A 113693-nucleotide genomic window follows, 5' to 3' on the forward strand; every position below is an offset into this window, starting at 1 on the left:
CGATCTGCGCGCGGTCCACCGCGAACTGGCCGCGCGTACCTGAGAGAACACGCCGCGTGACAACCGGTCTGTGATTGAATGTGACCTCCATCACGCACTGCTGCGGGAGGTCGTTTCATGACGCACGGACCGGCTGGTGAACCCACGACAGGCCTCGACTACGAGGACACCGAACACAGCGGGCGTGTGGTCCGCATCGCGTCGGTAGCCGCGCTCGGCGGCCTGCTGTTCGGATACGACAGCGCGGTGATCAACGGGGCGGTCTCCGCGGTCGAGGACTATTTCGAGATCAGCAAGACGGTGACGGGCGTGGCCGTGGCGGCGGCGCTGATCGGTGCCGCGCTGGGCGCGGTGGTCGCCGGCCGGCTGGCCGACAAGATCGGCCGGCTGTCGGTGATGAAGCTGGCCGCGGTGCTGTTCCTGATCAGCGCGTTCGGCACCGGCCTGGCGCCCAACGTCGAGATCTTCACGCTGTTCCGCGTCGTCGGCGGCATCGGGGTGGGCGTCGCATCGGTCATCGCGCCCGCCTACATCGCCGAGACGTCCCCGCCGCGGATCCGCGGCAGGCTCGGCTCCCTGCAGCAGCTGGCGATCGTGTCCGGCATCTTCATCTCGCTGGCGATCGACGCGCTGCTCGCGCACCTGGCCGGCGGGTCACGCGAGGTGCTGTGGCTGGGCATGGAGGCGTGGCGCTGGATGTTCCTGGTGATGGCGGTGCCCGCCGTCGTCTACGGTGCACTCGCGTTCACGATCCCGGAGTCGCCGCGCTATCTCGTTGCCACATACCGGATTCCGGAAGCGCGCCGGGTGCTGACCAAATTGCTCGGCGAGAAGAACCTCGAGATCACGATCACCCGGATCAAGGAGTCGCTGCAGTCGGAGAAGCCGCCGTCATGGCGGGACCTGCGCAAGCCGACCGGCGGCCTCTACGGCATCGTCTGGGTCGGCGTGCTGCTGTCGGTGTTCCAGCAGTTCGTCGGCATCAACGTGATCTTCTACTACTCCAACGTGCTGTGGGAGGCCGTCGGATTCGGCGAGAGCCAGGCGTTCCTGATCACCGTGATCACCTCGGTGACCAACATCGTCACCACGTTGATCGCGATCGCGTTGATCGACAAGGTCGGCCGCAAGCCGCTGCTGCTCGTCGGTTCGGCGGGGATGGCGATCACGCTGGGCACCATGGCGGTGATCTTCGGCACCGCGCCGGTGGTCGACGGGCAACCGGACCTGACCGGTGCCGCGGGCCCGATCGCGCTGGTCGCGGCCAACCTGTTCGTGGTGTCGTTCGGCATGTCGTGGGGCCCGGTGGTGTGGGTGCTGCTCGGCGAGATGTTCCCCAACCGCATCCGCGGCGCCGCGCTCGGTCTGGCCGCCGCCGCGCAGTGGGTGGCCAACTGCGCGATCACCGCGTCGTTCCCGGCGCTCGGCGACTTCTCGCTGGGCATCGCCTACGGCTTCTACGCGCTGTGCGCGGTGCTGTCGTTCCTGTTCGTGTGGCGCTGGGTGCAGGAAACCAAGGGTAAGCACCTCGAGGACATGGGTTCGGACACCCCGCAGCAGGAGCGGGCGGTCTGAGCGGCGACGAAACCGTCGACGTCCTCGTCGCCGGTTCGGCCGGCGCCCTGGCCGGTGCGTATACCGCTGCGCGCGAAGGGCTTTCGGTCACCATCGTGGAGGCCACGGACCGGTTCGGCGGGACGTTCGCCTACTCCGGCGGAGGCGGCATGTGGTACCCGGGCAACCCGGTGCTGGTGCGTGCCGGGGTCGACGACACCGTCGACGACGCGCTGCGCTATTACCGCGCCGTGGTCGGTGACCGCACACCGGCCGAACTGCAGGAAACCTATGTGCGCGGCGGCGCGGCGCTGATCGACTACCTCGAACGCGACGAGCATTTCGCGTTCAAGATCCTGCCGTGGCCCGACTACTACAGTTCGGCGCCGGGCGCCCGCACCGACGGCATGCGCCACATCGTGTCCAAGGCGGTGCCCGACGAACGGCTCGGCCGATTCGCCGGCCTGGTGCGCGGACCGCTCGACCACGAGCGCCTCGGGGCGCCGGCACCCGATCTGCTCACCGGCGGCCGGGCGCTGGTGGGACGGTTCCTGTGGGCGATGGCCGACGAGCCGGCGGTCACCGCGCACCTGAACACCGCGCTGGTCGACCTCGTCGTCGAGGACGGCCGGGTCACGGGCGCGGTGGTCGAGCACGACGGGGCGCGACGCACCATCCGGGCTCGGCGCGGCGTGCTGCTGGCCACCGGCGGGTTCGAGCACAACGACGCGATGCGCACCGAGTACGGCGTACCCGGCGCGGCGCGCGACACGATGGGCGCGCCGGCCAACGACGGCCGGGCGCACCGGGCCGCGATCGCCGCCGGCGCGGCCGTCGACCTGATGGACCAGGCCTGGTGGTCGCCGGGACTGATCCACCCCGACGGGCGGGCCGCCTTCGCGCTGTGCTTCACCGGGGGCATCTTCGTCGACCGCGACGGTCGCCGGTTCGCCAACGAATCCGCCGCCTACGACCGGCTGGGCCGCGAGATCCTGGCCGCGATGGCCGCCGGCACCGTCACGCTCCCGTACTGGATGGTCTACGACAGCCGCAGCGGCGAACAGCCGCCCGTGATGGCCACCAACGTGTCGTTCTCGCCCACCGAGCAGTACCGCGCGCGCCGGCTCTGGGTCCAGGCCGACACCGTGGCCGGGCTGGCCGACGAAATCGGCGTTGCGCCAGCCGCTCTGGAGAACACGGTGCGCCGGTTCAACGACTTCGCCGCCCGCGGCGTCGACGACGACTTCGGCCGCGGCGCCGAAGCGTTCGACCGCGCGTTCACCGGTGACGCGTCACCGCTGGTGCCGATCGACACCCCGCCGTACCGGGCCGCCGCGTTCGGGGTGTCGGACCTGGGCACCAAGGGCGGGCTGCGCACCGACCGCGACGCCCGGGTCCTCGACACGTCGGGCCGGCCCATACCCGGGCTGTACGCGGCGGGCAACACGATGGCCGCCGTCTCCGGCGAGACCTACCCCGGCGGCGGCAACCCGATCGGGGCGTCGCTGTTGTTCAGCCACCGCGCGGCCCGCCACATGGCCGGCATATGAGGAGGTCGGGCAAACCCGCGTGACCCGGCCCCCGCGAGCGTGACACAATCGCGTGCCGTGAAGACCTTCGACGCCCTGTTCGCCGAGCTCGGCGAACGCGCCCGCACCCGGCCCGCAGGCAGCGGCACCGTCGCCGCGCTCGACGGCGGCGTGCACGGCCTGGGCAAGAAGATCCTCGAGGAGGCCGGCGAGGTCTGGCTGGCCGCCGAACACGAGAGCGACGACGCGCTCGCCGAGGAGATCAGCCAACTCCTGTACTGGACCCAGGTGCTGATGATCGCGCGCGGCCTGACCCTCGACGACATCTACGCGAAGTTGTGAAGCGCATGCTGCGGGTCGCGGTCCCCAACAAGGGCACGCTGTCGGAGCCGGCCAGCGTGATCCTGTCCGAGGCCGGCTACCGTCGCCGCACCGACCCCAAGGACCTGACCGTCGTCGACCCGACCAACAACGTCGAGTTCTTCTTCCTGCGGCCCAAGGACATCGCGATCTACGTCGGCTCCGGCCAGCTCGACTTCGGCATCACCGGACGCGATCTGGCCGCCGAGTCGGACGCGCCGGTCAACGAGCGGCTGGCGCTGGGGTTCGGATACTCGACGTTCCGCTACGCGGCGCCGGCCGGTCAGCAGTGGCGTGTCGAGGACCTCGCAGGCAAGCGGATCGCCACCGCGTTCCCGAACCTCGTGCGAAAAGATCTGGCCAGCCGGGGAATCGAAGCCACCGTCATCCGCCTCGACGGCGCTGTCGAGATCTCGGTGCAGCTCGGCGTGGCCGATGCGATCGCCGACGTGGTCGGCTCCGGCCGCACGCTGAACCTGCACAATCTGGTGGCCTTCGGCGAATCCCTGTGTGATTCCGAGGCGGTGCTGATCGAACGCGAGGGTGCGCCGGACAGCCCCACCGGCGGGCAGTTGGTGGCCCGCGTGCAGGGCGTGGTGTTCGGCCAGCAGTACCTGATGCTCGACTACGACTGTCCGCGAACGGTCCTCGAGGCCGCCGCCGCCGTCACACCCGGGCTCGAGTCACCGACGATCGCGCCGCTGGCCGATCCGGCGTGGGTCGCGGTGCGCGCGTTGGTGCCCCGGCGCGACGTCAACGCGATCATGGACGAGCTCGCCGCGATCGGCGCCAAAGCGATCCTCGCCTCCGACATCAGGTTCTGCCGCTTCTGATTCGCCGCGACCACGTCCGCCGGGCGTGTTAGCGTCCGGAGGTCGAAAACACGGCCGGAGGATGCCATGACGCAAGTCTTGATCCTGGTTCTCGCGCTGCTGATCGGCGTCATCGCGGGCCTGCGCGCGCTCACGGCACCGGCGGTGGTGGCCTGGGGTGCGCTGCTCGGCTGGATCGACGTCGACGGCAAATGGTCCGAATGGATGGCCCACCCCATCACGGTCACCGTGCTGACGATCTTCCTGCTCGTCGAGTTGGTCACCGACCAGCTGCCCAGCACACCGAGCCGTAAGACCGCCCCGCAGTTCATTGCGCGGCTCATCATGGGCGCGTTCGCGGGCGCGGTGATCGGCAGCGCGTACTTCCACACGTTCAGCGCGCTGGGCGCGGGTGTGATCGGCGCGGTGCTGGGCACGATGGGGGGTGCGGCTGCGCGGCAGCGGTTCGCCGATCTGCGCTCCGGGCAGGACCGCCCGGGCGCGATCGTCGAGGACATCGTCGCGGTGGGCGGCGGGTTCTTGACCGCCTTCCTGGTCAGCCTCGTCTGAGATGGCTGACGTGACCGAGACGTTCGACGCGATCATCGTCGGCGCGGGACAAGCCGGTCCGCCGCTGGCCGGGCGGTTGACCGGGGCCGGGCAGAAGGTCGCGGTGATCGAACGCAAACTGGTCGGCGGTACCTGCGTGAACTCCGGCTGTATCCCGACCAAGACACTGGTGGCCAGTGCGCACGCGGCGCACCTCGCGCGTCGCGGCGCCGAATACGGCGTCAGCACAGGCGAAATCAGTGTCGACATGTCGAAGGTCAAGGCGCGCAAGGACACGATCGTGCTCGACGACCGGGCCGGCGTCGAGTCCTGGCTGACCGGTATGGACGGCGCCACGCTGATCCGCGGGCACGCCCGGTTCGAAGACCCGCACACGATCCGGGTCGACGACCGGGTGCTGCGCGCCGAGAAGATCTTCCTCAACGTCGGCGGCCGCGCGGTGGCGCCCGACCTGCCGGGGCTGTCCGACATCGACTACCTGACCAACGTCGGGATCCTCGAAGTCGACACCGTGCCCGAACATCTGGTGATCATCGGCGGCAGCTACATCGCCCTGGAGTTCGCCCAGATGTACCGCCGGTTCGGTGCCCGGGTGACGGTGATCGAGAGGGGGCCCAGGCTGACCTCCCGCGAGGACGAGGACGTCTCAGCGGCGATCAAGGAGATCCTCGAGGCGGAGGGCATCGACATCGTCGTCGGTGCCAGCGCGATCTCTTTCACCAAGCGCGACAACGGTTTCGACGTCACCCCCCGCGAGGGCGCCGCGCCGATCACCGGGTCCCACCTGCTGGTCGCGGTCGGTCGGACACCCAACACCGACGACCTGAACCTCGAGGCGGCCGGCGTGGAGACCGACGCGCGCGGCTACATCGTCGTCGACGATCAACTGCGCACCAGCGTCGACCACATCTGGGCGATGGGCGACTGCAACGGCAAGGGCGCCTTCACCCACACGTCCTACAACGACTTCGAGATCGTTGCGGCCAACCTCCTCGACGACGACCCGCGCCGGGTCAGTGACCGGGTCACCACCTACGCGCTCTACATCGACCCGCCGTTGGGTCGCGCCGGTATGACCGAGGACGAGGTGCGCAGGTCGGGCCGAAAAGCGTTGGTGGGCAAGCGGCCGATGACACGGGTCGGGCGTGCCGTGGAAAAGGGGGAGACGCAGGGCTTCATGAAAGTCGTCGTCGACGCCGAGACCGAGGAGATCCTCGGGGCGGCGATCCTCGGCGTCGGCGGCGACGAGGTCATCCACGCCGTGCTGGACGTGATGACCGCGAAACTGCCCTACACCGCGATATCCCGCACCATGCACATCCACCCGACGGTCAGCGAACTGGTGCCGACGATGCTGCAGGAGTTGAAGCCGCTGCAGTGAGCTGGCGGCCCAACCGCATCTGCTGGGTCACCGAGGCCACCCGGTGCCCGAGATGGTGGCAGGTCTGTGCGTCGGAGGGGTGCACCCGCGCGGGATCGGCGTCCACGTCGGTCTGCGCGCCGGCGCCGAGCCAGAACCCGAGCCGGTTCAGGTCGTTTTCGTCCGCGGTCGAGCTGTTCCATCCGGGCGGCAGCCCGAGGTTGACCCAGTGCATGTGGTGCTGTGCGGCGAACACCGCCAACGAGATCAGGGTGCTCAGCTTGTCGCCGCTCTTGGCGCCGGAGTTGGTGAACCCGGCGCCCACCTTGTCGCGCCAGGTTCCTTCGATGCAGCGCCGTCCGGTCTTCTCGGCGAACGCCTGAAATCCCGCCGACACATTACCCATGTACGTCGGTGAACCGAACACGATCGCGTCGGCGGAATCGAGTGCTTCCCAATCGGTTTCGGTGATGGCATCGAGCACGACGTGGGTGACCCGGGCACCCGCCTCGGCGGCGCCCGCGGCGACCGCGTCGGCCAGGTGGGCGGTGTGCCCGAACCCGGAGTGGTAGGCGATCACCACCGTCGCGGGTGCGGTCGCGATCTCGTTGTCGGTCATCGGTTCTCCTTACTGGTCGATTTCGGCGCGCCGGCGGCTCCAGTCCGGCAGCGGTGCGCCGTCGAGGTGGGCCCGCAGCCGGTCCAGGTAGGCGTGCGTGCCGCCGAGGAATCCGCCGGCGCTGCGCAGGCCGAGTCCGCGGTGGCTGAACCGCAGCCGGGTGCCTGCGCCGTCGGGGCTCAGCTCGTAGCGCACGACGCCGTCCTCGACGATCGACTGCTGCCACTCGTGCTCGAACACGTGCGGGGGATCCCACACCAGGATGCGGCCGGTCATCCTCTTGCGGTCGGCGGGGAGCGGGGGTCCGTCGGGGACCATCTCGATCGAACCTCCGACGCGGGCGTCGATGCTCGTCGCACCGAACCACTGCGCGCGCTCGGCGGGATCGGTGATCGCCGCCCAGACCGCCTCGGGCGGGTAGGGGAGATGGCGTTCGAAGGTCAGCACGGCGTGCGCGCCGTCGACAGTGAGCACGCCGTCGGGATCGGTCACGGTGTCTCCCGGTGTTTGTCGGCCAGGTGGCGCTCGAGCGCGTCGAGATGGCCCGCCCAGAAGCGCCGGTACCGCTCGATCCACTCGTCGATCGCGACGAGTCCGTCCGCGCGCAACGCGTAGATGCGGCGTTGGGCGTCGGGGCGGACTTCGACCAGCCCGACCTCACGCAGGACGCGCAGGTGTCGCGACACTGTCGGCTGCGTCAGCCCCGGCAGTGTCGCGACCAGTTCACCCGCGGTGCGTTCACCGTCGACGAGCGCGTCCAGCAGCACGCGCCGACTCGGTTCGGCCACGGTTTCGAACACATCCATGGCACCGAGTATTGCAGTTCATCTATATAGATGCAACTACATATGAAGGCCTCACGTCGCTGCGTTGAACGGATCGTGTTCGGCGATCAGCCGTTCGATGCGCGCCTCGTCGAGCCGAACCCGGACGGTGGCGGCCTCCTGCTGGTCGCGGATCACCTTGGCCAGCGTGAACGAACTGGTGACCAGGAAGAGCGCGGTCATGCCGAGGAACAGCCGCTGCCACGGGTCCAGGGGCAGGAAGAGGATGCCGCCGAGCATGCCCAGCAGGCTGACCCCGAACGCGATGGCGGCCTGCAGGAAATATGCGGGGGTGCTGCGGTTGGTGATGGTGTCCATGTCGCCCAGACTGCCCTGGATGCGCACCGGCGGGGATAGGTAGAACTACCCGAAATCAGCGCTGCGCAGCAGTCGCAGCTGTCCGATCTCGGCGATGTTCTTGGTCAGCTCGACGTTGACCCACAGCGCGGTGTGCATCGCGGTGTAGGAAGTTCCTGCGCCCCAGGGGAATTTGGAGGGTGCAGCTGGGTCGAGGTCGGTGAGCACGTCGCGCCAGCGCTGAGCCAGCGCGCGTAGCCGCTCGACGGCGGCGGCGCCGTCGCCGGGCCACGTGATGGCGTCACGCTCCCGCGGCGGTTTCCCGGTCAGGTGATCGATGACCGTCGACCACCAGAAGTCGATGTGCCAGGTGAGCCAGGCGATCGTCGGCACCGGGATGGGGTCGGGTTCGTTGTCGGCCCAGTCGGGCCGCCAGACGCCGTCGGCGTCGGGTCGCACCGTCCACACCAAAGCGGCGGGCTCCCAGAGAAAGTCGTCCTCGGTGAGCGCGCACAGATGCAGATCGGCCAACGCCCAGGCCAGGTCGAACTGCCACGCGAGGTCGCGGGTCACGGTCGGCGCTGCACCAGCAGGGTCTGGGCCGATGTGCCGATGAAACCCCGCCGGTCGAACAGTTCGGCGGTGGTCACCCCGATGCCGTCCGGGCCGATCGAACCGCGGGCGCGCACCGCGAAATCCTCGCCCTCGGGCAGCCTGTGCAGATGGACCGCTGTATCGGTGTTCATGAACACAAACCGCTCCGCGTCCAGCGCCGCCCCCGCCCCGTTTGCGCAGTCCACCACCATCGCCAACCGCTGCAAGTCCGTCGTCGGCTCCGAATCGACAAGGGGGACAAGGGGGCTCATCCACACCACAAAGCCGGTCTGGTCGGAGTCGTGCTGACGGCGCCAGGTGATGGTTTCCAGGTAGCCCTGCTTGCCCAGCAGGGCGTGGGCGCGTTGCACCGATTCGCCCTCGACGAGCGGGGGATAGCGGTCGGTCACGGCGTCGGCGGTGTCGCTGGTCGCCAGCAGCCACGCCGTGACCCGGGCGACGGTCCGCCAGTCGCCGTTCGGTCGGATCGCCGACATCTCGGCGACCATCAGCGAGATCCGCGCGCCGGGGCGCTCGATCCAGGCCCGTGCACGCACCCGCGCGACCGGTATCGCGCCGAGGATGTCGAGGGTCAACCGACCGACCCGCATCCCGGAGTCGCCGGCCAACTCCTCGATCAGCTTGGTCATCAACGCCAGAGGTGGTGAGCCGTGCTGGATCTCGGGGTCCCAGTTGCTTCGGGTGCCGTCGGTGGAGTCGAACACCTGGTACTGGCCGTCGACGCCGACGCGCCGGTAGTAGCAGTCGCTCACGCGGCGGGCTCCGCGGTGTGCAACACGGCGTCGCCGGGCCCCTCGGGCCAACCCGGATACGGCGGCGGGGTCCCGCCGAACACCGGGCAGTGCGCATGGTGGGCGCACCAGTCGCACAGCGCCGAGGGCCGCGGCCGGAAATCGCCTGAGGCGCCTGCGCTGCGGATGGCGCGCCAGATCGCGATCAGCGTCCTCTCGAACCGCTCGAGCTCGTCGAGGTCGGGGGTGTAGTCGAGGATCTGGCCGTCGGCCAGGTACAGCAGCCGCAGCCGGGTCGGCATCACCCCGCGCGACCGCAGCAGCGCGACCGCATAGAACTTCATCTGGAACATGGCCTTGAACTCGGCGTGCGCCCTGGCCTCCGGCGGCGCCTTACCGGTCTTGTAGTCGACCACCCGCAGTTCACCGGTGGGCGCCACGTCGATGCGGTCGACGAAACCGCGCAGCAGCGTGCCGTCTTCGAGCTCGACCTCGACGCGTTGTTCGCAGCTCTGCGGTTCGAACCGGGTGGGGTCCTCGAGCCGGTAGTAGCCGCTCAGCAACGCCCGCGCCTCGGTCAGCAGCGTCGCCCGCAGCTCCGGTTCGATTTCGGTGGCCAGCTCCGGTTTCTCGGCGGCGACGCGGTCCCAGGCCGGGTCGATCAGCGTCAGCGCGGTGTCAGGGCCGCGCTGGGCGGCCGGCAGCGCGTAGAGCTGTTCGAGCGCGGCGTGCACCACCGAACCGCGCACCTGCGCGACCGAGGGCGGCTCGGGCAGCCGGTCGATCGCGCGGAACCGGTAGAGCAGCGGGCACTGCTTGAAATCGGCGGCCCGCGACGGCGACAGCGCAGGCCTCCTGGCTTGACGCGTCTCCTGCTCACCCCGCTCGGTCACAAGGCCAGCCTAGGACCGGCGTCCGACAACCCCGCGCACCCGCGGCGGCGCGTCAACTGGCAGGCTGATGGGCTGTGCCAAGAACCGGTCCGTTCGCCGTCGGCGACCGGGTGCAGCTCACCGACGCCAAAGGGCGCCGTTACACGATGGTGCTGGCCCCCGGCGGGGAGTTCCACACCCACCGCGGGATCATCGCGCTGGACACGGTCATCGGCTTACCCGAGGGCAGCGTGGTCAAGTCCACCAGCGGCGACCAGTTCCTGGTGCTGCGCCCGCTGCTGGTCGACTACGTGATGTCCATGCCGCGCGGCGCCCAGGTCGTCTATCCCAAGGATGCCGCGCAGATCGTGCACGAGGGCGACATCTTCCCGGGCGCGCGGGTGCTCGAGGCGGGCGCCGGTTCCGGTGCGCTGACCTGCTCGCTGCTGCGCGCCGTGGGACCGGACGGCCGGGTGATCTCCTACGAGGTCCGCGACGACCACGCCGTGCACGCCGAGCGCAACGTCGACACGTTCTTCGGCGCGCGTCCGGACAACTGGGATCTGGTGGTGGCCGATCTCAAATCGTATTCGGGCCCGGAGGTCGACCGGGTGGTGCTCGACATGCTGGCGCCGTGGGAGGTGCTCGACACGGTCGCCGGGGCGCTGGTCGCCGGCGGGGTGCTGATCATCTACGTCGCGACCGTCACCCAGCTGTCGCGGGCGGTGGAGGCGCTGCGCGAACAGCAGTGCTGGACCGAGCCGCGGGCGTGGGAGAGCATGCAGCGCGGCTGGCACGTCGTCGGATTGGCGGTGCGCCCCGACCACACGATGCGCGGGCACACGGCGTTTCTGATCAGCGCGCGCAAGCTGGCCCCTGGGGCGGTGACCCCGGCCCCGGCGCGGCGCAAACGCCAGCCCGGCGGGTAGCGGGCGGCGCTCAGTCGTCGGTGCTGCGGCGCAGACCGCGGCGCGCCGAGAGCAGTTCGAGTTCGGGGCGGGCGGCGACCAGGCGCTCGGCGGCGTCGAGCACGTCGACCACGTGCGCGCGGTCCGCGGCCACCAGAGCCACTCCGACGCTGGCGCGCCGGTGCAGATCCTGGGCACCGGTCTCGGCCGCCGACACCGAGAAGCGGCGATGCAGTTCGGCGATCACCGGCCGGATCGCCGAACGCTTCTGCTTGAGCGAGCGCACATCACCGAGCAGCAGGTCGAATTCGAGCCAGCCGATCCACATCTGCGGTCAGGGCGTGGGAGTCGGGGGCGGGTTCGGGGCGGGCGTCGGGGAGGCCTCGCCGATCTGCAGCAGCGAGTCCGCGGTGCGGCGGCTCAGCTGCCAGTGGTCGTCGGCCAACCGGAACTCCATCGGAAACGTGAAATCGCCGGCCTGCGGGTTGGCGGTGCGGATGGTCACGACCGCCAACACCACGCCTTTCTGCCCGTCGGCCCACGTCAGATCGGTGGCTTCGAAAGTGACCGGGGCGTACCCGCCGTCGCGCAGAGCGGTGGTGAACTTGTCCATCGAGTCGCCGTCGGCCGGGGTGGCGTCCTCGATCACGTCGAGCTTGTCGGCGCCGGGTACGGCGCCGTCGGCCATCCGGGCCAGCACGTCGGTCAACGCGTTCGGCGGCGGCAGCGGCGCCACCGGCACCGACGGTTCGGCCGCCGTGACGGTCGGGGGTCTGGTGATCGGCGCCGGAGTGGCCGGGGCGGCCGGCGCGGGTGCCGGGTCGTCACCACACGCTGAAAGTCCGAGCGCCGCCGCGATAGCGACGGCGCTCAGGACTACAGCACGCGTGGTGGTGCGGGGCACGGACTGCCTAGCCCACAGCCGACATCAGGGCCATCAGCGACTGCTTGGACATCTGCCAGCCGGTCGGGCTGGGACCCGGCACGAACTGGATGACCTGGCTGGCGACACCGCCGGTGGCCGCGGTCGCGGTCACGTTCGCGGTCACCACCGGGCCGTTCTGGTCGATGTTGGCGATCGAGAACGACAGCGGGAACTTGCCCTGGGCCTGCGCCTCACGCAGCTTGGAGTCCGCGGCGACCCTTTCGAACCGGCCGATGCCGCCCTGGATGTACGGCGCCTTGCCTGCCGCTCCGCCCGGCGCGCCCAGCGCCTGCAGCGTCTGCATCAGCGCGCCCTCGAGTTCGGGGGCCGGCGCCTGCGGCATCGGGATGTCCCATACAACCGGGGCGACGGTGGGCGCGGACGCCACAGTGGTGGTTGCAATGGAGGTCACACCTGCCGCGGCACCGCCGACGACGGCCAGTGCCGCCACGCCGGTAACGAGGGATTTCAGGGTCACGACATTCCTTTCGATCGGACCAGCTCACGAGAGAGGTTAACAGCGGTGCGGGTGTGTCGAATTGCTACACCGCACACAAAGGCTGAATCGCCGGTAGCGTTGAAGTTGTTACTGCACCAACTATTGGTGCGGGGAGGGGCCGCAACATGAGTGAACTTGAGCGTTCCGGAGCCTACTCAGAAGGTTCCGACACTCCTGGAGCAGGCAAGCCGGGCATATCGAGTGAGGATGCAGCCGAACTCGAGGAACTGCGCCGGGAAGCCGCGATCCTGCGTGAGCAGCTGGAGAATGCGGTCGGGCCGCAGAGCGGCTTGCGCAGCGCGCGTGACGTTCATCAACTCGAAGCGCGCATCGATTCGCTGGCCGCGCGCAACGCGAAGCTGATGGAAACCCTCAAGGAGGCCCGTCAGCAATTGCTCGCTCTGCGCGAGGAGGTCGACCGGCTCGGCCAGCCGCCCAGCGGTTACGGCGTGCTGCTCGACGTCCAGGACGACGACACCGTCGACGTGTTCACCTCCGGGCGCAAGATGCGGCTGACGTGCTCGCCGAACATCGACACCAAGACGCTCAAGCAGGGTCAGACGGTTCGGCTGAACGAGGCGCTCACCGTCGTCGAGGCCGGCAACTTCGAAGCGGTCGGTGAGATCAGCACGCTGCGCGAGATCCTCTCCGACGGGCACCGCGCGCTGGTGGTCGGCCACGCCGACGAGGAACGCATCGTGTGGCTGGCCGAACCGCTGGTGGCCGCCGAGGACCTGCCCGACGGCTACGACGACGACCTCGGCGACGACCGGCCCCGCAAGCTGCGCCCCGGCGACTCGCTGCTGGTCGACACCAAGGCCGGATACGCGTTCGAGCGGATCCCCAAGGCCGAGGTCGAGGATCTGGTCCTCGAAGAGGTGCCCGATGTCAGCTACAACGACATCGGCGGCCTGGGCCGGCAGATCGAGCAGATCCGCGACGCGGTCGAACTGCCGTTCCTGCACAAGGAGCTGTACCGGGAGTACTCGCTGCGCCCACCCAAGGGCGTGCTGCTCTACGGTCCGCCCGGGTGCGGTAAGACGCTGATCGCCAAGGCGGTGGCCAACTCGCTGGCCAAGAAGATGGCCGAGGTGCGTGGCGACGACGCCAAGGAGGCGAAGTCCTACTTCCTCAACATCAAGGGCCCCGAACTGCTGAACAAGTTCGTCGGCGAGACCGAACGCCACATCCGGCTGATCTTCCAGCGGGCGCGCGAGAAGGCCTCCGAGGGCACCCCGGTGATCGTGTTCTTCGACGAGATGGACTCGATCTTCCGCACCCGTGGCACCGGCGTCAGCTCCGATGTGGAGACGACGGTGGTGCCGCAGCTGCTCTCGGAGATCGACGGTGTCGAGGGCCTGGAGAACGTCATCGTGATCGGCGCCTCCAACCGCGAGGACATGATCGACCCGGCGATCCTGCGGCCCGGCCGTCTCGACGTGAAGATCAAGATCGAGCGGCCCGATGCCGAAGCAGCGCAGGACATCTTCAGCAAGTACCTCACCGAGGAACTGCCGGTGCATGACGACGATCTGTCCGAGTTCTCCGGGGACCGGTCGCTGACCATCAAGGCGATGATCGAGAAGGTCGTCGACCGGATGTACGCCGAGATCGACGACAACCGCTTCCTGGAGGTGACCTACGCCAACGGCGACAAGGAGGTCATGTACTTCAAGGACTTCAACTCCGGTGCGATGATCCAGAACGTCGTCGACCGGGCCAAGAAGTACGCGATCAAGTCGGTGCTCGAGACCGGGCAGCGGGGTCTGCGCATCCAGCATCTGCTCGACTCGATCGTCGACGAGTTCGCCGAGAACGAGGACCTGCCCAACACCACCAATCCCGATGACTGGGCGCGGATCTCGGGTAAGAAGGGCGAGCGGATCGTCTACATCCGCACGCTGGTCACCGGCAAGAGTTCGTCGGCCAGCCGGGCGATCGACACCGAGTCGAACCTGGGCCAGTACCTCTGACCGGCGGCGCCCGCGTGCGGTGAGCGCTACCGTCACCGCATGCCCGACGACGTGTACGGCAAGCGGTACGGCGAGGTGCTGCTGGTGCGGTCGACGCCATCCGGACCCGAGGCGACGGTGTACAACACCTTCCCGCTCAACGACTGCCCGGCCGAGCTGTGGCGCGCGCTGGATCCGCAGGCCATCGCCGTCGAACACGGCGCGGACGCGGTACTGCTGAACGGGCCGCGGTACTGGCTGATGAGCAGTATCGCCAAGCGAGGCCGGGAAACGCTGGAGCGCATGAGTTTCGGTGGTATCGAGATGCTGCGCCAGGCCACGGTCAGGCTGGCGTCGATGAACCCGGCGCCGTACCGGCCCAACCGGGTCGACCGCAAGGCGGTGTTCACGTTCGACGCCGGGCGTCAGGTCTACGAACTCGTCGACCCCGACGGGCGGCGGTGGGTCATGCAGACGTGGAGCCAGACGGTGGACCCGTCGTTGACCGCAGCGGACCTGCCGCACCTGGGCGCCCGGCTGTCGCTGCCCGCGGGCTGGACGTACCGCGCGCGCACCCCGGCCGAACCGTTGGTCGTCGACACCGCCGACGAGGATGCGTTCGTCACCCAGGACGATCTGGCCAACAGCTACAGCCTCAGCACAGGTGGGTGATCGCGGCGTCGTAGACGTAGCGGGCGTCTTCGATGGTGACCCCGTCCCCGGTGTGGTCGTAGATCGCTGCGACGGTGGTTTCCTCGGGTACCCCGTCCCGCACGTCGGTGCAGATCTGATGGCCCATCTCCAGCGCGACGCTGATTTCACCCTCGAAGCCGTGGTCGGCCAGATCGGTGAGATAGCTCTGCTCGTCGGCGTGCGCCGGGACCGCGACGCCGAGCGCCAGCGCGAGCGCCGCCACCCCAGCGGCGAACAGCCTTGTCATCGGTGTGTCCTTCCCCCTCGCGGCGCACGATCCGCAGGACCCCCTTGTGCGCGTCGCGTCCGCGCAGTTTATGGCCTGGCGCGGCCGCGTGCACGGTGCTTCAGTGCCGGGTTTCCAGCGCCAGGTACGCGTCGCGACCGGCCAGGCTGACCGCCACGTCGGCGATCAACGGGTCGAAGAACCGCTCGCGGTAGAGCGGGTCGACGCTGGTGCTCACCGTGAAGTACAGCCCGGACAGCACCGCGACGAACAGCGACACGTGCACGACGGTCTGCGGCACCGCGACGTGGATGCCGAACCACGTTCCCGGGCAGGGTGGTTGTCCCGCCGCGCAGGTCTGCTCCGAGGACCACAGCACCGCGACGTCGTCGGGCACCGCGACGATACCGAGGGCCAGGAAGAAGGCGAACAGTCCGGCGGTGAAGAACACGACCTGGATCGCCTGCGAAACCACCATCACTGCAACGACATTGATTTGTTCGGCCAGCGAAAGCGCCGTGCGCTGCACTCGGGTGTCGCCGTCGCTTGCCAGCGGGGTGCCGACCAGCAGCGAGGCGGGATCGGTTTCCTCGGCGCGGTCCTCGCGGAGCGCCCGGACCTCGTCGCGGATGGTGGTCACCATGAACAGCAGGGCGACCGCCGCGAGGAATCCGATTGTCTCCCAAAGCCGCTGGCGCGTCATCCGGGCGGCGAGCTGCCACAATTCGCCGGTGAAGTACACGACGACGGTGAGCATCAGCAGCGGCAGCGCCCGGCTCATCAGCGTGCCCAGCGCGCCGAGCTGCACCCACGCGAAACGGAAGGCCCACAACGCGATCGAGCCGATGCCCAGGTAGGTCAGCCAGATCGCCACCAGCGCCAGCACCGCGAACCCGACGGACTCGGCCAACGCGAAACCGGAGAATCCGCGGTCAGCGAACGGCAGCCCGAACACGAACAGCGCCATCACCGCCAGCGCCGCCGTCCGCCGGCCCGCCTCGCTGAGCGTGGTGCCGATCCGGTGCAGCACGTGCAGGGCGAACGGCGCGGCCACCAGCAGCGCGGTCAGCACCGCCAGGCGCGCCACGTAGCCGAGGTCGGCCCGGTCGCCGGTCAGGTTCGCCAGCAGCATGGTCGCCGAGATGACCGCTCCGACACCGCCGACCATCGGCGCCGAGCGCTCGATCAGCGCCCGGGAGCGGACCCGGCGGGTGAGCACCAACGGCAGGCCGCGGTGAAGGAACCACTCGTGCACCTGCCGCATGTCCGACACGCGCTTATTGTGCGGGCAAAGCCGGCCCGAAGTGCGCTCACCGCGCCGGGACGGCCTCCCGGTACCGGTTGCGGGCGCTCAGCGTGACCCGCAGATCCTCGATCAGCGGTGTGGTGAAGTGGTCGCGGTAGGTGTCGTCGCCGACCGCGCGGGCGCTGACGTACATGAACGTCAACGCGCCGAGGAACAGGGTGACCTGAATCAGCGCCTCCGGCACCGGGATCGTCATGCCGAGGAACTGGCCGTCGCTGGGGCCGTTGCGTGTCCACGCCGCCAGCAGTTCGGGGGAGAGCAGGATCAGCCCCAGCACGAAGAACAGCAGCGCGGTGACCACCGCGACCACCAGGATCTGCGCCAGCTGTGAGACGCCGAGAACGAAGTAGACGTTCACCCGTTCGACGCGGCGCAGCGGTTTGATCTCGGCGGGGTCCGGCATCGCCGCGAACGGGGTGCCGTCGAGCCGCGCGAGGTGCCGGGCATCGGGTGCGGCGGCGTCGACCATCGGGCGCGTCCGGTCGATGGTCACCGACACCACGAACGCCGCGGCGATGGCGCCCAGGAAACACAGCGCCAGCCACAGCCGGGGACGGGACACCGTCGCGGCCATCAGCCAGACCGGCGAATTGAAGAACACCAGAAACGTCAACAGCAGCACCGGCAGCGCCCGCAGCAGCAGGGAACCCGCCTCGGCGAGATGCGCCAGCGTGATGTGCGCCGCCCAGCCGAGGATCGATCCGATGCCAGTTGCGGTGAGTGCCAACATGATCGCCACTGCCGCGGCGACGATCAGCAGGTTGGTGTACACGTACGAACTGGGCCCACCGAACACCGCCCCGAGCACCGCCACCAGGACGCCCGCCGCCGCGGCGGCGCCTCGGCCGCGCGGGGAGGCGATCCGCGACACTCGCCAGCCCACGGCGCCCGTCGCAGGCAGCACCAGCGCGAGCAGCAGCAGCACGAACCACTCGCCGCGGGTCGGCTGGCCGTCGATGTCGATCGCGTGCTTTCCGGTGATCAGCACGACGACGACGGTGTTGGCCATCAGTACGGCGAAGCCGGCCAGCGCAGGCGCCGATCGGGTCCACAGCCGCCGGACCAGTCGACCGGGCCGCAGCACCGCGGGCAGCCCGTGGGCGAGGAACCAGCGGTCGGCGGCCTGGCGGTGCGCGGAGTCGGGCGCCCAGGGGTGGTCTTCTGGCACGCGCTCATTGTGCGCGACACCGCCGTGCGACCGGCCGCAGCGCGCCGATCTGGCGGATCGCCGCCGGCGATGGTGAACTGATCCGGACATGACGCGACGGCTGACTTCCCTGCGCGGCGTATCGGCGCGATCGGCGTTCGCGGCGGCCACCGTGGTGCTGGTGGCGTTCGGGTTGGCGGGCACCGCATTCGCCGTCGTGCTGTACCGGATCATGCTCGCCAGCGTCGATTCCGCGGCCGCCGACCGGGTGGCCGCCATCGCCGAGGCGGTCGAGGCCGGTGGTCCCGGCAGTGTGGACCCGGCGTTGCTCGCCGTCGACCAGCGCATCGTGGCCGTGCAGGTGATCCGCGAAGACGGTGCGGTGGTGCTGCGTTCGGTGTCGGCGCCCGCGGCGCCGATGGTGCCGCTGGACGACATCGACGACGGACTGCACATCGCGATGCCGCAGGACACCACGCCGTTCGGCGCGATCCGGCTGAGCGCGCAGACCGTCGACGCTGCAGGTGGCCGGTTCACGGTTCTGGTCGGCGAGGACGCCTCGACGGTCGCCTCGACGGTGCGCACTGTGGTGGTGGCGTTGATGGTGGCAGGTCCGATCGTGGTGCTGGTCTCGGCGGCTGCGACCTACCTGCTCGTGCGGCGTTCGATGCGCTCGGTCGACGAAATCCGTTCGCGGGTGGCCGATATCACGACCTCCGACCTCACCGAGCGGGTGCCGGTGCCCGACAGCGGAGACGAGATCGCCGCGCTGGCCGTCACGATGAACGAGATGCTCGCCCGCATCGAGGCCGGTCACGCCGCGCAACGACGGTTCGTCGGCGATGCGTCGCACGAACTGCGCAGTCCGCTGACCACTATCGTCTCCGCGCTCGAGGTGGCCACCGCGCACCCGGAACTGCTCACCGAAGAGCTTGCGACGACGACGCTGATCCCCGAGGTGCAGCGGATGAAGGTGCTCGTCGACGACCTGCTGTTGCTGGCCCGCGCCGACGAACGGATGCTGAGCACCCAGCGCGACGACATCGATCTCGACGACGTCGCCGCCGCCGAGGCCGAGCGGCTCAGGCGCGAGACCACGCTGGATGTGAAGGCGACGATCGTCCCGGTCCGCGTCGTCGGCGACGCGGAGGCGTTGTCCCGGGTGCTGCGCAACCTGCTCGACAACGCGGCCCGGCACGCCCGCACCGCGGTCGAGGTGCGGGTGATCCGCTCCGGGAGTGCCGCGGTGCTGACGGTCAGCGACGACGGTCCGGGGATACCCGAGCAGGACCGGCTTCGGGTGTTCGACCGGTTCGTCCGCCTGGATCCGGACCGCTCGCGCAGCCGCGGCGGTGCCGGGCTGGGGCTGGCGATCGTGCGCGAGATCGTCGCAGCTCATCGGGGGACCGCGACGATCGCGGGCCGTCCGGGCGGCGGCGCCACGGTGATCGTCGAGCTTCCGATCTCCTAGTGTCCTGAGTCGAAAGTTCAGACACAGCAGTGCGCTGGATTCGGACCGGCCACATGGTGTCGACGTTCTTCGAGATCTGCACGAGGGCTGTGAAACCGCGCTGGTAACGACCCTCGTGCAGATCTCGCGGCCCAGATGACCGATGACGTTGTACTGCACCCGATTTAACGACTCACGACACTAGCCGCGGGACTCGAGGCGGTATCCGACGCCTCTGACCGTGTCGATGGTGCTGGTGCCGAACGGGATGTCGATCTTGCGCCGCAGATAGCCGACGTAGACCTCGACGATGTTGTCGGCGCCCTCGTAGTGGGCGTCCCAGACATTGTGCAGGATCTCGGTTTTCGTGACGACCGTGTCCTTGTTGCGCATCAGGAACTCGAGGAGGCCGAACTCCCTGGGGGTCAACGAGATCGCGGTGTCGCCGCGCAGCACCACCTTGCGTGCCGGATCCAGCGTCAGCGTCCCCGCGGTCAGCGCGATCGGACGCTGGGGGGCGGTGCGCCGGACCAGCGCCCGCAGCCGGGCCACCAGCACGATGAACGAGAACGGTTTGGTCAGGTAGTCGTCGGCGCCGAGGTCGAACGCGTCGGCCTGGTCGTAGTCGCCGTCCTTGGCGGTCAGCATCAGCACCGGGGTCCACACCTCCCGGGCCCTCAGCTGGCGCAGCACCTCGTAGCCGCTCATCTTGGGCAGCATGATGTCGAGCACGACGACGTCGAAATCCTCCTCGGCCGCCTGCCAGAGACCGTCGACGCCGTTGTCGACCGCGACCACCACGAAGTTCTCCGCCCGCAAACCGGCGGCGAGCGTGGCAGCCAGGCGCGGTTCGTCCTCGACGATCAGGACCCTCATCGTCGGACCATGATGGCACCGGCCCGCGACGGTGAGGACGTCAGTTCATGTTCCAGGGCTCACCGTAGGTGGTGACGCTGTCGCCGGTCGACGAGATCAACCGGGCGAACGGCCGCAGCAGGACACCGCCGGCCGCGCCGGTCACGGTGCCGTGCGCATTGCTGACCGCGACCTCGCCCTCGGCGCCCGCGACGTCGACGGAGAACGTGGCGACCTCCTGGATGCCGGGGCCGTTGCCGAGGTCGGCGCTGATCGACACGCCGGGAAGCAGGTTCGGGGTGATGATCGAGCTCAGCGGGTTCGTGATCGGGGCGTCGCTGATCAGGATGTTGGGGGTGGTGTAGCTGAAGTTGATGCCCACACCCAGCGACCACGGGAAGCCGATCTGGTAGCCCAACTCCAGGGTGCCCTCGAAGTCCTCGGCGGTCTCACCGGCCACGATGTACTTGGCCCGACCGGAATGGAACCACTCGCGGGTCAGCCGGTTGCGGTCCAACGGGAACACGCCGTTGAGGAACGTGTCCCACTGCTGGATGGTCAGCGTGCGGCCCTGCTCGTCGTTCAGGGTGAGCTCGTTGTCCAGACCCGCCTGCGCGGTTCCGCCGCTCACGAACAAGGCCGACACGGCCATGACGAAAGCCGTGGCCAGCGCTGCGAGAATCCGACCGGTTGCCTTCATGGTCTCCCTAAGTCTTGTCGACGGTCACCCCTGCCGTCGTCGGTGAGCAGCAGCGCGGCAAGGTTGACAGGTGTTCGCTGAGAGATCGCTGAGAAGTGGTTAACGGCGCGCAACGACGGCACACGCAGCCCGGACACCGGCGTCACCTAGGCTTGGCCGTATGCAACGGATTATCGGAACGGAGGTCGAGTACGGGATCTCGTCGCCGTCTGATCCGAGCGCGAATCCGATCCTGACCTCGACCCAGGCGGTGCTGGCCTACGCGGCGGCCGCCGGCATCCAGCGGGCCAAGCGCACGCGCTGGGATTACGAGGTGGAGTCCCCGCTGCGGGACGCCCGCGGTTTCGACCTCAGCCGCTCGGCCGGGCCGCCGCCGGTGGTGGACGCCGACGAGGTCGGCGCGGCCAACATGATCCTGACCAACGGCGCCCGCCTCTACGTCGACCACGCCCATCCGGAGTACTCCGCGCCGGAGTGCACCGACCCGATGGACGCGGTCATCTGGGACAAGGCCGGCGAACGGGTGATGGAGGCCGCCGCCAGGCACGTCGCCAGCGTCCCCGGCGCGGCCAAGCTGCAGCTCTACAAGAACAACGTCGACGGCAAGGGCGCGTCCTACGGGTCGCACGAGAACTACCTGATGAGCCGGCACACACCGTTCTCGGCGGTCATCGCGGGGCTGACGCCGTTCCTGGTGTCGCGGCAGGTCGTCACCGGCTCCGGGCGCGTCGGTATCGGGCCCTCCGGCGACGAGCCCGGCTTCCAGCTCTCGCAGCGGTCCGACTACATCGAGGTCGAGGTCGGCCTGGAGACCACGCTCAAACGCGGCATCATCAACACCCGCGACGAACCGCACGCCGACGCCGACAAGTACCGCAGGCTGCACGTCATCATCGGCGACGCCAACCTGTCGGAGACGTCGACCTACCTCAAGCTGGGCACCACCGCGCTGGTGCTCGACCTGATCGAGGAGAACGTCGACCTGTCCGATCTGGCGTTGGCGCGGCCGGTGCACGCCGTGCACGTGATCAGCCGGGATCCGTCGCTGCGGGCGACGGTGGCGCTGGCCGACGGCCGCGAGCTGACCGGCCTTGCGCTGCAACGCATCTATCTGGACCGGGTGGCCAAGCTGGTGGACAGCCGCGACCCGGATCCGCGCGCGTCGCACGTCCTGGAGACCTGGGCGGACGTGCTCGACCTGCTCGAGCGCGACCCGATGGAGTGCGCGGAGATCCTGGACTGGCCGGCCAAGCTGCGGCTGCTCGAGGGGTTTCGCCACCGCGAGAACCTGGGGTGGTCGGCGCCCCGGCTGCACCTGGTCGACCTGCAGTACTCCGATGTGCGGCTGGACAAGGGCCTCTACAACCGGCTCGTCGCGCGCGGCTCGATGAAGCGGCTGGTCACCGAACAGCAGGTGCTCGACGCCGTCGACAACCCGCCCATCGACACCCGGGCGTACTTCCGCGGCGAGTGTCTGCGCCGATTCGGTGCGGATATCGCGGCGGCCAGCTGGGACTCGGTGATCTTCGATCTGGGCGGTGACTCGCTGGTCCGGATCCCGACCCTGGAGCCGCTGCGGGGCAGCAAAGCCCACGTCGGGGCGTTGCTGGACTCGGTCGACAGCGCTGTCGAGCTGGTCGAACAGCTCACCACCTGAGCGCTGCCGCGGCTCGGCGGGTCGCGAGCTATCCCCGGCAATCGGCGCGGTGAACGGTAATGTGGAGTCACGGCGGGCAGCAGTGAGCCCGCCGACAACTTACGCAGGAGGCAGCGATGGCTCAGGAGCAGACCAAGCGTGGCGGTGGGGGCGGCGAGGACGACGACCTCAGCGGCAGCACGGCCGGCGGGCAGGAGCGTCGCGAGAAGCTGGCCGAGGAGACTGACGACCTGCTCGACGAGATCGACGACGTGCTCGAGGAGAACGCCGAGGACTTCGTGCGCGCATACGTCCAGAAAGGTGGACAGTGACCTGGCCGCAACGCGATCAGCTGGCCTTTCCCGCCTCTCTACCAGGAGCACCGTCCGTCCCCGTGGACATCTCGTCCTTTTCTGAACTGCTGCGCCGCCAGGCGCCAGAACTTCTGCCCGCGCAGCGGGCCGTCGCCGAGTCGGCGGGCGGGCCCCACGCCGACTTCGCGCCGCACGGCACCACGATCGTCGCGCTGAAGTATCCCGGCGGCGTGGTGATGGCCGGTGACCGCCGCGCCACCCAGGGTCACATGATCGCCAGCCGCGACGTGCAGAAGGTGTACATCACCGACGATTACACGGTCACGGGCATCGCCGGGACGGCGGCCATCGCCGTCGAGTTCGCCCGCCTCTACGCGGTCGAACTCGAGCACTACGAGAAGCTCGAAGGCGTCGCGCTGACCTTCCCGGGCAAGGTGAACCGGCTCGCCACCATGGTGCGCGGCAACCTCGGCGCGGCCCTGCAGGGGTTCGTCGCGTTGCCGCTGCTCGCCGGGTACGACCTCGACGACCCCAACCCGCAGGCCGCCGGACGCATCGTGTCGTTCGACGCCGCGGGCGGGTGGAACTTCGAGGAAGAGGGCTACCAGTCGGTGGGCTCGGGCTCGATCTTCGCCAAGTCGGCGATGAAGAAGCTGTATTCGCAAGTGACCGATGGGGATTCGGCGCTGCGGGTGGCCATCGAGGCACTGTACGACGCCGCTGACGATGATTCGGCCACCGGCGGGCCCGACCTGGTGCGCGGCATCTACCCGACCGCGGTCAGCATCGGCGCTGATGGCGCCGAAGAAGTGTCCGAGGACCGGATCGCCGAGCTCGCGCGTCAGGTGATCGAAAACCGTTCGCGCGCCGACACATTCGGCCCGGACGGTGTCCACCGTTCGACCGATGCACGGGGAGATTCGTGAGCTTTCCGTATTTCATCTCGCCCGAACAGGCGATGCGTGAGCGTTCCGAGCTTGCGCGCAAAGGCATTTCCCGCGGCCGCAGCGTGGTGGCGCTCGCTTACGCCGACGGGGTGCTGTTCGTCGCCGAAAACCCCTCGCGTTCGCTGCAGAAGGTCAGCGAGCTCTACGACCGGGTCGGCTTCGCCGCCGTCGGCCGGTTCAACGAGTTCGACAACCTGCGCCGCGGCGGTATCCAGTACGCCGACACCCGCGGTTACGCCTACGCGCGGCGCGACGTCACCGGCCGCCAGTTGGCCAACGTCTACGCCCAGACTCTGGGCACCATCTTCACCGAGCAGGCCAAGCCCTATGAGGTCGAGCTGTGCGTGGCCGAGGTCGCGCACTTCGGCGAGACCAGGGCGCCCGAGCTGTATCGGATCACGTACGACGGGTCGATCGCCGACGAACCGCACTTCGTGGTGATGGGTGGCACCACCGAACCGATCATCTCCGCACTCAACGAGTCGTACACCGAGAACGCCAGCCTGCAGGACGCGGTCAAGATCGCGGTCGACGCACTGCAGGCCGCGGCCAACGGCGCCGAACCCCGCCTGCTGGGGCCCGCGACGCTGGAGGTGGCGATTCTGGACGCCAACCGGCCGCGCCGGGCGTTCCGGCGGATCACCGGCCCGCTGCTGGAGGGCCTGCTGCCGGCCGTCGAGGAGCCGGCACCGGCCGGGGATGACACCGGCGACGGCTAGCACCGGGCGCTAAACCCAGTTCTGGACGAACTCAACCGGGCGGATGGACATCCGCCCGGTTGATTTTTGCGTGTCCGTGTTGACGGCGGGCCGTCGGGCGCGCACGATGTGTTGCGTAATACAAAACGCGTTGCGTTTTACGCAACACAATGTGCGCAACAATCCTCCCCCCGAAGGCGGTCGGCCCATGCCGAAAGTGGTTGTGATCGGTGCCGGCATCGTCGGCACCTCGCTCGCCGACGAGCTGACCGTGCGCGGCTGTACCGATGTCACGGTCCTCGACCGCGGCCCGCTCTTCGCCACCGGCGGGTCGACGTCACACGCGCCGGGCCTGGTGTTCCAGACCAACCCGTCGAAGACGATGACCGGGTTCGCCCGCTACACCGTCGAGAAGTTCTCGGGGTTGGCCCACCCGGATGGGTGGGCGTTCAACACGGTCGGCGGTCTGGAGGTCGCCACCACACCGGAACGCTGGGCGGATCTGCACCGCAAGGCTGGGTGGGCCGCCGCATGGGGGATCGAGGGGCGGCTGCTCGAGCCCGCGGACTGCGTGCGGCTGCATCCGCTGCTGGACCGCGACCAGATCCTCGGCGGTTTCCACACCCCCGCCGACGGGCTCGCCAAAGCCGTCCGCGCCGCCGAAGCCCAAGCGGGCCAGGCGATCTCACGCGGTGCCCAGTTCCGACCGCACACCGAGGTGCTCGACATCGTGCACACCGGCGGACGGGTCAGCGGGGTGCGCACCGCCGACGGTGTCGTCGAGGCCGACATCGTGGTCTGTGCCGCAGGCTTCTGGGGTGCAGAAATCGCCGAGCGGGTCGGGCTGGTGCTGCCGCTGGTCCCGATGGCACATCAGTACGCGCGCACCGGGCGCATCGAGGCACTGGTCGGGCGCAACACCCAACGAAGTGAAGCGGGCCTGCCGATCCTGCGGCACCAGGACCGCGACCTGTACTTCCGCGAACACGTCGACCGGATCGGGATCGGCTCCTACAGCCACCAGCCGATGCCGGTCGACATCGCCACCCTGATGGCCGACAGCGCCGGCGAACCGATGCCGTCGATGCTGCCCTTCACCGAGGACGACTTCACCCCGGCCTGGCGGGCGGCGCGCACACTGATTCCCGCACTGGGAGATTCGAAGGTCGAAGAGGCGTTCAACGGCATCTTCTCGTTCACCCCGGACGGGTTCTCGATCATGGGCGAGCACCGCGACCTGTCCGGCTTCTGGGTGGCCGAGGCGGTGTGGGTGACGCACTCGGCCGGTGTCGCCAGGGCCACCGCCGAGTGGATCCTCGACGGCGCCCCCTCGGTCGACGTGCACGAGTGCGACCTGTACCGCTTCGAGGACGTCGCGCGCAGCCCACGGTTCGTCATGCAGACCAGCACACAGGCGTTCGTCGAGGTCTACGACATCGTCCACCCGTACCAGTTCCGCACGGCGCTGCGCGGTCTGCGTACCAGCCCGTTCTACGCGCGCCAGCGCGAACTCGGCGCCTACTTCTATGAGGGTGGCGGATGGGAACGTCCCGCCTGGTACGAGGCGAACGCCGCTGTGGCGCAGCAACTCTTCGACTACGGGTTGGCCTGCCCGCCGCGCGACGAGTGGTCGGCGCGCTACTGGTCGCCGATCTCGATCGCCGAAGCCCACCTCACCCGCGAGCGGGTCGCCATGTACGACATGACGCCGCTGACCCGCTACGAGGTCACCGGACCCGACGCGACGGCGTTCCTGCAGGCGATGACCACCAACAACGTCGACAAGAGCGTCGGGTCGGTCACCTACACCCTGCTGCTCGACGAAAACGGCGGCATCCGAAGCGATATCACCGTCGCCCGGCTGGCCGAGCGGCGCTACCAGGTCGCGGTCAACTCGCCGCTGGACTACGACTGGCTTCTCCGCCACGCACCCGACGGCGTGACGATCCGCGACATCACCGGGGGCACCTGCGGAATCGGGGTGTGGGGGCCGCGAGCCCGAAACATGGTGCAACCGCTGTGCGCCGACGACCTGTCCCACGAGGCGTTCAAGTACTTCCGGGCCAGACAGACATACCTCGGCGCCATCCCGGTCACCATGCTGCGGGTGTCCTATGTCGGCGAACTCGGATGGGAGATCTACACCAGCGCCGAATACGGTGCGGCGCTGTGGGATCTGCTCTACGACGCGGGAAAGCCGCACGGGGTCGTCGCCGCGGGCCGGATCGCGTTCAACAGCCTGCGCATCGAAAAGGGCTACCGGCTGTCGGGCACCGACATCACCACCGAACACCACCCCGCGGCGGCCGGGCTGCAGTTCGCGGTCCGCGCGGACAAGGACTTCATCGGTAAGGCCGCGCTGGACACCGCGCCGCGAACCCTGTTGCGCAGCATCGTCTTCGACGACCCGGCCGCCGTCGCGCTGGGCAAGGAGGCGGTCTACGTCGACGACCGGTGCGTCGGCTACACCACCAGCGCCGGATACTCGGCCACCGTCGGCCGCACCATCGCCTACGCGTGGCTGCCTGCACACATCGCCGTCGGGGACACCGTCGTCGTCGACTACCGCGGGACCCGGCACACCGCCGTCGTGCACGCCGATCCGGTGGTGGATCCCGACATGGCACGGATCAGGCGGTGAGCGCCGTGACTTTCGACGCGACGACATACGACGTGATCGTGATCGGCGTCGGGGGGATGGGCAGCGCGGCCGCCTACCACCTGGCCGCCCGCGGGCAGCGGGTGCTCGGTCTGGAGAAGTTCACCCCGGCCCACGACCGCGGCTCCAGCCACGGCGGGTCGCGCATCATCCGCCAGTCCTACTTCGAGGACCCGGCCTACGTCCCGCTGCTGCTGCGCGCCTACGAACTGTGGGACGAACTCGCCGCCACCAGCGGCCGCGACGTGTACCGGATCACCGGAGGGCTGTTCATCGGCCCGCCGGACTGCCTGACCGTCTCGGGCAGCCTGCGGGCCAGCCGCCAGTGGGACCTTCCGCACGACGTGCTCGACGCGACCGAGATCCGCACGCGGTTCCCGACCTTCACACCCGCGCCCACCGACATCGCGCTCTACGAGGCCCAAGCGGGCTTCGCGCGGCCCGAACTGACAGTGCAGGCCCACATCGACCTCGCCGAGGCGGCCGGGGCCACACTGCGTTTCGGCGAGGAGGTCCTCGACTGGTCCGGCGACACGGGCGGCGTCACCGTGCGTACAGCCGAGACCAGCTACCGGGCCGGGCAACTCGTGATCTGCCCCGGAGCGTGGGCACCGCAGCTGCTCGCCGAGTTCGGCATCCCGATCACCGTCGAACGTCAGGTGCTGTACTGGCTCGACCCCGTCGGCGGCACGGCACCGTTCGTCGAGCACCCGATCTTCATCGAGGAGAACCCCGACGGGATGCAGATCTACGGCTTCCCGGCGATCGACGGCGCCCGCGGCGGTGTGAAGGTCGCGTTCTTCCGCAAGGGCGTGGTCTGCACCCCCGAAACCATCGACCGCACCGTCTACGACCACGAGATCGCCGAGATGCGTTCCCGCGCGGCCGATCTGCTACCCGCACTCGACGGGCCGTGCGTGCACACCGCCACCTGCATGTACTCCAACACCCCCGATCAGCACTTCGTGATCGCGCGCCACCCCGACAGCGTCAACGTCACGGTGGCGTGCGGATTCTCCGGACACGGCTTCAAATTCGTCCCGGTGGTCGGCGAGATCCTCGCCGACCTGGCCACCACCGGCGAAACCAGCCATCCCATCGCACTGTTCGACCCCAAGCGACTGGTGAGCGTATGACGAGCGAGACCCCGCCACTGCTGAACCCGCCCGCGCTGCGCACCACCCTGGGCGGCGACTACTACGTCAGCGACGCCGTCTTCGCCGCCGAGCAGGAGCGCATCTTCGAGGCCTCGTGGATCTGCGCGGTGCGTTGCTCCGACCTCGCGACCCCCGGCCGCTTCCAGAAGGTGCAGGTCGGCCGCGAGAGCGTGCTGCTGGTCCGCGGCCGCGACGGGCTGCTGCGGGCCTTCCTCAACATCTGCCGGCACCGCGGCGCGCAACTGTGCACGGAACCGGAGGGCACGGTTCGGCGCTACTTCCGGTGTCCGTACCACTCGTGGACCTACGGGTTGGACGGCAAGCTCACCGCCGCGCCCAACCTGGCCGCGCTGACCGACGAGACCGGGGCGCCGATCGACCGGTACCGCTACGGCCTGGTCCCGGTCGCGCTGACCGAGTGGCTCGGCTACGCCTGGGTGTGCCTGTTGGACACCCCGCCCCCGTTCGACGACGTGACCGCCGAGGCCACCCGCGCGCTGGGTGATCCCGACGCGATCAACCGCTACGGCATCGGCGGACTCGACGTGGGCCGACGCATCGTCTACGACGTCGCCGCGAACTGGAAGCTGATCGTCGAGAACTTCATGGAGTGCTACCACTGCAGCTCGATCCACCCCGAACTCGTCGGTGTGCTGCCGGAGTTCAGCCGTGGGGTCGCGGCGCAGGCCAGCGACGGCGCCGGCGCCGAATTCGGCTCGCACATCGAAGGATTCACCGTGGACGGGGCAGCCGGCTTCGACCGGCTTCCGGGGATCACCGACGAACAGGACCGCCGCTACTACGCGGTCACCGTCAAACCGACGGTGTTCGTCAACCTGGTGCCCGACCACATCATCTTCCACCGGATGTACCCGCTGTCACCGGTCCGCACCGTCGTCGAGTGCGACTGGCTCTACACCGCCGACGTCCTGGCCTCCGGCCGCGACGTCTCGGCGAGCGTGGAGTTGTTCCACCGCGTCAACCGGCAGGACTTCGACGCGTGCGAGCGAACTCAACCGTCGATGACCTCGCGGGCCTACCGGCACGGCGGCGTACTCGTCCCCACCGAACACCACATCGCGAGCTTCCACGAGTGGGTAGTGTCGCGTCTTGATGAACGGTGAACCCGACCTCCTGATCGGCGGGACGTGGCGGCGCGCCTCGGACAGGGGGACCCGCGACATCCTCAACCCGGCCGACGGCAGCGTCGCGGCCGTGGTCGACGAGGCCACCCCAGACGACGCCCGCGCCGCCGTGGCCGCCGCCCGGGCCGCCTTCGACGACGGGGCCTGGCGCGCAACGCCCGACCGCGCGGCACTGCTGCACCGGATCGCCGACCTGCTGCAGCGCGACAAGGAGCCGCTGGCGCGGCTGGAGACCGTGGACACCGGAAAGACCCTGGCCGAGAGCCGGATCGACATCGACGACGTCACCTCGGTGTTCCGGTACTACGCCCACCTGATCGGCGCGGAATCCGACCGCCTCGTCGATGTCGGCGATCCCGCGGTGGTCAGCCGGGTGGTGCGCGAACCCGTCGGGGTCTGCGTGCTGATCGCGCCGTGGAACTATCCGCTGCTGCAGATGTCGTGGAAAGTGGCCCCCGCGTTGGCCGCCGGCTGCACGATGGTCGCCAAGCCCAGCGAGGTGACCCCGCTGAGCACCATCGCGTTCACGCACCTGCTCGAGGAGGCCGGCGTTCCGCCGTCGGTGGTCAACCTGGTGCAGGGCAGCGGCGCCGTGCTGGGGCAGGCGCTGACCGACAACCCCGACGTCGACTTCATCTCGTTCACCGGCGGACTGGCCACCGGCCGCGTCATCGCCAGGACCGCCGCCGAGCACGTGACCAAGGTGGCGCTCGAACTGGGCGGCAAGAATCCGCACCTCGTGTTCGCCGACATCGGCGCCGAGGGCTGGGACAGCGCCGTCGACCACGTGCTGACCGGGGTGTTCCTGCACTCCGGGCAGGTGTGCTCGGCGGGCACCCGGCTCATCGTCGAGCAGTCCATCGCCGACGACTTCGTCGCCGACCTGGCCGCTCGCGCCGAGAAGATCCGGATCGGCGACGGTATGGACCCCGCCAGCGAAACCGGTCCGCTGGTCTCCACGCAGCACCGCGACAAAGTCGAAGCCCATGTGGCGCAAGGCATCAGCGAGGGCGCGACGCTGGTGACCGGCGGCTCACGGCCGGCCGACCCCGCGCTGGCCGACGGATACTTCTTTCTGCCGACCATCTTCGACCACTGCGACCGGACGATGCGAATCGTGGCCGAGGAGACGTTCGGTCCTATCCTCACAGTCGAACGGTTCACCAACGAGTCCGAGGCAATCAGCCTCGGCAACGACACGAAATACGGTCTCGCCGCGGGCGTTCGCACGTCCGACTCCGCGCGGGGCGAACGTGTGGTGCGGGCACTGCGGCACGGCACGGTGTGGCTCAACGATTTCGGGTACTACACCGCGGCAGCGGAGTGGGGCGGATTCGGCAGGTCGGGCAACGGCCGCGAACTCGGACCCACCGGCCTCGCGGAATACCAGGAGCTCAAGCACATCTGGCACAACACCGCGCCTGCGCCCGCGGGCTGGTTCAAAGGATAGACCTTCATGGTGATCAAACAGCCCCACGCCGACAGCGGTCTCGAGGACTTCGGCTACCGCGAGTCGCTGGACCGCAGCATCGGCAAGTTCGCCAGCTTCGCCGCCGGCGTCAGCTACATCTCGATCCTGACCGGCACCTTCCAGCTGTTCTACTTCGGTTTCGGCACGGCAGGACCGGCCTACCTGTGGTCGTGGCCCATGGTGTTCGTCGGGCAGATGGCCGTCGCGCTGTGCTTCATGGAACTGGCGGCCAAGTATCCCGTCGCGGGCTCGGTCTACAACTGGAGCAAGAAACTGGCCAGCCGGCTGGTCGGCTGGACCTCGGGCTGGTTGATGCTGACCGCGTCGATCGTGACGATCTCGGCGGTGGCGCTGGCCTACCAGCTCAACCTGCCGCGGCTGTGGAGCGGATTCCAGATCATCGGGGACGGCAGCGGCACCTACGACTACGCGGCCAACGCCGTCCTGCTCGGCTCGCTGCTGATCGTGTTCACCACCCTGGTCAACGCGCTCGGCGTGCGGCTGATGTCGCGGATCAACTCCAGCGGAGTGTTCATCGAGCTGATCGCCGCGGTGCTGATCGTGTTCCTGCTGGCCATCAACGCCCAGAACAGCCCCCAGATCTTCTTCTCCACCAACGGCTACGGCGCCGGCGAGAGCATGGGCTTCCTCGGGGCGTTCCTGATCGCGTCGCTGGCCTCGGGCTACGTGATGTACGGGTTCGACACCGCCAGCTCGCTGGGGGAGGAGACCGTCGAACCGCGCCGCACCGCGCCCAAGGCGATCGCCAGGGCCATCCTCGCGTCGTTCGTGATCGGCGGCGGCATCCTGGTTTTCGCGGTGATGGCCGCACCGAACCTGGCCGACCCGCAGCTCGGCGAGAGCAGCGGCGGCCTGCAGTACATCGTCGAGCAGGTCATGTGGGGGCCGCTGGGCAAGATCTTTTTGGCCTGCATCGTGGTCGCGGTGACGGTGTGCTGCCTGGCCGTGCACACCGCCGCGATCCGGCTGACGTTCGCGATGGCCCGCGACAACGCGCTGCCGTTCGGCGAGCGACTGGCCACCGTGCACCCCAAGACGCAGACCCCGATCGTGCCCGCGGTCACCATCGGGATCATCGCGATCGTCATCCTGGTCATCAACATCGGCCAGCCCAAGATCTTCACCGTGCTGACCTCGATCGCGATCATCATGATCTACCTGGCCTACCTGATGGTGACCGGGCCGATGCTCAAGAAACGGCTCAGAGGGGAGTGGCCGCCGAAGGACCTCAAAGAAGGCGGCTACTTCACGATGGGCCGCTGGGGGCTGGCGGTCAACATCGTCGCCGTCGTCTGGGGCATCGGGATGGCGCTGAACCTGGCGTGGCCGCGCTCGGCGGTCTACGGCGACCCCTGGTACAACACGTGGGGCGCGTTCGTCTACATCGGTGTGATCGCCGGCGCCGGGCTGCTGTGGTACGCCGTCAAGGGCCGACACCACATCGGATGCCTCGAATCCCACGCTATGACAACCAGATCCGAGGCGGTGGAGCAGCCCTGATGGGTTCCGATGCGACGCAGGCAGGCACCTTCGACTACGTGATCGCGGGCGGCGGCACCGCCGGATGCGTGCTGGCCGCTCGGTTGTCGGAGGACCCCGACGTCACGGTGTGCCTGCTCGAGGCCGGGCCGTCTGACGTCGGTGACGACGACATCCTGGTGCTCTCCGAATGGATGCACCTGCTCGACTCCGGCTACGACTGGGACTATCCGGTCGAACCGCAGGAGCGCGGCAACTCGTTCATGCGCCACGCACGCGCCAAGGTGCTCGGCGGCTGCTCGTCGCACAACTCGTGCATCGCGTTCTGGCCGCCGGCCGAAGCGCTCGACGAATGGATCGAGATGGGCGCGACCGGATGGGGCGCCGACGACGTGCTGCCGCTGACCCGCAGGCTCACCGAGACGGTGCTGCTGCGCGACGTACCACCCGAAGACCCCTGCGGCGTAGCGGTTCTCGAGGCCGCCGCGATGGTCGGCCTGCCGACCGTCTCGTTCAACCGCGGTGAGACCGTGCGCAGCGGCGCCGGCTGGTTCCAGATCAACGCCTCGGCCGATGGGCTGCGGATGTCGTCGTCGCGGGCGTTTCTGCACCCGATCCTCGGCACCCGCCGCAACCTCGAGGTGCGCACAAAGTGCTGGGTCGCCGAGATCCTGTTCGACGACACCCGCGCCGCCACCGGAGTGCGCTACCAGAGGCCGGACCTGACCGGCTACGACGTGGTGACCGCCCGACGCGAGGTCATCCTCACCGCCGGCGCGATCGACACACCGAAACTGTTGATGCTCTCCGGGATCGGGCCCGCCGAGCACCTGCGCGAGTTCGGCATCGACGTCCGGGTCGACTCGCCGGGCGTCGGGGCCAACCTCGACGACCACGTCGAGGGCCTGGTGTTCTGGGAGGCCGCGCAGCCGATGGTGACGACCTCGACGCAGTGGTGGGAAATCGGCCTGTTCACCTGTGTCGACGACGGATGCACCCAGCCCGACCTGATGATGCACTACGGCAGCGTGCCGTTCGACATGAACACTCTCCGGCACGGCTACCCGACGACCGACAACGGTTTCTGCCTGACCCCCAACGTCACTCAGGGCCGCTCCCGGGGCACCGTGCGGCTGCGCACCCGCGACTTCCGGGACCGCGCGCGGGTGGATCCGCGGTACTTCACCGACCCCGACGGCTACGACGAACGCATCATGCTGGCCGGGGTGCGGCTGGCCCGCACGATCGCCGAACAGCCCCCGATGGCGCCGTGGGTCGGCCGCGAACTGGCCCCGGGCCCGCAGGCCACCACCGACGACGAACTGCTCGACTACATCCACAAGTGCCACAACACCGTCTACCACCCGGCCGCGACCGCCCGGATGGGCGCGGCGGACGACCCGATGGCGGTGCTCGACCCCGCGCTGCGGGTCAAGGGCGTGACGGGGCTGCGGGTGGTCGACGCCTCGGCGATGCCGAAACTGCCCGCGGTCAACCCGAACATCACCGTGATGACGATGGCGGAGAAGTGTGCCGAACTCATCCGAAGTCCGTGAGCTGAGCGCATTCCTCAACGAGCACACACCTTTTCAGGCGGTGCCCGGCGATGAACTCGAACAACTGGCCACCGGCGCCGTGGTCGAGACGTATCCGGCGGGCGCGGTGGTCGCCGACTTCTCGCAGCGGGTGCCCGACGACGTCTGGATGGTGCGCAGCGGGCAGGTCGTGTTGCGCTCCAGCGCCGACGGCATTGTCATCGACACCGTCGACGTCGGCGGCATCTTCGGCTACCTGCCGCTGCTGACCGGTGCCGGATCGGACTTCGACGCCCGAACCGCGGTGGCCAGCACCCTGATCCGGCTGCCCGGCGCGCTGGTGCGGGCACAGTTCGCCAAACCGGCGGGGCTCGCATTCCTGGCGTCCGCGGCGGGGAAGGGCCCGGGGCGGCCCACGATCGCCACCGCGATCGACAACCGGCCGGTCTGCGAACTGCTGCACGGCGATCCGCTGCTCGTGACCCCCGGCACCGCGGTGCGCGACGTCGTCGTCGCGATGACCGAGCAGCACGTCGGCTGCGCGCTGATCCGGCTGCCCGACGGCGCGCTGGGCATCTTCACCGACCGCGACCTGCGCACCCGGGTGGTGGCCCGGGGGCTGCCGCTCGACACCGGCATCGAGCAGGTGATGAGCGCGCCCGCCCGGACGGTCACTGCCGATCTGACCGCGGACACGGTGCTGATGGAGATGCTCGAGTGCGGCCTGCGGCACATGCCGGTGGTGACCACGCGCGGTGAGGTGCTCGGCGTCGTCGAGGACGCCGATCTGCTGGCCGCCGCGGCGCGGCAGAGCTTCCTGCTGCGCCGCGCGATCGGCACCGCCACCACGTCGGCCGCGCTGCAGCAGGCCGGTGCCCGGGTCACCTCGGTGGCCGTCGACCTGTTCCGCAACGGCACCAAGGCCGCGGCCACCAGCGCGATCCTCTCGGTGGTCATCGACAGCCTGGTGCGCAAGGCGCTGGAGCTGGCGATCGCCGAGTCGACGGGCCCGGTTGCGGGCTTCGCGTGGCTGACCCTGGGCTCGGTGGCCCGCCGCGAGGCGATGCCGTCGTCGGACGTCGACAGCGCGCTGTCGTTCGCCGAGCCCGCGGCGGCCGGGCCGCTGCGCGACGTCGCCGCACTGGTGCATCGCACCCTCGACGGCTGCGGCCTGCCGTCGGACACCAACGGCGCGGTGGCCTACCACCCGGCCTTCGCGCGCGCGGCCCCGGACTGGGCGGCGGCCGCCGAGGGCTGGCTCAAGCACCCGCTGGTCGACCGCGGGCTGATCATGTCGTCGCTGCTGCTCGACGGCCGCGTCGTCTGGGGTGACCCCGGGCTGCACACCGTGCCCGCGGTGTACCGCAGGCTGCGCACCGAAGGCCGCGACGCGCTGCGGCTGCAGCTGCTCAACGCGCTGTCGGGCAAGGTACGCACCCGAGGTCTGCGAGATGTGCTGTCACGCCGCGGCGGAACCTTCGACCTGAAGAACCACGCGATCACGCCGATCGTCAACCTCGCCCGCTGGGGCGGAATGACCGCCGGGGTGAGTTCTGCGTCGACTCCGGCGCGCCTGGCGGCCGCCGCTCAGGTCGGTTCCATCAGCGAACGCGACGCCGACACCCTGTGCGACGTGTTCGCGATGCTGCAGCGCCTGCGGATGGCCCATCAGGTCGAGCAGATCTCGGCCGGGCACACCCCCGGCGATGTGGTGACGATGTCGGAACTGTCCCCGCTCAACCGCGGCCTGCTCAGCGACGGACTGCGCGAAATCGCCGCCGTGCGACGGCGTGTCGGGGGTTTCGGGGTGCCGCGCGGATAGCCGTATAGGCTGGTCACGATGCCCAGGGGTGATGAGGACAGACCGGCTGCCGCAGTGCAGTCCGTCGACCGGGCGCTGCTCGTGCTCGAAATCATCGCCGCGGCAGGCCAAGCCGGGGTCACCGAGATCGCTGCGGAGCTCGGAGTGCACAAGTCGACGGTGTCGCGGTTGATCGCTGCGCTGGAGGCCCGCGGCTACGTCGAACAGGTCACCGGGCGTGGCAAATACCGGCTCGGTTTCTCGATCACCCGGCTGGCCCGCGCCGGCGGTGCCCAGCTCGATCTGGTCAAGGTCAGCCAGGACGTCTGCGACGACCTCTGCGCCGAGCTGGGCGAGACCACCAACCTGGCGATCCTCGACGAGGACCGCATCGTCAACATCGTCGAGGCCATCGGTCCCGCGGAGATCGCGCTGCAGACCTGGGTCGGCCAGAACTGCCCGGCGCACGCGACCTCCAGCGGCAAGGTGCTGCTGGCCGGCCTCGACGACAGCGAGCTCGCCGATCGGGTCGCACCGACGCTGACCACCTTCACCCACACCACGATCACCACGATCACCGAGCTGCGCGCCGAACTGGCCAGGGTCCGCACCCGCGGGTGGGCCAGCGTCTGCGAGGAACTCGAGGTGGGCCTCAACGCGGTCGCCGCGCCCGTGCGCGACGCCGATGCCAAAGTGGTTGCGGCGCTCAGTGTTTCGGGACCGTCCTACCGGCTGGGGGAGGCCAGGTTCGACGAGGCCGCCAAGCTCACCGTCGCAGCGGCCGACTCGATCAGCCGGCGCCTGGGATGGGTCGAGCGCGGATGAGGATCAGCTCCGCGAACTGGTCGGGGCACTCCAGCGGTGTGAAGTGGCCGGCGTCGAACGCCTGGTGCACCGACACGTCGGTGAAGTAGTGCCCGAGTCGGTCCGCCCATTCCGGCGGGAACAACGGGTCATGTTGCGGCCACACCACATCGGTGGGCACGTGGATCTTGATGGCCCGTTCGGGCGGTAACTCGGCCAGCGACTGCGCGATCATGCCGGCGCCCGCGCGGTACCACGCGATCGACGCGGCGAAGGCCCCTGGCAGCGCATAGTCGGCGACCAGCCGGTCCAGATCGTCCTCGGCGATGCTGAATTCCGGTCCCGACCAGTGAGTCCAGAAGTGGCGCAGATACTCCCGCACCGCGTCGGCGTTACCGTCGATCAGGTGCGCGGCCACCGGCAGCTGGTGAAACGCCTGATACCAGAACTCGCTCTGCGCCTTGGCCGTCAGCACCCGGTCCCCGGCGCCGGGCAGCGGTGGCGACAGCACCAGTGAGCGCACCAGATCCGGCTGCATCCGCGCGATGCTCTGAGCGACACGGCTGCCGACGTCGTAGCCGGCGAGCACCACCTGGGACAGCTCGAGTTCCTTGATCAGCCCGATCACGCTGCCGGCCTGGGCGGTCGCGCTGTAGAAGTGCCGGACCGCGACGTCGTGTTTGTCCGAGCCGCCGAACCCCCGCAGGTCGGGTGCGATGACGTCGGTGGCGTCGCCGATCAGCGGGACGAGGCGACGGAAGTCGTGGCGGTTGCCGGGCCAACCGTGCAGCAGCACCACCGGCGGGGCCCCCTCGGTGCCGCAACGGTCATAGGCGAGCCGGAACCCGTCGACGGGGGAGCTGCGTGACCACATCGGCCCATTCTTGCCAGTGCTCAGCCGGTTTCGGGCAGGGTTGACCGATCCGCGCCGATGTCACCGGTGATCACGCCGAGGATCGCCCGCCACGAATCCGACGGCCAGTTCAGCACATCGGAATGCGCCCGCGGCCCCGCCATCGGCCGTCCGTCGTCGTAATACCCTGTGCCCAAACGGATCACGCCGTCCAGCTCGTCGGGATCGGCGCCGTGCGGGCCGCCGGGAACACCCTGCACCGCGGTGATCAGGTCACCCGGCGGCGTCATCGAGAAGCGCAGCACGTCGGGGTTGCGGTTGTGCCAGTCGCCGGCGTCGTCGACACCGACACCAGCGCCGGCCGCGGCGACGAACAGGGTGCGGTCGGAGGTCAACCCGAGCGTCTCGGCCGTGCCGACGATCGAACCGCCGTAGGAGTGCCCGATCACGGTCACCGGGATCCGTCGACCGGTGGCGTCGACCCGCCGATTGACATCCTCGGTGAACGCCACCAGGCGCGGGGCCATCCCCAGCGCGTACCGGGGGTCGGCGGCCGCGGCGAGCGCGGTCAGCGGGTTGTCGCCGCGCGGGAACGGCCCGCCGAGGTAGGTGATGGCGGCGACGCGGCCGCGGGTGGCGGTCACGAACCGCTGCGCTGTCCGGTTGTTGGCCGCCGATCCTGCGATTGTGGTGCCCAGGCCCGGCACCAGCACCGCGACGCTGGAGGCCTTGGCGAGGTCGCCGTGCAGTTCCACCAGCGACGCCCGCGCCGGGTCGAACGCGAGGATCTGCCGGTCCCGGCGGAGCTGCCCGCCGGTTGGGTCGTCGGTTTCGGCGAGCAGCGCGCGGTACACGTCGAGCCGGGCGGGGTCGGCTTCGTGCAGCACCGCCTGCGCGATGTTGGTGCGGTTGGCCTGCACCCGCAGGTGCCACGGCACCCCGTCGGTGTTACCGACCTGCCGGGGAAAGCGCGCGACGAGCTGTTCGCGCTGGTCGGCCGGCATCGACTCGAGCTGCGCGGCGATCGCGTCCTGCCCCGTGGTGGGCCAGGCCGCGACGACGTCGGCGCCGACGGCGGCGGTGCCGACGGGCAGCGTGAACGCCTCGGCGAGGTCGGCGGCCGCGTCCGCGTCGGCGGATTCCAGGTGCTCTAGCGCCGCCGTCACGTCGGCGGTCAGGGCACGCGCCCGCGCCGTCAACAGCTCCGCCGCCAGCGGGGGGTCACCGCCGGACAGCGCGACGAGCAGCGGGGACGGCGAGGTGGCCGGGGTGACGGTCCCGTCGTCGGCGACCTCGAAGCCGTCGTCGCACGCAGTGCGCACCGCGGCCAGCACGGCAGCCCGGGCGAGGGTGATCTGTTCGGCCCCGTCGCGGGCCGCGGCGGCCGCGAGCACCAGGGCCGTCGCGAGTGTATCCGTATTGGCGACAATGTCTTTCGCGTGCGCGCGGGCTTCGTCGGCGGCGGCGCCGTGCCAGAACGCGAACCCGCCGTCCAGCGCCTCCGCGTTGGCGGCGATCAGGCGCGCGGCGCGTTCCCAGTCCTCGCCCAGCCGGGCCAGCACGTCCGGGCGCCAGGCCTCGACCTGGCTGACGGTCGGCGGGCTCACCGTGCGAAGCGGCCGCCGTTGCGGCGTTCGGCGTCGTCGAACGCGTCGGCAGCCGTGCGCGCCGCCGCGGCCCACGCCTGCATGGCGGTCACCGCGGCGGCGAGCCGGGGCGGCACCGGACACGTCTCGGCGGCCCCGGCGACGCGGGCGCCGGCCAGCGCGTCGGGATCAAAGGACGGCCACGGCATCTCGGCGATCCGCGTGGCCGCGTCGCTGACCCGTGCGGCGACGGTGCGCAGCTGCCGGACGTCGAGTTCGACGAATTCCCCCATGACTCATGCTGGCATTTTCGGCCCCGTCGGCGCCCGGGTTATCCACAGCGGGCGAGGACTGCTGCGCGCGTTCCGGCGCGGCTTGCCCACCAGGGTTGCCGGGCAACCAGTAGTCTCGATGAGGTGCAGCGACGAATCATGGGCATCGAGACAGAGTTCGGTGTCACCTGCACGTTCCACGGACATCGTCGGCTGAGTCCCGATGAGGTCGCCCGCTACCTGTTCCGGCGGGTGGTGTCGTGGGGCCGCAGTTCGAACGTGTTCCTCCGCAACGGCGCCAGGTTGTACCTCGACGTGGGCAGTCACCCCGAGTACGCCACCGCCGAATGCGACAACCTGACGCAGCTGGTCACCCACGACCGCGCCGGTGAGCGGGTCCTCGAGGACCTGCTGATCGACGCCGAGCAGCGGCTGGCCGACGAGGGCATCGGCGGCGACATCTACCTGTTCAAGAACAACACCGACTCGGCGGGCAACTCGTACGGCTGTCACGAGAACTACCTGATCGTGCGGGCCGGGGAGTTCTCCCGGATCTCCGACGTGTTGCTGCCGTTCCTGGTGACTCGCCAGCTCATCTGCGGCGCGGGCAAGGTGCTGCAGACCCCGAAGGCGGCGACGTTCTGCCTGAGCCAGCGCGCCGAGCACATCTGGGAAGGCGTCTCCTCGGCGACAACGCGGTCGCGTCCGATCATCAACACCCGCGACGAACCGCACGCCGACGCCGAGAAGTACCGCAGGCTGCACGTCATCGTCGGCGACTCGAACATGTGCGAGGCGACCACCATGCTGAAGGTGGGCACCGCGTCGCTGGTACTGGAGATGATCGAGGCCGGCATCGCGTTCCGCGACTTCTCGCTGGACAATCCGATCCGCGCGATCCGCGAGGTCAGCCACGACTTGACCGGTCGCCGCCCGGTGCGGCTGGCCGGCGGACGGCAGGCCAGCGCCCTGGACATCCAGCGCGAGTACTACTCACGCGCGGTCGAGTACCTGCAGAGCCGCGAACCCAACACCCAGATCCAGCAGGTCGTCGACCTGTGGGGGCGCCAACTCGACGCGGTCGAGAGCCAGGACTTCGCGAAGGTCGACACCGAGATCGACTGGGTGATCAAGCGCAAGCTGTTCCAGCGCTATCAGGACCGCTACAACATGGAGCTGTCCGACCCGAAGATCAGCCAGCTGGATCTGGCCTACCACGACATCAAGCGCGGCCGCGGCGTGTTCGACCTGCTGCAGCGCAAGGGTCTGGCCACCCGGATCACCACCGACGAGGAGATCGAGGCCGCGGTCAACACCCCGCCGCAGACCACCCGGGCCAAGCTGCGCGGCGAGTTCATCAGCGCCGCGCAGGAGGCCGGCCGCGACTTCACCGTCGACTGGGTGCATCTCAAGCTCAACGACCAGGCCCAGCGCACGGTGCTCTGCAAGGACCCGTTCCGCTCGGTCGACGAACGGGTCAAGCGGCTCATCGCCAGCATGTAATCGTCTTAGCGCTCGCGGGTCTTTTCCCGTCGAGAGTCGGGTTTTTGGCGTGAATTTGGCTGGATCGCGTGAAAAGTTCGACGCTCGGCGGTGGGAGGGGTGCGAGCCGCTGGGGGTGGGGCTGGTGCCGGCTCGGTTCTTTTCCCGTCGAGAGTCGGGTTTTTGGCGTGAATTTGGCTGGATCGCGTGAAAAGTCCGACGCTCGGCGGTGGGAGGGGTGCGCCGCTGGGGGCGGCTGGTGCCGGCGCGGGTCTTTTCCCGTCGAGAGTCGGGTTTTTGGCGTCAGTTCGGCTGAATCGCGCGAAAAGTTCGACGCTCGGCGGTGGGAGGGGTGCGCCGCTGGGGGCGGCTGGTGCCGGCTCGGGTCTTTTCCCGTCGAGAGTCGGGTTTTTGGCGTGAATTCGGCTGGATCGCGTGAAAAGTCCGACGCTCGGCGGCAGGAGGGTGCGCGCGGCAGGGCCAGAAGGCGCGGGCGGGCGCGTCGTCGGCCCCCGAGCGCTCACCCCGCGTGCGGTGCCGACGCGAAAACTCGTATACCGGTGAGCGCTCGGCATGAGGACGGCACACCCTAAGCTGGATCGAGTGGCGATCTCCAAAGTCGAACGGCTGATGAATCTCGTGATCGCGCTCCTGTCGACCCGCACCTTCATCACCGCCGAACGGATCCGCGAGACGGTCTACGGCTACTCCGACAGCGCCAGCGACGAGGCGTTCTCCCGCATGTTCGAGCGCGACAAGAACGAGCTGCGCGACCTGGGCATCCCGCTGGAGACCGGTCGGGCCTCGCAGTACGACCCGACCGAGGGGTACCGCATCAACCGCGAGGCCTACGCGCTGCCCGCGGTTCAGCTCACCCCCGACGAGGCGGCCGCCGTCGCCGTGGCCACCCAGCTGTGGGAGTCCCCGGAACTCATCACCACCACGCAGAGTGCGCTGCTCAAACTGCGCGCCGCCGGCATCGACATCGACGCCGTCGACGCCGCACCGACCATCACCTCCACCGCGGCGCTGCCGGGTCTGCGCGGGTCCGAGGACGCTCTGGGAACGCTGCTGTCGGCCATCGACGCCGGACAGGCGGTCCAGTTCCCGCACCGGCCGTCGCGCACCGAGCCCTACACCACCCGCACCGTCGAACCCTGGGGTGTGCTCACCGACCGCGGCCGCTGGTACCTGGTCGGCCACGACCGGGACCGCGACGCGCCCCGCACGTTCCGGTTGTCGCGCATCGGCCCCGACATCACGCCGATCGGCCCGCGCGGCGCGGTGAGCAGGCCGAAAGACGTCAACCTGCGCGAGATCGTGCAGCGCGCGGTCGGGGAGTGGCCGTCGGCCGGACAGGCCAAGGTGTGGATCGCCGAGGGCCGTGCCACCGCGCTGCGCCGCCGCGCCGCCGAGGTCGCGCCACACACCCTCGACGGCCGCCCCGGCGAGGTGATCACCATCGACATGGGCATGTTCGACCGGCTGGCCCGCGAGGTCGCCGGCTACGGCCCGGATGCGATTGCGCTGGAACCGCAATCGCTGCGCGACGACGTCGTCGCGCGGCTGCGGGCGCAGGCGGGGGTCACGGCATGAGCACCGTTTCGACGCGCCTGGTGCGGCTGCTGAACATGGTGCCGTACTTCCAGGCCAACCCGAAGATCACCTACGCCGAGGCGGCCTCGGACCTCGGGGTCAGCGAGAAACAGCTGCGCGACGACCTCAACCAGCTGTGGATGTGCGGGCTGCCCGGCTACGGCCCCGGCGACCTCATCGACTTCGAATTCTCGGGCGACACAATCGAAGTGACGTTCACCGCGGGTATCGACCATCCGCTGCGGCTGACCTCGCCGGAGGCGACGGGCGTGCTGGTGGCGCTGCGGGCGCTGGCCGACGTGCCCGGCATGGTGGACCCCGAAGCCGCGCGCAGCGCGATCGCCAAGATCGAGTCCGCCGCCGGGCGGGTCGGGCACGGCGGCGCGCTGACCGCCGCCGCGGTCGAGGACCCCGCGCCGATCGAGAGCGACGCTGCCGCGGCAGCGCGCGCCGCCGTGCGCGATGCGCGGGCGCTGAGCATCGAGTACTACTCGGCCTCCCACGACGTGCTGACCAGCCGCGTCGTCGACCCGATCCGCATCGTGCTGGTCGGTGACCACAGCTATCTGGAGGCGTGGTGCCGCTCGGCCGAAGGCGTGCGGCTGTTCCGCTTCGACCGCATCGTCGACGCGCAGCTGCTCGACGAGCCGTCCGCGCCGCCGCCGCCCGCGGTGGCGGCCGAACCGGACACCTCGCTGTTCGACGCCGACCCGTCCCTGCCGTCGGCACTTCTGCTGATCGACCGGTCGGCGTCGTGGATGTTCGACTACTACCCGCTACGGGTGGTCCGCGAGCTGCCCGACGGCGCCTGCGAGGCCGCGATGACGTACGCCTCCGACGGCTGGATGACGCGGTTCGTGCTCGGCTTCGGATCGGCGGTGCGGGTCCTCGAACCCGCGGACCTCGCCGACAAGGTCCGCGAATCGGCGGAAGCCGCGCTGCGCGCGTACGGCGAATCCGCCTCATGACGGTAGACTGGCCGCGACGTCTGGAGGTGACCTAAATGGGCGGTCTGCAACCCTGGCACTGGGTGATCGTGATCGCGGTGTTCGTGCTGCTTTTCGGTGCCAAGAAGCTGCCGGACGCGGCGCGTTCGCTCGGCAGGTCGATGCGGATCTTCAAGTCCGAGATCAAGGAGATGCAGGCGGACTCCAAGCCGGAGACCTCCCCGGAGGCGACTCCGATCGCCTCGGAGCGGATCGACGCGCCGACGCCGCCGCAGACCGAGCACCCGTCGGACAAACGTCCGGCCTGATCGTCGACGAACCAGTGAGCGCGGCCGTGGCGCCGCGTCAGTAGGCGTGCCGTGCAGACCACAGGACTGTTCAAGAAGCTCGATCCTCGTCGGCGACGGTCGCGGGCCAACCCCGACGGCACGATGTCGCTGGTCGAACATCTGCAGGAACTGCGCAACCGGCTGTTGATCGCGGTCGCCGCGATCGTGCTCACCACGATTCTGGGTTTCCTCTGGTACAGCCACGGCGTCTTCGGCCTGCCCAGCCTGGGCGACTGGCTGCGCGGACCGTACTGCGACCTGCCGCCGTCGTCGCGCGCGACCATCGCGCCCGACGGCGAGTGCCGCCTGCTGGCCACCGCGCCGTTCGACCAGTTCATGCTGCGGCTGAAGGTGGCGCTGACCGCGGGTATCGTGCTGGCCTGCCCGGTCTGGCTCTACCAGGTGTGGGCGTTCATCACCCCGGGGCTCTACCGCAAGGAACGCCGCTTCGCGGTCGCGTTCGTCACCGTCGGCGCCGGGCTGTTCGTCTCGGGCGCGGTGCTCGCCTACGTCGTGCTTTCCACGGCGCTGGGTTTCCTGCTGACCGTCGGCAGCGACGTGCAGATCACCGCGCTCTCCGGTGACCAGTACTTCGGTTTCCTGATCAACCTGCTGCTGGTGTTCGGGTTCAGCTTCGAGTTCCCGCTGCTGATCGTGATGCTCAACCTGGTCGGGGTCCTGCCCTACGAGCGGCTCAAGGCGTGGCGGCGCGGGCTGATCTTCGCGATGTTCGTGTTCGCGGCCCTGTTCACCCCCGGCTCGGACCCGTTCTCGATGCTGGCGCTGGCGCTGGCGCTGACCGTGCTGCTCGAGTTCGCCATCCAGCTCGCCCGCCTGCACGACCGCCGCAAGGCGCGCAAGGCCGCGCTCGAGGAGGTGCCCGACGACGTGGCGGCGCCGATCCCGGCCGCCGAACCCGTCGAGACGTCCAGTGCCGCGCCGACGTCGGGACGGCATGTGATCGACGACGATGCAACCTGACGGGCCATCTGGCCAGCTGGCCGGTTTCGCCGAGCAACTGTCGTTTCAGCTCGACGACTTCCAGCGCCGCTCTTGTGAGGCGCTGGAGAACGGCCACGGCGTACTGGTGTGCGCCCCGACCGGCGCGGGCAAGACCGTCGTCGGAGAGTTCGCGGTGCACCTCGCGCTGGCCGCCGGCGGAAAGTGCTTCTACACCACTCCGATCAAGGCGCTGAGCAACCAGAAGCACCACGACCTGGTGCTGCGGTACGGCGCGGAGAAGATCGGCCTGCTCACCGGGGACCAGTCGATCAACGGCGACGCCGACGTCGTCGTCATGACCACCGAGGTGCTTCGCAACATGCTGTACGCGAACTCCTCGACGCTGCACGGACTTTCGTACGTGGTGATGGACGAGGTGCACTTCCTGGCCGACCGGATGCGCGGCGCGGTCTGGGAGGAGGTCATCCTGCACCTGCCCGACGAGGTACGGCTGGTGAGCCTGTCGGCGACGGTGAGCAACGCCGAGGAGTTCGGCGGCTGGATCAAGACCGTGCGCGGCGACACCACGGTCATCGTCGACGAACACCGACCGGTGCCGCTGTGGCAGCACGTGCTGGTCGGCAAGCGGCTGTTCGACCTTTTCGACTACCGCGCCTCGAAGTCCAAGAAGTCCAACCGCGAACTGCTGGTGGATCCGGAGTTGTTGCGCCACATCGCCCATCGCCGCGAAGCCGACCGGCTTGCCGACTGGCAGCCGCGCGGGCGGGGCCGCAACCGGGGCCGGCCCACCATGTACCGCCCGCCGTCGCGCCCGGAGGTGATCGGCACCCTGGACAAAGAAGGGCTGCTGCCGGCGATCACGTTCATCTTCTCCCGCGCCGGCTGCGACGCGGCCGTCAAGCAGTGTCTGCGCTCACCGTTGCGGCTGACCAGCCAGGAGGAACGCGCCCGAATCGCCGACGTGATCGACCGCCGCTGCGGTGATCTACCCGAGTCCGACCTGATCGTGCTCGACTACCACGAGTGGCGCGAAGGTCTGCTGCGCGGGCTGGCCGCCCACCACGCCGGGATGCTGCCGGTGTTCCGCCACACCGTCGAGGAACTGTTCTCCGCCGGACTGGTGAAAGCGGTATTCGCCACGGAGACACTGGCTTTGGGGATCAACATGCCGGCCCGCACCGTGGTGCTCGAGCGGCTGGTCAAGTACAACGGCGAACAGCACATGCCGTTGACGCCGGGGGAGTACACCCAGCTCACCGGGCGCGCCGGCCGGCGCGGCATCGACGTCGAAGGGCACGCGGTGGTGCTGTGGACCCCCGACGTCGAGCCCGCCGAGGTGGCCGGCCTGGCGTCCACCCGGACCTTCCCGCTGCGCAGCTCGTTCTCGCCGTCGTACAACATGACCATCAACCTGGTCCAGCAGATGGGGCCGGCGCAGGCGCACAAGCTGCTGGAGGCGTCGTTCGCGCAGTACCAGGCTGACCGTTCGGTGGTCGGGCTGCGGCGCGGCATCGAACGCGGTGAGCGGATGCTGACCGACATCGCCGCCGAACTCGGCGAGCATCAGAGCGCGGTGCTGGAGTACGCCCGGCTGCGCCAGCACATCTCCGAGCGCGAGCGGGCCCAGTCGCGGGCCTCGCGGCTGCAGCGCCGCCGCGCCGCCAACGAGGCGCTCGCCTCCCTGCGCCGCGGCGACATCATCAGCATCACCCACGGCCGCCGCGGCGGCCTGGCCGTCGTGCTGGAACCCAGCCGCGACGAGGACGATCCGCGGCCGCTGGTGCTGACCGAACACCGGTGGGCCGGGCGTATCTCGTCGGCCGACTACTCCGGCAGCACACCGCCGCTGGGGTCGATGCCGCTGCCCAAACGCGTCGAGCACCGCAACCCGCGGGCCCGCCGCGACCTGGCCTCGGCGCTGAACTCGGCGGCCGCGGGGCTGGACGTCCCGTCCAAGAGGGGCAAGCGCAGCGGATCCGCCGACGAACCCGACATCGACCCCGAACTCGCGGGGCTGCGCAGCCGGATGCGCGCACACCCCGCGCACCATCTGCCCGACCGCGAGGAGAAGGTCCGGGTGGCCGAACGGTATCTGCGCATCGAACGGGACAACGAGCAGATCCGCCAGAAGGTGGCCGCTGCGACGAACTCGCTGGCCCGCACGTTCGACCGGATCGTCGCGCTGCTGACCGAGCGGGGCTTCATCGCCGGCACGGCCGAGGACCCGAAGGTCACCGACGACGGCCGGCTGCTGGCCCGCATCTACAGCGAGAGCGATCTTCTGGTCGCCGAGGCGCTGCGCACCGGGATCTGGGAGGGGCTGGACGCCGCCGAACTGGCCGGTGTGCTCTCGGCGGTGCTGTACGAGGCGCGCGGCGACGCGCCGGGCACCCGGGATTTCGACACCCCGACCGGGCGGCTGCGGCGGGCGTTGAACCAGACCCGGCGGCTGTGGACCGAACTGCGCGCCGACGAGCAGCGCCACCGTCTCGCCGGCAGCCGCGAACCCGACGAGGGTTTCGTCACTGCGATCTACCGCTGGGCCACCACCGGCGACCTGACCACCGCGCTGGCCGCCTCGGACATCACCGGCAGCGGATCCCCGCTGTCGGCAGGCGATTTCGTGCGCTGGTGCCGGCAGGTGCTCGACCTGCTCGACCAGGTGCGCAACGCCGCGCCCACGCCGGCGCTGCGGGCCACCGCCAAACGCGCGATCAACGATGTCCGGCGCGGGGTGGTCGCGGTCGACGCGGGCTAGCGAAGCACCAGGACGAATACCGGGACACGACTGGTCGCCCCGGTAGGGTGTTGGGGCACAGCGTCCTCTAGACGTCCTCTAGGCGGCGCACGGTCGCGAACGATCAAGGAGTGAGATGAGCGGACCGCAGGGATCTGATCCGACGCAGCCGTACCCAGGCCAGCAGCCGGACCAGGCCGCCGGCCAGCCGTCCGGCGACCCCTCGGGCAACCAGGCCTGGCAACCGCAGGGCGGTGACGCGACGCAGGCCACCCCGGCGTGGCAGCCTCCGGCCTACGATCCGCAGCAGGCCCAGCAGTACCCGCAGTACCAGCAGCCGGCCTACCAGCCGCCGCAGCAGTACCCGACGGGCGAGCAGACCTACCAGCAGCCGGCCGGCTACCCGCCGCAGCCCTATCAGCAGCCCGGCCAGTACACCCAACCGCAGTACGGCCAGCCCTACGGGCAGCCCCCGCAGTACGGACAGCAACCCGGCCAGACCGGTCAGTACGAGCAGCAGCCGGGTCAGTTCGGGCAGTACCCGCAGTACAACGCCCCGGGTTCGGAGGAGAGCTCGAAGCGGTCACTGAAGGTGATCGGCGGTGTGATCGGCGCGTTGGCCGCCGTGATCATCGCGGCGGTGCTGGTCCTGGGCTTCTGGAAGCCCGGGTTCTTCGTCACCACCAAACTCGACATCGACGCGGCCCAGACCGGCGTGCAGCAGATCCTGACCGACGAGGCCAACGGCTACGGCGCCAAGAACGTGCAGGACGTCAAGTGCAACGACGGCCAGAACCCGACCGTCGAGAGGGGCGCGACGTTCAACTGCGAGGTCAGCATCGACGGCACCAAACGTCAGGTGACGGTGACCTTCCAGGACGACGACGGCACCTACGAGGTGGGCAGGCCCAAGTAAGGGTTCAGGTAACCCCTACCCGTCGAGGGCGTCGAGCGCCTTCTGTAGGCGGCTGATCGACGACGTGACCCCGTAGGTCTCGGCCAGGTCGACCACCTTGCGGGGATGCTCGGCGGCCAGCGGCAGCGCGTCCGACGTCGTCGACCACTGCACGTCGGCGTCGGAGGCGACCTTGACCACCGGGATCGCTTTTTCGATGTAGTCGGCGGCTTTGAGCAGCTTGGTCCGGTAGGCCTTGCTCATCTTCGACGACGGATCGTTGGCGGCCGCCAGCACCCGCTCCAGCGAGCCGTACTGCGCCAGCAGCGCCGCCGCGGTCTTCTCGCCGACTCCCGGCACGCCGGGCAGCCCGTCGCTGGGGTCGCCGCGCAGCAGCGCGAGTTCGGCGTAGGCCGGCCCGGCCCGGTCGATGGGCACGCCGTAGGTGTCGGCCACCTCCCTGGGACCCCACTTGGTGGCCTTGGCCAGCCCGCGCCCGAGGTAGAGCACCCGCACCGGCACCGGCTCGTCGCGCACCAGCTGCAGCAGGTCGCGGTCGCCGCTGACCACCACCACCGGATCGCGGGTCTCGCGCGCGGCCAGCGTCCCGAGCACGTCGTCGGCCTCACACGCCGGGGCGCCCGCATGCGGGATGCCGAACGCGTCGAGGATCTCGAAGATCATGTCGACCTGCGGGGTGAGGTCGTCGGGTACCTCCTCGACGTCGGGGTCGCCGTCGGGGTTCTCCTCGAGCACGCGGTGCGCTTTGTACGACGGCACCAGGTCGACCCGCCACTGCGGGCGCCAGTCGTCGTCGCGGCACACCACCAGCCGGGTGGGCCGTTCGCGGGTGATCACGGTCGCGACCGCGTCGAGGAAACCGCGCAGCGCGTTGACCGGTCGGCCGTCGGGTGCGGTGATCGAGTTCGGCACGCCGAAATACGATCGGAACCACATGCTGGCGCCGTCGAGCAGGACGAGCGAGGACATGCGAGCCATCCTGCCAGGCACCCGGCGGCGCGGATTAGCCTCGTGGCATGAGCGCCGGACGATTCCCCACCGATGTGTACGCTTCCCGGCTGCGGGCGGCCGCGGCTGCCGCGGCCGACGCGGGTCTGGCGGGTCTGGTCATCACACCCGGCTACGACCTGCGCTACCTCGTCGGGTCCCGGGCGCAGACCTTCGAGCGGCTCACCGCGCTGGTGCTGCCCGCCTCAGGCGACCCGACGATCGTGGTGCCGCGGCTGGAGCTGGCCGCCCTCAAGGAGTCCGCGGTGCCCGAACTCGGTCTGGCGGTGCGTGACTGGGTCGACGGCGACGATCCCTACGCTCTGGTCGGGCAGGCGCTCGGCGGCGGCACGCCCACCACCGCGGTGACCGACTCGATGCCGGCGCTGCATCTGTTGCCGCTGGCCGACGTGCTGGGCGCGGTGCCGGTGCTGGCCACCGACGTGCTGCGGCGGCTGCGGATGATCAAGGACGCCGCCGAGATCGACGCGCTGCGCAAGGCGGGTGCGGCGATCGACCGGGTGCACGCCCGGGTGCCCGACTTCCTGAGGCCCGGGCGCACCGAGGCTGACGTCGCCGCCGACATCGCCGAAGCCATTGTCGCCGAGGGTCATTCGGAGGTCGCGTTCATCATCGTCGGTTCCGGCCCGCACGGCGCCGACCCGCACCACGAGTGCTCGGACCGGGAACTGCGCGCCGGCGACGTCGTCGTGGTGGACATCGGCGGCCCCTACGAGCCGGGCTACAACTCGGATTCGACGCGGACCTACAGCATCGGCGAGCCCGACCGGGAAGTGGCGCGCCGCTACGCGGTGCTGCAGCGCGCGCAGCAGGCCGCGGTCGCCGCGGTGAAGCCGGGCGTCACCGCCGAACAGGTCGACGCCGCGGCCCGCGACGTGCTGGCCGCCGAGGGGCTGGCCGAGGCGTTCGTGCACCGCACCGGGCACGGTATCGGGCTGTCGGTGCACGAGGAGCCTTACATCGTCGCCGGTAACGCGCTGCCGCTGGAGGCCGGTATGGCGTTCTCGGTCGAGCCGGGGATCTACTTTCCCGGCGAGTGGGGCGCGCGGATCGAGGACATCGTGATCGTCACCGCCGACGGCGCCGAGGCGGTCAACACCCGCCCCCACGAGCTGGTGGTCGTGCCCGTTTAGTCAGCCTCGCCGGGGGTCAGGACTCCTGCACGCGGTCGAGCAGACCCGAGGATCCCAGCACCCGCTCGACGCGGACCTCGATCACCACACGCTTGGGGTTCTCCCGCGGCGTGCGGTACCGCTGCGCGTACCGCAGTTCGGCGTCGCGGACCGCGTCGGCGTCGGTGTTGACGTGGGCCTTGCCCTCCAGCGAGAGCCATCGCGCGCCGTCGACCTGGCTGAGCACCGCGACGCCCTGCCGCTCGGCGTTGATCGCCTTCTGCGAGCCGCCGCTGGTGATGACGCGGGCGATGTGGGTGGCGGGGTCGAACGTGAAACCGACCGCGACGACGTGCGGGGAGTTGTCCGAACGCAGCGTCGTCAGCATCGCCAGGTGGCGCTCGGACAGGAATGCCAGGGCGTCGGTGGTGAGCCGGGTGGTGCCCCGGCGACTGGACTGGGCCATCGGCCCCACCGTAGCGCAGGGGATAATCGCGGCCGTGACTGACACGGGCGGCCCACTGGTCGTGATCTTCGGCGGCCGCAGCGAGATCGGCCTGGAGGTGGCCACCCGCCTCGCTGCGGGCGCGACGGTCGTGTTGGCCGCCCGGCGCGCCGACGACCTCGCCGCCGAGACCGCGGCGGTGCGCGCCGCCGGTGCCGTCGATGTGCTGGTGCGCGAGTTCGACGCCGACGATCTGGCCGGGCACGGACCGCTGGTCGAGTCGATCGTCGCCGAGCACGGGCCGATCGCCACCGCGGTGTTGGCGTTCGGGATCCTCGGCGATCAGGCCCGCGCCGAGAAGGATCCGGCCCACGCCGCCGCGATCGTGCACACCGACTTCGTCGCGCAGGTCAGCCTGCTGACGGTGCTGACCGAGACGATGCGCGCGGCGGGAACGGGCGCGCTGGTGGTGTTCTCGTCGGTGGCCGGCGTGCGGGTGCGACGGGCCAACTACGTCTACGGCTCGGCCAAAGCCGGCCTCGACGGGTTCTGCAACGGGCTGGCCGACGCGCTGCACGGGTCGGGGGTGCGGCTGCTGCTGGTGCGCCCGGGCTTCGTGATCGGCCGCATGACGCAGGGCATGCCACCGGCGCCGCTGTCCAGCACCCCGGCGCAGGTCGCCGACGCCACCGTTCGCGCCTTGCACCGCGGCCGGGCCGCCGTGTGGGTGCCCGCGCCGCTGGCGGTGCTGGCGGCGGCGTTCCGGATGACACCGCGGTTCGTGTGGCGGAGATTGCGGCGATGAGCGCTTGCGCGAAGGGCAGAGGGTTCCGATGACGATCGTCGTGGTCGGTATCGGTGCCGACGGGATGGCCGGGTTGTCGCCGGTGTCGACAGCTGAATTACGCAGGGCCACAGTCATTTACGGGTCGTGGCGCCAGTTGGACCTGCTTGACGACACAGTTGGTGCGGTCAGGCGCACGTGGCCGTCGCCGATGATGCCCGCGCTGCGCACCCTGCTCGACGGCGCCGACGGTGACGTACACGTCGTCGCCAGCGGTGACCCGCTGCTGCACGGTGTGGGCAGTTCACTGATCCGGATCTACGGCCCCGACCGCGTCACGGTGCTCCCGCACGTGTCGTCGGTGACGCTGGCCTGCTCGCGGGTCGGGTGGGCGGTGCAGGACACCGAGGTGATCAGCCTCGTGACCGCCGAACTGCACACCGCGGTGCGCCGCGGCGGGCAGGCGGTGGTGATGTCGCGCGACGCCGGCACGCCCGCGGCCCTGGCCAAGCTGTTGACCGGCACCGGCCGCGGGGACTCCGAGATCACCGTGCTCGAACAGCTCGGCGGGCCCACCGAACGGCGCCGCTCGGCGACCGCCCGCGAGTTGGCGGCCCGCCCGCCCGGCGACGTCGACGACCTCAACGTGGTGGCGGTCCGCTATCTGCCCGACGAACGACGGTTCGGCGCGCTGCCCGACGACGCGTTCGCCCACGACGGTCAGATCACCAAGCAGCCGATGCGCGCGCTGACGCTGGCGGCGCTGGCGCCGCGGCCGGGGCAGCGGCTGTGGGACGTCGGCGCGGGATCGGGCAGCGTCGCGATCGAGTGGTGCCGCAGCGGACCCGGTTGCCGCGCAGTGGCGTTCGAAAGCGACGACCGGCGCCGCAAACGCATCGTGGACAACGCGACGACGTTCGGGGTGCGGGTGGACGTACACGCCGGCGCACCTGAGGCGTTCGACGCCGCGCCGCCGCCCGACGTCGTCTTCATCGGCGGGGGCCTCACCCAGCCGGGCCTGCTGCAGGCCTGCTTCGACCGGTTGCCGTCCGGCGGCAGGCTGGTCGCCAACGCCGTCACCGTTGAGTCCGAAGCGCTTGTCGCACAGTGGTATTCGCAGTACGGCGGCGAACTTCGCCGGTTCGCGCACTACCGCGGCGACCCGCTCGGCGGGTTCACCGGCTGGCGGCCCGCGATGCCGGTGACGCAGTGGACGGTGACCAAACCATGACCGTCTACTTCATCGGCGCCGGCCCCGGTGCTGCCGACCTGATCACCGTTCGGGGACAGCGCCTGCTGCAGCGCTGTCCGGTCTGCCTGTACGCCGGTTCGATCATGCCCGACGATCTGCTCGCCGAGTGCCCGCCGGACGCCCGCATCGTCGACACCGGGCCGCTGACGCTGGACCAGATCATCGACGAGATCGTCACCGCCCACACCGACGGGCTCGACGTCGCGCGCCTGCACTCCGGTGACCCATCGATCTACAGCGCCCTGGCCGAACAGTGCCGCAGGCTCGACGAACACGGAATCGGCTACGAGATCGTGCCCGGGGTCCCCGCGTTCGCCGCTGCCGCCGCGGCGCTGGGCCGAGAGCTCACCGTTCCCGGTGTCGCGCAGACGGTCACGTTGACCCGGGTGGCGACGCTGTCGACCGCGATGCCGCCGGGAGAGGATCTGCGCAGCCTGTCGGCGCCCGGCGCCACGCTGGTGCTGCACCTGGCCGCCGCGCAGATCGACACGATCGCCGCGGAACTGGCCGACGGCGGCTACCGGCCCGAAACACCCTGTGCGGTGGTGGCGTTCGCGTCGTGGCCGCAGCAGCAGGTAGTGCGCTGCACACTCGCCGATCTCGCGGAGCAGACGAAGGCCGCGGGCATCACCCGCACCGCGGTCATCGTCATCGGCGACGTGCTGGGCGCCGCGGGCTTCGCCGACAGCTACCTGTACTCGGCGCGGCGGGTGCGGGGGAGCCGGCACTGATGCGAATCCTGTTGCTGGGAGGCACCTCCGAGGCGCGTGCGCTCGCCGCGCGGCTGCACCCCGCCATCGAGGTGATCAGCTCCCTCGCCGGACGGGTGCCCGACCCCGCGCTGCCGGTCGGCGAAGTACGCGTCGGCGGGTTCGGTGGCGTCGAGGGCCTGCGGCAGTGGCTGCGCGACGAACAGGTCGACGCCGTCGTGGACGCCACGCACCCGTACGCCGCAACGATGACCGCCCACGCGGCCGCGGTGTGCGCCGAACTCGCGCTGCCGCACCTGGTGCTGGCCCGGCCGCCGTGGCCGCCCGGCGACGCGATCGTCGTCCCCACTGATGTGGAGGCCGCGAAAACCGTTGCTGCACAGGGCTTCGGGCGGGTGTTCTTGACGACGGGCCGCTCGGGGGCGGCGGCGTTCAAGGGTGTCGACGCCTGGTTCCTGATCCGCGCGGTCACGCCGCCCGAAGCGGCGGATCTGCCGACGCGCCATCACATCGTGCTGTCCCGCGGGCCTTACCGCTACGACGGCGAACTGGCGCTGCTGCGGGAACACCGGATCGACGCGCTGGTGAGCAAGAACAGCGGCGGGTCGATGACGCGGCCCAAGCTGGACGCGGCGGCCGCGCTGGGCGTGCCGGTGGTGATGGTGGACCGGCCGCCGCTGCCCGACGGCGTCGCGACCGTCGCGTCGGTGGACGAGGCGGTCGACTGGGTCAGCGGTAGGAGCTGATCAGCTCGAGGGTGTCCAGTTCGCGGATGGCGCGGCAGCCGCGGCTCAACATCGCGAGCATCATCTCGTCGCCGCGCTCGGTCGTCGATGCGAACGCCGTGCCCAGTGCCACGAGCAGCGGCGCCTGCACGACGCCGAGGCGGTAGTCATTCCAGCAGGTGGCGAGATCGTAATCACCTACGCCGTAACCGATCAGCGCACGGTGGTAGCGCTCCACGAGGTCACGCTCGGTCTCCGCGCGCACCGTCGGTTCGAGGCTGGTCGCGGTGAAGTACGCGAGGTCGCGCGTGGGTAGTCCGATGCCGATGGTCTGCCAGTCGACCACCGTGATGCGGGTGTGGTCGGGATCGAACAACATGTTGTCGAGCCGGTAATCGCCGTGCATCAGTGCGTAGCGGTCCGGTTCGGCCATCAGCCAGTCGGTGACCGAAGCCATTGCCGCGGAGAGTGTCTCCTGGTCCTCGGCGCTGATCGATGGGCCGAGGCGGTCGATGACAATGTCGGCGGCCATCTTGCAGACATCACCCATGCCCTTGGCGGCTTCGGCGTCACCGGGTTTCGGCATCACGATTCCGGCCAGCTGCATCCACCGGTCGTCGCGCCAACTCGGGCCGTGTAAGCCCGCCAGCGCCTCGACGGCGAGCCGTGCATCCACGACGCTGCACCCGGCGATCTGGTCACCCTGCACCGCCGGGGCCATGTCGGCAAGGACCAGGACGAAATCTGTTCCGTCGACCGAGATGTCGCTGTGGAAACAACCGGGGATGGGGATGGCCACCTGATCGGCGATCAGCGAGTAGAACTCGACCTCGGAGCGGTAACCGAGCGCCACCCGCTCGCGCACCGCATCGTCCTGGGCGGACAGCTTGATCGCGAACGTCGCGGGCAGGTCGGTGTCGCCGGCGTACGTGACCGCCGCCCGGTAGGTGGCACCGGTCTGTCCGGTCCCGATCGCGAGCACGTCGACGACGTCGATGTCCACGCCGAGCGCCGAACCGAGCCAACCGGGCGTCACATCGGCCGGACCGCGGGGGATGGTGAGCACGCTGCCCTCGTCGGTCGATGGGGTCTGCTGCCCCACGGCGCCTCCCTCAGTGGTTGCGGGTGTGAGCCGAAACCGTATCGGTAAGGGCGACAGTCGTCAACGAACCTGGGCGCCCGCGTCAGTGCCGGGTAAGGCGCAGCTTCCAGGCCTCCGGTCCGCGTTCGAGGTATTCCACCGAGATCCGGCCCGAGGTGCGGTCGTGCAGTTGGCGCAGCAGCGGCACCGGGTCGTGGGGAGCCACGAGCACCAGCGCGCCGCCGGCCCGGACCGCGTCGAACGCGCCGAACACGGTGGCGTGCCGAATCGAGTGCGGCACCTCGCGCACGTCGAGCACCGGTTCGTCGGCGTCGGACTCACCGCAACCGCACCGGTCATGGCCGGGTTCGCCGCAATCGTGACCGCCGAGCAACTCGTGCATCCCCCCGGTGATCTCCGTCAGGGAGGCCTCCGGGTCCGCGGCGACAATCGGCAGTATCCGGTCGTTCTCGTCGATCAGGTGCGCCTCGAACAACACCCGCAACGCGTGACCCGCGGCCGCCGCGCGCACCGGGGACTCCTCGCTCCGAATCCGGTCCACCAGGCCCGCGATCACACGGTGCGCCGCGATCATCGACTCGATCAGAGGTCTGGCCTTCTCGGTGCCGGCGGCCGCGGGATACAGGCGGGCCTCCTCGGCTGCGGCGTGCGGCAACAAGTCGCCGGTCAGGAACTCGGCCGCAGCCGCGCGTGCCGGTTCGAAGTCCGCGGTGCGCTCGGCTGCCGACAGCATCGCCTCAGTCAACACCTGAACGCGTCCTGCGAGCTCGGCGTGATGGCCCTTGATCGCCTCGACGGCCTCCGCATCGGCGGCGGTGGACGCGACGATCACCTCGTTCACGGTCATGTCGGCTCCCTTCGGGTTGTGCTGGTCCGACACCTGACAATTTACTACAATAAATTCCGTGTTAAATAGTGGCCCGTCCCTCGGGCCTCCGCCCGCCCGCCCGGTGACTGGCCATGTCCCGTTGTCGGGCCAGCGGCTGCGCGTGCTCGCATATCTGCGTGAGCACGCGCCGGTTCGCACCGTCGACGCGGCGTCCCGTCTCGGCCTGCACCGAAATACCGTGCGCGAACATCTCGACGCGCTGGTCGACCTGGGTCTCGCCGAGCGCGGCACCGAACCCGCCGCGGGCCGGGGGCGGCCTGCGGCGGTGTACCGGGCAGCCGCCACCGACCCGGCCGTGGCGGCCCGCGACTACGCCAGCCTCGCGACTGCGCTGGCTGGGCACATCGCCCGGACCAGCGCCGAGCCCGGGCGCGATGCCCGCGCGGCCGGCGTCGAGTGGGGCCGCGAGGTAGCCGAGGAGATCGGCCGCACCGACAGCGATCCGCGCCAAGCGGTCCTCGACGCACTGACGCGGCTGGGCTTCGCTCCCGACGACGAGGGCGCCGAGCGTGGAGTGGCGCTGCGCCGCTGTCCGCTGCTCGACGCGGCCCGTCGCTACCCCAGCGTGGTCTGTCAGGTCCACCTCGGAATCGTCGAGGGATTGCTGCACAGCGTCGATGCGCCCACCGGGCCGGGCCTGGACCTGATTCCGTTCGCCGAACCCGGTGCCTGCCGGCTGTTCCTGCCCGATCCGGTGGTGAAAACCCATGATTGAGAATCGGATCTCGCTTCGGGCGGTGTTGCTGATACCGGGAGGGTTCGCGCGGTTGGCCGGATTGGACGCCGCGCTGTTGCGCCTCGGGCTACCCGCCCGCGTCGAATCCGTCCGGCTGGCCGAGGTGCACGGCATCGTGCTGGTGCTCGGGTTCGTCGGCGTCGCGGTCCGCGCGTCCGTGCGGCAGACGATCGGCGCGCCGGTATGAACCGCTCCCAATGGCATCTGCGGGTCGGAACGATCGTATTCGCCTGGCTCGCAGCACTTGTCGTGATAGCACTGGTTCACAGGTCGGTGCCGATATCGACCTGGATGCTGATCCACCTGCTCGGTCTGGGGGCGGCAGGCAACGCGATCCTCATCTGGAGCCGACACTTCGCCGATGCGCTTCTGCGCCGTCCACAAGACCCGTCGAGGTCCGCGCAGGCCTGGACCCTCGCGGTCTTCAACGTCGGCGCGGTCGCGGTGGTCGCCGGCATGGCCGTCTCCTTCTGGCCCGTGGTGCTGGCCGGTGGTATCGCGGTCGCCGCCGTCGCGTTGACCCACGCCGTCACGTTGGTGCGGCAATTGCGCAGCGCGCTGCCCTCACGCTTCGGCGACACCGTGCGCTATTACGTCGCTGCGGCAGGGCTGCTTTCGGTCGGGGCCGGGCTTGGCATCGCGATGGCCAACGCGACGCTGCCCGGCGCCCTGCACGAGCGGTTCGTCGTCGCCCACGCCGCGGTCAACCTGTTCGGGTTCATCGGGCTCACCGTGCTTGGCACCTTGGTGACCCTGTGGCCGACGATGCTGCGCACCCGGATGGCAGACGGGGTCGAGGTCGCGGCCCGGCGTGGTCTGCCCCTGCTGGTGGCGGGTTTGACAGTGACGGTGGTGGCGGCGGTGGCCGGTTCGCCGGTGGTGACCGCCGCGGGTGCGCTGGCCTACCTCGCTGCGGCCGGGTACGTGCTGTGGCCCCACCTCGACGAGGTCCGTCGCAAGCGGCCGGGCAACTTCGCCACGCTGTCGGTGCTGTGCGGCGTGGTGTGGCTACTGGGCTCACTGAGCTACGCGGTGGTCGCCTCTGCCACCGCACCGACATGGTCCGCACTGCTGGACCGGGCCGGTCCGCTCACCGCGGCGGTGCTCGCCGGGTTTCTGGTTCAGGTTCTGCTCGGTGCGCTGTCGTACCTGACCACCATCGTCGTCGGCGGGCGCGCCGCCTCCATCGCAGCGACCACCGAACTGGAACGCGGCGCACCGTGGCGGCTGGCCGTCGCCAACGTCGCGCTGCTGCTGTGCGTGCTGCCGACCCCGAGCCTGCTGCGGGTGGCGGCGTCGGTGTTGGTGCTGACCGCCTACGCCGCGTTCCTGCCGCTGCTGGTGCGGGCGGTGTGGCGGGCACGCAAGCTCCGCGATACGCCGTCGACGCCGGGACCGCCGCCGTCGGGGCCCCCGGTGCGACAGCGGCTCGGCGTCGCGGCCGCCGGCTTGGCAGTCGTGGTGTTGACGGCCGTGGCCGCGGTGGCCGCCGACCCCGCCGCGGTCGGAATCACCGACGCGCCGCAGGTATCGGTGACCGCCACCGGACAGACCACCGAGGTCGAGGTGCACGTCGAGGGGATGCGCTACGTGCCCGACACCATCGACGTGCCCGTGGGCAACCGGCTGGTGGTCACCCTCGTCAACAGCGGTTCGGACCGACACGATCTGGTGCTGGCCAACGGGACCAGCACCGGGCGCCTCGCGGTCGGGGAAACCGCCGTCGTCGATGCAGGGGTGATCGGCGCCGACATGGACGGCTGGTGTTCGGTGGCCGGGCACCGGCAGATGGGCATGACCATGTCGGTGCGCGCGACCGGCGCCGAGGCGCACGCCGGCCACCACGACCAGGTGAGCGCGGCGTCGATCGCCGGTGACGACATTGCGCGCAGTCTCGCGGCGACGCCCGGCCCGGATTTCGTGCCGCGGGACGCGGCCTTGGCCGCCGCGACGCCCGACCACCGCGTCACCTTGGCGGTGACCGAGACGAAGCGGGAGGTGTCGCCGGGAATCACACAGCGGCAGTGGACTTTCGGTGGCGCGGCGCCCGGGCCGACGCTGCGGGGCAAGGTCGGCGACGTCTTCGAGGTCACTCTCGTCAACGACGGCACGATCGGGCACTCGATCGACTTCCATGCCGGGGCGCTCGCGCCGGACGTGCCGACGCGCACCATCCAACCCGGCGAACGCCTGGTCTACCGGTTCACCGCGAGCCGTGCCGGTGTGTGGATGTATCACTGCTCGACGATGCCGATGTCGGTGCACATCGCCAACGGCATGTTCGGCGCAGTGGTCATCGACCCGCCGGACCTGGCGCCCGTCGACCGCGAATACCTTCTCGTGCAATCGGAGTACTACCTCGGGCCGCAGGGCGGCGAGGTCGACGCCGCCAAGGTCGCCGCCGACAAGCCCGACCTGGTGGTCTTCAACGGCTACGCCAACCAGTACGACCACGCGCCGCTGAGCGCCCGCGTCGGGGAGCGAGTGCGGATCTGGGTACTCGCCGCCGGGCCGAACCGAGGCAGTTCCTTCCACGTCGTCGGCGGCCAGTTCGACACCGTGTGGTTCGAGGGCGACTACCGGCTGCGACCGGGCCCCGGCGGCGCCCAGGTCCTCGGATTGTCAGCGGCCCAAGGGGGTTTCGTCGAGCTGAGCTTCGACCAGCCCGGGCGCTATCCGTTCGTCACCCACGTGATGGTCGACGCAGAACGCGGCGCCCACGGATTCATCGAGGTCGCACGTCAACCCGGATAGCGGCGCGGGGTGAACACCCGGTCGCCGTCGTCGGTGTACCACTGGGTCTGCGACGACCCGACGATCAGCAGGCAGCGCATGTCGACGTCGCCGGGGTTCAGGTCGGCCAGCCGGATCACCCGCACGTCTTCGCGGGGACCGGCCACGTCGCGGCCGATCACCACCGGCGTGCCGGGGTCGCGGTGCTCGAGCAGCAGGTCGCGCATTGCGCCGACCTGCCAGGTGCGGGTCTTCGACGCCGGGTTGTAGATCGCCAGCACCAGGTCGGTCTCGGCGGCGGCGGTCAGGCGCGCGGCGATCACGTCCCACGGCTTGAGCCGGTCCGACAGCGAGATCACCGCGTAGTCGTGGCCCAGCGGTGCGCCGACCCGGCTGGCGACGGCCTGCGCGGCGGTCATCGCCGGGATCACCCGCACCGAGACGCCCGGCCACTGCTTGGCCTCCTCGAGCACCGCGGTGGCCATCGCGAACACCCCGGGGTCGCCGGAGGACACCACCGCGACGGCGCGGCCCTGTTCGGCCAGCGTGCAGGCCAGCCGCGCGCGGGCCGGCTCGTCGGTGTTGTCGCTGGGGTGGCGGCGCTGGCCGTCGCGGGCGCCCACCCGGTCGAGGTACGGCCCGTAGCCGATCAGGTCCGTCGCGGCGGCCAGCTCATGCCTGCTCTGCGGGGTCATCCAGTCGGTGTCCCCGGGCCCGAGCCCGACGACGGCGACGCTGCCCGTGGTGGCCTCGCGGCGCGGCCGCCCCGGCAGCATCGCCAGCGAGAAGTACGGCACGCCGGCCTCGTCGACCTCGCCGGCACCGAGCACCCGCTGCCGAGGGGTGCTGGCCCGCTCGACGTAGTACGCCTCATCCAACCGGCCGGTCGCCGAGAGTGCTTCGCGCACAGCCGGATACGACCTGCCCAGCTTGATCATCACCGCGGCGTCGGTGTCGGCGAGCCGGCGTTTGAGCTCGTCGGCGGGCAGCGTGCCGGGCAGGATGGTCAGCACCTCGTCGCCCTGGACCAGGGGAGTGGCCACCGCCGCCGACGCCGCGCTCACCGACGTCACGCCCGGCACGATCACGGCGTCGAACCGCTCCGTGAGCCGGGTGTGCATGTGCATGTAGGAGCTGTAGAACAACGGATCACCCTCGGCGAGCAGCGCCACGTTGCGGCCGGCCTCCAGATGCGCGGCGATGCGCTCGGCGGACTCGCGGTAGAAATCCTCCATCGCCCCGGCGTAACCGCCCGGGTGGTCGGTGGTCTCGGTGGTGACCGGATAGACCAGGTGCTCCTCGATCTGCCCCGGCCGCAGATACGGTTCGGCGATCCCGCGCGCGATGCTGTTGCCGTGCCGGGCACTGTGGTAGGCGACGACGTCGGCCTCGCCGATCACCCGTGCCGCCTTCACCGTCACCAGTTCCGGATCGCCGGGGCCCAGCCCGACACCCCACAGCGTGCCCCTCATTCCCGTTCCGTCGCAATCGCATTCACGGCCGCGGCGGCCATCGCGCTGCCGCCGCGACGGCCCAACACCACGAGATAGGACATCCCGCGCGGCCGCTCGATGAGTTCCTGCTTGGACTGTGCGGACCCGACGAACCCGACCGGGCCGCCCAGAACCGCCGCGGGCACCGGGGCGCCGTCGTCGAGCAGTTCGAGCAGCCGGAACAACGCGGTCGGGGCGTTGCCGATCGCCAGCACCGCGCCCCCGAGCCGGTCGGCCCACAGATCCACCGCGGCCGCCGAGCGGGTGCTGCCGAGCCGGGCGGCCAGGTCCGCGGCACGCGGATCGGCCACCAGTGAGACCACCTCGTTGTCGGCGGGCAACCGCGAGCGGGTGATCCCGGCGGCCACCATCGACGAGTCGCACAGCACCGGCGCCCCGGCCGCCAGCGCGGTGTGCGCGCGGGCCACCACGTCGGCACTGAACGCGACGTGATCGGCGACGTCGACCTGGCCGCAGGTGTGGATCAGCCGCACGACGACCCGGGCCACGTCGTCGGGGAACCGTGTCAGGTCCGCCTCGTCGCGGATCGTCGCGAACGACTGCCGGTAGATCTCGGCGGCGTCGCGGATGTAGTCGAGCACCTGCTCACCCTAGAGGGAGCGGACCCGGTACCCGTCTCCGGTCGCCACCAGCACTTCTCCGACCGGCGGGCTGCCGCAGGCCCGTTCGCAGCCGACGAAGTGGCGGTGCACCCCGGGGCTCTGCTGGACCGCTGCCGCGGCGTCGGCACGCACATCGGCCACCGAGTGCGCGCAACCCGGGCTTCCGGTGCAGGCGCTGACCGCCAGCCACGGCGAGTTCTCGTCGAACACCAGACCCAGCGGCGCGAGCACCCTCAGCGCGACGTCGGCGACACCCTCGTCGAGGTCACACACCAGCACCGAGCGCCACGGCGTGATCACGATCGGCGCCTCGATCGCCGCGAGGAACTCCGCGGTGCGGGCGGGCAGCACGCCCAGCGGGACGGCGGCGCCGAGCGCGACGCGACCGTCGTTCTGCTCGATCCAGCCCACCGGCGGCCTGCTGACCGGCGCCCAGGTCGCACCGGGCTGTTCGGTGGCGGTCAGATCGGCCAGCAGCGCTGAGGTGACGTCGAGTTCCCGGACGCGCCAGGCCTTTCCGCGTACCTGTGCGAACCGCCGCGCGACAGCGCACACCGCTTCCACGCCATCGCCGGCGGGAACCCGGACCCCGGTGTCGCGGCCGGCCAGCAGCAGCGCCGCGGTGTCACCGTCGAGATGGATGCCCGCGTCGGCGTCCAGCCCGGAGATGTCGCCGCGGCCGTCGTCGACGCCGAACAGGAACCGGCCGGGCAGCGACGCCAACGTCTCGTCGGCGCGGATGGCCTCATCGAGATCGGTGACCAGACCGCGGATGTCAGGTGTGGCGCCGGTGCGCCCCGACAGCGGCGAGGCGACGATGTTGCGCACGCGTTCGTGCGTCGGCGACGGCAGCAGCCCGGCCGAAGCGATCGCGTCGGCGACCGCCGCCGTGTCGTCGTCGGCGATCCCGCGGATCTGCAGATTGCCCCGCGAGGTGAGCTCCAGCGTGCCCGCACCCCAGTCGGCCGCGGCGCGGGCGAGCGCCGCGATCTGGCCGGCGCCGATCCGCCCGCCCGGCAGCCGCACCCGCGCCAGCGCACCGTCGGCGGCCCGGTGCACCTGCAGCGCCCCCGGGCACGCGTCCTGGTCGCGGGTCCTGGCCATCAGCCCACGCTACCGCCGCGAACACAGGTAGTGCGCTACGCATGTGATCCGCCCGGCGCGGTCGTAGTTTCGCCGTAAGCCCGAAGGATCGGGTGGGAACGGTGGGAGAACGACATGACCGACACGACCAACACGACCGACCTGCCCGCGGCCCCGCGTCACCAGGCCCCGCGTCACAAGGCAGTGGCCCCCGCCCCGGCCGTCGACGACCGCGTCGTGATCACCGAGCAGCAGGTGCTGTTCGGATCGGCGCAGGCACTCGCCCGCGCGCCACACCGGTCCACCCACTGGGCGGCGGTGCGGCGCTGGTTCGCCGGTTCCGGCGAGCGGCGCAACTATCCGGCGCGGCTGAACTATCTCGAGGCCGCGTTGCTGTCGCGGGAGCTGGACCGGCTCTGATTCAGCCGGCGAGCGCGACCGGGCCCACGACGTCCGAGTACGCCGACGCGTCGCCGACGACCGCGCGGCTGCGCCTGCCGAACACGTCGACCGGGATGTCGCCGGCCAGCGTGATGCGGTTGAGCCGGCGGTACTGGTCGTCGTAGTCGGCGACCGCGTAATGCTGGGTGGCGCGGTTGTCCCACACGGCGACGTCGCCGAGCTCCCAGTTCCAGCGAATCGTGTTCTCCAGCTTGGTGACTCGTGCCTGCAGCAGGTTGAACAGGGTGGCCGACTCGGTCGCGCCGAGGCCGACGAACCGCTTGATGAAGTGGCCCAGCAGCAGCACCCGCCGCCCGGTCTCGGGGTGCACGCGCACCACCGGGTGCTCGGTTTCGTAGTAGTCGGCGACGAACTCGTCGCGGTAGGCCCGCTGCTCGGCGGTCGGGGTGGCGCCGGGCTCGTCGTGCAGCGTCGCGTAATCGTACTGGTTGGTGTGCACGGCCCACAGGTTCTCGACCAGGGCGCGCAGCGGCGGCGGGAGCTGGTCGTAGGCCGCCTCGGTGGAGGCCCACGTCGTCGTGCCGCCGTAGGGCGGCAGCGTGACGGCCCGCAGGATCGATGCTTTGGGGACGCGGTCGACGAACGTCACGTCGGTGTGCCAGCTGTTGGCCTTGTCGAACCGCGAGTCGATCGGCAGCAACCGGTCACCGCGTGAGGTGACTGTCGGATGCGCGGCGGTCGGGGTGCCCAGCGCTCTGGCGAACGCAAGCTGCCCGTCGTCGTCGAGGTCGTGTTGACCGCGGAAGAACACCACCTTGTGCTCGAGCAGAGCGGCGTTGATCCGCGCCGCGGTGTCCGGGCCGACGCCGGCGCCCAGATCGACGCCGTCGATGCGCGCACCGATGTGTGCGCCGAGCTTGACCACCCGCAGTGACATGTGAAGAACCTTCCGTCGGACCGGCTGCCAGGTTCCTCGTTTGCGCCCGCGGCGGCCAGCGTTCGGCTCAGCGGGAATCGAATGCCGCGGTTTCGATCCGATCAAGATCGGGTAGAGCGACGCGGTGGGGGCATTGTGGGAGTACATCACCGCCCATTACGCGCAGCTGGCCTTCGACTCCTACCAGCACGTCAGCGCGGTTGTGCAGAGCGTGCTGATCGCGACCGTGATCGGGGTGGCGATCGGGGTGGCCACCTACCGCAACGCAACCGCCGCCAGCCTCGCGACGTCGACGTCCAGCGTGATCCTCACGGTGCCCGCGTTCGCGCTGCTCGGTTTGCTGATCCCGCTGTTCGGCCTGGGCGTGGTGCCGGCGGTCACCGCGCTGGTGCTGTACTCGCTGCTGCCGATCGTGCGCAACACGATCGTCGGGCTCAGCGCGGTGGACCCGGCGCTCACCGACGCCGCCCGGGGGCTGGGGATGAGCAGGCTCGACACGCTGGCCCGGGTGGAACTGCGCCTGGTGTGGCCGTCGATCCTGTCCGCGATGCGGATCAGCACCCAGATGTCGATGGGGGTGCTGGCGATCGCGGCCTACGTCAAGGGGCCGGGGCTGGGCAACCTGATCTTCACGGGGCTGGCGCGCGTCGGCAGCCCAACCGCCGTCCCGATGGCGCTGGCCGGCACGCTGCTGATCGTGATCCTGGCGCTCGCGCTCGACGCGGTACTCGTGCTGCTCGGGCGGCTCACCACCTCGAAAGGTATTCGATGACAACGCAGATCGCACCCGAGGACACCCGCGACGGCACCGGCGTGCGCATCGTGCTCGACCACGTGTCGAAGGTCTACCCCGGCTCGGAGCGGCCCGCTGTCGACGACGTGTCCCTCGACATCCCGGCCGGCGAGATCGTGGTGTTCGTCGGGCCGTCCGGGTGCGGCAAGACCACGATGATGCGGATGATCAACCGGCTCTCGGAGCCGACGTCGGGCAAGATCATGATCGGCGAGAGCGACGCGTTGTCGATCCGGCCGACCGAACTGCGCCGCTCGATCGGCTACTCGATCCAGCAGGCCGGGTTGTTCCCGCACATGACGATCCGGCAGAACGTCGGGCTGGTGCCGGGTCTGCTGCGCTGGGACCGCAAACGCATCGCCGAACGCGTCGACGAACTGCTCGACATGGTCGGCCTCGAACCGACCGAGTACGCCGACCGCTATCCGCGCCAACTCTCCGGCGGCCAGCAGCAGCGCGTCGGGGTGGCCCGCGCGCTGGCGGCCGACCCGCCGGTGCTGCTGATGGACGAGCCGTTCGGCGCGGTCGACCCGATCACCCGCAGCACGCTGCAGGACGAACTGCTGCGACTGCAGAGCGAACTGCGCAAGACCATCGTGTTCGTCACCCACGACTTCGGCGAGGCCGTCAAACTCGGCGACCGGATCACGGTGCTGGGCAACCAGTCCAAGGTGCTGCAGTACGACACCCCGCAGAACATCCTCGCCAGCCCGGCCGACGACACGGTGGCCGGCTTCGTCGGGTCCGGTGCCTCGCTGCGCCAGCTCGGCCTGATGCGCATCAAAGACGTCGAGCTGAGGCCGCATCCGACCGTGCGTGAATCGGATTCGCTCGACGAGGTCCGAAAGACCTTGGCGGGCAGCGAGTTCGACTGGGTGGTGGTCCTCGACGACCGTGAGCGACCGGTCAGCTGGGTGCGGGAGGGCAAGCTTGCGCACGCGAGCACGCTGGCCGCGGTGACCGAATCGCTCGACGTGGTGAGCACGCAGTCGACGCTCGAGGACGCGCTGGAGGCGATCCTGGCCGGGCAGCACGCGTCGGCCGTCGTCACCGGCCCGGGCAGCCGCTACGAAGGCGTCGTCACGCTGGACACGCTGATCGACACCATCACGTGGCTGCGGGCGTCCGCGGAGGCGAGCACCGAGGAGAGCAGAGGAACCGCAGCACCGTGACCGCTGTCGCCGAGACCACCCAGACCGCCCGGGCCAACCCGGGTGAGCGCAGGCGGCTGCTCATCCAGCCGGTGCTGGTGCTGGTGGTCGCTGCGGCGGTGGTGTTCTGGGCGTTCAACCGCGACCTGACCGCGACGCAGCAGGAGAACATCAACCCCGGCAACATCGCCACGCTGATCTGGCAGCACCTGCTGATCACCGCCGCGGTCACCGCGATCGTGCTCGCGGTCGGAGTGCCGCTCGGGGTGCTGGTCACCCGGCCCAGCGCCCGACTGCTGCGGCCCCTGTTCATGGGCGTGGCCAACATCGGGCAGGCCGCACCGGCCATCGGGCTGCTGGTGCTGCTGTTCCTGTGGACCGGGCGGACCGGGTTCTGGATCGGCGTGCTGCCGATCGCGCTGTACTCGCTGCTGCCGGTGCTGGCCAGCACGATCCTGGGCATCACCCAGGTGGACCGGTCACTGGTCGATGCCGGTCTGGGACAGGGCATGTCGCGCCGGTCGGTGCTGCAGCGCGTCGAGCTGCCGCTGGCGGTCCCGTACATCCTGGCCGGTCTGCGCACGTCGCTGGTGCTCGCCGTGGGAACCGCGACGCTGAGCTTCCTGGTCAACGCCGGCGGGCTGGGCATCCTGATCGACACCGGATACAAGCTGCAGGACAACGTGACCCTGATCCTGGGCAGCGTGCTGGCGGTGTGCCTGGCGCTGCTGGTCGACTGGCTCGGCGGGCTGGCCGAGTTCTACCTCAACCCCAAGGGTCTGCGATGAACCGCCGCGTTCTCGCGGTCGCGCTGGCCTGTGTGCTGCTGCTGACCGGCTGCGGGCTCGGCGCAGGCAGCACCGTCCCGCTGAAGGTCGCGCCCGGGTCGGTCCAGCCGACCCCGGGCCTGGAGGGTGTGCGAATCACGGTGGGCTCCAAGGAATACACCGAACAGGTGATTCTCGGGTACATCCTGGAGTTCACGCTCGCGGCGGCCGGCGCCGATGTGCGCGACCTGACCGGCATCGTCGGGTCGCGCAGCACCCGGGAAGCGCAGCTGTCGGGGCAGGTCGATGTGGCCTACGAGTTCACCGGCAACGCCTGGATCAACTATCTCGGCCACGAGAAGCCGATCCCGGACAGCCGGGCGCAGTTCGAGGCGGTGCGCGAGGAGGACCTGGCGCGCAACGACATGGTGTGGCTGGAGCCCGGGCCGATGGACGACACCTACGCGCTGGCGGCCAGCCGCGCGGTGGTCGAGCGCACCGGGGTGCGCACGCTGTCGCAGTACGCCGAGCTCGTCCGTCGCGACCCCGCCGCCGCGCGCACGTGCGTCGACACCGAATTCCGTGCGCGCCAAGACGGTTTCCCCGGCATGGCCCAGGCGTACGGGTTCGACCCGGCGCGCGCGCAGACCCCGGTGCTGCAGGTGGGGATCATCTACCAGGCCACCGCCGACGCGACGCAGTGCGACTTCGGCGAGGTGTTCACCACCGACGGGCGCATCGCGGCACTCGACCTCGTCGTGCTCACCGACGACAAGCAGTTCTTCGCGCACTACAACCCGTCGGTCACCATGAAACGCGGCTTCTACGAAGCACATCCGCAGATCGCCGAGGTGACCGCGCCGGTCACCGCGGCGCTGACCAACGACGCGATCATGGACATGAACAAGCAGGTCGACGTCGAGGGCCGCGACCCCAGCGTGGTGGCCCGCGACTGGATGGTCGCCGAAGGTTTCGTCACCCTGCCCTGACAGTGACGCTTGTCACATCCGGATAACGAGTGATCCGTGCCACACAGCTTGCTCACAAATGCCCGTTGACGTCGTAAGTTCCAGCTACTGCACGTGTGTGTAGTAAGCGATGTCAGGAAGGAACGACGATGTTCGAACTGATCGTTTTCGGCACTCTGCTGCTCGTGCTGATCGCCGCCCTCGGACTGCCCTACCCGCAGAGCACCCACGGCCGCTGGAACCGCCGCTGAGCAACCCCCGCACGCTCGCCGACAGCGGGGGAGGGCGCGTGGGGTAGTAATGGTGGGTGTCTCACCCCTCGACCGACCCCTGCGTCCTGCTGCTGTCGACGTCCGACACCGACCTGATCACCGCGCGGTCCAGCGGTGCGCGGTACCGGTGGGCCAACCCGTCGCGGCTCGTCGAGGGTGAACTCGCCGAACTGCTGCGCGACGCCGACGTCGTCGTGATCCGCATCCTCGGCGGATACCGGGCCTGGCAGGACGGCATCGACGAGGTGGTGGCCAGCGGTCGGCCGACCGTGGTGGTCAGCGGCGAACAGGCGCCCGACGCCGAGCTGATGGGGCACTCGACCACGCCGGCCGGGGTCGCGCTGCAGGCCCACGTCTACCTGGCCCAGGGCGGCGTCGCGAACCTGCAGCAACTGCACGCGTTCCTCTGCGACACCGTGCTGATGACCGGGTTCGGCTTCGCCCCGCCGGAGAGCACCCCGACCTGGGGTGTGGTGTCGCGCCCCGCCCGCGACGTCGACGGTCCGACGGTGGCGGTGCTGTACTACCGCGCCCAGCACCTCGCCGGTAACACCGGCTACGTCGAGGCGCTGTGCGACGCGATCGAAAACGCCGGCGCCCGAGCGCTTCCGGTGTTCTGCGCGTCGCTGCGCACCGCCGACGCCGAACTTCTCGAGCTGCTCGGCACCTCCGACGCGCTGATCACCACCGTGCTCGCCGCGGGCGGTGCGACCCCGGCGGCGGTGACGGCCGGTGGCGACGACGACACCTGGAACGTCGCGCATCTGGCGGCGCTCGATATCCCTATTCTGCAGGGGCTGTGCCTGACGAGTTCGAAGGCGCAGTGGCAGAACAACGACGACGGGCTGTCCCCGCTGGACGTGGCGACCCAGGTCGCCGTCCCCGAGTTCGACGGCCGGATCATCACCGTGCCGTTCTCGTTTAAGGAGATCGACGACGAGGGGCTGATCTCCTACGTCGCCGACCCCGAGCGCTGCGCGCGGGTCGCCGGCCTCGCGGTGCGCCATGCGCGGCTGCGCTCGATCCCCGTCGCCGACAAGCGCATTGCCGTCGTGTTCTCGGCGTACCCGACCAAGCACGCCCGTATCGGCAACGCCGTCGGGCTCGACACCCCGGCCAGCGCCATCGCGCTGCTGCGGGCGATGCGCGACCACGGCTACCGCATCGACGACATCCCCGGCCTGGCCGCCGGTGACGGTGATGCGCTGATCCACGCGCTGATCGAACGCGGCGGCCAGGATCCCGACTGGCTCACCGAAGGCCAACTCGAAGGCAACCCGATCCGGGTGTCCGCCAAGGCCTATGCGCAGTGGTTCGCCACGCTGCCTGCCGAGCTGACCGACGCCATCGTCGAACACTGGGGCCCGCCGCCCGGGGCGCTGTTCGTCGACCGCAGCGCCGATCCCGACGGTGAGATCGTGATTGCCGCCCTGCACGCCGGCAACGTGGTGCTGATGGTGCAGCCGCCGCGCGGGTTCGGCGAGAACCCGGTCGCCATCTACCACGACCCCGACCTGCCGCCGAGCCACCACTACCTGGCCGCCTACCGGTGGATCGAGAACGAGTTCGGCGCGGACGCGGTCGTGCATCTGGGCAAGCACGGCAACCTGGAGTGGCTGCCGGGCAAGACCCTGGGCATGTCGGCGGCCTGCGGATCCGACGCCGCGCTGGGCAACCTGCCGCTGATCTACCCGTTTCTGGTCAACGACCCCGGCGAAGGCACCCAGGCCAAGCGGCGTGCGCACGCCACCCTGGTGGACCACCTGATCCCGCCGATGGCCCGCGCCGAAACCTACGGCGACATCGCGCGCCTGGAGCAACTGCTCGACGAGCACGCCAACGTCTCGGCGCTGGACCCCGGCAAGCTGCCCGCGATCCGCCAGCAGATCTGGACGTTGATGCGCGCCGCCAAGATGGACCACGACCTGGGTCTTCAGGAGCGGCCCGAAGAGGACTCGTTCGACGACATGCTGCTGCACGTCGACGGGTGGCTGTGCGAGATCAAGGACGTCCAGATCCGCGACGGGTTGCACATCCTCGGGCAGACCCCGGCCGGCGAGGACGAACTCGACCTGGTGCTGGCCGTGCTGCGCGCCCGCCAGCTGTTCGGCGGGGAACACACCGTGCCCGGGCTGCGGCAGGCGCTCGGGCTGGCCGAGGACGGCCACGACGAGCGCACCGCCGTCGACGCGGCCGAAGCCAAGGCCCGTGAACTCGTTGGCGCGCTGCAGAATTCGGGTTGGAATCCGGACGTCGCCGACACGCTGACCGACAACCCCGACGTCGCCGCCGTGCTGCGGTTCGCCGCGACCGAGGTGGTGCCGCGCCTGGCCGGCACCGCCGGTGAGATCCCGCAGATCCTGCGCGCGCTCGACGGGCGCTTCATCGCGGCAGGGCCGTCAGGCTCACCGCTGCGCGGACTGGTCAACGTGCTGCCCACCGGGCGCAACTTCTACTCCGTGGACCCCAAGGCGGTGCCGTCGCGGCTGGCGTGGGAAACCGGTGTGGCGATGGCCGATTCGCTGCTGGCCCGCTACCGCGAAGACTACGGCGACTGGCCGCGCTCGGTCGGGCTGTCGGTGTGGGGGACCTCCGCGATGCGGACCGCAGGCGACGACATCGCCGAAGTGCTGGCGCTGCTGGGGGTGCGCCCGGTGTGGGACGACGCGTCGCGCCGCGTCGTCGACCTCGAACCGATCGAACTGGCCGACCTGGGCCGTCCCCGCATCGACGTCACCGTGCGCATCTCCGGCTTCTTCCGCGACGCGTTCCCGCACGTGGTGACCATGCTCGACGACGCGGTCGCGCTCGTCGCCGGCCTCGACGAAGCCGACGAGGACAACTACGTGCGCGCCCACGCGCGCGCCGACCTCGCCGAGCACGGCGACCAACGCCGTTCCACCACACGTATTTTCGGTTCCAAGCCCGGCACCTACGGCGCCGGGCTGCTGCAGCTGATCGACAGCCGCAACTGGCGCGACGACGCCGACCTCGCCGAGGTGTACACCGCGTGGGGCGGCTTCGCCTACGGCCGCGGTCTGGACGGGGCGCCCGCCGCCGACGACATGAGCCGCCAGTACCGCCGGATCATGGTGGCGGCCAAGAACACCGACACCCGCGAACACGACATCGCCGACTCCGACGACTACTTCCAGTACCACGGCGGCATGATCGCCACCGTGCGGGCGCTGACCGGTAAGGACCCGGCCGCCTACATCGGTGACAACACCCGTCCCGACGCGGTGCGCACCCGCACGCTGAACGAGGAGACCACCCGGGTGTTCCGGGCGCGGGTGGTCAACCCGCGCTGGATCAACGCGATGCGCAGGCACGGCTACAAGGGCGCCTTCGAGATGGCGGCCACCGTCGACTATCTGTTCGGTTATGACGCGACCGCCGGGGTGATGGCCGACTGGATGTACGAGCGGCTCTCGGCGGAGTACGTGCTCGACGACGAGAACCGCAAGTTCATGGCCGAGTCGAATCCGTGGGCGCTGCACGGCATGGCAGAACGGCTGCTGGAGGCCGCCGACCGTGGCATGTGGGCCGCCCCCGAAGCGGCCACGCTCGACGGGCTGCGCCGGGTGCTGCTGGAGACCGAAGGCGACCTGGAGGGCTAGGTTGGTGGCGTGGCTGCCACCTTCGAAGATGTCGCGAAATCCGAGTACCTGCTGCTGACCACGTTCACCAAGGACGGCAGGCCCAAGCCCACCGCGGTGTGGGCGGCGCCGCGCGGCGACGGGCTGATCGTGATCACGCAGGAGAAGGCCTGGAAGGTCAAGCGAATCCGCAACACGCCCCGGGTCGCCATCGCGTCGTGTGACCGGCGCGGCAACCCGAAGGGCGAGGCGGTGGAGGCGGTCGCGACCATCCTTGACAAGTCCGCCAACGGCGCCACCTATGACGCGCTCGGCAAGCGCTACGGCCTGCTGGGCAAGACGTTCAACGTTTTCTCCAAGCTGCGCGGGGGAATGAAGAGCAACGTGACCATCGAGATCAAGCCGGGCTGACCGTGGCCGATACGTTCGCCGACGTCGCCAACTCCAAGTACATCCTGCTGACGACGTTCACCAAGGACGGCCGGCCCAAGCCGACCCCGATCTGGGGCGCACCCGAGGCCGACAAGCTGCTGGTCATCACCGACGACGGGTCGTGGAAGACCAAGCGGATCCGCAACACCCCGCGGGTGACCATCCAGAAATCCACCGCGCTGGGCAAGCCGAAGGGCGATCCGGTCGAGGCGGTCGGGCGGGTGCTGCCCAAAGAAGACACCCGCCGGGTCTTCGACAAGGTGACGCGCCGCTACTGGTGGCACGCCTGGTGGTGGATCCCGCAGGCGCTGATCCGCGGCGGCATCGACAAGGTGCACATCGGGCTGGAGATCAAGCCGGCGGCGTGACCGCCAGGTGTTCGGAGAAGAACGCGAAGACCCGCCGCCACGCGTCGTCGGTGGTGTCCTCGCGGTAGCCGAACCCGGTGATCCGCAGCAGCGGCTGACCGGGCATCTTGTTGGCGAAACTGTGCCCGGCGTCCGGGTACTCCTTGATGTCGGCGGGAATCCCGTTGGCGTCGACCGCTTTTCGCAGCGCGTCAGCGGCGCCGCGGCCGATCGGGTCGCGCCGGCCGAAGCTGGCCACGATCGGGCACGCGCCGGCCAGTGTCTCCTCCAGCGGGCGGGGCAGCGGTGTGCCGTAGAACGGGGCCGACGCGCCGAACCCCATCGGCGACATCACCAACGCGAACTGTCCACCCATGCAGAAGCCCGCGATCCCGACCGCGCCGTTGCACTCCGGCAGCCCCAGCACGTGGTGGCGGGCGGCCAGCACGTCGTCGAGCGCGCGGCCCCGCTTGCTCAGCAGTTCCCGGAACACCCGGGTGATGCAGCGCACCCGCCCGCCGCGCGCGTAGAGGTTGGGTGTGATCGCCAGGTACCCGGCGTCGGCGATGCGGCGCGACGTCGACTCCTTGTCCGGGCGGTAGCCGAGCGCGTCGTGCACCACCACGACCGCGGGCCACGGCCCGGCACCGGCCGGCACGTCGAGTAGCGCGTCGATGGGCCCGTCCGCGGTGTCGATCTCGATCTGTGCCACGCCGGCGACTCTACGGAACCCGCGGCGGCGCCCGGGCGTTGACCGAACATGGCGATGCGGCTGTTCGGGCTCTATGTGCTGATCGAGATCGCGGTCGTGGTGGCACTGACCGCGACGATCGGCCTCGGCTGGACCCTGCTGGCGGTGCTGGCGACGTTCGTGCTGGGTGTCGCGGTGGCCGGATCGCAGCTGCGGCGCCACCTGAGCCGGCTGCGCGGCGGGCTGACCGCATCGACCGTGCAGGGCGCCGCCGCCGACAGCGTGCTCGTCGCGCTCGGCACGGTGCTGGTCGTGCTGCCCGGGCTGGCCAGCTCGGTGCTCGGCGTGCTGCTGCTGTTGCCGCCCAGCCGGGCCGCCGCCCGGCCGCTGGTGACCGCGCTGGCCGCGCGCCGGATGCCGCTGCTCGGTGCCGCGGGCTGGGCTGCCACCAGGTCGACCATGCGGGGCACCGACTACATCGACGGGGAGGTCGTCGACGTGGTGGAGGTGGAGCAGCTCGGCGGGGAAATCGCGCGGGTCGAGCGGACCCCCGGTCCCACCCGCCCGCCCCAGCCCGAGGCGTGAGAACCTCCCGTACGTGACGACGCTTCTGCTCAACGGGCGGGTGCACAGCCCGTCGATGCCCGACGCCACCGCGCTCGCCGTCCGCGACGGCGTGGTCGCCTGGCTCGGCAGCGACGACGTCGGCCGGGCCCAGTTCCCCGACGCGCAGATCGTCGACCTCGACGGCGCGTTCGTCGCGCCGGCGTTCGTCGACTGCCACGTGCACCTCACCGCCACCGGCTTGATGCTGTCCGGGCTGGACCTGCGGTCGGCGCGGTCGCGCGAGCACTGCCTGCAACTGCTCGGCGAGTTCGCCCGCGCCCACCCCGAGGGTCCGGTCTGGGGCCACGGCTGGGACGAGTCCAGCTGGCCCGACCGCACGCCGCCGTCCACCGAGGACGTCGACGCCGTCGTCGGTGACCGGCCCGCGTACCTGGCCCGCGTCGACGTGCACTCGGCGGTGGCCTCGAGCGCCCTGCGCAGGCTGTGCGCCGACCTGGACGGGGCTACCGGCTACCACCCCCAGCGCCCGCTGACCGCCGACGCCCACCACGCCGTGCGCGCCGCGGCCAGGGCGCGGCTGACCAAACAGCAGCGCGACAACGCCCGCTCGTGTGCGCTCGACGCCGCCGCGGCGCTGGGAATCGTCGCCGTGCACGAGTGCGGCGGACCCGACATCGGCGGCCTCGACGACTGGGACGAGATTCGCGCCCTGACCCACGGTGTCGAGATCGCCGGGTACTGGGGCGAGGCGGTGTCGGCGGCCGAACAGGCCCGCGCGCTGATCGAGCGCACCGGGGCCGGCGGGTTGGCCGGCGACCTGTTCGTCGACGGTGCGCTGGGCTCGCGCACCGCGTGGCTGCACGAGCCCTACGCCGACGCCGACTGTGTCGGCAACACCTACCTGGACCGCGACGCGATCGCCGCGCACCTGCGCGCCTGCACCGAGGCGGGGATCACCGCCGGGTTCCACGTCATCGGGGATGCGGCGGTCACCGCGGTCGTGACCGCGCTCGAGTCCGTCGTCGCGGCGTGCGGGGCGCCCGCGGTGGCCCGCTGCGGTCACCGCCTCGAGCACCTCGAGATGGTGACCGAGGAGCAGGCGCACAAACTGGGCTCGTGGGGTGTGTTCGCCAGCATGCAACCCAACTTCGACGCGCTGTGGGGCGGCGACACCGGCATGTACGCCCAGCGGCTCGGCGCCGAGCGGGCCAGGGCGTTGAACCCGTTCGCGCTGTTAGCATCTCAAGGCGTGCCCCTCGCGTTCGGCTCGGACAGCCCGGTGACCGGCATGGACCCGTGGGCGACGGTGCGCGCGGCGACCCGACACCACACCCCGGGCAGCGCCGTGTCGGCGCGGGCGGCGTTCACCGCGCTCACCCGCGGCGCGTGGCGGGCGGCCGGGGTGCGCGACGGCGTGACCGGCACGCTGGTGCCCGGAGCGCCGGCGTCCTACGCGGTCTGGGAGGCCGACGATCTCGAGGTCAGCGCGCCCGCCGACGCGGTCCAGCGGTGGTCGACCGACGCGCGCTCGCGGGTGCCCGCGTTGCCGCGTCTGGACGGGCCGTCGCCGCGGTGCCGGCAGACGGTTCACCGGGGTGTCGTCATTCATGGCTGAAACCGACTCTCGGACAAAGCGATTCGGCAGAGCGGTGGTCAACCGGCTGCCGCAGCTCGGGGTTTCGATCGTCGCCGGTGTGCTGCTGTGCCTGAGCTTTCCGCCGTTCGGCTGGTGGCCCCTGGCCTACCTGGCGTTCGCCCTGATGGCGTGGGTGTTGATGCGCGGAACCGCCACGGCGCGCGGCGCGTTCGGCTACGGGTTCGTCTTCGGCGCGGCGTTCTACCTGCCGCTGCTGCCGTGGGTCGGGGCGTTCGTCGGGCCCGTCCCGTGGATTGGGCTGTCACTCGCCGAGGCGGTGTTCCCCGGCCTGTTCGGTGCCGCGGCCGTACTGGTGCGACGGTTGCCGGGCTGGCCGCTGTGGTTCGCGGGCCTCTGGTCGCTGCAGGAGTGGCTCAAGTCGACGGTGCCGTTCGGCGGCTTCCCCTGGGGAGTGGTGGCTTACGGGCAGACCGAGAGCCCGCTGCGCTCGATCGCCCAACTCGGTGGTGCGCCGCTGCTGTCGTTCGTCGTGGTTCTCGTCGGGTTCTCTTTGGCGGCAATCGTTTTCGCGATTGTCGACTGGTGGCGGCGGCCGGCCGGCGCCGACAGCGGCCCGCCCGCGGTCGTCGTCCCCGGGGTGTGCATCGCCGCGGTGCTGCTGGTCACCGCGCTGACGTGGCCGCACGTGCGCCAGTCCGGCATCGGCGCCGGCGACGACCAGCCGATCACCGTGGCCGTCGTGCAGGGCAACGTGCCCCGGCTCGGGCTCGACTTCAACACCCAGCGGCGCGAGGTGCTCGAGAACCACGTCGAGGAGACGATGCGGCTGGCCCGAGACGTCCGGGAAGGCCGCGCACCGCAGCCGATGTTCGTCATCTGGCCGGAGAATTCGTCCGACATCGATCCGCTGGCCAACCCCGACGCCGCCGAGCTGATCTCCGGTGCCGCGGCCGCGATCCGCGCGCCGATCATGGTCGGCGCGGTGGTGGCCGCCGACGGCGCAGGCGACACCCCGGCCGCGACGAACTCGGTGATCGTGTGGAACCCCGGCAGCGGGCCCGACGAGCGGCACGACAAGCAGATCGTGCAGCCGTTCGGCGAGTACCTGCCGTGGCGCAGCTTCTTCCGCCACCTGTCGCCGCACGCGGACCGGGCCGGTTACTTCATCCCGGGCGACGGCACCGGTGTGGTGCACGCCGCCGGGGTGCCGGTCGGCGTGGCGACGTGCTGGGAGGTGATCTTCGACCGCGCTCCGCGCGAGTCGGTGCGCAACGGCGCCCAACTGTTGGCCGTGCCGTCGAACAACGCGACGTTCACCGAGTCGATGAGCGAGCAGCAGCTGGCGTTCGCCCGGTTGCGGGCCGTCGAGCACGACCGGTACGTCGTGGTCGCCGGCACCACCGGGATCAGCGCGGTGATCGCCCCCGACGGCCGGGAACTGGCCCGCACCGCGTTCTACGAGCCCGCCTACCTCGACCAGTCGGTGCGGCTGAAGACGCAGCTCACCATCGCGACGCGGTGGGGTCCGCTGGTCGAGGGGCTGCTGATCGCGCTCGGTCTGGGCAGTGTGGTCATCGCGATACTGCACAATGGAGGCTTTGTGCGTCGCCGAGCGCACGGCGACGACAAAGACAGAGGAGCCACATGACGACGGGCCGGGGCCCGGGGGAACGCCCAAGCCAGCGCACGCTGGTCATCATCCCCACCTACAACGAGCGGGAGAACCTGCCGCTGATCGTCGGGCGTGTCCAGCAGGCGCGCCCGGACGTCCACATCCTCATCGTGGACGACGGCAGTCCCGACGGCACCGGGGAACTGGCCGATGAGCTGGCCCTGGCCGATCCGGACCGGATGCATGTCATGCACCGCAGCGCCAAGGGCGGCCTGGGCGCGGCCTACCTGGCCGGCTTCGAGTGGGGCCTGAAGCGCGAGTACTCGGTGCTGGTGGAGATGGACGCCGACGGCAGCCATCCGCCCGAACAGCTCTACCGGTTGCTCGACGCCGTCGACGAGGGCGCCGACCTGGTGATCGGCTCGCGCTACGTGGACGGCGGCGAGGTGCGCAACTGGCCGCGCCGGCGCCTGGTGCTGTCCCGCACGGCCAACGGCTACTCCCGCATCCTGCTGGGTGTCGACATCCACGACATCACCGCCGGCTACCGCGCCTACCGCCGCGAGGTGCTGGAGAAGATCGACCTGGCCGCGGTCGACTCCAAGGGCTACTGCTTCCAGATCGACCTGACCTGGCGGTCGATCAACAACGGGTTCCTGGTCGTCGAGGTGCCGATCACGTTCACCGAACGCGAGCACGGGCAGTCGAAGATGAGCGGTTCGAACATCCGCGAGGCGTTGTTCAAGGTCGCGGAATGGGGATTCCGCGGGCGCATCGACCGCGCCCGCGGAGTCGGCGTCACCCGCTGAGCGGCGGGCCGGCGTCAGTTGCCGCGGCGGCGGGCCTTGATGATGTCGAGGCGCTCCTTGAGCAGCTCCTCGAGTTCCTCGACCGACCGACGTTCCAGCAGCATGTCCCAGTGGGTACGCGGCGGCTTGACCTTCTTCGGCTCCGGCGCGTCACCCTCGATCAGCGTGCCCTCCATGCCGTTGCGGCACAGCCAGGTGTGGGGGATCTCGGCGTCGTCGGCGAACGGGACGTCGAACTCCTCGCCGTTGTCGGTTCGGTAACGCGCAACCTGACGCGGCGCCAGGTCATGGTTGCGGTCGGTCTCGTAGCTCACGGCTCCGAGGCGACTTCCCCTCAAGACACGATCAGCCATCGTCAACACTCCTCGATCTGCGCAGAATGGTCCGGACAAACAACGCGGCAGCAGGCCGTGAAGTTCCCGACTCGACCGTCGATGATACCGGGATCGGGCCGTGCGTCGGTTTACAGTCACGTCCGTGGCCCACGGGATCAAAAGGCGTCTTCGTCCCCAGTCCTGCCGATGGTGCGGTCGTGAGGTCGACGACGTCGGCCTGGGCCGGCGCCGGCAGTACTGCAGGCAGTCGTGCCGGCAACGCGCCTACGAGCAACGCACCCAGATCCGCGGCACGTCGTTGGCCCCCGACGCCGTCGTGCTCAGCGCGGACGAGGCCGCCGAGCTCTCAGACCGCATCTACCAGGTGCGATGCGCGGCCGAGGACGTCGCGACCGCGGTCGAGGAGGGCGCGGCCGCCGACGAGCTTCGGACGCTGTGCGATGCGCTGATGCGCGCGGCCAAGGCGGCCGACGGGTGGCGCTGATTCTCTGACCCGTTTTCGGGTGTCATCGAACCCTCGCGGACGCCGGCTCGTCGTTACGATGACCAGCAACGATCACGAGGGGATCGCCGTGACCCTGTCCACCGAAGAGCCGCCGTCGCCCGCCGCCTCCGGGGTGTGGAGATTCGACGCGTTCGTCCTGGACACCCTGCGCTACGAACTGCGCCGCGGCAGCGACGTCATCCGCGTCGAACCCCAGGTCTTCGACGTGCTGACCCAGCTGGTCGCCAACCACCACCGCTGCGTGACCAAGACCGAGCTGTTCGACTCGGTGTGGGGCGGGCGGTTCGTCGGTGAGGCGGCGCTGACCAGCCGGATCAAGGCGGTGCGCCGGGCGCTCGGCGACGACGGGGAGTCCCAGCGCTACATCCGCACGGTGCGCGGGCGCGGGTACCGGTTCGTCGGGACCCTGAGCGACGACACCACCGCACCACCCGTCGACTCCGCGCCGGTGCGCCAGCACATCGCGTTCTGCCGCGCCGCCGACGACGCTCGGCTGGCCTACGCGGTGGCCGGCGACGGGCCGCCGCTGGTGCGCGCCGCAAACTGGATGACCCACCTGGGTTACGACGTCGAGAGCCCGGTGTGGCAGCACTGGGTGCGTGACCTGTCGCGCCGCTACCGCTACATCCGCTACGACGAACGCGGCTGCGGTCTTTCGGACTGGGACGTCGAGGGGTTCGGCTTCGAGGACTGGGTCGCCGACCTGGAGTCGGTGATTGAAGCGCTTGGTCTGCAACGGTTTCCGCTTCTGGGGGTGTCGCAGGGGGCGGCCGTCGCGGTGGCCTACGCCGCGCGTCACCCCGACCGTGTGAGCCGGCTCGTGCTGTGCGGAGCTTATGCCCGCGGACGTGCCGTGCGGGCCGAGAGCGACGACGAGAAGCGGGTCGCCGCACTGGATCTCGAGCTCGCTCGAGTGGGGTGGGGCCGGGATGACCCGGCGTTCCGGCAGGTGTTCGCCGCGCAGTTCCTTCCCGACGGCACCCGCGCCGACTGGGCCGCCTTCGACCAGCTGCAGCGGCGCACCACCTCACCGCAGAACGCGGTGCGCTTCCTCGAGGAGTTCAGCCGGATCGACGTGGCTGAGTTGGCCCGCCAGGTGTCGTGCCCCACGCTGATCATGCACGCCCGCGACGACCACCGGGTACCGATGCGCTGCGGCGAGGAACTGGCGTCGCTGATCCCGGACTCGCGGCTGGTCCCGCTGGACAGCAACAACCATCTGCTGACCGCGACCGAACCCGCGTGGCGGGTGTTCTGCGCCGAATTGGACGCGTTCCTGCGGGAGTGAATCTCCACGCAATCTCCACACAACCTTCATGTACCGCAGGTTCGCGGTGAGCATGCTGAGCCCATGAGAAAAATCATCCGCACGCTGTTCGTCGGGTTCGCCTCGCTGGTCGCCCTGCTCGCGCTGGCCGGCTGCTCCGGCAACACCGGCACCGACGCGAGCCCCACCTCCGAAGCCGCGCCCACCAGTTCCGCCGCGGCGTTCCCGCCGTCGGCCCGCTACGTCGCCGACATGACATCGGCGGACGGCAAGACCATGACGATCGGGATTTCGGTCGACGGCGGTGAGGTCGCCGCCTACGCCTGCAACGGCACCGACGACGAGGCCTGGTTCTTCGGCAAGCAGACCGACGGCCGCATCGACCTGGCTTCCCGGTTCCGCGACACCCTGCGCGCCGAGCTGGCCGGGACCGACGTGACGGGCGATCTGACGATGAACGGTGTGGCCTACCAGTTCACCGCGGCGCCGGTGTCGGGCGAGGCGGGTATGTACACCGCCGCGCTCGACGGGGTGCGCGCGTCGTGGGTGGTCCGCGAGGACGGTTCGGCGATCGGCGTGCAACTGAACGGGACCAGCGGGCGCGACTTCGAGCAGGCCGAACTTCAGCAGCTCAGCGATCTGCAGTTCCGCAACGAGGTGCGCAACAAGCGGCAACTGCAGCAGGCTCAGCAGATCACCCGTCTGGCCAACGGGTCGATGAGTTCGAAGATCAACGGCCGCGACGTCACCCCGACGTTGGTGACCGGCACGTTCCGGTTGACCTGACGTCCGTTCCTCCGGCGAGCAGTCGCAAAGTGCCCTCTTTTCGCGGCATTTCAGGGTATTTCGCGTCTGCTCGCGGGGGATGGCGGCCAAGCTGGCACGCGTGGATCAATGGTTCGAGCGCAGTCCGTTCATCGGGTTCGCGCCGTGGATCATCTACTGGATCGTCGCCGACGGCGCGAGCACGTGGATGTTCGGCGCGCTGTGCGCGGTGCTGGCGGCGCTGATCCTCGGCGTGTCGGCGGGGTTCGGCGGCCCCCGACTTCTCGACCTGGTGACCATCGGGTTCTTCATCGCGGTGACCGTCGCGGGCATGGTGCTCGGCGCCCAGGACCGCGACTGGATGGACACCTACGCCACCACCCTGTCGGCGGGCACGCTCGCGGTGATGGCGGGGGTGTCGCTGGCGTTCGTCCCGTTCACCGAGCAGTACGCGCCGCCGTCGGCGCCCCGCCACGACTGGGAGAGAGCCGCGTTCCGGCGCACCAACCAGGTGCTGACGCTGATGTGGGCGCTGGTGTTCGCGCTCATCGCGGTGCTCGGCTACGTCGCGGTGGCCTCGCCGTCGACCGTGCACTGGACCAAGGCCGTCATCCCGGTGGTGGTGATCGTCGGCGCCATCGGGATGACCCAGATCTACCCGGAGCGGGTGCGCGCCGGCGTACAACCGCCCGGCAATTGACTGTTCAGCACTGGAACCTCTCGCCGATTTGCGGGGGCGCGCTGACCGGCTGCAGGCAGCCGAACGGCTCGATGCCGGCGTCGCTGAACTTCACCGCGGACCGGTTGGCGGAGTCGGCGCAGAACAGCCCGGCCGCATCGGAGCGGCAGCGGAAGTCGCCGAAGGACAGCAGCTGCCCGTACGGCAGTTCGGGCCCTTCCCCGGCGGTGAACCGGCCGGGGTCACCGTGCACCGACCCGACCGTGACGCTGCTGCCGTCGTAGTCGACCCAGCCGCCCTTCCACTCGCCGTAGGCGTCGGCCGGGCGCGGTGGCGGATCGAGCAGATCCACCAGGCACGCCAGCGCGCCGTCGGCGCGTTGTGCGGTCATGCACGTGGTCTTGCCGGACGGCGTGGTGAACGCGACGTCCTGCCCGAGTTCGGTGACCTGACCCTCGCGGGTGGCCTCGCGGTAGGCCGCGACGTCGGCGGGAGCGCCGGCCTCGATCCAGGCGAGCACGCCGTCGATCGGTGCGCCCGGCGCCGGCGCCGCGGTCGGGGTGGGCCCGCCCGACGACGTGGTGGTGCCCGACGGCGCGCTCGCCGACGGGGCCGGCGGGATCGGTTCGATCCGGTCCGGCTGACCGCCCGTCGTCGACGAACACCCGGCCACCAGCACGGACGCGATCAGCACCGCCATTCGCATACCGGCCAGGCTAGCGGGCCGACACACAATCCCTGACCAGGCGCGGCGGAGGACCATTCGCTACCGTCGGGTGATGCACGAACACACCGTCCGCGCAACGATCACCTCCGGAACCATCGAAGGATTCACCCGCGATGGCGTGAACCGGTGGCGCGCGGTGCCGTATGCCCGCCCGCCCGTGGGCCCGCTGCGGCTACGCGCCCCGCAGCCGGTGCAGCCGTGGCGGGGTGTGCGGTACTGCCACGGATACGGCAACTGCGCACCCCAGCAGCGCATGTACACCCTGCTCGCGCCCGGCAAGTACCAGCCGATGAGCGAGGACTGCCTGACGCTCAACGTCGTCGCCCCCAAGCGGCCGCCGCAGTCCCCGCTGCCGGTGATGGTGTTCATCCACGGCGGCGGCTACTTCATGGGCAGTTCGGCCACCCCGATCTACGACGGCGCCTCGCTGGCCCGCAACGGCTGCGTGTACATCTCGGTCAACTACCGGTTGGGCGCGCTGGGCTGTCTGGACCTGACCTCGCTCTCGGACGCCGAGCACACCTTCGACGACAACCTGTACCTGCGCGACCTGGTGATGGCGCTGCGCTGGGTGCGCGACAACGCCGCGGTGTTCGGCGGCGACCCGGACAACGTGACGATCTTCGGCGAGAGCGCAGGCGCGCACGCGGTCGCCACCCTGCTGGCCGTACCCGCCGCGAAAGGCCTTTTCGCTCAGGCGATCTCGGAGAGCCCGGCGGCCGGCATGGTACGCACCCCGGAGGTGGCGCGCCAGTACGCGACGCGGTTCGCCGCGCTGCTCGGCGCCGAGGAGGGTGAGGGCGCCGCCGCGGTGATGGCCGCGCGGCCCGCCGATCTGGTCCAGGCGTTCGAACGACTGGTCCGACAGGGGCAGCGGGAGATGCTCGGCGCCTTCGCCGCCGGACCCACCAGCGGCAGCGACTACCTGCCCGTCGACCCGGTCGAGGCGATGCGCGCAGGCACCGCGCACCGGGTGCCGCTGATCGTCGGAACGAACGCCGAGGAGGCCCGCCTGTTCGGCCGCTTCCTCAAACTGCTGCCCATGTCGGAGCCGATGATCGAACGCCTGCTCGCCGAGGCCGGAGCCGAGGAACGCGAACGGATCACCGCCGCCTACCCCGGATATCCCGGCGAAGCCGCATGCGTGCAGTTCGGCGGTGACTTCGCGTTCGGCTCGGCGGCATGGCAGATCGCCGAGGCGCACAGCAGGCATGCGCCGACCTACCTCTACCGCTACGACTACGCGCCGCGCCCGCTGCGCTGGTCGGGCCTGGGCGCCACGCACGCCACCGAACTGCTCGCGGTGTTCGACGTCTATAGGTCGAAGTTCGGCAGGCTGCTGACCGCCGCCGGTGACCGGCGCACCGCGCTGAAGGTCAGCGACGACGTGCAGCGCCGGTGGCGCGAGTTCGCCCGCACCGGGGAGCCGGGCGCGGACTGGCCGGCCTACACCAGCGCCGACCGCGCCGTGCGGGTCTTCGACAGCCGTCCGCGCACCGAATACGATCCGCACGCCGCGCGCCGGCAGGCCTGGGAGAACTTCTCGCTGGCCGCGCGCTGACCCGTCGGAATCGGCGGCCGCCGACGCGCGAATGTGGTTGCGTTAGCCCGTGGCTCACCCTCTGGATCCCCTCAGCAGCGACGAATTCGCGGCCGTCGCTTCGATGCTGCATCGCGACCACGGCGTCGGTGACGGGTGGCGCTTCGCGTCGGTCGAACTCGCCGAACCCGACAAGGCGCAGATCCTGGCGTTCGAGAGCGCAGGGGCGGCACCGCCGCGGCGCGCGACCGTCGTTTGCCTACATCGCGGCAGCAACGCCACCTACAAGGCCGTGGTGTCGCTGTCGGAGGCCCGAGTCGAGTCGTTCACCCACATCCCGGGGGTGCAGCCAAACTTCACCGTCGACGAGTTCGCCGAGTGTGACCAGCTGCTGCGCACCCATCCCGATGTCATTGCCGCGCTTGCCGCCCGAGGCATCACCGACATGGATCTGGTGTTCTTCGACACCTGGACCTACGGTCGGGCTGTCGCGCCGCCGAACTACCGCGACCGCAGGATCGGCTGGTCGGACACCTGGCTCCGGGCCGCCCCGGGCGCCAACCCCTACGCGCATCTGGTCAGCGGCCTGCACTGCGTCATCGACCTCAACGCCATGGAACTGCTCGAGGTCGAAGACGCCGGTGAGGTCGAAATCCCGTCGGTGATGGGTGAATACGTGCCCTCGCTGATTCCGGAGAGCATCCGCGCGCGGTCGCATCGCGAACCGCTCAAGCCCCTGCACATCACCCAGCCCGAGGGCCCGTCGTTCACGCTCGACGGCAACCTGCTGCGGTGGCAGAACTGGTCGCTGCGGATCGGGTTCAACTACCGCGAGGGCATGGTGCTGCACACCGTGCGCTACCGCGACGGCGACCGGGATCGCTCTGTGGCGCACCGGTTGTCGTTCGCGGAGATGATCGTGCCCTACCGCGACCCGAGCGTCGACCACTATCGGCGCACCGCATTCGACATCGGCGAGTGGGGGCTCGGCTTCATGACCACCTCACTGGAGCTGGGCTGCGACTGTCTAGGCGAAATCCGTTATCTGGACGCGGTTCTGCACAACAGCAAGGGTGAGCCGTACACGATCCGCAACGCGATCTGCATCCACGAGGAAGACAACGCGGTGCTGTGGAAGCACGTCGACCCCGACATCGGGGCGGAGATCCGACGGATGCGGCGCCTGACGGTGTCCTTCCACGTCACCGTCGCCAACTACGAGTACCTGGTCTACTGGCGGTTCCACCAGGACGGCAACATCGAGTGCGAAGTCCGCGCGACCGGCATCATGGTGACCACACCGCTGGCGCCCGGACAGCCGCACCCGAACGGGACGCTGGTCGACGAGCGCACGTACGCGCCCTTCCACCAACACTTTCTGGTGGCCCGCCTCGACATGGACGTCGACGGCGCCGACAACACGGTGTACGTGTCCGAGTCCCACGCCGAACCGACGGGACCGGACAATCCGCACGGCCTGTCGCTGGTCACCCGCGACGTGCCGCTGCGGACGGAAAGCGAGGCCAAACAGGACGTCGACTTCGCCACCCAACGCGGGTGGAAGGTCGTCAACACGAACGTCGTCAATGCGCTGGGTGGTCACCCGGCATACCAGCTGGTGCCCGGTGGAGCTATCCCGTCGATGTTTGCTTCCGACTCGCCGGTGCTGCAGCGCGCCGCGGTGATCGGCCACACCCTGTGGGTGACGCCGAACCATCCCGACGAACGTTGGCCCGCAGGAGAATTCGTCAACCAGTCGGCACGTGACTCGGGGCTAGGGGTGTGGACGGCGGCCGACCGGTCCGTCGAAAACACCGACGTCGTGCTGTGGTATGTATTCGGCATCCACCACATCACGCGGCCGGAGGACTGGCCCGTGATGCCGGTCGACGTCGTATCGTTTTGGCTCAAGCCGTTCGGTTTCTTCGACCGCAACCCCGCGCTGGACGTGGTGGCCACGGCGCCTGATATGTGTCACACGGAGGTCACCAGTGCCCATCACTGACGTCATCGAGCGACCCGCCGACCTGACCTCTGAATGGCTGGCGTCGGCGCTGGGCGCTCCGGTCACGGAGTTCACCTTCGAGCGCATCGGGACCGGTCAGATGAGCGAGTGCTACCGCATCGCGCTGGGCTACGGCGAGGCCGGGCAGGGACCGTCGTCGGTGGTCCTCAAGGTCGCCGCCACCGATCCGGTCAGCCGCCAGACCGGCCTGGCGCTGGGCCTGTACGAGCGAGAGGTGCGCTTCTACACCGACATCGCACCGCGGATCGGCGGTCCGGTGGCGCCGTGTTTCTCCTCGGCGTTCGACGGTGAGTCCGGCGCGTTCCACCTGCTGCTCGGCGACGCGGGCCCCGCGGTCGTGGGCGACGAGATCCGCGGTGCGTCGCCCGAGCGGGCGATGCTGGCGCTGGCCGAACTGGGCCGGCTGCACGGGCCGCTGCTCAACGATCCGGCCGCCGCCAGCGCCGACTGGCTCAACCGCGAGGCGCCGGTCAACCAGGCGCTGATCACCCAGCTCTACGCCGGGTTCGCCGAGCGCTACGCCGACCAGATCGCCCCCGAGCACCGGGTGGTGTGCGAGCGGCTGGTGGCCGGCTTCGACGCGTATCTGGAAGGGGAGTCGGCAGCCGACCGCGTGATGGGCCTGGTGCACGGCGACTACCGGCTCGACAACATGCTGTTCGGGCAGCCGGGCGCCGACCGGGCGCTGACGGTCGTCGACTGGCAGACGGTGACGTGGGGGCCTGCGCTGACCGACGTCGCGTACTTTTTGGGCTGCGCACTGCCGGTCGAGGTGCGGCGCGCGCACTACGACGCGCTGCTGGACTCGTACCACGGGGCGCTGGGGTCGTCCCTGAGCCGCGAGGACGTGCGCGACGGGGTGCGCAGGCAGAGCTTCTTCGGGGTGATGATGGCCATCATCTCCTCGATGCTGGTGGAGCGGACCGAGCGCGGCGACGAGATGTTCATGACGATGCTGCGGCGGCACTGCCAGCATGTGCTCGACGTGGACGCGTTGAGCGTGCTGCCGGAGCCGACGGTGCCCGAGCCGTTGACCCCGGCCGCCGAGGACGAGGTCGCGCACCCGCCCGGCGAGGAGCCGCTGTGGAACGAGAGCTGGTACTTCGACCTGGTCGACGCAGGCCAGGGGATCGGGGTGTGGGTGAGGCTCGGGCTGTACCCGAACCTGGACACGTCGTGGATCAACGGCCTGGTGTGCGGTCCGGACATGCCGACCTATGCGCTGATCGACTTCAAGGGCGACGGGCCGATCGAACTCGACCTCGACCCCGCCGAGCCGCTGCGGACCTACCGGGTGACCATGCGCGGGCGCGGCGAGGCCTTCGACGACCCGGCGGGGCTGCTACGCGGCGAGCAGGGCAGGCCCGTCGAGGTGGCGATGGAGTTGGTGTGGCACACCGCGGGCACGCCGTACCTGTACCGGGTGACCCCGCGCTACGAGATCCCGTGCACGGTGTCGGGCCGCGTCACCGTCGACGGCCGCGAGTTCGAGTTCACCGACGTGCCCGGCCAGCGCGACCACTCGTGGGGTGTGCGCGACTGGTGGGCGATGGACTGGGTGTGGAGCGCGCTGCATCTCGACGACGGCACCCGGTTGCACGGTGTCGACATCCGGATTCCCGGCGCGCCGGCGTTCGGCGTGGGCTACGTGCAGACCCGCGGCCAGTCGCTGCTCGAGTCGCAGACCGTGACGGCGTCGCAGGAGACGTTCGCGGACAACGGTTTACCGTTGCAGACCACGCTGGCGCTCAATCCCGGCGACGTGGTCGCGACGTTCGAGGCCAAGGGTCACGCGCCGGTGGCGTTGACGTCGACCGACGGCCGGGTCAGTCACTTTCCGCGCGCGTGGGGCACCGTCGCCACCGCCGACGGCCGCACGGGTGTGGGCTGGCTGGAATGGAACCGCAACCAGCGCTAGGGCTTTTGTCGGTGAGCGTGCGCTAACGCGGCGCGTACATGATCAGCCCGACTCCGAGCAGGCAGATCAGGGCGCCGGTGACATCCCAGCGGTCGGGTCGGAAGCCGTCGGCCACCATGCCCCAGGCCAGCGATCCGGCGATGAAGACCCCGCCGTAGGCGGCCAGCACCCGACCGAAGTGCGCGTCCGGTTGAAACGCCGCGATGAACCCGTACGCGCCGAGCGCCATCACCCCGGCGCCGATCCACCACCAGCCGCGGTGCTCACGCACGCCCTGCCACACCAGCCACGCGCCGCCGATCTCGAGGATCGCGGCGAGCACGAACAGCAGGACCGACTTCAGCACCATCACGTCGCTCAGCCTGCCGTGAGCGTGCGCAAACCGCCGCAAAGCGACGGCGTGTCGTGTTCAAACGCGCACGTTCGCGCCAACGGGGTCAGAGGTGGGCGCTGTCGTCGTTCAGGTCGTCGCGGTTCAGGCCCATCGGAGTGGCGGCGGGCAGGTCACCGCCGGCGACCACCCTGCGGGTGATCGGGGTGAGCGCCCGGAACAGCGCCTCCACCTCGGCGTCGTCGAGCGCGTCGAGCACGCCGAGCGCCAACCGGTCGGTGTGGTCCTCGATGCGCTGCTTGAGCTCGCGGCCGGCGTCGGTCAGCTCATCGCCGTCGAGCAGACCCCGCGCTGCGAGCCGGTCGCGGTAGAACTGCCACTGCTCGTCGTCGTAGTCGCGGCTGCGCATGATCATCTCGCGCGGCGCCCGGCCCGCGGCGGCGTGCAGCACATTGCTCTCGCGGCCGGCGACGCCTTCGGCGACGAGCACCGCGATGTGCCCGTCGCCGCGTTGTTCACGCAGCAGCGTGGTCGCGTGCCACAACTTGGCCAGCGGTTCGTCGGGCCACGGCAACGCCGCGTTGGCCGCGAACAGCGGGCGCCCGTCCAACGGCGCGGCCGCGGCGGCCTTGGCGGCCAGGTCCGCGGCGGTGCGCACGTCATCGTCATCGTCGTCGACGCCGTAGCGACGCAGCGCCGCGACCGCCGACTCCTGGCGCGCGGCCAACGCCTCGGCCGGCGGTGCGACGTCCCACGCCGCGGGCAGCGCCTTGGCGACGCGGTGCGGCGCGAAGTTGTAGAACGCCGCGGTCACCACTTCCGGCGCCACCACGCCGAACGGCGCCGAGCGCGCCGCGAAGTAGCCCATCCAGAAGCCCTTGTAGCCCAACGCGTCGAGCGCTGCGCGGGCCTCGGGAGCAAAGTAGGTGACGGCGTGCACGGGTTCGAGTCGATCGAAGAAGCGGCGCGCCAGCGTCGGTTGCCTGTCCACGTCCGCAGTTAACCATCGTGGGCGACGGTCGATTCCGCGGGACCCGGTGAAACGCTAGAGCTCCTCGGAGACAGCCAGACTCGCCTCGTCGATGATCGCGCGCATCGCCTGCTCGGCGGCGGCCTCGTCGCGCATCCTGATCGCCCGCGCCACCTGATCGTGTAGGTCGACGGCGGCGGGATTCGGCGTCGTCGGCATCATCCCGTGATGGGTGCGCCCGGCCAGCACTTCAGCGACCACACCGTCGAGCGCGCGGAACATCTCGTTGCCGCTGGCCTCCAGCAGGGTGCGGTGAAACAGCTTGTCCGCCTCCAGGTATGCCTCCAGGTCGCCGGCCCGCCCGTGTACCACCATGTCCGAGACGGCGGCGGCCATCAGCCGGCACTGGTCCGGGTCGGCGCGGCGCGCCGCCAACGCCGCGGCGGCCGGTTCGAACCCGCGCCGCAACTCCGACAGCGACAGCAGCTGCGCGGCGCGGTCGGCGGAGTCCAGCCGCCAGCGGATCAGCAGCGGGTCGAACACGTTCCACTTGTGCGCAGGCTGCACCGTGATTCCGACCCGGCGCCGCGATTCGACCATGCCCATCGACTCGAGCACCCGCACCGCCTCACGTACGACGCTGCGCGACAAACCGTGCTGTGCGCTCACCGCGTCCAGGGTCAGCACATCGCCGGCCGCGTATTCGCCGGAGACGATCGCGGTCCCCAGCGCGGCAAGCAGACTGCCGTGCAGTGCACCGACATTCGGCCCAGACACCACGCATACATCCTGTCATAGCTTTGCTGACGCGGATATAAACAGATGATTTCGTGATGCTGTTGCAATCGTATGCCTTTTGCGGCATGCTGTGTGACGCCAAACACAACTGGGTAGGCGGTGGAAATGGCGTCACCAATCGTCGTGATGGGCGTGTCGGGATCAGGAAAATCGACCGTCGGGGCGGCGCTGGCGCAGCGGCTGCGCGTGCCGTTCGCCGACGCCGACGACTTCCACCCACCGGCCAACATCGCCAAGATGACCGCGGGCGAGGCCCTCGACGACGACGACCGCTATCCGTGGCTGGAAGCGATCGGGGAGTGGCTGGCCGAGCGCTGCACCACCGGCGGGGTGATGAGTTGCTCCGCGCTCAAACGCAAGTACCGCGACCAACTGCGCCGGCACTGCCCCGAGGTCGAGCTTCTTCATCTGCGCGGCACGCCGGAGGTCATCGGCCGGCGCCAGGCCAGCCGCCCTGGCCACTTCATGCCTTCGTCGCTGCTGAAGTCGCAGTTCGAAACCCTCGAACCGCTCGAAGCCGACGAGCGCGGTGTCGACATCGACGTCGACCAGAGCATCGACGGGATCATCGACACCTACGTCGCCGCCACCGGCGGCGACCAGGAGTCCTGAGCACCCCCAACGACGTTCACCAGCAACTCTTTTCGACCGCACCAGTCCCACAGACCCCGGAGGACTCATGGAAGCAATGGACCCGGCATACGGCGCCACCACCCTGCTGCTGATCGCGGCGGGCGCGGTCGCAGTGCTGCTCTTCCTCATCATGAAGGTCAAGATGCACGCGTTCGTGGCGCTCGTGCTGGTCAGCGTGCTGACGGCGCTGGCCGCGGGCATCCCGGTCAGCGACGTGCCGTCGGCGTTGACGTTCGGGTTCTCCAACACCCTCGGCTCGGTGGCCCTGCTGGTCGGCTTCGGCGTGATGATCGGCAGGCTGCTCGAGATCACCGGCGGCGCGCAGGTGCTCGCCGACACGCTGATCGGCCGGTTCGGCGAGAAGCGCGCACCGTTCGCGCTCGGTGTCGCCGCCCTGATCTTCGGCTTCCCGATCTTCTTCGACGCCGGGTTGGTGGTGTTCCTGCCGATCATCATGACCGTCGCGCGCCGCTTCGGCGGGTCGCTGCTGTTCTACGGGCTGCCGGCCGCCGGCGCGTTCGCCGCCATGCACGCGCTGGTCCCGCCGCACCCCGGTCCCGTCGCCGCCGCCGAAGCCCTGGAAGCCAGCATCGGCCTGACCCTGGTGATCGGCGTCCCGATGGCGGTGGTGTCCTGGTACATCGGCGTGATGCTGGTGTCGCGGGTACTCGGCCGGCGGATCCACGTCGACGTCCCGACCGCGTTGTTCGGCGAGATCAACGACGGACGCACCGGCGACGCCGACGGCACCGGTGCCACGGCGACCGCCACCCGCACGGTCCCGTCGTTCATCACGGTGCTCGGCGTGCTGCTTCTGCCGTTCGTGTTGATCGCGTTCAACACCGTTCTCGACACGTTGATCACCGCGGGTGTGATCGAAGACGCCACCTGGGCGCAGTATCTGATGCTGTTGGGCAACACCAGCATTGCCCTGCTCATCACGGTCATCGTGGCCGGCGTGGTGCTCGGCCTGCGTGGCGGCCGCTCGATGGGCGAGGTGGGCGACATCTTCGACAAGGCGCTGGGCCCGATCTGCTCGATCATCCTGATCACCGGCGCGGGCGGCATGTTCGGCGGTGTGCTCCGGCTCAGCGGAATCGGCAGCGCACTGACCGATTCGCTGTCGGGGCTCGGCATGTCGCTGATCGTGCAGGCCTTCATCATCTCCACCCTTCTGCGGGTGGCGCAGGGCTCGGCGACCGTCGCGCTGACGACGACGGCGGGCCTGCTCAGCGCGGCCGCCGCCGATGCGGCGCTGGGCAGTGTTCAGCTCACGCTGCTGGTCATCGCGATCGCCGCGGGCGCCACAGTGCTGTCGCACGTCAACGACTCGGGGTTCTGGTTGGTCAGCCGGTTCTTCGGAATGGACGTCAAGACCACGTTCAAGACGTGGACCGTCATGGAGACCACGCTGGGGCTGACCGCGTTCGGGCTCAGCCTGATCGTGTGGCTGCTGGTCTGAAATTCAGCCCTTGACGACCTGGGTGCCGCCGGCCAGCTGATCGTGCTTGCCCTGCTTGGTCGGGCTGCCGCTGATCGTCACCGCGATGACGACGATCGCGATGAAGCCGAGCAGACCGCCCACGAACGGGATGACCGGCAGCACCGTCCAGGAGTTGCGGATCGCCGACTGGGCCGCGGTCGGCTTCGGCGCACCGCCCGGGCCGAGGACCCGCAGCCCCAGCAGCTTCTTACCCAGCGTCGACCCGGTCGTGGTCTCGAAGGCGAAGAAGTACACGAACATCAGCACACCGGTGAACACGCCGGTCACCAGGATGCTCGACTCGTTGTCGGTGAACATCGCCAGCAGCCAGCTGACGATGCCGACGATGATCCCGTCGATGAACCGGGCGAGCCACCGCAGCAGCAATCCGCCGGGACGGCCCGCAGGGGGCGCGCCGTAGGGTCCGGGCTGGTATTCGAATTCGGGGCTAGTCACGGCCGCCAATCTACCGCCGATCCCGTCGCCCCCGGGCCGCTTCGATGAGGCGATCAGCGCAGTTTGCGCTGCTGCCGCTTGGCTTCCTTACGGGCCTGCTTGGCCTGCTTGCGGGACTTCTCGGCGAGTTCCTGCGCGCGACCGCGAGCGGTCTCGGCGAGTTCCGGTGCACGGTCGCGGGCCACGTCGGCCCACTCCGAACCGCGTTCGCGCGCAACGTCGGCGAGCACCGCGCTGCGCTTGCGGGCGACGTCGGCCAACTCGGGTCCGCGTTCGCGGGCGACGTCGGCGAGTTCGGTGCCGCGCTTGCGCGCCCGGTCGGCGATCTCCGGTCCGCGTTCGCGGGCCACGTCGGCGAGTTCGGCGCCACGCTTGCGGGCCAGTTCCGCGAACTCGGGTCCGCGTTCGCGCGCGACCTCGGCGAGCTCGGTGCCCCGTTCGAGCGCGACGTGGGCGATCTCGCGACCGCGTTCGGCGCCGACCTGCAGTCCGTGGCTGACCTTGTCGGCCAGCGCGCTGTCGCCGAGCGCCCCGCCCGCCGCCGCTCCGGCCGGCAGTGCCGACGTGACCGCCTCGGAAACCTTGTGCGCCGTCTGACGACCGCGCCAGCCCAGCGATGGTTTGCCCTCGGTGTCCACCGCGGCGATGATCAGCCCGCCGATGAGGCTGACGTCGGTGATGAACGCACGCCGCTCCTCAGCCTTACGCGCAGGGTCGGTCTCGTTCCAGAAGGTGTGCCCGCCAAGGCTGCCCGGGACGACGCTGACCGCCAGCGCTGCCGATGCCAGCCGCGGAAGTTTGCCGCTGGCCAGGAGCAGGCCACCGCCGATCTGCACGGCGGCGGTCACCTTGGCGACCGTCTCGGCGTTGGCGGGCACGTTGGTGCCGACCGGGTCGGGCAGCTTGCTCAGCCCCTCCAGGGTGGGACGGGCGGCGTCGGCCGCCGGCTTGGGACTGCGGAGCGCTTCGACCCCCCGGGCGATGAAGGCAGCTGACAGCATCGGGCGCGCGATACGACGGATCAACATGGGCCATGTGTTCCCGGACCGCAGCTGTCACAAACGTCAATGCGCATCGCGCATGCGCCCGCGCAGCGGCAACACGAACCAGAACAGCCCCAGCGTCGTCAGGCTGACAGCTCCCGCGATCCACGCCGCGGGCCGGTTGCCGACGGCGTCGAAGATGATCGTGGCGACTCCGGCAAGGGCGACGCCGAGCAACAGCAGGCCGATGATCGCGTACCGGTGTCCGCTGGCCACCAGCGTCTTCATCCGCCGCCGACGGAACAGTAGTCGGTGCATGCTCACCGGGGCGATCAGCAAGATCGTGGCGCCGATCGAGCAGACCACGGTGGACAGGTACACCATGCGCATCGTGGTGTCGAGGTCGTCGAAATGATCCGAGAACGGCAGGATCAACAGAAAGCCGGTCAGCAGCTGAACACCGGTCTGCGCGACCCGCAGTTCCTGCAGCAAATTCGACCAATTCCGGTCCAGCCGTTGTAGTTCGGTCTCGCCGCGGCCGTCGTCCCAGTACGCACTCGCCTCGGGGTCCTCGTTTTGCACACCTGATTCTCGCAGTCGCGGCGGTGCGCCACCGTCGAAAGTGCATAGTCGCCGAGCAGCCCCGGTGGGCGGCAGCGTAGTAGCTTCGCAGGCGTGACTCTCGTTGCGGGCATCGACTCCTCCACCCAGTCCTGCAAGGTGCTGATCTGCGATGCGGACACCGGTGCGGTTGTGCGCTCCGGATCGGCCCCGCATCCGGACGGGACCGAAGTCGACCCGCAGCAGTGGTGGGTGGCGCTCGAGTCGGCGGTGTCGGCTGCCGGCGGCCTCGACGACGTCGCCGCGGTCTCGGTGGGCGCCCAGCAGCACGGCATGGTGTGTCTGGGCGACGACGGCCGGGTGGTGCGGGAGGCCTTGCTGTGGAACGACACCCGCTCGAGCGCGGCCGCCGTGCAGTTGCTCGACGAACTCGGCGGTCGGAGGCAGTGGGCCGAGCGCATCGGGGTGGTGCCGGTCGCGTCGATCACCGCGACCAAGCTGCGCTGGCTCACCGACCACGAACCGGCTCACGCCGACGCGACGGCCGCGGTGTGCCTGCCCCACGACTGGCTGACCTGGCGCCTGAGCGGCTCCACCGACATCGACGATCTGCGCACCGATCGCAGCGACGCCAGCGGTACCGGCTACTTCTCCTCGGAGACAGGCGAATACGATCTCGAGCTGCTGGAGATGGCGATGCGCGGGCGACGTCCGCTCGTGCCGGCCGTGCTGGGACCGCGGGACCCGGCAGGACAGACCGTGCGGGGTGCGCGCCTGGGCGCCGGTGCGGGCGACAACGCGGCGGCCGCGCTGGGCCTGGGTGCCGATCAGGGCGACTGCGTGCTGTCGCTGGGGACCTCGGGCGTCGTCAGCGCGGTCGGCAACGTCGCACCTCGTGATCCGGAAGGTGTGGTGGCCGCATTCGCCGACGCGACCGGCCGGCAACTGCCGCTGGTGTGCACGCTCAACGGCGCCCCGGTCCTGGCCGCTGTCGCGCGGATGCTGGGCGTCGAGTTCGACGAGCTGGACCGCCTGGCACTGTCCGCCGATCCCGGCGCCGAAGGCCTGGTTCTGGTGCCGTATTTCGAGGGTGAGCGTTCGCCCAACCTGCCCGGTGCCGCCGGCGCCCTGCACGGTGCGAACACCCGAAACCTGACACCGGCCAACGTCGCCCGCGCCGCGGTCGAGGGTCTGCTGAGTTCGATGGCGTACTGCGTCGAGAAGATCACCGCCCACGGCGTCGACGTGCGCGACGTCATCCTCACCGGCGGGGGCGCCCGCTCGGAGGCGGTGCGGCGGATCGCGCCCGCGCTGCTCGGGGTGACGGTTCGCGTGCCGACACCGGCCGAGTATGTCGCGCGGGGTGCCGCCCGTCAGGCGGCATGGGCGCTGTCAGAGCAGGATTCGCCGCCGCAGTGGACGCTCGAGGACGTACAGACCTACGGCGCGCAGCCGACGCCTGCGGTACTCGAGCAGTACCGCGCCGCTCAGCCGCTGACGCTGGGGCAGTAGCTCACCGCGCGGCCTCGGGTCGGGGCCATTCGGCGGGTGGCACGGGCGCACCCGGTGGTGGGCAGATCCGGTCGAGGATCGCCCGCAGCGGCGGCCAGACCGCGCGGCCGCGCCGGGTCACGGCGTAGGCGGTAAGCACCGGTTGCGGATCGCGCAGCGGCAGCACCTTGACCCCGGCGCTGGTCGGTCGGCCCAGCGGCAACAGGCCGACGCCGTATCCCGCGGTGATCAGTTCCTCGACCAGGTCGAGGCTGTCGATCTCGTGTGCGATGCGCGGTGCGAACCCGGCCAGCGCCGCCAGCGTCCTGACCGCATCCTCGTCAGCGGTGTTGCGGGAGTTCACGATCCAGGTGTAGTCGGCGTACGACGCGAAATCGGCGGGACCGTCGGGGAAGGTGTGGGGTACCCCGAGCCCCCAGGTGATCGACCACAGCGGCACCGTCTCCAGCAGCGGTCCCGGCGATGCGGGCGCCAGGTTGTAGTCGTAGGTCAGCGCCAGATCCAGGCGGTCGTCGTTGAGCAGCGCGAACGCCTCGAGCGGTTCGTACTCGCTGATGATCAACTCGACCCCCGGATGGGTTTCGGCCAGTTCGGCCACCGTCGGCAACAGCGAAACCCGGATGCCGGTGGCGAAGCCGCCGACCCGCACCACACCGGCGGGTTCGGCGTCGGGATCGAGGTCCAGCCGGGCGCTGTCGATCGCGGCCAGGATCGTCACTGCGTGGTCGGCCAGCCGCCGGCCGGCCGGTGTCAGCCGCACCCGGCGGCCTTCGGGTTCGATGAGTTGCGCACCGGTTTCCTTTGCCAGCGCCGCGATTTGCTGCGACACCGTGGACGTGGTCAGCCCGTAGGTCTCGGCGACCGCGCGCATGGACCCCAGCCGCGACAGTGCGAGCAGAAGTTGGAGGCGCCGGGTGTCCACACGCCCCATTGTTCATGGTTTCGCGACGGTACCGGACAGTCGATGCGGGTCTTGGGCGCCGGGGTCTGACGTAGGGTCTATCGCGTGCAGCTGCTGCTCGGGATCGACATGGGGACGGGAAGCACGAAGGGTGTTCTCGTCGACACCTCGGGAGCGGTGCTTGCTTCCGAGACGATTCCGCACTCGATGGATCTGCCGAGGCCGGGCTGGGCCGAGGTCGACGCCGAGGCGGTGTGGTGGCACGAGGTCTGTGCCATCAGCCGCGCGCTGATGGCACAGATGCCCAGCGGGAGCGTCCTCGGCGCGATGTGCGTCAGCGGTGTGGGCCCCTGCCTGGTGCTGTGCGACGAGGATCTGCGGCCGCTGCGGCCGGCCATCCTGTACGGCGTGGACACCCGCGCCACCGCCGAGATCGATTCACTGACAGCCGAGTTCGGCGAGCAGAACATCATGGACCAGGCGGGCACACTGCTGTCGAGCCAGGCGGTCGGGCCCAAACTGGAGTGGGTGCGCCGGCACGAGCCCGAGGTGTTCGAACGCGCCAGGGGATGGTACGGGTCCAACTCCTACATCGCCGCGAAGCTGACCGGCGAATACGTGATGGACCACCACACCGCGAGCCAGTGTGACCCGATGTACGTCACGCGGGATTTCGACTGGAATCACCAGTGGGCCCACCGCCTGTGCGGGCACCTCCCGTTGCCGCGGTTGGTGTGGCCCAGTGAGGTGGTGGGCACGGTGAGCGCCGTGGCCGCCGAGGCGACGGGTGTTCCTGCCGGTACACCGCTGGCGGCCGGCGCGGTCGACGCCTATTCCGAGGCGTTCTCGGTCGGTGTGCGGTCGCCGGGGGACCGGATGCTGATGTACGGCTCGACGATGTTTCTGGTGCAGGTCATCGACGAGTACTACAGCGATCCGGCGCTGTGGGTCACCGCGGGCGTGGATCGCGGCACGCTGGCGTTGGCCGCGGGCACGTCGACGGCGGGCAGCCTGATCGGCTGGCTGCAGACGGTGACCGGCGGTGCGTCGTTCGACGAACTGATGGCCGAAGCGCAGCAGGTGCCGCCGGGCAGCGAAGGGCTGCTGGTGTTGCCGTACCTGGCGGGTGAGCGCACCCCGGTGTTCGATCCGCGGGCCAGGGGCGTCGTCGCGGGGCTGACCCTGCGGCACGGCCGGGGCCACCTGTTCCGGGCTGCCTACGAAGGCATTTCGTTCGGAATCCGCCAGATTCTCGAGCGGTTCGACGATGCGCACGTCGATGCCCGCACCGTCGCGGTGGGCGGTGGGCTCCGCAGCCCGATCTGGGCCCAGGCCGTCAGCGACATCACCGGGCGCTCGCAGCTGGTGCCGGAACAGGCCATCGGCGCCAGCTACGGCGACGCGCTGCTCGCCGGTATCGGTGCGGGGTTGGTGCCACCCGAGACCGATTGGGCCAGAATCGCGCGTGAGATCACGCCCGATCCGGGGAACCGGCGACTCTACGACGAGCTCTACGAGGTGTGGCGTGAGCTGTATCCCGCCACCAGGGACCAGGTGCACCGCCTGACGGCCATGGACCCGTCCTGAGTGGTCATCCCATCGTGTAGCCGCCGTCGACGGCGATGTCGACGCCGTTGACCATGCTTGCCATATCGCTGGCCAGCCACACCACGGCGTCGGACACCTCGTGGGGAACAGCGAAGCGGCCCAGCGGTATTCGCGCCAGCATGGGAGCGGCCTTGGCTTCCTCGCCCCAGACCCGCTGACCCATCTCGGTCAGCACCACCGTCGGGCAGACCGAGTTCGCGCGCACGCCGTGCGGGCCCAGCTCGCGGGCCAGCACCTTGGTCGCCATCACCAGGCCGGCTTTGGACGCGCAGTAGGCGTAGTGGTCGGGCAGTGGCGCCAGCGCGGCCGCCGAGGCCACCGTGATGATCGACCCACCGGTGCCCGCTTCGACCATCGACGCGCCGACTGCGGATGCCAGCAGGGCCGGCGCCCTCAGGTTCACCGCGAGCGTGGCGTCGAACTGTGCCGGGTCGGTCTCGGTCGCCGGTTGCGGATACGACACGCCGGCGTTGTTGACCAGCACGTCGAGCCCGCCGAATGCGTCCACCGCCGCGTCGGCCAGCCTCGCGGGCCCTGCGCTGTCGGCCAGATCGACTGCGAGGGTTCTGATCTCGATGTTGTACTGATCGGTCAGGGCGGTGCGTGCGGAGCGCAGTTCGGCTTCGTCGCGTCCGCTGAGCACGAGGCTGGCCCCCGCTGAGGCGAACGCCCGGGCGATGTCGGCGCCGATGCCCTTGGTGGCGCCGGTGATCAGTGCCCGTTTTCCGTCGAGCCGCAGTGCTCCGGCGTATCGGGGTGCGGTCACCGTCGTCATGCGTGCTCCAGGTGGGTCAGAATGGCCGATGCTGTGGCGGGGTCGGTGACGAGCTGGTTGAAGTACCCGCCGCGGGCGCCGGCGATGATCGATTCGATCTTGTCGGTGCCGACCGCCACCGCGATGGTCACCGGAATATGGCGCAGCGCTTCCAGTTCCACGGCGATCAGCCGGTCGCTGCCGTCGAATCCGACCGGCTCACCCGCGCGGTCGTAGAACCGCGAGCACACGTCGCCGACGGCCGCCCGCAACGACGTCGACTCGGTCGGCACGAATCGGGGGATGTCGGCGCGCATCAGTGGCGGTGCGCCCACGCCCATCAGCGCGCAGCGCGCATGCGGCCACAGGTGCAGCACCCGCTGGATGGTCGGGTCCTTCAGCAACGACGGATACAGGTCGGGTCCCGGAAGCGCCGGGGCGAACAGGTAGTTCGGCCGGCCGGCGACCCGGTCGGCGATCAGTCGGGTGATCTCGTTGGTCTGGTACCACGCTTCGGGTTGGTCGTTTCCTCCGACCGTGGGAGCGACCAGGACTCCCGGCAGCGGCGCGAGATCGTACTGCGCGACCTCGTAGACCGTGCGCCCCGAGGACACCAGCAGCACATCGCCGGCCAGCAATCCGGCCGCCGACAGCGCGCGGCCGACCGCGGGCGCCAGCACCCCGCCCATCACATCGAGGTGGGTGCGGCCCGGGCCCGGCGTCGGCAGGGGCAGGCTCAACACGACGCTGGTCAACGACAACGCCCGGGCCAGCCGGTCGGAGAGGTCGCCGACCGTCACCTCGGCGGGCGGCACCACTTCGATGCGGACGATTCCGCGGCGCTTCGCCTCGGCCAGCAACCGGCTCACGGTCGCGCGACTGGTGCCCAGCCGGGTCGCCACCTCGGCCTGGGTGGCCTCCTCGGTGTAGTAGAGCTTGGCGGCCTGATACAGCAGCGAGGCGGGGAAATGCCCGGACTCGCCGTCCGACGCGGAGGCTTCGGCGCCTGCGGGAGTGGAGGGCCGGGCGGTCCTGGGCATGCGGAGAGTATGCCATCTGGGCATCTGTTCCTGGTAGATGTTCTATGAACATGTGTTCTGGACATATGTGCACCGCGGCGTTAGTGTGACTGCACCCACACCAGCCGAGCGCAGGTGTTGCCAGCGACAGCGACGTTGACAGGAGTGCTGATGTCCGACCAGATTCCCGAGAAGATGCAAGCGGTCATCTGCCACGGCCCCCAGGACTACCGGCTTGAAGAGGTGGCGGTGCCGGTGCGTCGCCCGGGTGAGGCGTTGATCAAAGTGGAGGCCGTCGGCATCTGCGCCAGCGACCTGAAGTGCTACCACGGCGCCGCGAAGTTCTGGGGTGACGAGAACCGCCCGGCATGGGCCGAGACGATGGTCATCCCCGGGCACGAATTCGTCGGCCGCGTCGTCGAACTCGACGACGAGGCCGCCGAACGGTGGGGGATCGCGGTCGGCGACCGGGTGGTGTCCGAGCAGATCGTGCCCTGCTGGGAGTGCCGGTTCTGCAAGCGGGGCCAGTACCACATGTGCCAGCCGCACGACCTCTACGGGTTCAAGCGCCGGACCCCGGGTGCAATGGCCAGTTACATGGTTTATCCCGCAGAAGCACTGGTGCACAAGGTTTCCCCGGAGGTCCCGGCGCACCACGCGGCGTTCGCCGAGCCGCTGTCGTGTTCGCTGCACGCCGTTGAGCGGGCGCAGATCACGTTCGAGGACACCGTCGTGGTCGCCGGATGCGGTCCGATCGGCCTCGGCATGGTCGCCGGCGCCAAGGCGAAGAACCCGATGCGCGTCATCGCGCTGGACATGGCGCCGGACAAGCTCACACTCGCCGAGAAGTGCGGTGCCGACCTGACGATCAACATCGCCGAGCAAGACGCCGAGAAGATCATCAAGGATCTCACCGACGGTTACGGCGCCGATGTGTATCTCGAGGGCACCGGGCACACCTCGGCGGTGCCGCAGGGGCTGAATCTGCTGCGCAAACTCGGACGTTATGTCGAGTACGGGGTTTTCGGCAGTGATGCCACCGTCGACTGGAGCATCATCAGCGACGACAAGGAACTCGATGTGCTCGGCGCGCACCTCGGCCCGTACTGCTGGCCGGCGGCGATCAAGATGATCGAGTCGGGTGCTCTTCCGATGGACGAGATCTGCACCCATCAGTTGCCGCTCAGTGAATTCCAGAAGGGTCTCGATCTGGTGGCCGACGGCAAGGAATCGGTCAAGGTCTCCCTGATCCCGGCCTAGCGAAAGCGACAGCGATAGTGATGACCCCAGAACCACAGCCCGCGCTGCGCCGTCAGTTGTCGAGGCGAAACATGTTGGCGGCCATGGGCTTGGCCGGTGCCGCCGCGGTCAGTCTGCCGGTGCTGTCGGCGTGCGGTGTCGGTGGCGGCACCAACGCGCCCAACGGTGCCGCGGAGGTCAGCGGCGGATTCGACTGGCGCAAGGCGGCCGGGTCGACGATCAACATCCTGCAGACCCCCCACCCCTACCAGCAGTCGTATCAGCCGTTGCTCAAGGAGTTCACCGAGCTGACCGGCATCAACGTCAACGTCGACCTGGTGCCCGAGGCGGACTACTACACCAAGCTCAACACCGAACTGGCCGGGGGATCGGGCAAGCACGACGCGTTCATGCTCGGCGCCTACTTCATCTGGCAGTACGGCCCGCCCGGGTGGATCGAGGACCTGGGCCCATGGCTGCAGAACACGTCGGCCACCAGCGCCGAGTACGACTTCGAGGACATCTTCGACGGTCTGCGCACCTCCACCCGCTGGGATTTCCAGTTGGGGAACCCGCTCGGCACCGGCGGTCAGTTCGCGATTCCGTGGGGCTTCGAAAACAACGTGGTCGCCTACAACAAGGCATACTTCGACCGTCGCGGCATCACCCGGTTGCCGGACAACTTCGACGATTTCATCCAGCTGGCCGTCGACCTGACCGACCGCTCGCAGAACCGGTACGGTATCGCGACCCGCGGGTCGAAGTCCTGGGCGACCATCCATCCGGGCTTCATGACGCAGTACAGCCGCGAGGGCGCGGTCGACTACACGTTCAACGGCTCGGAACTGGTGGCCGAGATGGACAGCGAGCAGGCCATCGCGTTCACCCGCAAGTGGATCGAGATGCAGCACCTGGCCGGTCCGACGTCATGGACCACCTACGACTATCCCAACGCCACCGGCGATCTGGGTGACGGCACGGCGATGATGGTCTACGACGCCGACAGCGCCACCTACCCGAAGAACAAGCCCGGCGCCAGCAAGGAGGCGGGCAATCTCGGCTGGTACGCCGGACCCGCCGGACCGGACGGCAACTACAAGACCAACCTGTGGACGTGGAGCTGGGCGATGAGCGCCAACTCCCGCAACAAGCTGCCCGCCTGGCTTTTCATCCAGTGGGCCACCGGCAAGGAGTCGATGGCCAAGGCCGTCGAGGCCGGGAGCTACGCAGACCCGGTGCGAAAGTCGGTCTTCGACAACACCTTCAAGCGGGTGGCAGCCGACCAGTTCGGTTACCTGGAGGCGTTCGAGACCGTCATCGGGGAGTCCAGGATCCAGTTCACGCCGCAGACTAAGTTCTTCGACACCACCCAGAACTGGGCGGTGGCGTTGCAGGACATCTACGGCGGAGCCGACGCGGCCTCCCGGTTGCGAAGCCTGGCCAAGACGAACACCTCCAAGGTCAACCTGTAGGAGCCGGCGATATGACATTGCAGACATCCGAGCAACCCGCCGCCGCCGCGCCATCGGTCGACCGCGCCGCCACAGGCCCGTTGCCCGAAGTGCCGACATGGCGGCGCAGACTGCGGCCCTACCTGTTGTCGGTGCCCGCGGTCCTGATCGTCATCGGCATCCTGTACCCGTTCGCGGTCGGCGCCTACTACGCGTTTCTCAACTACGCGGCGGTCAACCCCGACCCGCACTTCGTGTGGTTCGAGAACTTCAAATCCGTGCTGGGCGACCAGGTCTTCTGGCAGAGCGTCAAGGTCACCGGGATCTTTGCGGTGGTCGCCACGCTCATCGAGACGGTGATCGGTGTGGGGCTGGCCCTGCTGCTCAACCGTTCGTCGGTGATCGGGCGGATCTTCGAACGGGTGTTGATCCTGCCGCTGATGATCGCGCCCGTCATCGCCGGGGTGATCTGGAAGCTGATGTTCAACCCGCAGTTCGGCGTGCTCAACCACGTCCTGGGCCTGGGCAGCACGTTCGACTGGCTGTCGTCGACGAACGCGCTGTGGTCGGTGATCCTGGTCGACCTGTGGATCTTCACACCGTTCGTCGCGATCCTGGTGCTCGCCGGGATCCGCTCCCTGCCCAAGGAACCGTTCGAGGCCTCCGAGGTCGACGGAGCCAACTGGTTCTACATGTTCCGCAAGCTGATGCTGCCGATGCTGTGGCCCTACATCCTGGTCGCGGTGATCTTCCGGTTCATGGACAACCTCAAGGTGTTCGACCACATCTACGTGTTGACGGCAGGCGGTCCCGGTGTCGCGACCCGGACCCTGCAGATCGGGGCCTTCGAGGACTCGATCATCAACCTCGACTACTCCCGCGGCAGCACCTACATGCTGCTGCTGTGGGTGATCGTGTTCATCACGGCGCGCTACCTGGTCAGCGTGCTGGGCAAGGCGCAGCGCCGTGCTGCCGGGGCGGAGTCATAGTCATGGCCTTCAAGAAATCCCGTTTCGCCGGAACAGAATTGGCGCCGGGCCAGAAACGCTGGTCGATCGGATCGGTGGCCGCCGACCTCGGCCTGCTGTTCTGGTTCGTGTTCTCGCTCTTCCCGATCTTCTGGATGCTGATGCTGGCGCTGAAGAACGCCGAAGAGCAGACCACCGCGTACTTCTCGTTCAGCCCGACGTGGGAGAACTTCGCAACGGTGCTGAGCGACAAGGGCACCCAGATGACCAGCGTCGACTTCAAGGCGTCGCTGCTGACGAGCCTGCTCAACTGCGGCGGCGCGGTCCTGGTGTCGCTGCTCATCGGTATCCCCGCGGCCTACGCCGCCGGGCGCTGGCAGTACCGGGGCAGCAACGACCTGATGTTCACCATGCTGTCGTTCCGGTTCGCGCCGGAACTGATGGTGATCGTGCCGCTGTTCGTGATCTACAACCAGATCGGGCTGTTCGACACCACGGTCGGCATGATCTGGGTGCTGCAACTGGTCACCATGCCGCTGGTGGTGTGGATCCTGCGGTCCTACTTCCAGGATCTGCCGGAGGACCTCGAACAGGCCGCCCTGCTCGACGGCTACACGCGGCGGCGCGCGTTCCTCATGGTGGCGCTGCCGATCGTGCGACCGGGCATCGCCGCGGCCGCGCTGCTGGCGTTCATCTTCGCCTGGAACAACTACGTGTTCCCGTTGATCCTCGCCGACACCAACGCGGGCACGGTGACGGTCGCGATCACCAAATTCCTCGGCGGCGGCGGACAGGCCTACTACAACCTGACCGCCGCGGCCGCCATCATCGCCGCGCTGCCACCGCTGATCCTCGCCCTGACGATTCAGCGGTATCTGGTGCGCGGCCTGTCGTTCGGGGCGGTGAAGGCCTGATGGCAACCGTATCTATCGCCGATCTGCACAAGTCGTTCGGCAACACCAGGGCCGTCGACGGGCTGACCGTCGACATCGCCGACGGCGAGTTCTTCGTCATCCTCGGCCCCAGCGGCGCGGGTAAGACCACCACGCTGAAATCCGTTGCCGGACTGGTCGACATCGACGCCGGCGCGGTGCACATCGGCGGCAACGACGTCACCCGCGTCGAGCCGTACCACCGCAACGTGGCGATGGCGTTCGAGAGTTACGCGCTGTACCCGCAGAAGACCGTCGCGCAGAACCTCGCGTCGCCGCTGAAGTCGGGACGCACCGGCCGCTACACCGAGGCCCAGCGCGCCGAGCGCATCGACCAGGTCACCTCGACGCTCGGGATCAACCACCTGCAGCAGCGGCTGCCGCGCGAACTGTCCAACGGCCAGCGCCAGCGCGTCGCGCTGGGCCGCGTCCTGGTCCGCCCCGCCGACGTCTACCTGCTCGACGAACCGCTGAGCCATCTCGACGCCAAGCTTCGTGCCGCGATGCGCGCCGAACTCAAACAGCTCGGTGCGATGAGCAACACCACCACCATCTACGTCACCCACGACTACCAGGAGGCGCTGGCGCTGGGGGACCGGATCGCGGTGATGCGTGACGGCCGGCTGGTGCAGATCGGCACTCCGGAGGAGATCTGGCGCACCCCCGCGGACACGTTCGTCGCCAAGGCGCTCGGCCAGCCCGAGATCAACCTGCTCGACGGTGTCGTCGACGACGGGCGAATCCGGCTCGGCGACGGCAACTTCGAGGTCCCCGTGCCCGCCGGCGCGACCTGCGGACGCGGTGACCGTGTCCGGGTCGGTCTGCGGCCCTGTGACATCGAGGCCGGCGTCGACACCGGCGAGCGGCGCGGGCGGGTACTGCTCGCGGAGCGGCTCGGCCGCAACGTCGAACTCACCGTCGACATCGGCGGCGCCCAGCTGATCGTGCTGTCGTCGGGCCGCGACGGCATCGGGGAACGCGACGACGTGGCGCTCACCGTCGCGGAGTCCGATGTGCATCTCTTCGCGGTCGGCGACGGCGACACCCCGCGGCTGGCCCGCACCGACCGCGCATCAGAACTGGAGGCAGCACAGTGAGTGTCACCACGACAAGGGCCCGCGGGAACGCCGCCAAGTCGACGACGCCCGCGCAGAGCCTCACGCTCACCGACCTGGTCAAGGTGTATCACGGCCGCGAGGATGTGCCCGCCGTCAACGGGATCAACCTGGCGATCGAGCCGGGAGAACTGGTCGCGCTGCTCGGCCCGTCGGGCTGCGGGAAGACGACCACACTGCGGATGATCGCCGGACTGGAAACGGTGACAAGCGGTTCCATCCGGATCGGCGACCGTGAGGTGTCGGGTCTGCCCGCAGCCAAGCGTGGGGTCGGCGTCGGGTTCGAGAGCTACGCGCTCTATCCGCCGATGTCGGTGCGCGACAACCTGCTCTACGGATTGAAGGCGCGAAAGGTCGCCGGTGCCGACAAGATGGTGGCCTCGATCAGCCGCCGCCTCGAGATGGACGACATGCTTGACCTCCGGCCGGCCGGACTCTCCAGCGGCCAGAAGCAGCGGGTGGCGTTGGCGCGGGCGTTGGTGCGCAACCCTCCGGTGCTGCTGCTCGACGAACCGCTGTCGCACCTCGACGCCTCGGCGCGCCAACGGGTGCGCCGCGAATTGAAGGTTCTGCAACGGGAATTCGGCTACACCACCATCGTCGTCACCCACGATCAGGTGGAGGCGCTCTCACTGGCCGACCGACTCGCCGTGATGGACGCGGGCGTGGTGCAGCAGTTCGGCACCCCCGACGAGGTGTTCGACGATCCGGCGAACCTGTTCGTCGCCCAGTTCGTCGGTGAGCCGCAGATCAATGTGCTGCGCGGGGTGGCCCGCGTGCGCGACGGGCGCGTGCAGGTCGAGATCGGTTCGAACGCAGGGGTGTTGGATACCGCCGCCGCCGGTGTGGCCGACGGCACGCAGGTCACCGTCGGCATCCGCCCGCAGGACTGTGCGCTGACAGCCACCGGCGCCGGCGGTATCACCGCCACCGTGGCGTACTTCGAGCACCTCCTGGAATTCGGGTTGGCCACCAGCACGGTCGCCGGGATCGAGGAGGGCGTCGTCGTGCAGACCCCCGCCGCCGAACGCTACGAACCCGAGCAGCGGGTGACCGTGACGGCCCCGCCCGAGCGGGTGTACCTGTTCGACGCCGGGTCGGGGGAGCGGCTGCGATGACCATGGTGTGCAACGATCCGGCCCGGTTCACCGAGGACATGCTGGTCGGCTTCCTCGACGCGAACGCCCGCTACGTGGTGGGGGTGCCCGGCGGTGTGGTGCGAGCGCACAAGACCCGGCCGGGCAAGGTGGCCGTGGTGATCGGCGGCGGCTCGGGCCACTATCCGGCGTTCTGCGGCACCGTGGGACCGGGTTTCGCCGACGGCGCGGTCGTCGGCAACGTCTTCACCTCGCCGTCGGCGGAAGAGGCGGCCTCGGTGGCGCGCGCCGCGCACTCCGACGCGGGCGTGCTGCTGACCACCGGCAACTACGCCGGTGACGTGATGAACTTCAACCTCGCGGTCTCCCAGCTGCGCAGCGAGGGCATCGACGCCCGGTACTTCGCCGTCACCGACGACGTCGCCAGCGCACCGCGCGGGCAGGAAAGCAAACGCCGCGGCATCGCAGGAGATTTCACGGTGTTCAAGTGCGCCGGCGCGGCAGCCGAAGAGGGACTCGACCTCGCCGGCGTGGTGCGCGTCGCCGAAGCGGCCAACGCCGCCACCCGCACGCTCGGGGTCGCGTTTGACGGGTGCACGCTGCCCGGAGCGGCCAAGCCGCTGTTCACCGTTCCGCCCGGACAGATGGGGGTCGGGCTGGGTATCCATGGCGAGCCCGGGATCGCGGAGGAGGCGATGCCCACCGCGGCGGGCCTGGCGGCGACCCTGGTGGACGGGGTGCTCGGCGACCGGCCGGACACCGACGAGCGTCGAATCGCGGTGATCCTGAACGGACTCGGCCGCACCAAGTACGAGGAACTGTTCGTGCTGTGGGGCGAGGTGGCGCGGCGTCTGCGGGAGCGCGGGTATGACATCGTCGAACCCGAGGTCGGGGAACTGGTCACCAGCCTCGACATGGCGGGCTGCTCGCTGACGGTGATGTGGCTCGACGACGAACTCGAACGGTACTGGACCGCGCCGGCCGACACCCCGGCATACCGCAAGGGCGTCTCGGCCCTCGCCGCCCCGAGCGGTGAGGTCCGCGACCCTCACGAGATCGGAAGCGATTCGGCGACAACCGATATCGCAGACCGTGCAGACGACGAGGGCCGCGAAGGTGGCCGGGTCGTGCTCCGCGCGCTGACCGCGATGGCCGACATGCTGGCCGGCGCCGAAACCGAACTCGGGCGCATCGACGCCGTGGCCGGCGACGGGGATCACGGCCGCGGAATGGTCAAGGGATCGGCGGCGGCCCGCGATGCGGCCGGCAGCGCCGCCGAGGCCGGTGCCGGACAGGGGTCGGTGCTCACCGCGGCAGGCAAGGCGTGGGCCGCCAAGGCCGGCGGTACGTCCGGCGTGCTGTGGGGCGCACTGCTCACCGCGCTCGGCGAGCGGCTCGGGGACACCGGAACCCCGGATGCGACCACGGTCGCCGCCGGGATACGGGCGGGCTACGACGCGCTGACCCAACTCGGTGGGGCCGCCCCGGGCGACAAGACCATGCTCGACGCGCTGCTGCCCTTCGTCGAGGCACTGGAACACCGGGCCGCCGAGGGGGATTCGTGGATCCAGGCGTGGCGCATCGCCGCAGACGCCGCAACCGGCGGTGCGCGGTCCACCGCAGGCATGCGTCCCAAGGTCGGCCGGGCGCGCCCACTCGCCGAGCGCAGCGTGGGAACCCCGGACGCGGGTGCGACATCACTGGCGATGTGCGCACAGACCGTGGCCGACTGCTTCACCTACATCACACAAGGAGATGGCTGATGGCTGGCCTGAGGATCGTCGTCGGTTCCGACGACGCCGGATACGAGTACAAAGAGGCGCTCAAGGGCGACCTGTCCTCGGACGCCCGGGTGGAGATCGTCACCGACGTCGGCGTCGGCGCCGACGACAACACCGCCTACCCGCACGTCGCGGTCGCGGCGGCGCGAATGGTCGCCGAGGGCACGGCCGATCGTGCACTGTTGGTGTGCGGCACCGGTCTGGGAGTGGCGATCAGCGCCAACAAGGTCCCCGGCGTCCGGGCAGTGACCGCCCACGACAGTTTCTCGGTGGAACGGTCGGTGCTGTCGAACAACGCGCAGGTGCTGTGCTTCGGCCAGCGCGTGATCGGACTGGAACTGGCCCGCCGCCTCGCCCGCGAATGGCTTGGCTACGAGTTCGATCCGCAGTCCTCGTCCGCGGGCAAGGTCGAGGCGATCGGGAAGTACGAAGAACCGATCGCGAACTAGGCGGACCGGAGGATGACCGCGCCGCTGCTCGAATGTACGGGACTCACGAAGAGTTTCGGGGGTGTACCCGTGCTCGAGGGGGTGAACCTGAGCCTTGCGCCCGGCACCGTGACCGCGCTGGCGGGGGAGAACGGTGCGGGCAAGTCGACGCTGATGAAGATCATCTCCGGCCAGTACAGTGCCGACACCGGCACGGTGGCCGTGAACGGAGAACTCCTGGCGTCGGGAAACACCCGCGACGCGGTCAGGCACGGGGTGGCGATCGTTCCGCAGGAGCTCGCCTCGATCGAAGACCTCACCGTGTACGAAAACCTGTTCGTCGGGCGCGAGCTGACCCGCGGACCATTCCTCAACCGGCGGGCGATGATCGAGGAGGCCATGCAGACGCTGGCGGTGTTCGATGTGGCGATCTCACCGACCGCGCGGATCGGCAGCCTGCCGGTCGGTCTGCGCCAGATCGTCGAAATCGTCAAGGCCGCCCGGACCGGTGCCAGGGTGCTGATGCTCGACGAGCCGACCTCGGCGATCTCCGAACGCGAGGTCGAGGGTCTCTACCGCATCGTGCGCCGGCTTCGCGACCGCGGTGTGGCGATGGTGTACACCACCCACAAAATGGCCGAAATCCGCGCTATCGCCGACCGGGTGGTGGTGCTGCGCGACGGCGGACTGATCCTCGACGAGGGGATCGACGACGTGTCCGATGACGACATCGTCACCGCGATGATCGGTCGCGAACTCGAGGCGCTGTTCCCGCAGCGCCCGCAGCCCGGCGACGAGACGGTGCTCGAGGTCACGGGTCTGCAGGTCGAAGGTGCCTCCGGCCCGGTGTCTTTCACGGTCAAGGCCGGTGAGATCGTCGGGCTCGCGGGGCTGGTGGGTGCCGGGCGCACCGAACTGCTGGAGGCGGTGTTCGGCGCGCGGCACAGCAGTGCGGGCACGGTGACAGTGCGTGGGCGCCGCGTGCCGCGCAATCAACCGGCGGCGGCGATCACCGCGGGAATGGCCATGGTGCCCGAGGACCGCAAGCTCGCCGGCGCGGTGTTGTCGATGAGCGTGCTCGACAACGCCACCCTGCCCCGGATGGGGTCGTTCTCGGTCGCCGGCTGGCTGCGCGGGAAAACGCGCAATGCCGCGGTCGCCGAGGCGATGTCGTCGGTGCGTCTGCGTAGCCGTGGGCTGGGCCAGGAGGTCGGCACCCTCTCGGGCGGTAACCAGCAGAAGGTGGTGCTGGCGCGCTGGCTCACCGGCCGCGTCAACGTGCTGCTGCTCGACGAGCCGACCCGTGGTGTCGATGTCGGCGCCCGTAGCGAGATCTACCGCATCATCACCGAATTGGCGGCCGAGGGAATGGCGGTCCTGATGGCCTCGTCGGACATGCCCGAGGTCGTCGGGTTGTCGCACCGCGCGTTCGTCATGCGCGCCGGGCAGCTGGTCGGCGAGCTCGACCGCGACGCCCTGGACCACCCCGCGGTGCAGGAGTCCGTCTTCCGGCTGGCCACCGCGCTGGACGCCGCGCCGCCGGGCCCGTCGACCGAACACGATCAGGAGGCCGCATCGTGACCACCAAGCTCGACGGCGAAGACACCGCGTCCTCGCGCGCCCCGACGGTGGCCTCCCCGGCCACCGGCGAGCCGGTGCGGCTGTTCTCCAGCGCGTGGTTCGCGGGAATGGCCCTGCGCTACGCGATGGTGCTGGTGATGCTGCTCGTCATCGCGTACTTCAGTTACCGCAGCGCACGATTCGGCACAGTGGACAATCTCGTCACGATCCTCGTCGCGGCCGCCCCGTTCGCGTTGATCGCGCTCGGCCAGACGTTGGTGATCCTCACCGGCGGTATCGACCTGTCGGTCGGCAGCGTGATCGCCGTGTCGGCCATGGCGGGCGCGGCGACCGCCAAAGCCAACCCAGGGCAGGTGTGGATGACCGTCGCGGTCGCGATGCTCGTCGGCCTGGTGGTCGGCAGCATCAACGGCGTTCTGGTCTCGCGGCTGAACGTCCCGCCGTTCATCGCGACCCTGGGCACGCTGACCGCGGGTTCGGGAATGGCGTACGTGATCGGCGGCGGCGCACCGATCAACGGGCTGCCCGCCGAGTTCGGCTCGATCGCCAACACCAAGATCCTGGGCCTGCAGATCCCGGTGCTGCTGATGATCGTGGCGATCATCGCGCTGGCCGTCATCATGAAGCGCACGACGTATGGGCTGCGCGTCTACGCCGTCGGCGGCAACCGGCACGCCGCCGAGATCGCCGGTATCAACGCCAAGAACGTGCTGTTCAGCGTCTACGCCCTGTCGGGTCTGCTGGCCGGGCTGTCCGGGGTGATGCTCGCGTCGCGGGTCATCTCCGGGCCGCCCAACCTGGGCCAGGGTTACGAGCTCGACGCGATCGCCGCCGTGGTGATCGGCGGTGCCAGCCTGATGGGCGGTCGCGGCTCGGTCTGGGGAACCGCGTTGGGGCTGCTGATGATTCAGACCCTCAACAACGGTCTCGACATCCTGGTCGTGCCGGCCTACTGGCAGGACGTCATCAAGGGCGTGCTGATCGTCGCGGCGGTGGCGGTCGATGTGTGGTCCTCGCGTCGCCGAAGATAGCCGGCGCCGCCGAACCGAAGTTGCAGATGTTTCACCAATACCGAACAGGAAGAGCACACATGAGACTGGGTACGAAGATGTTCGCGGTCGCCTCGGCCGCCGCGCTGGGCGTCGGGATGACCGGCTGTGGCGCCGGTGACACCGGAACCGGCAGCGACACCACCCGCATCGGCGTGTCGGTGTACGACATGAGTTCGTTCATCACCGCGGGCAAGGAGGGCATGGAGGCCTACGCCGAGGACAACAACATCGAGTTGGTGTGGAACTCGGCGAATCTGGATGTGTCCACTCAAGCCAGCCAGGTGGACTCCTACATCAACCAGGGCGTCGACGCGATCATCGTCGTACCGGTGCAGGCCGACTCCCTGGCCCCGCAGGTGTCCGCCGCCAAGGCCGCGGGGATCCCGCTCGTACCGGTCAACGCGGCGCTCGACAGCCCGGACGTCGCGGCCAGCGTCCAACCCGACGACGTCGCCGCCGGCGCCCAGGAGATGCAGATGATGGCCGACCGCCTCGGCGGCCGCGGCAACATCGTCGTCCTGCAGGGTCCCCTCGGCCAGTCCGGTGAACTCGACCGCAGCAAGGGCATCGAGCAGACCCTGGCCAAGTACCCCGACATCAAGGTGCTCGCCAAGGACACCGCGAACTGGAAGCGCGACGAGGCCGTCAACAAGATGAAGAACTGGATCTCGGGCTTCGGGCCGCAGATCGACGGCGTCGTCGCGCAGAACGACGACATGGGTCTCGGTGCGCTGCAGGCGCTCAAGGAGTCCGGCCGCACCGGGGTGCCGGTCGTCGGGATCGACGGTATCGAGGACGGTCTCAACGCGGTCAAGAGCGGCGAGTTCATCGGCACCTCGCTGCAGAACGGCACGGTGGAACTCGCGGCGGGACTGGCCGTCGCCAACGCGCTGGCCAAGGGCGAACAGGTCAACACCAAACCGGTGTACGTCATGCCCGCGATCACCAAGGAGAACGTCGACGTCGCCATCGAGCACGTGGTCACCGAACGCCAGCAGTTCCTCGACGGACTGAGCGATCTGACCAAGAAGAACCTCGAGACCGGCGACATCGCCTACGAGGGCATCCCCGGCCAGACCCAGCCCTGAGCAAACGAGGGACATGAGCGAGAACCACGTCGACTTCGACTTCCGTCTGGACGGCAAGGCCGCCCTCGTGACCGGCGGAGCAGCCGGCATCGGGGCGGCCATCGCCGCCGCCTTCGCGCGTAAGGGTGCCAGCGTCGCCGTCGTCGACCTCGACCAGAAGGGCGCGGTCGACACCGCCGCGACGCTGCCCACCGACAGCCGCGGTTTCCGGTGCGACGTTGCCGATCCCGATTCGGTGCGCGGTGCCGTCGACGCGGTGCTCGAAGCGTTCGGGCGCGTCGACATCCTGGTCAACAGCGCCGGTGTCGCGCTGCTCGCCCCGGCCGCGGAACTGTCGGTCAAGGCGTGGGACGCGACCATGGACGTCAACCTCAAGGGCACGTTCCTGATGTGCCAGGCGGTCGGGACGTCGATGCTCGAATCGGGCGGCGGGGCCATCGTCAACATGGCGTCGCAGGCGGCCACCGTCGCGCTCGATCAGCACGTGGCCTACTGCGCGTCGAAATTCGGTGTCGTCGGGGTCACCAAGGTGCTGGCGTCTGAATGGGGACCGCGCGGTGTGCGGGTCAACACGATTTCGCCGACGGTGGTGCTGACCGAATTGGGCCGCAAGGCGTGGGACGGGCCGCGCGGCGACGCGCTCAAGAAGCTCATTCCCACCGGCCGGTTCGCCTATCCGGACGAAATCGCCGCGGCCGCCGTGTATCTGGCCTCCGACGCGGCCGGGATGGTCAACGGTGCCGATCTACTCATCGACGGCGGTTACACGATCAGGTAGCCGTCACCGCGGGTGGATGAAGATGCCGTCGGCTTCCACTGTGACGCCCTCGGGGTCGGTGATGCGGCCGACGGCGAACGTCTTGACGCCCTCGACGCGGTCGACGTGCGCCTCCAGCCGCAGTGGGCAGCCGAGCCGGGTGCCGCGGCGGTAGCGGGTGGTGAGCGTACCGGTGACCGCGGGCTGACCCGGCTTGTGGGCAGTGGCCCCGAGCACGTGGTCGAGCAGCATCGCGCAGACCCCGCCGTGCACATGCCCGGCGGGACCCTCGTACGCGGCGCCGAGGACGACGTCGCTCCACACGCGGCCGTCTGGCTCGTGGTGCACGATCAGCGGTGGGGCGGCCGGGTTGCGCAGCCCCATCACCACGTTGCCCCACACCATGGGCTGGCCGTCGCTGGTGTGCTGCACTCCGAACGAGCCCTCCAGCAGCGTCGTGCCGAGTTCGTCGGTGACGCGGTCGATGGCGTCTTTGGCCGCCGTGGCCGTCGCCGCGTCCGCCTGCGTACGGATGGTGACGTCGATGAGCTTGCGCACGGACTGCGTGAGCGGCTCGTACACCGCACGCAGTGCGGCGAGTTCGGATGCGGCCATGGTGCTCAGCATGCGGCGGGCGGCGGT

The 113693-nt window shown here is 69.8% G+C and carries 111 protein-coding genes; 72 read left to right on the top strand and 39 right to left on the bottom strand.

The window, feature by feature from the left end:
- Window positions 1–117 precede the first annotated feature (117 nt).
- The 6 genes from BHQ18_RS09505 to BHQ18_RS09530 all read left to right on the top strand — a co-directional run bounded on the left by BHQ18_RS09505 (window position 118) and on the right by BHQ18_RS09530 (window position 6206).
- Window positions 118–1575 (top strand): sugar porter family MFS transporter, encoded by a 1458-nt coding sequence (locus BHQ18_RS09505; RefSeq protein WP_069413360.1) that lies wholly within the window; start codon window positions 118–120, stop codon window positions 1573–1575.
- Window positions 1572–3104, top strand: coding sequence for an FAD-binding protein (locus BHQ18_RS09510; RefSeq protein WP_069413361.1), 1533 nt, complete (start codon window positions 1572–1574; stop codon window positions 3102–3104). The genes BHQ18_RS09505 and BHQ18_RS09510 overlap by 4 nt, the downstream gene beginning before the upstream one ends.
- A 39-nt stretch (window positions 3105–3143) precedes the next feature.
- Window positions 3144–3425, top strand: a complete 282-nt coding sequence (locus BHQ18_RS09515) for a phosphoribosyl-ATP diphosphatase (RefSeq protein ID WP_069413362.1) — start codon at window positions 3144–3146, stop codon at window positions 3423–3425.
- A gap of 5 nt (window positions 3426–3430) precedes the next feature.
- On the top strand, window positions 3431–4276 hold the full coding sequence (hisG, locus tag BHQ18_RS09520; protein WP_069413612.1) for an ATP phosphoribosyltransferase: 846 nt from the start codon (window positions 3431–3433) through the stop codon (window positions 4274–4276).
- Between the two features lie 66 nt (window positions 4277–4342).
- Window positions 4343–4825, top strand: coding sequence for a DUF4126 family protein (locus BHQ18_RS09525; protein ID WP_069413363.1), 483 nt, complete (start codon window positions 4343–4345; stop codon window positions 4823–4825).
- Between the two features lies 1 nt (window position 4826).
- Window positions 4827–6206, top strand: coding sequence for an FAD-containing oxidoreductase (locus BHQ18_RS09530; RefSeq protein WP_069413364.1), 1380 nt, complete (start codon window positions 4827–4829; stop codon window positions 6204–6206).
- On the opposite strand, the gene BHQ18_RS09535 is transcribed toward BHQ18_RS09530, so the two are convergent.
- The 7 genes from BHQ18_RS09535 to BHQ18_RS09565 are packed head-to-tail and all read right to left on the bottom strand — an operon-like array spanning window position 6157 to window position 10164.
- A complete protein-coding gene (locus BHQ18_RS09535; RefSeq protein WP_109789240.1) occupies window positions 6157–6804 on the bottom strand; it encodes a flavodoxin family protein in 648 nt (215 codons plus the stop codon). The two genes, BHQ18_RS09530 and BHQ18_RS09535, sit on opposite strands and share 50 nt — an antisense overlap.
- Before the next feature lie 9 nt (window positions 6805–6813).
- On the bottom strand, window positions 6814–7296 hold the full coding sequence (locus BHQ18_RS09540) for an SRPBCC family protein (protein ID WP_069413365.1): 483 nt from the start codon (window positions 7294–7296) through the stop codon (window positions 6814–6816).
- The gene (locus BHQ18_RS09545; protein ID WP_069413366.1) at window positions 7293–7610 is read right to left on the bottom strand and encodes an ArsR/SmtB family transcription factor; all 318 of its coding nucleotides are present in this window, start codon (window positions 7608–7610) and stop codon (window positions 7293–7295) included. The genes BHQ18_RS09540 and BHQ18_RS09545 overlap by 4 nt, the downstream gene beginning before the upstream one ends.
- 51 nt (window positions 7611–7661) lie before the next feature.
- A complete protein-coding gene (locus BHQ18_RS09550; protein ID WP_069413614.1) occupies window positions 7662–7946 on the bottom strand; it encodes a YiaA/YiaB family inner membrane protein in 285 nt (94 codons plus the stop codon).
- Window positions 7947–7991: 45 nt separating this feature from the next.
- On the bottom strand, window positions 7992–8498 hold the full coding sequence (locus tag BHQ18_RS09555; protein ID WP_069413367.1) for a DinB family protein: 507 nt from the start codon (window positions 8496–8498) through the stop codon (window positions 7992–7994).
- Entirely contained in the window at window positions 8495–9292 is a 798-nt protein-coding gene (locus BHQ18_RS09560) for a thioesterase family protein (RefSeq protein ID WP_069413368.1), read from the bottom strand. The genes BHQ18_RS09555 and BHQ18_RS09560 overlap by 4 nt, the downstream gene beginning before the upstream one ends.
- Window positions 9289–10164 (bottom strand): RecB family exonuclease, encoded by an 876-nt coding sequence (locus BHQ18_RS09565; protein ID WP_069413369.1) that lies wholly within the window; start codon window positions 10162–10164, stop codon window positions 9289–9291. The genes BHQ18_RS09560 and BHQ18_RS09565 overlap by 4 nt, the downstream gene beginning before the upstream one ends.
- A 74-nt stretch (window positions 10165–10238) precedes the next feature.
- Here BHQ18_RS09565 and BHQ18_RS09570 point away from each other — a divergent pair, with 74 nt between their 5' ends.
- Window positions 10239–11072, top strand: a complete 834-nt coding sequence (locus BHQ18_RS09570) for a tRNA (adenine-N1)-methyltransferase (protein ID WP_069413370.1) — start codon at window positions 10239–10241, stop codon at window positions 11070–11072.
- A 10-nt stretch (window positions 11073–11082) separates the two neighbouring features.
- Here BHQ18_RS09570 and BHQ18_RS09575 read toward each other — a convergent pair whose 3' ends face one another.
- Genes BHQ18_RS09575 through BHQ18_RS09585 form a run of 3 tightly spaced genes read right to left on the bottom strand, consistent with a single transcriptional unit; the run spans window position 11083 to window position 12454 of the window.
- Complete coding sequence (locus BHQ18_RS09575; RefSeq protein WP_069413371.1) at window positions 11083–11379, bottom strand: DUF503 domain-containing protein; 297 nt, start codon at window positions 11377–11379, stop codon at window positions 11083–11085.
- A gap of 6 nt (window positions 11380–11385) precedes the next feature.
- Window positions 11386–11955 (bottom strand): lipoprotein LppK, encoded by a 570-nt coding sequence (locus tag BHQ18_RS09580; protein ID WP_069413372.1) that lies wholly within the window; start codon window positions 11953–11955, stop codon window positions 11386–11388.
- Between the two features lie 7 nt (window positions 11956–11962).
- Window positions 11963–12454: an MTB12 family secreted protein gene (locus tag BHQ18_RS09585; RefSeq protein WP_084293986.1), complete on the bottom strand. Its 492-nt coding sequence runs from the start codon at window positions 12452–12454 to the stop codon at window positions 11963–11965.
- Between the two features lie 146 nt (window positions 12455–12600).
- Between BHQ18_RS09585 and arc the strand changes: the two genes are divergently transcribed.
- Together arc and BHQ18_RS09595 are read left to right on the top strand one after the other, a co-directional pair.
- The gene (gene arc, locus BHQ18_RS09590; RefSeq protein WP_069413373.1) at window positions 12601–14448 is read left to right on the top strand and encodes a proteasome ATPase; all 1848 of its coding nucleotides are present in this window, start codon (window positions 12601–12603) and stop codon (window positions 14446–14448) included.
- A gap of 39 nt (window positions 14449–14487) precedes the next feature.
- Window positions 14488–15099 carry a hypothetical protein gene (locus BHQ18_RS09595; protein ID WP_069413374.1) on the top strand — a complete coding sequence of 204 codons (612 nt, stop codon included), beginning with the start codon at window positions 14488–14490 and terminating at the stop codon, window positions 15097–15099.
- Here the strand turns inward: BHQ18_RS09595 and BHQ18_RS09600 are convergent.
- The 3 genes from BHQ18_RS09600 to BHQ18_RS09610 form a co-directional block, all read right to left on the bottom strand.
- Window positions 15083–15367 carry a DUF732 domain-containing protein gene (locus tag BHQ18_RS09600; RefSeq protein ID WP_084293987.1) on the bottom strand — a complete coding sequence of 95 codons (285 nt, stop codon included), beginning with the start codon at window positions 15365–15367 and terminating at the stop codon, window positions 15083–15085. The genes BHQ18_RS09595 and BHQ18_RS09600 overlap by 17 nt on opposite strands.
- Window positions 15368–15467: 100 nt before the next feature.
- The gene (locus BHQ18_RS09605) at window positions 15468–16610 is read right to left on the bottom strand and encodes a hypothetical protein (protein ID WP_069413616.1); all 1143 of its coding nucleotides are present in this window, start codon (window positions 16608–16610) and stop codon (window positions 15468–15470) included.
- Window positions 16611–16656: 46 nt separating this feature from the next.
- Window positions 16657–17820, bottom strand: coding sequence for a hypothetical protein (locus BHQ18_RS09610; protein ID WP_069413376.1), 1164 nt, complete (start codon window positions 17818–17820; stop codon window positions 16657–16659).
- A gap of 88 nt (window positions 17821–17908) precedes the next feature.
- Here BHQ18_RS09610 and BHQ18_RS09615 point away from each other — a divergent pair, with 88 nt between their 5' ends.
- Entirely contained in the window at window positions 17909–19270 is a 1362-nt protein-coding gene (locus tag BHQ18_RS09615) for a sensor histidine kinase (RefSeq protein ID WP_069413377.1), read from the top strand.
- 180 nt (window positions 19271–19450) lie between these two features.
- Here the strand turns inward: BHQ18_RS09615 and BHQ18_RS09620 are convergent, their stop codons facing one another.
- Window positions 19451–20125, bottom strand: coding sequence for a response regulator transcription factor (locus tag BHQ18_RS09620; protein WP_069413378.1), 675 nt, complete (start codon window positions 20123–20125; stop codon window positions 19451–19453).
- A 40-nt stretch (window positions 20126–20165) separates the two neighbouring features.
- Complete coding sequence (locus tag BHQ18_RS09625; protein WP_069413379.1) at window positions 20166–20804, bottom strand: porin MspA; 639 nt, start codon at window positions 20802–20804, stop codon at window positions 20166–20168.
- 160 nt (window positions 20805–20964) lie between these two features.
- Here BHQ18_RS09625 and dop point away from each other — a divergent pair, with 160 nt between their 5' ends.
- From dop to BHQ18_RS09685, 12 genes are all read left to right on the top strand, one after another.
- Window positions 20965–22461, top strand: a complete 1497-nt coding sequence (dop, locus tag BHQ18_RS09630; RefSeq protein ID WP_069413380.1) for a pup deamidase/depupylase — start codon at window positions 20965–20967, stop codon at window positions 22459–22461.
- Window positions 22462–22577: 116 nt separating this feature from the next.
- Window positions 22578–22772 carry a ubiquitin-like protein Pup gene (locus BHQ18_RS09635; RefSeq protein ID WP_069413381.1) on the top strand — a complete coding sequence of 65 codons (195 nt, stop codon included), beginning with the start codon at window positions 22578–22580 and terminating at the stop codon, window positions 22770–22772.
- On the top strand, window positions 22769–23680 hold the full coding sequence (prcB, locus tag BHQ18_RS09640) for a proteasome subunit beta (RefSeq protein ID WP_084293988.1): 912 nt from the start codon (window positions 22769–22771) through the stop codon (window positions 23678–23680). The genes BHQ18_RS09635 and prcB overlap by 4 nt, the downstream gene beginning before the upstream one ends.
- On the top strand, window positions 23677–24420 hold the full coding sequence (prcA, locus tag BHQ18_RS09645) for a proteasome subunit alpha (protein ID WP_069413383.1): 744 nt from the start codon (window positions 23677–23679) through the stop codon (window positions 24418–24420). The genes prcB and prcA overlap by 4 nt, the downstream gene beginning before the upstream one ends.
- Before the next feature lie 187 nt (window positions 24421–24607).
- On the top strand, window positions 24608–27040 hold the full coding sequence (locus BHQ18_RS09650) for a GcvT family protein (RefSeq protein ID WP_069413384.1): 2433 nt from the start codon (window positions 24608–24610) through the stop codon (window positions 27038–27040).
- A gap of 56 nt (window positions 27041–27096) precedes the next feature.
- A complete protein-coding gene (gene solA, locus BHQ18_RS09655; protein WP_069413617.1) occupies window positions 27097–28194 on the top strand; it encodes an N-methyl-L-tryptophan oxidase in 1098 nt (365 codons plus the stop codon).
- The gene (locus BHQ18_RS09660) at window positions 28191–29339 is read left to right on the top strand and encodes an aromatic ring-hydroxylating oxygenase subunit alpha (RefSeq protein ID WP_069413385.1); all 1149 of its coding nucleotides are present in this window, start codon (window positions 28191–28193) and stop codon (window positions 29337–29339) included. The genes solA and BHQ18_RS09660 overlap by 4 nt, the downstream gene beginning before the upstream one ends.
- Window positions 29329–30810, top strand: coding sequence for an aldehyde dehydrogenase family protein (locus tag BHQ18_RS09665; RefSeq protein WP_069413386.1), 1482 nt, complete (start codon window positions 29329–29331; stop codon window positions 30808–30810). Before BHQ18_RS09660 ends, BHQ18_RS09665 begins: the two co-directional genes overlap by 11 nt.
- A 6-nt stretch (window positions 30811–30816) precedes the next feature.
- Window positions 30817–32352, top strand: coding sequence for an APC family permease (locus BHQ18_RS09670; protein WP_069413387.1), 1536 nt, complete (start codon window positions 30817–30819; stop codon window positions 32350–32352).
- On the top strand, window positions 32352–33887 hold the full coding sequence (locus BHQ18_RS09675; RefSeq protein ID WP_069413388.1) for a GMC family oxidoreductase: 1536 nt from the start codon (window positions 32352–32354) through the stop codon (window positions 33885–33887). Before BHQ18_RS09670 ends, BHQ18_RS09675 begins: the two co-directional genes overlap by 1 nt.
- Window positions 33862–35688: a putative nucleotidyltransferase substrate binding domain-containing protein gene (locus BHQ18_RS09680; RefSeq protein WP_069413389.1), complete on the top strand. Its 1827-nt coding sequence runs from the start codon at window positions 33862–33864 to the stop codon at window positions 35686–35688. Before BHQ18_RS09675 ends, BHQ18_RS09680 begins: the two co-directional genes overlap by 26 nt.
- 18 nt (window positions 35689–35706) lie before the next feature.
- Entirely contained in the window at window positions 35707–36492 is a 786-nt protein-coding gene (locus tag BHQ18_RS09685; RefSeq protein ID WP_069413390.1) for an IclR family transcriptional regulator, read from the top strand.
- Here the strand turns inward: BHQ18_RS09685 and BHQ18_RS09690 are convergent.
- Genes BHQ18_RS09690 through BHQ18_RS09700 form a run of 3 tightly spaced genes read right to left on the bottom strand, consistent with a single transcriptional unit; the run spans window position 36458 to window position 39203 of the window.
- Window positions 36458–37345, bottom strand: coding sequence for an alpha/beta fold hydrolase (locus tag BHQ18_RS09690; RefSeq protein ID WP_069413391.1), 888 nt, complete (start codon window positions 37343–37345; stop codon window positions 36458–36460). The two genes, BHQ18_RS09685 and BHQ18_RS09690, sit on opposite strands and share 35 nt — an antisense overlap.
- 20 nt (window positions 37346–37365) lie before the next feature.
- Window positions 37366–38931 carry an alpha/beta hydrolase gene (locus tag BHQ18_RS09695; protein ID WP_069413392.1) on the bottom strand — a complete coding sequence of 522 codons (1566 nt, stop codon included), beginning with the start codon at window positions 38929–38931 and terminating at the stop codon, window positions 37366–37368.
- On the bottom strand, window positions 38928–39203 hold the full coding sequence (locus tag BHQ18_RS09700; protein ID WP_069413393.1) for a DUF7162 family protein: 276 nt from the start codon (window positions 39201–39203) through the stop codon (window positions 38928–38930). Before BHQ18_RS09700 ends, BHQ18_RS09695 begins: the two co-directional genes overlap by 4 nt.
- A gap of 123 nt (window positions 39204–39326) precedes the next feature.
- Between BHQ18_RS09700 and pafA the strand changes: the two genes are divergently transcribed.
- The 7 genes from pafA to BHQ18_RS09735 all read left to right on the top strand — a co-directional run bounded on the left by pafA (window position 39327) and on the right by BHQ18_RS09735 (window position 48152).
- Window positions 39327–40685, top strand: a complete 1359-nt coding sequence (gene pafA / locus BHQ18_RS09705; RefSeq protein WP_109789241.1) for a Pup--protein ligase — start codon at window positions 39327–39329, stop codon at window positions 40683–40685.
- Between the two features lie 582 nt (window positions 40686–41267).
- Window positions 41268–42260 (top strand): helix-turn-helix transcriptional regulator, encoded by a 993-nt coding sequence (locus BHQ18_RS09710; protein ID WP_069413395.1) that lies wholly within the window; start codon window positions 41268–41270, stop codon window positions 42258–42260.
- Window positions 42257–43228 carry a helix-turn-helix transcriptional regulator gene (locus BHQ18_RS09715; protein WP_069413396.1) on the top strand — a complete coding sequence of 324 codons (972 nt, stop codon included), beginning with the start codon at window positions 42257–42259 and terminating at the stop codon, window positions 43226–43228. The genes BHQ18_RS09710 and BHQ18_RS09715 overlap by 4 nt, the downstream gene beginning before the upstream one ends.
- Window positions 43229–43263: 35 nt before the next feature.
- Window positions 43264–43515 carry a Sec-independent protein translocase subunit TatA gene (gene tatA, locus BHQ18_RS09720; RefSeq protein WP_069413397.1) on the top strand — a complete coding sequence of 84 codons (252 nt, stop codon included), beginning with the start codon at window positions 43264–43266 and terminating at the stop codon, window positions 43513–43515.
- Between the two features lie 51 nt (window positions 43516–43566).
- Window positions 43567–44517, top strand: a complete 951-nt coding sequence (gene tatC, locus BHQ18_RS09725) for a twin-arginine translocase subunit TatC (protein WP_069413398.1) — start codon at window positions 43567–43569, stop codon at window positions 44515–44517.
- The gene (locus tag BHQ18_RS09730) at window positions 44507–47257 is read left to right on the top strand and encodes a DEAD/DEAH box helicase (RefSeq protein ID WP_069413399.1); all 2751 of its coding nucleotides are present in this window, start codon (window positions 44507–44509) and stop codon (window positions 47255–47257) included. Before tatC ends, BHQ18_RS09730 begins: the two co-directional genes overlap by 11 nt.
- Before the next feature lie 115 nt (window positions 47258–47372).
- A complete protein-coding gene (locus BHQ18_RS09735) occupies window positions 47373–48152 on the top strand; it encodes a DUF4333 domain-containing protein (protein ID WP_069413400.1) in 780 nt (259 codons plus the stop codon).
- A gap of 15 nt (window positions 48153–48167) precedes the next feature.
- Here BHQ18_RS09735 and BHQ18_RS09740 read toward each other — a convergent pair whose 3' ends face one another.
- On the bottom strand, window positions 48168–49130 hold the full coding sequence (locus BHQ18_RS09740) for a 5'-3' exonuclease (RefSeq protein WP_069413401.1): 963 nt from the start codon (window positions 49128–49130) through the stop codon (window positions 48168–48170).
- A gap of 38 nt (window positions 49131–49168) precedes the next feature.
- Between BHQ18_RS09740 and BHQ18_RS09745 the strand changes: the two genes are divergently transcribed.
- Window positions 49169–50293, top strand: coding sequence for a M24 family metallopeptidase (locus tag BHQ18_RS09745; RefSeq protein ID WP_069413402.1), 1125 nt, complete (start codon window positions 49169–49171; stop codon window positions 50291–50293).
- Between the two features lie 16 nt (window positions 50294–50309).
- Here the strand turns inward: BHQ18_RS09745 and BHQ18_RS09750 are convergent, their stop codons facing one another.
- Window positions 50310–50738: a F420-dependent biliverdin reductase gene (locus BHQ18_RS09750; RefSeq protein ID WP_069413403.1), complete on the bottom strand. Its 429-nt coding sequence runs from the start codon at window positions 50736–50738 to the stop codon at window positions 50310–50312.
- A gap of 34 nt (window positions 50739–50772) precedes the next feature.
- On the opposite strand from BHQ18_RS09750, the gene BHQ18_RS09755 reads away from it, so the two are divergent.
- The 4 genes from BHQ18_RS09755 to BHQ18_RS09770 are packed head-to-tail and all read left to right on the top strand — an operon-like array spanning window position 50773 to window position 54209.
- A complete protein-coding gene (locus BHQ18_RS09755; RefSeq protein WP_069413404.1) occupies window positions 50773–51522 on the top strand; it encodes an SDR family NAD(P)-dependent oxidoreductase in 750 nt (249 codons plus the stop codon).
- A gap of 28 nt (window positions 51523–51550) precedes the next feature.
- Window positions 51551–52732 (top strand): bifunctional cobalt-precorrin-7 (C(5))-methyltransferase/cobalt-precorrin-6B (C(15))-methyltransferase, encoded by a 1182-nt coding sequence (locus BHQ18_RS09760; RefSeq protein WP_069413405.1) that lies wholly within the window; start codon window positions 51551–51553, stop codon window positions 52730–52732.
- Window positions 52729–53484, top strand: coding sequence for a precorrin-4 C(11)-methyltransferase (cobM, locus tag BHQ18_RS09765; protein ID WP_069413618.1), 756 nt, complete (start codon window positions 52729–52731; stop codon window positions 53482–53484). The genes BHQ18_RS09760 and cobM overlap by 4 nt, the downstream gene beginning before the upstream one ends.
- Entirely contained in the window at window positions 53484–54209 is a 726-nt protein-coding gene (locus BHQ18_RS09770; protein WP_069413406.1) for a cobalt-precorrin-6A reductase, read from the top strand. Before cobM ends, BHQ18_RS09770 begins: the two co-directional genes overlap by 1 nt.
- Here BHQ18_RS09770 and BHQ18_RS09775 read toward each other — a convergent pair.
- Together BHQ18_RS09775 and BHQ18_RS09780 are read right to left on the bottom strand one after the other, a co-directional pair.
- Entirely contained in the window at window positions 54193–55290 is a 1098-nt protein-coding gene (locus tag BHQ18_RS09775; RefSeq protein WP_205866073.1) for a phosphotransferase family protein, read from the bottom strand. The two genes, BHQ18_RS09770 and BHQ18_RS09775, sit on opposite strands and share 17 nt — an antisense overlap.
- Window positions 55291–55372: 82 nt before the next feature.
- Complete coding sequence (locus BHQ18_RS09780; RefSeq protein ID WP_069413620.1) at window positions 55373–56137, bottom strand: DUF2249 domain-containing protein; 765 nt, start codon at window positions 56135–56137, stop codon at window positions 55373–55375.
- A gap of 103 nt (window positions 56138–56240) precedes the next feature.
- On the opposite strand from BHQ18_RS09780, the gene BHQ18_RS09785 reads away from it, so the two are divergent.
- The 3 genes from BHQ18_RS09785 (at window position 56241) to BHQ18_RS09795 (ending at window position 59669) form a co-directional block, all read left to right on the top strand.
- Window positions 56241–56894, top strand: coding sequence for a helix-turn-helix transcriptional regulator (locus BHQ18_RS09785; RefSeq protein WP_234794137.1), 654 nt, complete (start codon window positions 56241–56243; stop codon window positions 56892–56894).
- Entirely contained in the window at window positions 56887–57102 is a 216-nt protein-coding gene (locus tag BHQ18_RS09790) for a DUF8744 domain-containing protein (protein ID WP_084293990.1), read from the top strand. Before BHQ18_RS09785 ends, BHQ18_RS09790 begins: the two co-directional genes overlap by 8 nt.
- A gap of 86 nt (window positions 57103–57188) precedes the next feature.
- Window positions 57189–59669, top strand: coding sequence for a multicopper oxidase domain-containing protein (locus BHQ18_RS09795; RefSeq protein WP_443678412.1), 2481 nt, complete (start codon window positions 57189–57191; stop codon window positions 59667–59669).
- Here BHQ18_RS09795 and BHQ18_RS09800 read toward each other — a convergent pair.
- The 3 genes from BHQ18_RS09800 to cobG are packed head-to-tail and all read right to left on the bottom strand — an operon-like array spanning window position 59657 to window position 62868.
- Window positions 59657–61120: a precorrin-2 C(20)-methyltransferase gene (locus tag BHQ18_RS09800; RefSeq protein ID WP_069413410.1), complete on the bottom strand. Its 1464-nt coding sequence runs from the start codon at window positions 61118–61120 to the stop codon at window positions 59657–59659. The two genes, BHQ18_RS09795 and BHQ18_RS09800, sit on opposite strands and share 13 nt — an antisense overlap.
- On the bottom strand, window positions 61117–61743 hold the full coding sequence (locus BHQ18_RS09805; RefSeq protein WP_069413411.1) for a precorrin-8X methylmutase: 627 nt from the start codon (window positions 61741–61743) through the stop codon (window positions 61117–61119). The genes BHQ18_RS09800 and BHQ18_RS09805 overlap by 4 nt, the downstream gene beginning before the upstream one ends.
- 9 nt (window positions 61744–61752) lie before the next feature.
- Complete coding sequence (gene cobG, locus BHQ18_RS09810) at window positions 61753–62868, bottom strand: precorrin-3B synthase (protein ID WP_069413412.1); 1116 nt, start codon at window positions 62866–62868, stop codon at window positions 61753–61755.
- Between the two features lie 114 nt (window positions 62869–62982).
- Here cobG and BHQ18_RS09815 point away from each other — a divergent pair, with 114 nt between their 5' ends.
- Window positions 62983–63267: a hypothetical protein gene (locus tag BHQ18_RS09815; protein ID WP_069413413.1), complete on the top strand. Its 285-nt coding sequence runs from the start codon at window positions 62983–62985 to the stop codon at window positions 63265–63267.
- Window position 63268: 1 nt separating this feature from the next.
- Here BHQ18_RS09815 and BHQ18_RS09820 read toward each other — a convergent pair whose 3' ends face one another.
- Window positions 63269–64186: a TauD/TfdA dioxygenase family protein gene (locus tag BHQ18_RS09820; protein ID WP_069413414.1), complete on the bottom strand. Its 918-nt coding sequence runs from the start codon at window positions 64184–64186 to the stop codon at window positions 63269–63271.
- Between the two features lie 124 nt (window positions 64187–64310).
- Between BHQ18_RS09820 and BHQ18_RS09825 the strand changes: the two genes are divergently transcribed.
- The 7 genes from BHQ18_RS09825 (at window position 64311) to BHQ18_RS09855 (ending at window position 72536) form a co-directional block, all read left to right on the top strand.
- Window positions 64311–64958, top strand: coding sequence for an ABC transporter permease (locus BHQ18_RS09825; protein ID WP_069413415.1), 648 nt, complete (start codon window positions 64311–64313; stop codon window positions 64956–64958).
- Complete coding sequence (locus BHQ18_RS09830; RefSeq protein ID WP_069413416.1) at window positions 64955–66151, top strand: ABC transporter ATP-binding protein; 1197 nt, start codon at window positions 64955–64957, stop codon at window positions 66149–66151. Before BHQ18_RS09825 ends, BHQ18_RS09830 begins: the two co-directional genes overlap by 4 nt.
- Window positions 66148–66918 carry an ABC transporter permease gene (locus BHQ18_RS09835; protein WP_069413417.1) on the top strand — a complete coding sequence of 257 codons (771 nt, stop codon included), beginning with the start codon at window positions 66148–66150 and terminating at the stop codon, window positions 66916–66918. Before BHQ18_RS09830 ends, BHQ18_RS09835 begins: the two co-directional genes overlap by 4 nt.
- Window positions 66915–67886, top strand: a complete 972-nt coding sequence (locus BHQ18_RS09840; protein ID WP_069413418.1) for a glycine betaine ABC transporter substrate-binding protein — start codon at window positions 66915–66917, stop codon at window positions 67884–67886. The genes BHQ18_RS09835 and BHQ18_RS09840 overlap by 4 nt, the downstream gene beginning before the upstream one ends.
- 286 nt (window positions 67887–68172) lie before the next feature.
- Complete coding sequence (gene cobN / locus BHQ18_RS09845) at window positions 68173–71757, top strand: cobaltochelatase subunit CobN (protein WP_069413419.1); 3585 nt, start codon at window positions 68173–68175, stop codon at window positions 71755–71757.
- A 9-nt stretch (window positions 71758–71766) separates the two neighbouring features.
- Complete coding sequence (locus BHQ18_RS09850; RefSeq protein WP_069413420.1) at window positions 71767–72147, top strand: PPOX class F420-dependent oxidoreductase; 381 nt, start codon at window positions 71767–71769, stop codon at window positions 72145–72147.
- 2 nt (window positions 72148–72149) lie between these two features.
- Window positions 72150–72536 carry a PPOX class F420-dependent oxidoreductase gene (locus tag BHQ18_RS09855; RefSeq protein ID WP_069413421.1) on the top strand — a complete coding sequence of 129 codons (387 nt, stop codon included), beginning with the start codon at window positions 72150–72152 and terminating at the stop codon, window positions 72534–72536.
- On the opposite strand, the gene BHQ18_RS09860 is transcribed toward BHQ18_RS09855, so the two are convergent.
- The gene (locus BHQ18_RS09860) at window positions 72520–73227 is read right to left on the bottom strand and encodes a dienelactone hydrolase family protein (RefSeq protein ID WP_069413422.1); all 708 of its coding nucleotides are present in this window, start codon (window positions 73225–73227) and stop codon (window positions 72520–72522) included. The genes BHQ18_RS09855 and BHQ18_RS09860 overlap by 17 nt on opposite strands.
- Window positions 73228–73275: 48 nt before the next feature.
- On the opposite strand from BHQ18_RS09860, the gene BHQ18_RS09865 reads away from it, so the two are divergent.
- The 4 genes from BHQ18_RS09865 to BHQ18_RS09880 are packed head-to-tail and all read left to right on the top strand — an operon-like array spanning window position 73276 to window position 77791.
- Complete coding sequence (locus tag BHQ18_RS09865; protein ID WP_069413423.1) at window positions 73276–73791, top strand: FxsA family protein; 516 nt, start codon at window positions 73276–73278, stop codon at window positions 73789–73791.
- 13 nt (window positions 73792–73804) lie between these two features.
- Entirely contained in the window at window positions 73805–75388 is a 1584-nt protein-coding gene (locus BHQ18_RS09870) for an amidohydrolase (protein ID WP_069413424.1), read from the top strand.
- Complete coding sequence (gene lnt, locus BHQ18_RS09875; protein ID WP_069413425.1) at window positions 75381–77018, top strand: apolipoprotein N-acyltransferase; 1638 nt, start codon at window positions 75381–75383, stop codon at window positions 77016–77018. The genes BHQ18_RS09870 and lnt overlap by 8 nt, the downstream gene beginning before the upstream one ends.
- Complete coding sequence (locus BHQ18_RS09880) at window positions 77015–77791, top strand: polyprenol monophosphomannose synthase (RefSeq protein ID WP_069413426.1); 777 nt, start codon at window positions 77015–77017, stop codon at window positions 77789–77791. The genes lnt and BHQ18_RS09880 overlap by 4 nt, the downstream gene beginning before the upstream one ends.
- A 14-nt stretch (window positions 77792–77805) precedes the next feature.
- Here BHQ18_RS09880 and rbpA read toward each other — a convergent pair whose 3' ends face one another.
- Window positions 77806–78144: an RNA polymerase-binding protein RbpA gene (gene rbpA, locus BHQ18_RS09885; RefSeq protein WP_069413427.1), complete on the bottom strand. Its 339-nt coding sequence runs from the start codon at window positions 78142–78144 to the stop codon at window positions 77806–77808.
- A gap of 136 nt (window positions 78145–78280) precedes the next feature.
- Between rbpA and BHQ18_RS09890 the strand changes: the two genes are divergently transcribed.
- The 4 genes from BHQ18_RS09890 (at window position 78281) to BHQ18_RS09905 (ending at window position 81363) form a co-directional block, all read left to right on the top strand.
- Window positions 78281–78610 carry a hypothetical protein gene (locus BHQ18_RS09890; RefSeq protein WP_069413621.1) on the top strand — a complete coding sequence of 110 codons (330 nt, stop codon included), beginning with the start codon at window positions 78281–78283 and terminating at the stop codon, window positions 78608–78610.
- A 133-nt stretch (window positions 78611–78743) separates the two neighbouring features.
- Window positions 78744–79919, top strand: a complete 1176-nt coding sequence (locus tag BHQ18_RS09895; protein WP_109789254.1) for an alpha/beta hydrolase — start codon at window positions 78744–78746, stop codon at window positions 79917–79919.
- 63 nt (window positions 79920–79982) lie between these two features.
- Complete coding sequence (locus BHQ18_RS09900; protein ID WP_069413428.1) at window positions 79983–80684, top strand: hypothetical protein; 702 nt, start codon at window positions 79983–79985, stop codon at window positions 80682–80684.
- Window positions 80685–80784: 100 nt separating this feature from the next.
- Window positions 80785–81363 (top strand): hypothetical protein, encoded by a 579-nt coding sequence (locus tag BHQ18_RS09905; protein ID WP_234794138.1) that lies wholly within the window; start codon window positions 80785–80787, stop codon window positions 81361–81363.
- Window positions 81364–81367: 4 nt separating this feature from the next.
- Here the strand turns inward: BHQ18_RS09905 and BHQ18_RS09910 are convergent, their stop codons facing one another.
- Complete coding sequence (locus BHQ18_RS09910; protein WP_069413430.1) at window positions 81368–82048, bottom strand: hypothetical protein; 681 nt, start codon at window positions 82046–82048, stop codon at window positions 81368–81370.
- Window positions 82049–82121: 73 nt separating this feature from the next.
- Between BHQ18_RS09910 and BHQ18_RS09915 the strand changes: the two genes are divergently transcribed.
- From BHQ18_RS09915 to BHQ18_RS09925, 3 genes are read left to right on the top strand one after another with little or no spacing between them, the layout of a single operon-like run.
- A complete protein-coding gene (locus tag BHQ18_RS09915; protein ID WP_069413431.1) occupies window positions 82122–83630 on the top strand; it encodes a carboxylesterase/lipase family protein in 1509 nt (502 codons plus the stop codon).
- Between the two features lie 49 nt (window positions 83631–83679).
- Window positions 83680–85614 carry a primary-amine oxidase gene (locus BHQ18_RS09920; RefSeq protein ID WP_069413432.1) on the top strand — a complete coding sequence of 645 codons (1935 nt, stop codon included), beginning with the start codon at window positions 83680–83682 and terminating at the stop codon, window positions 85612–85614.
- Window positions 85601–87553, top strand: a complete 1953-nt coding sequence (locus BHQ18_RS09925; RefSeq protein WP_069413433.1) for a DUF7064 domain-containing protein — start codon at window positions 85601–85603, stop codon at window positions 87551–87553. The genes BHQ18_RS09920 and BHQ18_RS09925 overlap by 14 nt, the downstream gene beginning before the upstream one ends.
- A 22-nt stretch (window positions 87554–87575) precedes the next feature.
- Here the strand turns inward: BHQ18_RS09925 and BHQ18_RS09930 are convergent, their stop codons facing one another.
- The 3 genes from BHQ18_RS09930 to BHQ18_RS09940 form a co-directional block, all read right to left on the bottom strand.
- On the bottom strand, window positions 87576–87902 hold the full coding sequence (locus tag BHQ18_RS09930; protein WP_069413434.1) for a YnfA family protein: 327 nt from the start codon (window positions 87900–87902) through the stop codon (window positions 87576–87578).
- Window positions 87903–87990: 88 nt separating this feature from the next.
- Window positions 87991–88875, bottom strand: a complete 885-nt coding sequence (locus tag BHQ18_RS09935; RefSeq protein ID WP_069413435.1) for an SCO6745 family protein — start codon at window positions 88873–88875, stop codon at window positions 87991–87993.
- A gap of 54 nt (window positions 88876–88929) precedes the next feature.
- Window positions 88930–89634, bottom strand: coding sequence for a FadR/GntR family transcriptional regulator (locus tag BHQ18_RS09940; RefSeq protein WP_069413436.1), 705 nt, complete (start codon window positions 89632–89634; stop codon window positions 88930–88932).
- Between the two features lie 123 nt (window positions 89635–89757).
- Here BHQ18_RS09940 and BHQ18_RS09945 point away from each other — a divergent pair, with 123 nt between their 5' ends.
- On the top strand, window positions 89758–90264 hold the full coding sequence (locus BHQ18_RS09945) for a gluconokinase (protein ID WP_069413437.1): 507 nt from the start codon (window positions 89758–89760) through the stop codon (window positions 90262–90264).
- A gap of 67 nt (window positions 90265–90331) precedes the next feature.
- Window positions 90332–91747, top strand: a complete 1416-nt coding sequence (locus BHQ18_RS09950; RefSeq protein WP_069413438.1) for a GntP family permease — start codon at window positions 90332–90334, stop codon at window positions 91745–91747.
- Window positions 91748–91750: 3 nt separating this feature from the next.
- Here BHQ18_RS09950 and BHQ18_RS09955 read toward each other — a convergent pair whose 3' ends face one another.
- The 3 genes from BHQ18_RS09955 to BHQ18_RS09965 are packed head-to-tail and all read right to left on the bottom strand — an operon-like array spanning window position 91751 to window position 93789.
- Entirely contained in the window at window positions 91751–92224 is a 474-nt protein-coding gene (locus tag BHQ18_RS09955; protein ID WP_069413623.1) for an RDD family protein, read from the bottom strand.
- A gap of 53 nt (window positions 92225–92277) precedes the next feature.
- Window positions 92278–93252, bottom strand: a complete 975-nt coding sequence (locus BHQ18_RS09960) for a DoxX family protein (protein WP_069413439.1) — start codon at window positions 93250–93252, stop codon at window positions 92278–92280.
- A 36-nt stretch (window positions 93253–93288) separates the two neighbouring features.
- The gene (locus BHQ18_RS09965) at window positions 93289–93789 is read right to left on the bottom strand and encodes a DUF6328 family protein (RefSeq protein WP_109789244.1); all 501 of its coding nucleotides are present in this window, start codon (window positions 93787–93789) and stop codon (window positions 93289–93291) included.
- 93 nt (window positions 93790–93882) lie between these two features.
- Between BHQ18_RS09965 and BHQ18_RS09970 the strand changes: the two genes are divergently transcribed.
- On the top strand, window positions 93883–95280 hold the full coding sequence (locus BHQ18_RS09970) for a xylulokinase (protein ID WP_069413440.1): 1398 nt from the start codon (window positions 93883–93885) through the stop codon (window positions 95278–95280).
- Window position 95281: 1 nt separating this feature from the next.
- Here BHQ18_RS09970 and BHQ18_RS09975 read toward each other — a convergent pair whose 3' ends face one another.
- Window positions 95282–96202: a LysR family transcriptional regulator gene (locus BHQ18_RS09975; protein ID WP_069413625.1), complete on the bottom strand. Its 921-nt coding sequence runs from the start codon at window positions 96200–96202 to the stop codon at window positions 95282–95284.
- Between the two features lie 84 nt (window positions 96203–96286).
- On the opposite strand from BHQ18_RS09975, the gene BHQ18_RS09980 reads away from it, so the two are divergent.
- Window positions 96287–97768, top strand: coding sequence for an FGGY-family carbohydrate kinase (locus tag BHQ18_RS09980; RefSeq protein ID WP_069413441.1), 1482 nt, complete (start codon window positions 96287–96289; stop codon window positions 97766–97768).
- A gap of 4 nt (window positions 97769–97772) precedes the next feature.
- On the opposite strand, the gene BHQ18_RS09985 is transcribed toward BHQ18_RS09980, so the two are convergent.
- Together BHQ18_RS09985 and BHQ18_RS09990 are read right to left on the bottom strand one after the other, a co-directional pair.
- Window positions 97773–98564, bottom strand: coding sequence for an SDR family NAD(P)-dependent oxidoreductase (locus BHQ18_RS09985; RefSeq protein ID WP_069413442.1), 792 nt, complete (start codon window positions 98562–98564; stop codon window positions 97773–97775).
- Window positions 98561–99583 carry a sugar-binding transcriptional regulator gene (locus tag BHQ18_RS09990; protein WP_069413443.1) on the bottom strand — a complete coding sequence of 341 codons (1023 nt, stop codon included), beginning with the start codon at window positions 99581–99583 and terminating at the stop codon, window positions 98561–98563. Before BHQ18_RS09990 ends, BHQ18_RS09985 begins: the two co-directional genes overlap by 4 nt.
- A gap of 150 nt (window positions 99584–99733) precedes the next feature.
- Between BHQ18_RS09990 and eltD the strand changes: the two genes are divergently transcribed.
- The 12 genes from eltD (at window position 99734) to BHQ18_RS10050 (ending at window position 113072) form a co-directional block, all read left to right on the top strand.
- The gene (eltD, locus tag BHQ18_RS09995; protein ID WP_069413626.1) at window positions 99734–100822 is read left to right on the top strand and encodes an erythritol/L-threitol dehyrogenase; all 1089 of its coding nucleotides are present in this window, start codon (window positions 99734–99736) and stop codon (window positions 100820–100822) included.
- A gap of 71 nt (window positions 100823–100893) precedes the next feature.
- Window positions 100894–102273, top strand: coding sequence for an extracellular solute-binding protein (locus BHQ18_RS10000; protein ID WP_069413444.1), 1380 nt, complete (start codon window positions 100894–100896; stop codon window positions 102271–102273).
- An 11-nt stretch (window positions 102274–102284) separates the two neighbouring features.
- On the top strand, window positions 102285–103241 hold the full coding sequence (locus BHQ18_RS10005; protein ID WP_069413445.1) for a carbohydrate ABC transporter permease: 957 nt from the start codon (window positions 102285–102287) through the stop codon (window positions 103239–103241).
- Between the two features lie 2 nt (window positions 103242–103243).
- A complete protein-coding gene (locus tag BHQ18_RS10010) occupies window positions 103244–104134 on the top strand; it encodes a carbohydrate ABC transporter permease (protein ID WP_069413446.1) in 891 nt (296 codons plus the stop codon).
- The gene (locus BHQ18_RS10015; protein ID WP_069413447.1) at window positions 104134–105249 is read left to right on the top strand and encodes an ABC transporter ATP-binding protein; all 1116 of its coding nucleotides are present in this window, start codon (window positions 104134–104136) and stop codon (window positions 105247–105249) included. Before BHQ18_RS10010 ends, BHQ18_RS10015 begins: the two co-directional genes overlap by 1 nt.
- Window positions 105246–106385: an ABC transporter ATP-binding protein gene (locus BHQ18_RS10020; RefSeq protein WP_069413448.1), complete on the top strand. Its 1140-nt coding sequence runs from the start codon at window positions 105246–105248 to the stop codon at window positions 106383–106385. The genes BHQ18_RS10015 and BHQ18_RS10020 overlap by 4 nt, the downstream gene beginning before the upstream one ends.
- On the top strand, window positions 106382–108127 hold the full coding sequence (gene derK / locus BHQ18_RS10025; RefSeq protein ID WP_069413449.1) for a D-erythrulose 4-kinase: 1746 nt from the start codon (window positions 106382–106384) through the stop codon (window positions 108125–108127). The genes BHQ18_RS10020 and derK overlap by 4 nt, the downstream gene beginning before the upstream one ends.
- Window positions 108127–108594 carry a ribose-5-phosphate isomerase gene (locus BHQ18_RS10030; protein WP_069413450.1) on the top strand — a complete coding sequence of 156 codons (468 nt, stop codon included), beginning with the start codon at window positions 108127–108129 and terminating at the stop codon, window positions 108592–108594. The genes derK and BHQ18_RS10030 overlap by 1 nt, the downstream gene beginning before the upstream one ends.
- Before the next feature lie 12 nt (window positions 108595–108606).
- Window positions 108607–110154: a sugar ABC transporter ATP-binding protein gene (locus tag BHQ18_RS10035; RefSeq protein WP_069413451.1), complete on the top strand. Its 1548-nt coding sequence runs from the start codon at window positions 108607–108609 to the stop codon at window positions 110152–110154.
- Window positions 110151–111185, top strand: coding sequence for an ABC transporter permease (locus BHQ18_RS10040; protein WP_069413452.1), 1035 nt, complete (start codon window positions 110151–110153; stop codon window positions 111183–111185). Before BHQ18_RS10035 ends, BHQ18_RS10040 begins: the two co-directional genes overlap by 4 nt.
- Before the next feature lie 59 nt (window positions 111186–111244).
- Entirely contained in the window at window positions 111245–112294 is a 1050-nt protein-coding gene (locus BHQ18_RS10045) for a substrate-binding domain-containing protein (protein WP_069413453.1), read from the top strand.
- 13 nt (window positions 112295–112307) lie between these two features.
- Window positions 112308–113072, top strand: a complete 765-nt coding sequence (locus tag BHQ18_RS10050) for an SDR family oxidoreductase (protein WP_069413454.1) — start codon at window positions 112308–112310, stop codon at window positions 113070–113072.
- Window positions 113073–113075: 3 nt separating this feature from the next.
- Here BHQ18_RS10050 and BHQ18_RS10055 read toward each other — a convergent pair whose 3' ends face one another.
- Entirely contained in the window at window positions 113076–113678 is a 603-nt protein-coding gene (locus BHQ18_RS10055; RefSeq protein WP_069413455.1) for a PaaI family thioesterase, read from the bottom strand.
- Window positions 113679–113693 lie beyond the last annotated feature (15 nt).

Origin of the sequence: Mycolicibacterium flavescens (assembly GCF_001722335.1) — a bacterium.
In the GTDB taxonomy this organism is placed as follows: Bacteria; Actinomycetota; Actinomycetes; order Mycobacteriales; family Mycobacteriaceae; genus Mycobacterium; species Mycobacterium flavescens.

Excerpts from the sequence above, each read along its gene's own strand:
- BHQ18_RS09505 (WP_069413360.1), top strand. The coding sequence starts at position 118 with ATGACGCACGGACCGGCTGGTGAACCCACGACAGGCCTCGACTACGAG.
- hisG (WP_069413612.1), top strand. The coding sequence starts at position 3,431 with ATGCTGCGGGTCGCGGTCCCCAACAAGGGCACGCTGTCGGAGCCGGCC.
- BHQ18_RS09525 (WP_069413363.1), top strand. The coding sequence starts at position 4,343 with ATGACGCAAGTCTTGATCCTGGTTCTCGCGCTGCTGATCGGCGTCATC.
- BHQ18_RS09530 (WP_069413364.1), top strand. The coding sequence starts at position 4,827 with ATGGCTGACGTGACCGAGACGTTCGACGCGATCATCGTCGGCGCGGGA.
- BHQ18_RS09535 (WP_109789240.1), bottom strand. The coding sequence starts at position 6,804 with ATGACCGACAACGAGATCGCGACCGCACCCGCGACGGTGGTGATCGCC.
- BHQ18_RS09545 (WP_069413366.1), bottom strand. The coding sequence starts at position 7,610 with ATGGATGTGTTCGAAACCGTGGCCGAACCGAGTCGGCGCGTGCTGCTG.
- BHQ18_RS09550 (WP_069413614.1), bottom strand. The coding sequence starts at position 7,946 with ATGGACACCATCACCAACCGCAGCACCCCCGCATATTTCCTGCAGGCC.
- BHQ18_RS09575 (WP_069413371.1), bottom strand. The coding sequence starts at position 11,379 with ATGTGGATCGGCTGGCTCGAATTCGACCTGCTGCTCGGTGATGTGCGC.
- arc (WP_069413373.1), top strand. The coding sequence starts at position 12,601 with ATGAGTGAACTTGAGCGTTCCGGAGCCTACTCAGAAGGTTCCGACACT.
- BHQ18_RS09595 (WP_069413374.1), top strand. The coding sequence starts at position 14,488 with ATGCCCGACGACGTGTACGGCAAGCGGTACGGCGAGGTGCTGCTGGTG.
- BHQ18_RS09600 (WP_084293987.1), bottom strand. The coding sequence starts at position 15,367 with ATGACAAGGCTGTTCGCCGCTGGGGTGGCGGCGCTCGCGCTGGCGCTC.
- BHQ18_RS09605 (WP_069413616.1), bottom strand. The coding sequence starts at position 16,610 with ATGCGGCAGGTGCACGAGTGGTTCCTTCACCGCGGCCTGCCGTTGGTG.
- BHQ18_RS09615 (WP_069413377.1), top strand. The coding sequence starts at position 17,909 with ATGACGCGACGGCTGACTTCCCTGCGCGGCGTATCGGCGCGATCGGCG.
- BHQ18_RS09620 (WP_069413378.1), bottom strand. The coding sequence starts at position 20,125 with ATGAGGGTCCTGATCGTCGAGGACGAACCGCGCCTGGCTGCCACGCTC.
- BHQ18_RS09625 (WP_069413379.1), bottom strand. The coding sequence starts at position 20,804 with ATGAAGGCAACCGGTCGGATTCTCGCAGCGCTGGCCACGGCTTTCGTC.
- dop (WP_069413380.1), top strand. The coding sequence starts at position 20,965 with ATGCAACGGATTATCGGAACGGAGGTCGAGTACGGGATCTCGTCGCCG.
- BHQ18_RS09635 (WP_069413381.1), top strand. The coding sequence starts at position 22,578 with ATGGCTCAGGAGCAGACCAAGCGTGGCGGTGGGGGCGGCGAGGACGAC.
- BHQ18_RS09650 (WP_069413384.1), top strand. The coding sequence starts at position 24,608 with ATGCCGAAAGTGGTTGTGATCGGTGCCGGCATCGTCGGCACCTCGCTC.
- solA (WP_069413617.1), top strand. The coding sequence starts at position 27,097 with ATGGGCAGCGCGGCCGCCTACCACCTGGCCGCCCGCGGGCAGCGGGTG.
- BHQ18_RS09660 (WP_069413385.1), top strand. The coding sequence starts at position 28,191 with ATGACGAGCGAGACCCCGCCACTGCTGAACCCGCCCGCGCTGCGCACC.
- BHQ18_RS09665 (WP_069413386.1), top strand. The coding sequence starts at position 29,329 with ATGAACGGTGAACCCGACCTCCTGATCGGCGGGACGTGGCGGCGCGCC.
- BHQ18_RS09670 (WP_069413387.1), top strand. The coding sequence starts at position 30,817 with ATGGTGATCAAACAGCCCCACGCCGACAGCGGTCTCGAGGACTTCGGC.
- BHQ18_RS09675 (WP_069413388.1), top strand. The coding sequence starts at position 32,352 with ATGGGTTCCGATGCGACGCAGGCAGGCACCTTCGACTACGTGATCGCG.
- BHQ18_RS09685 (WP_069413390.1), top strand. The coding sequence starts at position 35,707 with ATGCCCAGGGGTGATGAGGACAGACCGGCTGCCGCAGTGCAGTCCGTC.
- BHQ18_RS09690 (WP_069413391.1), bottom strand. The coding sequence starts at position 37,345 with ATGTGGTCACGCAGCTCCCCCGTCGACGGGTTCCGGCTCGCCTATGAC.
- BHQ18_RS09700 (WP_069413393.1), bottom strand. The coding sequence starts at position 39,203 with ATGGGGGAATTCGTCGAACTCGACGTCCGGCAGCTGCGCACCGTCGCC.
- BHQ18_RS09715 (WP_069413396.1), top strand. The coding sequence starts at position 42,257 with ATGAGCACCGTTTCGACGCGCCTGGTGCGGCTGCTGAACATGGTGCCG.
- tatA (WP_069413397.1), top strand. The coding sequence starts at position 43,264 with ATGGGCGGTCTGCAACCCTGGCACTGGGTGATCGTGATCGCGGTGTTC.
- BHQ18_RS09730 (WP_069413399.1), top strand. The coding sequence starts at position 44,507 with ATGCAACCTGACGGGCCATCTGGCCAGCTGGCCGGTTTCGCCGAGCAA.
- BHQ18_RS09735 (WP_069413400.1), top strand. The coding sequence starts at position 47,373 with ATGAGCGGACCGCAGGGATCTGATCCGACGCAGCCGTACCCAGGCCAG.
- BHQ18_RS09740 (WP_069413401.1), bottom strand. The coding sequence starts at position 49,130 with ATGGCTCGCATGTCCTCGCTCGTCCTGCTCGACGGCGCCAGCATGTGG.
- BHQ18_RS09745 (WP_069413402.1), top strand. The coding sequence starts at position 49,169 with ATGAGCGCCGGACGATTCCCCACCGATGTGTACGCTTCCCGGCTGCGG.
- BHQ18_RS09750 (WP_069413403.1), bottom strand. The coding sequence starts at position 50,738 with ATGGCCCAGTCCAGTCGCCGGGGCACCACCCGGCTCACCACCGACGCC.
- BHQ18_RS09760 (WP_069413405.1), top strand. The coding sequence starts at position 51,551 with ATGACGATCGTCGTGGTCGGTATCGGTGCCGACGGGATGGCCGGGTTG.
- cobM (WP_069413618.1), top strand. The coding sequence starts at position 52,729 with ATGACCGTCTACTTCATCGGCGCCGGCCCCGGTGCTGCCGACCTGATC.
- BHQ18_RS09770 (WP_069413406.1), top strand. The coding sequence starts at position 53,484 with ATGCGAATCCTGTTGCTGGGAGGCACCTCCGAGGCGCGTGCGCTCGCC.
- BHQ18_RS09780 (WP_069413620.1), bottom strand. The coding sequence starts at position 56,137 with ATGACCGTGAACGAGGTGATCGTCGCGTCCACCGCCGCCGATGCGGAG.
- BHQ18_RS09790 (WP_084293990.1), top strand. The coding sequence starts at position 56,887 with ATGATTGAGAATCGGATCTCGCTTCGGGCGGTGTTGCTGATACCGGGA.
- BHQ18_RS09800 (WP_069413410.1), bottom strand. The coding sequence starts at position 61,120 with ATGAGGGGCACGCTGTGGGGTGTCGGGCTGGGCCCCGGCGATCCGGAA.
- cobG (WP_069413412.1), bottom strand. The coding sequence starts at position 62,868 with ATGGCCAGGACCCGCGACCAGGACGCGTGCCCGGGGGCGCTGCAGGTG.
- BHQ18_RS09815 (WP_069413413.1), top strand. The coding sequence starts at position 62,983 with ATGACCGACACGACCAACACGACCGACCTGCCCGCGGCCCCGCGTCAC.
- BHQ18_RS09820 (WP_069413414.1), bottom strand. The coding sequence starts at position 64,186 with ATGTCACTGCGGGTGGTCAAGCTCGGCGCACACATCGGTGCGCGCATC.
- BHQ18_RS09830 (WP_069413416.1), top strand. The coding sequence starts at position 64,955 with ATGACAACGCAGATCGCACCCGAGGACACCCGCGACGGCACCGGCGTG.
- BHQ18_RS09840 (WP_069413418.1), top strand. The coding sequence starts at position 66,915 with ATGAACCGCCGCGTTCTCGCGGTCGCGCTGGCCTGTGTGCTGCTGCTG.
- BHQ18_RS09865 (WP_069413423.1), top strand. The coding sequence starts at position 73,276 with ATGGCGATGCGGCTGTTCGGGCTCTATGTGCTGATCGAGATCGCGGTC.
- lnt (WP_069413425.1), top strand. The coding sequence starts at position 75,381 with ATGGCTGAAACCGACTCTCGGACAAAGCGATTCGGCAGAGCGGTGGTC.
- BHQ18_RS09880 (WP_069413426.1), top strand. The coding sequence starts at position 77,015 with ATGACGACGGGCCGGGGCCCGGGGGAACGCCCAAGCCAGCGCACGCTG.
- rbpA (WP_069413427.1), bottom strand. The coding sequence starts at position 78,144 with ATGGCTGATCGTGTCTTGAGGGGAAGTCGCCTCGGAGCCGTGAGCTAC.
- BHQ18_RS09900 (WP_069413428.1), top strand. The coding sequence starts at position 79,983 with ATGAGAAAAATCATCCGCACGCTGTTCGTCGGGTTCGCCTCGCTGGTC.
- BHQ18_RS09910 (WP_069413430.1), bottom strand. The coding sequence starts at position 82,048 with ATGCGAATGGCGGTGCTGATCGCGTCCGTGCTGGTGGCCGGGTGTTCG.
- BHQ18_RS09915 (WP_069413431.1), top strand. The coding sequence starts at position 82,122 with ATGCACGAACACACCGTCCGCGCAACGATCACCTCCGGAACCATCGAA.
- BHQ18_RS09930 (WP_069413434.1), bottom strand. The coding sequence starts at position 87,902 with ATGGTGCTGAAGTCGGTCCTGCTGTTCGTGCTCGCCGCGATCCTCGAG.
- BHQ18_RS09945 (WP_069413437.1), top strand. The coding sequence starts at position 89,758 with ATGGCGTCACCAATCGTCGTGATGGGCGTGTCGGGATCAGGAAAATCG.
- BHQ18_RS09950 (WP_069413438.1), top strand. The coding sequence starts at position 90,332 with ATGGAAGCAATGGACCCGGCATACGGCGCCACCACCCTGCTGCTGATC.
- BHQ18_RS09960 (WP_069413439.1), bottom strand. The coding sequence starts at position 93,252 with ATGTTGATCCGTCGTATCGCGCGCCCGATGCTGTCAGCTGCCTTCATC.
- BHQ18_RS09985 (WP_069413442.1), bottom strand. The coding sequence starts at position 98,564 with ATGACGACGGTGACCGCACCCCGATACGCCGGAGCACTGCGGCTCGAC.
- BHQ18_RS09990 (WP_069413443.1), bottom strand. The coding sequence starts at position 99,583 with ATGCCCAGGACCGCCCGGCCCTCCACTCCCGCAGGCGCCGAAGCCTCC.
- eltD (WP_069413626.1), top strand. The coding sequence starts at position 99,734 with ATGTCCGACCAGATTCCCGAGAAGATGCAAGCGGTCATCTGCCACGGC.
- BHQ18_RS10000 (WP_069413444.1), top strand. The coding sequence starts at position 100,894 with ATGTTGGCGGCCATGGGCTTGGCCGGTGCCGCCGCGGTCAGTCTGCCG.
- BHQ18_RS10005 (WP_069413445.1), top strand. The coding sequence starts at position 102,285 with ATGACATTGCAGACATCCGAGCAACCCGCCGCCGCCGCGCCATCGGTC.
- BHQ18_RS10010 (WP_069413446.1), top strand. The coding sequence starts at position 103,244 with ATGGCCTTCAAGAAATCCCGTTTCGCCGGAACAGAATTGGCGCCGGGC.
- BHQ18_RS10015 (WP_069413447.1), top strand. The coding sequence starts at position 104,134 with ATGGCAACCGTATCTATCGCCGATCTGCACAAGTCGTTCGGCAACACC.
- derK (WP_069413449.1), top strand. The coding sequence starts at position 106,382 with ATGACCATGGTGTGCAACGATCCGGCCCGGTTCACCGAGGACATGCTG.
- BHQ18_RS10030 (WP_069413450.1), top strand. The coding sequence starts at position 108,127 with ATGGCTGGCCTGAGGATCGTCGTCGGTTCCGACGACGCCGGATACGAG.
- BHQ18_RS10035 (WP_069413451.1), top strand. The coding sequence starts at position 108,607 with ATGACCGCGCCGCTGCTCGAATGTACGGGACTCACGAAGAGTTTCGGG.
- BHQ18_RS10045 (WP_069413453.1), top strand. The coding sequence starts at position 111,245 with ATGAGACTGGGTACGAAGATGTTCGCGGTCGCCTCGGCCGCCGCGCTG.
- BHQ18_RS10050 (WP_069413454.1), top strand. The coding sequence starts at position 112,308 with ATGAGCGAGAACCACGTCGACTTCGACTTCCGTCTGGACGGCAAGGCC.
- BHQ18_RS10055 (WP_069413455.1), bottom strand. The coding sequence starts at position 113,678 with ATGCTGAGCACCATGGCCGCATCCGAACTCGCCGCACTGCGTGCGGTG.